The 115,343-nt window shown below is 43.1% G+C and carries 98 protein-coding genes and 2 pseudogenes (2 of these 100 cut by a window edge); 53 read left to right on the top strand and 47 right to left on the bottom strand.

The window, feature by feature from the left end:
- From ACVBDY_RS21970 to ACVBDY_RS21910, 13 genes are all read left to right on the top strand, one after another.
- Window positions 1-675 carry the 3' portion of a helix-turn-helix domain-containing protein gene (locus ACVBDY_RS21970; protein WP_447177622.1) on the top strand. It extends 27 nt beyond the left edge of the window, so only the last 675 of its 702 coding nucleotides appear in the window; the start codon falls outside the window, past its left edge; it ends in the stop codon at window positions 673-675.
- Between the two features lie 344 nt (window positions 676-1,019).
- Complete coding sequence (locus ACVBDY_RS21965; protein WP_447177621.1) at window positions 1,020-2,861, top strand: monovalent cation:proton antiporter-2 (CPA2) family protein; 1,842 nt, start codon at window positions 1,020-1,022, stop codon at window positions 2,859-2,861.
- 271 nt (window positions 2,862-3,132) lie between these two features.
- Window positions 3,133-4,305 carry a cysteine desulfurase family protein gene (locus ACVBDY_RS21960; protein WP_447177620.1) on the top strand — a complete coding sequence of 391 codons (1,173 nt, stop codon included), beginning with the start codon at window positions 3,133-3,135 and terminating at the stop codon, window positions 4,303-4,305.
- A gap of 41 nt (window positions 4,306-4,346) precedes the next feature.
- Window positions 4,347-5,510, top strand: coding sequence for an XdhC family protein (locus ACVBDY_RS21955; protein ID WP_447177619.1), 1,164 nt, complete (start codon window positions 4,347-4,349; stop codon window positions 5,508-5,510).
- Window positions 5,503-6,879 (top strand): TlpA family protein disulfide reductase, encoded by a 1,377-nt coding sequence (locus ACVBDY_RS21950; protein WP_447177618.1) that lies wholly within the window; start codon window positions 5,503-5,505, stop codon window positions 6,877-6,879. The genes ACVBDY_RS21955 and ACVBDY_RS21950 overlap by 8 nt, the downstream gene beginning before the upstream one ends.
- 10 nt (window positions 6,880-6,889) lie before the next feature.
- A complete protein-coding gene (locus ACVBDY_RS21945) occupies window positions 6,890-7,501 on the top strand; it encodes a nucleotidyltransferase family protein (RefSeq protein WP_447177617.1) in 612 nt (203 codons plus the stop codon).
- A gap of 9 nt (window positions 7,502-7,510) precedes the next feature.
- Complete coding sequence (moaA, locus tag ACVBDY_RS21940; protein WP_447177616.1) at window positions 7,511-8,491, top strand: GTP 3',8-cyclase MoaA; 981 nt, start codon at window positions 7,511-7,513, stop codon at window positions 8,489-8,491.
- A 37-nt stretch (window positions 8,492-8,528) separates the two neighbouring features.
- Window positions 8,529-9,719, top strand: a complete 1,191-nt coding sequence (locus tag ACVBDY_RS21935) for a molybdopterin molybdotransferase MoeA (protein ID WP_447177615.1) — start codon at window positions 8,529-8,531, stop codon at window positions 9,717-9,719.
- A gap of 76 nt (window positions 9,720-9,795) precedes the next feature.
- The gene (locus ACVBDY_RS21930) at window positions 9,796-10,023 is read left to right on the top strand and encodes a MoaD/ThiS family protein (protein WP_447177614.1); all 228 of its coding nucleotides are present in this window, start codon (window positions 9,796-9,798) and stop codon (window positions 10,021-10,023) included.
- 53 nt (window positions 10,024-10,076) lie between these two features.
- Entirely contained in the window at window positions 10,077-10,517 is a 441-nt protein-coding gene (locus tag ACVBDY_RS21925; protein ID WP_447177613.1) for a molybdenum cofactor biosynthesis protein MoaE, read from the top strand.
- A gap of 185 nt (window positions 10,518-10,702) precedes the next feature.
- Entirely contained in the window at window positions 10,703-11,158 is a 456-nt protein-coding gene (locus tag ACVBDY_RS21920; RefSeq protein ID WP_447177612.1) for a (2Fe-2S)-binding protein, read from the top strand.
- A gap of 22 nt (window positions 11,159-11,180) precedes the next feature.
- Window positions 11,181-13,475, top strand: a complete 2,295-nt coding sequence (locus ACVBDY_RS21915; RefSeq protein WP_447177611.1) for a xanthine dehydrogenase family protein molybdopterin-binding subunit — start codon at window positions 11,181-11,183, stop codon at window positions 13,473-13,475.
- Between the two features lie 408 nt (window positions 13,476-13,883).
- Window positions 13,884-16,214 carry an ATP-dependent helicase gene (locus tag ACVBDY_RS21910; RefSeq protein WP_447177610.1) on the top strand — a complete coding sequence of 777 codons (2,331 nt, stop codon included), beginning with the start codon at window positions 13,884-13,886 and terminating at the stop codon, window positions 16,212-16,214.
- A gap of 124 nt (window positions 16,215-16,338) precedes the next feature.
- On the opposite strand, the gene ACVBDY_RS21905 is transcribed toward ACVBDY_RS21910, so the two are convergent.
- Window positions 16,339-17,730: a trypsin-like peptidase domain-containing protein gene (locus ACVBDY_RS21905; RefSeq protein WP_447177609.1), complete on the bottom strand. Its 1,392-nt coding sequence runs from the start codon at window positions 17,728-17,730 to the stop codon at window positions 16,339-16,341.
- Between the two features lie 326 nt (window positions 17,731-18,056).
- Between ACVBDY_RS21905 and dapF the strand changes: the two genes are divergently transcribed.
- The 4 genes from dapF (at window position 18,057) to ACVBDY_RS21885 (ending at window position 21,356) form a co-directional block, all read left to right on the top strand.
- Window positions 18,057-18,836 (top strand): diaminopimelate epimerase, encoded by a 780-nt coding sequence (dapF, locus tag ACVBDY_RS21900; protein WP_447177608.1) that lies wholly within the window; start codon window positions 18,057-18,059, stop codon window positions 18,834-18,836.
- 55 nt (window positions 18,837-18,891) lie between these two features.
- Entirely contained in the window at window positions 18,892-19,419 is a 528-nt protein-coding gene (locus ACVBDY_RS21895) for a GNAT family N-acetyltransferase (RefSeq protein ID WP_447177607.1), read from the top strand.
- 49 nt (window positions 19,420-19,468) lie between these two features.
- Entirely contained in the window at window positions 19,469-20,512 is a 1,044-nt protein-coding gene (gene mltG / locus ACVBDY_RS21890) for an endolytic transglycosylase MltG (RefSeq protein WP_447177606.1), read from the top strand.
- Window positions 20,513-20,729: 217 nt separating this feature from the next.
- Entirely contained in the window at window positions 20,730-21,356 is a 627-nt protein-coding gene (locus ACVBDY_RS21885; RefSeq protein WP_447177605.1) for a peptidoglycan-binding protein LysM, read from the top strand.
- A gap of 131 nt (window positions 21,357-21,487) precedes the next feature.
- Here the strand turns inward: ACVBDY_RS21885 and ACVBDY_RS21880 are convergent, their stop codons facing one another.
- The 3 genes from ACVBDY_RS21880 to dnaA form a co-directional block, all read right to left on the bottom strand.
- Window positions 21,488-22,213 carry an SAM-dependent methyltransferase gene (locus ACVBDY_RS21880; RefSeq protein WP_447177604.1) on the bottom strand — a complete coding sequence of 242 codons (726 nt, stop codon included), beginning with the start codon at window positions 22,211-22,213 and terminating at the stop codon, window positions 21,488-21,490.
- Window positions 22,214-22,242: 29 nt separating this feature from the next.
- A complete protein-coding gene (locus ACVBDY_RS21875; protein WP_447177603.1) occupies window positions 22,243-22,701 on the bottom strand; it encodes a low molecular weight protein-tyrosine-phosphatase in 459 nt (152 codons plus the stop codon).
- A gap of 97 nt (window positions 22,702-22,798) precedes the next feature.
- Window positions 22,799-24,226 (bottom strand): chromosomal replication initiator protein DnaA, encoded by a 1,428-nt coding sequence (gene dnaA, locus ACVBDY_RS21870; protein WP_447177602.1) that lies wholly within the window; start codon window positions 24,224-24,226, stop codon window positions 22,799-22,801.
- Between the two features lie 204 nt (window positions 24,227-24,430).
- On the opposite strand from dnaA, the gene ACVBDY_RS21865 reads away from it, so the two are divergent.
- The gene (locus ACVBDY_RS21865; RefSeq protein ID WP_447177601.1) at window positions 24,431-24,844 is read left to right on the top strand and encodes an acyl-CoA thioesterase; all 414 of its coding nucleotides are present in this window, start codon (window positions 24,431-24,433) and stop codon (window positions 24,842-24,844) included.
- Here ACVBDY_RS21865 and ACVBDY_RS21860 read toward each other — a convergent pair.
- The 6 genes from ACVBDY_RS21860 to ACVBDY_RS21835 all read right to left on the bottom strand — a co-directional run bounded on the left by ACVBDY_RS21860 (window position 24,841) and on the right by ACVBDY_RS21835 (window position 30,999).
- Window positions 24,841-26,055 (bottom strand): RsmB/NOP family class I SAM-dependent RNA methyltransferase, encoded by a 1,215-nt coding sequence (locus tag ACVBDY_RS21860; protein ID WP_447177600.1) that lies wholly within the window; start codon window positions 26,053-26,055, stop codon window positions 24,841-24,843. The genes ACVBDY_RS21865 and ACVBDY_RS21860 overlap by 4 nt on opposite strands.
- A 163-nt stretch (window positions 26,056-26,218) precedes the next feature.
- Complete coding sequence (locus tag ACVBDY_RS21855; protein ID WP_447177599.1) at window positions 26,219-26,923, bottom strand: SDR family oxidoreductase; 705 nt, start codon at window positions 26,921-26,923, stop codon at window positions 26,219-26,221.
- A gap of 110 nt (window positions 26,924-27,033) precedes the next feature.
- Window positions 27,034-27,657, bottom strand: coding sequence for a DUF937 domain-containing protein (locus tag ACVBDY_RS21850; protein ID WP_447177598.1), 624 nt, complete (start codon window positions 27,655-27,657; stop codon window positions 27,034-27,036).
- A gap of 96 nt (window positions 27,658-27,753) precedes the next feature.
- Window positions 27,754-28,716 carry a D-2-hydroxyacid dehydrogenase gene (locus ACVBDY_RS21845; protein ID WP_447177597.1) on the bottom strand — a complete coding sequence of 321 codons (963 nt, stop codon included), beginning with the start codon at window positions 28,714-28,716 and terminating at the stop codon, window positions 27,754-27,756.
- A gap of 64 nt (window positions 28,717-28,780) precedes the next feature.
- Window positions 28,781-29,848: a 3-phosphoserine/phosphohydroxythreonine transaminase gene (gene serC / locus ACVBDY_RS21840; RefSeq protein ID WP_447177630.1), complete on the bottom strand. Its 1,068-nt coding sequence runs from the start codon at window positions 29,846-29,848 to the stop codon at window positions 28,781-28,783.
- 89 nt (window positions 29,849-29,937) lie between these two features.
- On the bottom strand, window positions 29,938-30,999 hold the full coding sequence (locus ACVBDY_RS21835) for an acyl-CoA reductase (RefSeq protein ID WP_447177629.1): 1,062 nt from the start codon (window positions 30,997-30,999) through the stop codon (window positions 29,938-29,940).
- Window positions 31,000-31,175: 176 nt separating this feature from the next.
- Between ACVBDY_RS21835 and ACVBDY_RS21830 the strand changes: the two genes are divergently transcribed.
- Window positions 31,176-31,526 (top strand): 4Fe-4S dicluster domain-containing protein, encoded by a 351-nt coding sequence (locus tag ACVBDY_RS21830; protein WP_447177596.1) that lies wholly within the window; start codon window positions 31,176-31,178, stop codon window positions 31,524-31,526.
- Window positions 31,527-31,571: 45 nt separating this feature from the next.
- Here ACVBDY_RS21830 and ACVBDY_RS21825 read toward each other — a convergent pair.
- Window positions 31,572-31,715, bottom strand: a pseudogene (locus ACVBDY_RS21825) (Fic family protein); the annotation flags it as partial.
- Window positions 31,716-31,819: 104 nt separating this feature from the next.
- On the opposite strand from ACVBDY_RS21825, the gene ACVBDY_RS21820 reads away from it, so the two are divergent.
- Entirely contained in the window at window positions 31,820-32,197 is a 378-nt protein-coding gene (locus ACVBDY_RS21820) for a hypothetical protein (protein ID WP_447177595.1), read from the top strand.
- 66 nt (window positions 32,198-32,263) lie between these two features.
- Here the strand turns inward: ACVBDY_RS21820 and ACVBDY_RS21815 are convergent, their stop codons facing one another.
- From ACVBDY_RS21815 to ACVBDY_RS21800, 4 genes are all read right to left on the bottom strand, one after another.
- Window positions 32,264-35,068, bottom strand: coding sequence for an outer membrane beta-barrel protein (locus ACVBDY_RS21815; RefSeq protein WP_447177594.1), 2,805 nt, complete (start codon window positions 35,066-35,068; stop codon window positions 32,264-32,266).
- A 231-nt stretch (window positions 35,069-35,299) separates the two neighbouring features.
- The gene (gene ggt, locus ACVBDY_RS21810; protein WP_447177593.1) at window positions 35,300-36,997 is read right to left on the bottom strand and encodes a gamma-glutamyltransferase; all 1,698 of its coding nucleotides are present in this window, start codon (window positions 36,995-36,997) and stop codon (window positions 35,300-35,302) included.
- A 31-nt stretch (window positions 36,998-37,028) separates the two neighbouring features.
- Window positions 37,029-37,649, bottom strand: coding sequence for an acyl carrier protein phosphodiesterase (locus tag ACVBDY_RS21805; protein WP_447177592.1), 621 nt, complete (start codon window positions 37,647-37,649; stop codon window positions 37,029-37,031).
- Between the two features lie 108 nt (window positions 37,650-37,757).
- Window positions 37,758-39,932 (bottom strand): endonuclease MutS2, encoded by a 2,175-nt coding sequence (locus tag ACVBDY_RS21800; RefSeq protein ID WP_447177591.1) that lies wholly within the window; start codon window positions 39,930-39,932, stop codon window positions 37,758-37,760.
- A 275-nt stretch (window positions 39,933-40,207) separates the two neighbouring features.
- Here ACVBDY_RS21800 and pyrR point away from each other — a divergent pair, with 275 nt between their 5' ends.
- The 4 genes from pyrR to ACVBDY_RS21780 all read left to right on the top strand — a co-directional run bounded on the left by pyrR (window position 40,208) and on the right by ACVBDY_RS21780 (window position 43,293).
- Window positions 40,208-40,747, top strand: coding sequence for a bifunctional pyr operon transcriptional regulator/uracil phosphoribosyltransferase PyrR (gene pyrR, locus ACVBDY_RS21795; protein ID WP_447177590.1), 540 nt, complete (start codon window positions 40,208-40,210; stop codon window positions 40,745-40,747).
- A 108-nt stretch (window positions 40,748-40,855) separates the two neighbouring features.
- On the top strand, window positions 40,856-41,785 hold the full coding sequence (locus tag ACVBDY_RS21790; protein ID WP_447177589.1) for an aspartate carbamoyltransferase catalytic subunit: 930 nt from the start codon (window positions 40,856-40,858) through the stop codon (window positions 41,783-41,785).
- A gap of 4 nt (window positions 41,786-41,789) precedes the next feature.
- Window positions 41,790-42,125 (top strand): ribonuclease Z, encoded by a 336-nt coding sequence (locus ACVBDY_RS21785; protein ID WP_447177588.1) that lies wholly within the window; start codon window positions 41,790-41,792, stop codon window positions 42,123-42,125.
- A 262-nt stretch (window positions 42,126-42,387) separates the two neighbouring features.
- Window positions 42,388-43,293 (top strand): ribonuclease Z, encoded by a 906-nt coding sequence (locus ACVBDY_RS21780; RefSeq protein ID WP_447177587.1) that lies wholly within the window; start codon window positions 42,388-42,390, stop codon window positions 43,291-43,293.
- 70 nt (window positions 43,294-43,363) lie between these two features.
- Here the strand turns inward: ACVBDY_RS21780 and ACVBDY_RS21775 are convergent, their stop codons facing one another.
- On the bottom strand, window positions 43,364-45,073 hold the full coding sequence (locus tag ACVBDY_RS21775) for a glycoside hydrolase family 32 protein (protein WP_447177586.1): 1,710 nt from the start codon (window positions 45,071-45,073) through the stop codon (window positions 43,364-43,366).
- A 364-nt stretch (window positions 45,074-45,437) separates the two neighbouring features.
- On the opposite strand from ACVBDY_RS21775, the gene ACVBDY_RS21770 reads away from it, so the two are divergent.
- The 5 genes from ACVBDY_RS21770 (at window position 45,438) to ACVBDY_RS21750 (ending at window position 53,106) form a co-directional block, all read left to right on the top strand.
- On the top strand, window positions 45,438-46,016 hold the full coding sequence (locus tag ACVBDY_RS21770) for an RNA polymerase sigma-70 factor (RefSeq protein ID WP_447177585.1): 579 nt from the start codon (window positions 45,438-45,440) through the stop codon (window positions 46,014-46,016).
- A 104-nt stretch (window positions 46,017-46,120) separates the two neighbouring features.
- Window positions 46,121-47,077 carry a FecR family protein gene (locus ACVBDY_RS21765; RefSeq protein WP_447177584.1) on the top strand — a complete coding sequence of 319 codons (957 nt, stop codon included), beginning with the start codon at window positions 46,121-46,123 and terminating at the stop codon, window positions 47,075-47,077.
- A gap of 69 nt (window positions 47,078-47,146) precedes the next feature.
- A complete protein-coding gene (locus ACVBDY_RS21760) occupies window positions 47,147-50,476 on the top strand; it encodes a SusC/RagA family TonB-linked outer membrane protein (RefSeq protein WP_447177583.1) in 3,330 nt (1,109 codons plus the stop codon).
- A gap of 17 nt (window positions 50,477-50,493) precedes the next feature.
- Window positions 50,494-52,134, top strand: a complete 1,641-nt coding sequence (locus tag ACVBDY_RS21755; RefSeq protein ID WP_447177582.1) for a RagB/SusD family nutrient uptake outer membrane protein — start codon at window positions 50,494-50,496, stop codon at window positions 52,132-52,134.
- 129 nt (window positions 52,135-52,263) lie between these two features.
- Window positions 52,264-53,106, top strand: a complete 843-nt coding sequence (locus ACVBDY_RS21750) for an endonuclease/exonuclease/phosphatase family protein (RefSeq protein ID WP_447177581.1) — start codon at window positions 52,264-52,266, stop codon at window positions 53,104-53,106.
- A gap of 91 nt (window positions 53,107-53,197) precedes the next feature.
- Here ACVBDY_RS21750 and ACVBDY_RS21745 read toward each other — a convergent pair whose 3' ends face one another.
- On the bottom strand, window positions 53,198-54,238 hold the full coding sequence (locus ACVBDY_RS21745) for a succinylglutamate desuccinylase/aspartoacylase family protein (RefSeq protein ID WP_447177580.1): 1,041 nt from the start codon (window positions 54,236-54,238) through the stop codon (window positions 53,198-53,200).
- Between the two features lie 362 nt (window positions 54,239-54,600).
- On the opposite strand from ACVBDY_RS21745, the gene ACVBDY_RS21740 reads away from it, so the two are divergent.
- Window positions 54,601-56,121, top strand: coding sequence for a peptidase associated/transthyretin-like domain-containing protein (locus tag ACVBDY_RS21740; protein WP_447177579.1), 1,521 nt, complete (start codon window positions 54,601-54,603; stop codon window positions 56,119-56,121).
- 244 nt (window positions 56,122-56,365) lie between these two features.
- On the opposite strand, the gene ACVBDY_RS21735 is transcribed toward ACVBDY_RS21740, so the two are convergent.
- From ACVBDY_RS21735 to ACVBDY_RS21720, 4 genes are all read right to left on the bottom strand, one after another.
- On the bottom strand, window positions 56,366-56,452 hold the full coding sequence (locus ACVBDY_RS21735; RefSeq protein ID WP_447177628.1) for an SHOCT domain-containing protein: 87 nt from the start codon (window positions 56,450-56,452) through the stop codon (window positions 56,366-56,368).
- A gap of 43 nt (window positions 56,453-56,495) precedes the next feature.
- Window positions 56,496-56,765, bottom strand: a complete 270-nt coding sequence (locus ACVBDY_RS21730; RefSeq protein ID WP_447177578.1) for a superinfection immunity protein — start codon at window positions 56,763-56,765, stop codon at window positions 56,496-56,498.
- Window positions 56,705-56,842: a hypothetical protein gene (locus ACVBDY_RS21725; protein ID WP_447177631.1), complete on the bottom strand. Its 138-nt coding sequence runs from the start codon at window positions 56,840-56,842 to the stop codon at window positions 56,705-56,707. Before ACVBDY_RS21725 ends, ACVBDY_RS21730 begins: the two co-directional genes overlap by 61 nt.
- 89 nt (window positions 56,843-56,931) lie before the next feature.
- Window positions 56,932-57,522 (bottom strand): RNA polymerase sigma factor, encoded by a 591-nt coding sequence (locus ACVBDY_RS21720; RefSeq protein WP_447177577.1) that lies wholly within the window; start codon window positions 57,520-57,522, stop codon window positions 56,932-56,934.
- Between the two features lie 200 nt (window positions 57,523-57,722).
- On the opposite strand from ACVBDY_RS21720, the gene ACVBDY_RS21715 reads away from it, so the two are divergent.
- From ACVBDY_RS21715 to ACVBDY_RS21705, 3 genes are all read left to right on the top strand, one after another.
- The gene (locus tag ACVBDY_RS21715) at window positions 57,723-58,883 is read left to right on the top strand and encodes a FecR family protein (RefSeq protein WP_447177576.1); all 1,161 of its coding nucleotides are present in this window, start codon (window positions 57,723-57,725) and stop codon (window positions 58,881-58,883) included.
- 261 nt (window positions 58,884-59,144) lie between these two features.
- Window positions 59,145-62,381, top strand: coding sequence for a TonB-dependent receptor (locus tag ACVBDY_RS21710; RefSeq protein WP_447177575.1), 3,237 nt, complete (start codon window positions 59,145-59,147; stop codon window positions 62,379-62,381).
- 19 nt (window positions 62,382-62,400) lie between these two features.
- A complete protein-coding gene (locus ACVBDY_RS21705) occupies window positions 62,401-63,999 on the top strand; it encodes a RagB/SusD family nutrient uptake outer membrane protein (RefSeq protein ID WP_447177574.1) in 1,599 nt (532 codons plus the stop codon).
- A gap of 484 nt (window positions 64,000-64,483) precedes the next feature.
- Here the strand turns inward: ACVBDY_RS21705 and ACVBDY_RS21700 are convergent, their stop codons facing one another.
- Window positions 64,484-65,914, bottom strand: a complete 1,431-nt coding sequence (locus tag ACVBDY_RS21700; RefSeq protein WP_447177573.1) for a Gfo/Idh/MocA family protein — start codon at window positions 65,912-65,914, stop codon at window positions 64,484-64,486.
- A gap of 15 nt (window positions 65,915-65,929) precedes the next feature.
- The gene (locus ACVBDY_RS21695; protein WP_447177572.1) at window positions 65,930-66,754 is read right to left on the bottom strand and encodes a 3-keto-disaccharide hydrolase; all 825 of its coding nucleotides are present in this window, start codon (window positions 66,752-66,754) and stop codon (window positions 65,930-65,932) included.
- A 461-nt stretch (window positions 66,755-67,215) separates the two neighbouring features.
- Here ACVBDY_RS21695 and ACVBDY_RS21690 point away from each other — a divergent pair, with 461 nt between their 5' ends.
- A complete protein-coding gene (locus ACVBDY_RS21690) occupies window positions 67,216-68,529 on the top strand; it encodes a GH36-type glycosyl hydrolase domain-containing protein (protein WP_447177571.1) in 1,314 nt (437 codons plus the stop codon).
- A 73-nt stretch (window positions 68,530-68,602) separates the two neighbouring features.
- Here the strand turns inward: ACVBDY_RS21690 and arr are convergent, their stop codons facing one another.
- The 5 genes and pseudogenes from arr to ACVBDY_RS21665 form a co-directional block, all read right to left on the bottom strand.
- Window positions 68,603-69,046: an NAD(+)--rifampin ADP-ribosyltransferase gene (gene arr, locus ACVBDY_RS21685; RefSeq protein WP_447177570.1), complete on the bottom strand. Its 444-nt coding sequence runs from the start codon at window positions 69,044-69,046 to the stop codon at window positions 68,603-68,605.
- A 26-nt stretch (window positions 69,047-69,072) separates the two neighbouring features.
- Entirely contained in the window at window positions 69,073-69,525 is a 453-nt protein-coding gene (locus tag ACVBDY_RS21680) for a MarR family winged helix-turn-helix transcriptional regulator (RefSeq protein ID WP_447177569.1), read from the bottom strand.
- Between the two features lie 479 nt (window positions 69,526-70,004).
- Window positions 70,005-72,383, bottom strand: a complete 2,379-nt coding sequence (locus ACVBDY_RS21675; RefSeq protein ID WP_447177568.1) for a TonB-dependent receptor — start codon at window positions 72,381-72,383, stop codon at window positions 70,005-70,007.
- Window positions 72,384-72,493: 110 nt separating this feature from the next.
- Complete coding sequence (locus ACVBDY_RS21670) at window positions 72,494-73,594, bottom strand: helix-turn-helix domain-containing protein (protein ID WP_447177567.1); 1,101 nt, start codon at window positions 73,592-73,594, stop codon at window positions 72,494-72,496.
- 66 nt (window positions 73,595-73,660) lie between these two features.
- Window positions 73,661-73,870: pseudogene (locus ACVBDY_RS21665) on the bottom strand (transposase); the annotation flags it as partial.
- 793 nt (window positions 73,871-74,663) lie between these two features.
- On the opposite strand from ACVBDY_RS21665, the gene ACVBDY_RS21660 reads away from it, so the two are divergent.
- The 7 genes from ACVBDY_RS21660 to ACVBDY_RS21630 all read left to right on the top strand — a co-directional run bounded on the left by ACVBDY_RS21660 (window position 74,664) and on the right by ACVBDY_RS21630 (window position 80,170).
- Window positions 74,664-75,083 carry a hypothetical protein gene (locus ACVBDY_RS21660; protein WP_447177566.1) on the top strand — a complete coding sequence of 140 codons (420 nt, stop codon included), beginning with the start codon at window positions 74,664-74,666 and terminating at the stop codon, window positions 75,081-75,083.
- Window positions 75,084-75,407: 324 nt separating this feature from the next.
- Window positions 75,408-76,358 (top strand): LytTR family DNA-binding domain-containing protein, encoded by a 951-nt coding sequence (locus ACVBDY_RS21655; protein WP_447177565.1) that lies wholly within the window; start codon window positions 75,408-75,410, stop codon window positions 76,356-76,358.
- A 374-nt stretch (window positions 76,359-76,732) separates the two neighbouring features.
- Window positions 76,733-77,035: a GIY-YIG nuclease family protein gene (locus tag ACVBDY_RS21650; protein ID WP_447177564.1), complete on the top strand. Its 303-nt coding sequence runs from the start codon at window positions 76,733-76,735 to the stop codon at window positions 77,033-77,035.
- Between the two features lie 433 nt (window positions 77,036-77,468).
- The gene (locus ACVBDY_RS21645; RefSeq protein ID WP_447177563.1) at window positions 77,469-77,873 is read left to right on the top strand and encodes a hypothetical protein; all 405 of its coding nucleotides are present in this window, start codon (window positions 77,469-77,471) and stop codon (window positions 77,871-77,873) included.
- Between the two features lie 106 nt (window positions 77,874-77,979).
- Window positions 77,980-78,381: a hypothetical protein gene (locus ACVBDY_RS21640; protein WP_447177562.1), complete on the top strand. Its 402-nt coding sequence runs from the start codon at window positions 77,980-77,982 to the stop codon at window positions 78,379-78,381.
- A 642-nt stretch (window positions 78,382-79,023) separates the two neighbouring features.
- The gene (locus tag ACVBDY_RS21635; protein WP_447177561.1) at window positions 79,024-79,665 is read left to right on the top strand and encodes a fibronectin type III domain-containing protein; all 642 of its coding nucleotides are present in this window, start codon (window positions 79,024-79,026) and stop codon (window positions 79,663-79,665) included.
- A gap of 205 nt (window positions 79,666-79,870) precedes the next feature.
- Window positions 79,871-80,170, top strand: coding sequence for a hypothetical protein (locus tag ACVBDY_RS21630; RefSeq protein WP_447177560.1), 300 nt, complete (start codon window positions 79,871-79,873; stop codon window positions 80,168-80,170).
- Between the two features lie 261 nt (window positions 80,171-80,431).
- Here the strand turns inward: ACVBDY_RS21630 and ACVBDY_RS21625 are convergent, their stop codons facing one another.
- Window positions 80,432-80,842: a hypothetical protein gene (locus ACVBDY_RS21625; protein WP_447177559.1), complete on the bottom strand. Its 411-nt coding sequence runs from the start codon at window positions 80,840-80,842 to the stop codon at window positions 80,432-80,434.
- Window positions 80,843-81,311: 469 nt separating this feature from the next.
- Between ACVBDY_RS21625 and ACVBDY_RS21620 the strand changes: the two genes are divergently transcribed.
- The 5 genes from ACVBDY_RS21620 (at window position 81,312) to ACVBDY_RS21600 (ending at window position 89,808) form a co-directional block, all read left to right on the top strand.
- The gene (locus ACVBDY_RS21620; RefSeq protein WP_447177558.1) at window positions 81,312-81,767 is read left to right on the top strand and encodes a protein-disulfide reductase DsbD domain-containing protein; all 456 of its coding nucleotides are present in this window, start codon (window positions 81,312-81,314) and stop codon (window positions 81,765-81,767) included.
- Between the two features lie 59 nt (window positions 81,768-81,826).
- On the top strand, window positions 81,827-82,966 hold the full coding sequence (locus ACVBDY_RS21615; RefSeq protein WP_447177557.1) for a FecR family protein: 1,140 nt from the start codon (window positions 81,827-81,829) through the stop codon (window positions 82,964-82,966).
- A 205-nt stretch (window positions 82,967-83,171) separates the two neighbouring features.
- A complete protein-coding gene (locus ACVBDY_RS21610; protein WP_447177556.1) occupies window positions 83,172-86,531 on the top strand; it encodes a SusC/RagA family TonB-linked outer membrane protein in 3,360 nt (1,119 codons plus the stop codon).
- Between the two features lie 11 nt (window positions 86,532-86,542).
- A complete protein-coding gene (locus tag ACVBDY_RS21605) occupies window positions 86,543-87,946 on the top strand; it encodes a RagB/SusD family nutrient uptake outer membrane protein (RefSeq protein ID WP_447177555.1) in 1,404 nt (467 codons plus the stop codon).
- Window positions 87,947-87,993: 47 nt separating this feature from the next.
- A complete protein-coding gene (locus tag ACVBDY_RS21600; RefSeq protein WP_447177554.1) occupies window positions 87,994-89,808 on the top strand; it encodes a TlpA family protein disulfide reductase in 1,815 nt (604 codons plus the stop codon).
- A gap of 91 nt (window positions 89,809-89,899) precedes the next feature.
- Here ACVBDY_RS21600 and ACVBDY_RS21595 read toward each other — a convergent pair whose 3' ends face one another.
- The 5 genes from ACVBDY_RS21595 to ACVBDY_RS21575 all read right to left on the bottom strand — a co-directional run bounded on the left by ACVBDY_RS21595 (window position 89,900) and on the right by ACVBDY_RS21575 (window position 94,619).
- A complete protein-coding gene (locus tag ACVBDY_RS21595) occupies window positions 89,900-90,172 on the bottom strand; it encodes a DUF6520 family protein (RefSeq protein WP_447177553.1) in 273 nt (90 codons plus the stop codon).
- Window positions 90,173-90,269: 97 nt separating this feature from the next.
- Window positions 90,270-91,337, bottom strand: a complete 1,068-nt coding sequence (locus ACVBDY_RS21590) for a hypothetical protein (protein WP_447177552.1) — start codon at window positions 91,335-91,337, stop codon at window positions 90,270-90,272.
- Window positions 91,338-91,531: 194 nt separating this feature from the next.
- The gene (locus ACVBDY_RS21585; RefSeq protein WP_447177551.1) at window positions 91,532-92,026 is read right to left on the bottom strand and encodes a MauE/DoxX family redox-associated membrane protein; all 495 of its coding nucleotides are present in this window, start codon (window positions 92,024-92,026) and stop codon (window positions 91,532-91,534) included.
- A gap of 763 nt (window positions 92,027-92,789) precedes the next feature.
- Entirely contained in the window at window positions 92,790-93,743 is a 954-nt protein-coding gene (locus ACVBDY_RS21580) for a helix-turn-helix transcriptional regulator (RefSeq protein WP_447177550.1), read from the bottom strand.
- Window positions 93,744-94,424: 681 nt separating this feature from the next.
- Window positions 94,425-94,619: a hypothetical protein gene (locus tag ACVBDY_RS21575; protein WP_447177549.1), complete on the bottom strand. Its 195-nt coding sequence runs from the start codon at window positions 94,617-94,619 to the stop codon at window positions 94,425-94,427.
- Window positions 94,620-95,276: 657 nt separating this feature from the next.
- On the opposite strand from ACVBDY_RS21575, the gene ACVBDY_RS21570 reads away from it, so the two are divergent.
- Window positions 95,277-97,355, top strand: coding sequence for a CehA/McbA family metallohydrolase domain-containing protein (locus ACVBDY_RS21570; protein ID WP_447177548.1), 2,079 nt, complete (start codon window positions 95,277-95,279; stop codon window positions 97,353-97,355).
- A gap of 190 nt (window positions 97,356-97,545) precedes the next feature.
- On the opposite strand, the gene ACVBDY_RS21565 is transcribed toward ACVBDY_RS21570, so the two are convergent.
- The 4 genes from ACVBDY_RS21565 to ACVBDY_RS21550 form a co-directional block, all read right to left on the bottom strand.
- Window positions 97,546-98,448, bottom strand: coding sequence for a helix-turn-helix domain-containing protein (locus tag ACVBDY_RS21565; RefSeq protein WP_447177547.1), 903 nt, complete (start codon window positions 98,446-98,448; stop codon window positions 97,546-97,548).
- Window positions 98,449-98,517: 69 nt separating this feature from the next.
- Window positions 98,518-99,516, bottom strand: a complete 999-nt coding sequence (locus ACVBDY_RS21560) for an aldo/keto reductase (RefSeq protein ID WP_447177546.1) — start codon at window positions 99,514-99,516, stop codon at window positions 98,518-98,520.
- Window positions 99,517-99,886: 370 nt separating this feature from the next.
- Entirely contained in the window at window positions 99,887-100,402 is a 516-nt protein-coding gene (locus ACVBDY_RS21555) for a GNAT family N-acetyltransferase (protein ID WP_447177545.1), read from the bottom strand.
- 21 nt (window positions 100,403-100,423) lie between these two features.
- Entirely contained in the window at window positions 100,424-100,873 is a 450-nt protein-coding gene (locus ACVBDY_RS21550; RefSeq protein WP_447177544.1) for a GNAT family N-acetyltransferase, read from the bottom strand.
- A gap of 91 nt (window positions 100,874-100,964) precedes the next feature.
- On the opposite strand from ACVBDY_RS21550, the gene ACVBDY_RS21545 reads away from it, so the two are divergent.
- On the top strand, window positions 100,965-101,408 hold the full coding sequence (locus ACVBDY_RS21545) for a MarR family winged helix-turn-helix transcriptional regulator (RefSeq protein WP_447177543.1): 444 nt from the start codon (window positions 100,965-100,967) through the stop codon (window positions 101,406-101,408).
- A 111-nt stretch (window positions 101,409-101,519) separates the two neighbouring features.
- On the opposite strand, the gene ACVBDY_RS21540 is transcribed toward ACVBDY_RS21545, so the two are convergent.
- From ACVBDY_RS21540 to ACVBDY_RS21515, 6 genes are all read right to left on the bottom strand, one after another.
- Window positions 101,520-102,089 (bottom strand): Crp/Fnr family transcriptional regulator, encoded by a 570-nt coding sequence (locus ACVBDY_RS21540; protein WP_447177542.1) that lies wholly within the window; start codon window positions 102,087-102,089, stop codon window positions 101,520-101,522.
- Between the two features lie 5 nt (window positions 102,090-102,094).
- Window positions 102,095-102,904: an SDR family oxidoreductase gene (locus ACVBDY_RS21535; RefSeq protein WP_447177541.1), complete on the bottom strand. Its 810-nt coding sequence runs from the start codon at window positions 102,902-102,904 to the stop codon at window positions 102,095-102,097.
- Between the two features lie 249 nt (window positions 102,905-103,153).
- The gene (locus ACVBDY_RS21530; RefSeq protein ID WP_447177540.1) at window positions 103,154-104,128 is read right to left on the bottom strand and encodes a cyclase family protein; all 975 of its coding nucleotides are present in this window, start codon (window positions 104,126-104,128) and stop codon (window positions 103,154-103,156) included.
- 3 nt (window positions 104,129-104,131) lie between these two features.
- Complete coding sequence (locus ACVBDY_RS21525; RefSeq protein ID WP_447177539.1) at window positions 104,132-105,115, bottom strand: aldo/keto reductase; 984 nt, start codon at window positions 105,113-105,115, stop codon at window positions 104,132-104,134.
- Between the two features lie 11 nt (window positions 105,116-105,126).
- Complete coding sequence (locus ACVBDY_RS21520; protein ID WP_447177538.1) at window positions 105,127-105,414, bottom strand: putative quinol monooxygenase; 288 nt, start codon at window positions 105,412-105,414, stop codon at window positions 105,127-105,129.
- A gap of 4 nt (window positions 105,415-105,418) precedes the next feature.
- Window positions 105,419-106,024: an NAD(P)H-dependent oxidoreductase gene (locus ACVBDY_RS21515; RefSeq protein ID WP_447177537.1), complete on the bottom strand. Its 606-nt coding sequence runs from the start codon at window positions 106,022-106,024 to the stop codon at window positions 105,419-105,421.
- 227 nt (window positions 106,025-106,251) lie between these two features.
- On the opposite strand from ACVBDY_RS21515, the gene ACVBDY_RS21510 reads away from it, so the two are divergent.
- The gene (locus tag ACVBDY_RS21510; protein WP_447177536.1) at window positions 106,252-107,151 is read left to right on the top strand and encodes a LysR family transcriptional regulator; all 900 of its coding nucleotides are present in this window, start codon (window positions 106,252-106,254) and stop codon (window positions 107,149-107,151) included.
- A 420-nt stretch (window positions 107,152-107,571) separates the two neighbouring features.
- Here ACVBDY_RS21510 and ACVBDY_RS21505 read toward each other — a convergent pair whose 3' ends face one another.
- Window positions 107,572-109,209 (bottom strand): sulfatase family protein, encoded by a 1,638-nt coding sequence (locus tag ACVBDY_RS21505; protein WP_447177535.1) that lies wholly within the window; start codon window positions 109,207-109,209, stop codon window positions 107,572-107,574.
- A 412-nt stretch (window positions 109,210-109,621) separates the two neighbouring features.
- Between ACVBDY_RS21505 and ACVBDY_RS21500 the strand changes: the two genes are divergently transcribed.
- On the top strand, window positions 109,622-110,977 hold the full coding sequence (locus ACVBDY_RS21500; protein ID WP_447177534.1) for a serine hydrolase domain-containing protein: 1,356 nt from the start codon (window positions 109,622-109,624) through the stop codon (window positions 110,975-110,977).
- A gap of 503 nt (window positions 110,978-111,480) precedes the next feature.
- On the opposite strand, the gene ACVBDY_RS21495 is transcribed toward ACVBDY_RS21500, so the two are convergent.
- The gene (locus ACVBDY_RS21495) at window positions 111,481-112,395 is read right to left on the bottom strand and encodes a helix-turn-helix domain-containing protein (protein WP_447177533.1); all 915 of its coding nucleotides are present in this window, start codon (window positions 112,393-112,395) and stop codon (window positions 111,481-111,483) included.
- A 75-nt stretch (window positions 112,396-112,470) separates the two neighbouring features.
- Window positions 112,471-113,307, bottom strand: coding sequence for an SDR family NAD(P)-dependent oxidoreductase (locus tag ACVBDY_RS21490; RefSeq protein ID WP_447177532.1), 837 nt, complete (start codon window positions 113,305-113,307; stop codon window positions 112,471-112,473).
- A 308-nt stretch (window positions 113,308-113,615) separates the two neighbouring features.
- Between ACVBDY_RS21490 and ACVBDY_RS21485 the strand changes: the two genes are divergently transcribed.
- From ACVBDY_RS21485 to ACVBDY_RS21475, 3 genes are all read left to right on the top strand, one after another.
- The gene (locus ACVBDY_RS21485) at window positions 113,616-114,035 is read left to right on the top strand and encodes an OsmC family peroxiredoxin (protein WP_447177531.1); all 420 of its coding nucleotides are present in this window, start codon (window positions 113,616-113,618) and stop codon (window positions 114,033-114,035) included.
- A 196-nt stretch (window positions 114,036-114,231) separates the two neighbouring features.
- A complete protein-coding gene (locus ACVBDY_RS21480) occupies window positions 114,232-115,092 on the top strand; it encodes a helix-turn-helix domain-containing protein (RefSeq protein WP_447177530.1) in 861 nt (286 codons plus the stop codon).
- Between the two features lie 200 nt (window positions 115,093-115,292).
- Window positions 115,293-115,343: the start of a hypothetical protein gene (locus tag ACVBDY_RS21475; RefSeq protein ID WP_447177529.1), read on the top strand. It continues 354 nt past the right edge of the window; 51 of the gene's 405 nt are visible here — the first part of the coding sequence; the start codon lies at window positions 115,293-115,295; its stop codon lies off the right edge, out of view.

Raw genomic sequence — 115,343 nt, 5'->3', positions numbered from 1 at the left:
ACAAAAAAAAGAAACAATGTGATCCCGGGCAAAGAGGATCTTAGTGTTAAGGAAGTTTTGAGAAATCTGAAGGAAATTCTGAACCTTCGAACGAATAAGGAATTATCCGACGTACTCGGGGTAAGGGCCAATACCATATCCACGTGGAAAAAGAGGAACAGCTTGGATTATAGCAGGCTTGTTGCCATGGGAAAACATCACAAACTGGACCTTAATAAATTATTCTCTAACAATGTGTTCGAACCTAATACGGTAAAGGATATTATTGCCGTTCCGAGGGAATTACAATACCAATATGTATCACAAATACAGGACAGGGATTTTTTGGATAGTCTGCCCAGATATCGTTTTCCGTTTTCTTCTGCGGAAAATGCAAGGGCCTTTCAGGCCACCGATTTGTCATCGTCCATGACCTTTAAAGGAATATCCTATGTAGTCGGGGAACTGTTGGAAAACGCGGAGGCTTTCGTTGCCGGAAAAACATATATTGTGGTCAACCGCCAACAGGGAATATTCATAGGCCAGATAGAGAAGGACAAAAATGATAAAGCGCGGGTCCATATAATAGCCAATAATCATAAAATAATACCCGTAAACGTGAGCATGATGCGCGGAGAGATTATAGAAATATGGAAAGTCACCAGCATAATCTATCAGGATTTTGTGGACGCATAAAGTATAAAGAGATTATAAAGCAAATACAACCGATAACTATCGGGTAGCTGCTTTGGTTTTAGGTAAAAGGAAAGGTAGAAATCTTTCCTTTTTTATTTGTAATTTAGAATTTCTTTTCGGTCCCGATAATTATCGGGATTATAGTGGATTTTTGTTCCAGACGAGGCGGATTTGGTGCGAATAGCCGTGGCTATTCAAAGAAAACACGACAAAGTATAGGACAAAAAGGCATATAAAAGAACCGAAGGCGATGTCCTGAGTTTATCGAAGGGATAAAATTTAAACAGTTTCTTAGTCCCAGGAAATAAAGAAAACGGATATAATTACAAACCAACAAGTAGCTCATGCACGAATCTTTTTTTATTCAGGCCTTTATATATCTTGCCGGGGCGGTTATTATGGTCCCTATAGCCCAGTATTTTAAACTGGGTTCCGTATTGGGTTACCTGCTTGCCGGGATAATAGTCGGACCGTCTTTTCTGAAGCTGGTAGGAGAAGAAAGCCAGGATGTTATGCATTTTGCCGAATTCGGTGTGGTCATGATGCTTTTTGTCATCGGTCTGGAACTCGAACCTTTGCGTTTATGGCGAATGAGGCGCCGTATCGTAGGATTGGGAGGAGCCCAGTTGATCAGCACGGCCTTGCTGGTTTTTACAATCTGTAGCCTGCTCGGATATTCCTGGCAGGTTTCCCTTACCCTGGGGATGATCATATCCATGTCGTCTACTGCCATAGTGCTTCAGATACTTGAAGAAAAAGGATGGAACAAGACCATGGCGGGGAGGAGCGCATTTGCCGTGCTTTTGTTCCAGGACATGGCCATTATTCCTATTCTTGCCATTCTACCGTTATTATCTTTAAACGGAGGAAGTGCCGCTACCGAAAACACAACACTCTTAGGGCATCTTCCCGGATGGGGACAGACCCTGGCCGTAATTGGTGCCGTAACCATAATTATCGTAGCGGGTAAATACCTGCTATATCCCGTATTCCGGGCTATGGCACGGACACGTTTGCGTGAAATGTTTACCGCCATTGTACTGCTCCTCGTTGTAGGCATATCCCTTCTTATGCACCTCGTAGGGCTCAGTCCCGCCCTGGGAGCTTTCCTGGGAGGAGTGCTGCTGGCTAACAGCGAATACCGGCATGAGCTAGAAAGTGCCATAGACCCGTTTAAAGGATTACTATTAGGGCTTTTTTTTATGACCGTAGGATCTACCATCGATTTTCAACTGGTAATCCGGCAACCCTGGGTAATTACCGCTATGGTACTGGGGGTTATTGCCCTTAAAGCAACTGTACTGCTCCTGCTAGGGAAAATATTCAATATCCGAAATGCGCAAAACTTTATTTTCAGTCTCGGCCTTGCCCAGGTAGGGGAATTTGCTTTTGTATTGCTCAGCTTCAGCCTGGGAGAAGGGATAATTTCCGAAGAGTTAAATTCCCTCATGATGGCCACTGTGGCCATATCCATGGCCTGTACGCCTTTGCTTATGATGTTTAACGAAAAATTTATCCTCACCCGTTTATGTGCCGTTAGTTTAGAAGATAAGAAGGAGGACTATACGGACGTAGAGGAAGAAGAGAATCCTGTAATTATCGCGGGTTATGGTCATTTCGGAAATACGGTCGGGCGTTTTTTACAGGCACATAATATTCCGGTTACCGTATTGGATAACGACAGTGATAATGTGGATTTTTTAAGAAAAGTAGGCTTTAAAGTCTATTTCGGAGATGCTACAAGGCATGATCTCCTGGAAATTGCCGGAGCTACCAAAGCGGAAATTTTGATTATAGCTATCGGAGATGAAGAGAAACGGATGGCCCTTATAGAAACCGTTAAAAAACATTTTCCACATCTTTATCTGCTGGTCCGTGCAAAAGACCGGAATGAAGCCTATAACCAGATGAATGCGGGGATGATGCACATATACAGGGAAAGCCTGGATACCAGTCTTCGGCTTGGGGTAGATGCCCTCAAAATACTCGGCCATAAAAGACACGAAGCCGTAAGGGCGGCAAAGACTTTTTTTATTCATGATGAAAAGACACTCAAATACCTTTCCAGCATCCGGAACAATGAAGAATACATTATGGCCATACGCGAAAAAATGCAGGAGTTGGATATATTAATGAAAGCAGATAGTGAAGAGTTTCAGGTGGAAGTGGAAGAAGAAAACGGATAAGTATACTAACAAAGATACTTCCGCAAAGGTGTTAAAAATATGATAAAAGTAGTTGTGTTCCGTATTCAGAAGACGGTAAGAGTTGATTAAGCCGAAAATAAACTATATATTTAGAAAATATAGAATCCGGTATTTTCGTAACTTTCTGTTATTATAGTGTTTAATCCGAATATTGCTAGGGGATATTCATATTCTTATCTTATGATTGTCTCTGTATGCAGTATCCCGGAAAGAACCCGGGATCTTGTTTATATCAGGAAAACCATAACACATGCACAAAAAGCCCGTATATCTCGATTATAATGCTACCACTCCTTGCGATCCCGGTGTTGTGGATGCTATGATCCCGTATTTTTCAGAACATTTCGGCAATACGGCCAGCAGGGATCACAGTTATGGCTGGGAAGCGAATGAAGCGATAGAATTCGCCCGAAGGAAAGTAGCTCGTCTAATAGGGGCACCCTCCTCCGGTATGGTTTTTACTTCAGGGGCCACGGAAGCACTGAACCTGGCATTAAAAGGTATTTCGGACATAAATAATTCACGTAAAAATCATATCATAACCTCCCGGACCGAACACGAAGCCGTGTTGGATACGTGCCGGTATCTCGAAAAAAAGGGATGTGAGGTAACATATCTGGGAGTAGATACCTTCGGGAATATCGATCTGCAGGAACTGGAAAGAGAGATCAGGCCGGAAACCATAGCTGTGGTATTGATGTACGCCAATAACGAAACAGGACTTATTCACCCGGTAAGACAAATAGGAGAAATAGCCAAAAAACACCGTATCCTTTTCGTTTGCGATGCTACCCAGGCCGTAGGTAAAATTCCGGTAAATATTCCGGAAGACAATATAGACCTGCTGGCATTTTCATCTCATAAAATATACGGACCCAAAGGAGTAGGGGCATTGTATATGAACGAAGAGACCAGGAAAAGAATATCCCCGTTGCTCCACGGAGGAAAACATGAAAAAGGGCTTCGTAGCGGCACGTTAAACGTACCGGGAATTGTAGGATTCGGAAAAGCTGCGGAAATATCTTTCAGGCAGATGGAGACGGAAACCGATCATTTGGAACGGCTTCGTAATATAATGGAAGATATATTACTTGCCACGGAAGGGATTGCGGTTAACGGTAATACACGTAACAGGCTTTCGCACGTTACCAATATCTCCATTGACGGAATAGAAGGGGAAAGCTTTATATTGTCCCTCGCCATGGATATTGCCGTGAGCCGGGGAAGCGCATGTTCAGGAAATGTGCATACCCCTTCCCATGTTCTCCGGGCCATGGGAATGTCAGCCGAACAGGCCGGGAATTCCCTGCGTATAAGCCTTGGTAGGTTTACAACCGAAGAAGAAGCCCGTTTTGCTGCGGAAACCATAACAAAAGCAGTAAGAGAAAGAAGAAAAAGACAGTTGGAAATGACAAAGGACTGAATTCCTGTTGAACGTCTGTAGTGAATTAAAAAAACGGATCATTGAGTTTATCAAAAGAAATACGGCAAATAACAAAAGCCTACGACCTGGCAGCAGAACAAGGAAAAAGAACTGCCCTGGCCACGGTGGTACACGTTGAAGGATCGTCTTATCGCCGTCCCGGCGCCCGGATGCTTATTACCGAAGACGGTGAACTTACGGGAGCTATAAGTGGGGGCTGCCTGGAAGGAGATGCATTGCGTAAGTCGCTATTGGTCATCATGCAGGATTATCCCATGTTAGTAACTTATGATACCTCGGACGAAGATGATGCCGTTCTGGGAGTGGGTTTGGGGTGTAATGGCATCATACGCGTACTGATCGAACCCCTGCCCGGCTCCGCGTCCCCCAATCCCGTAGAATTTTTGAAGAAGCTGCAAAAAGACAGATACCCTGCCGTTCTGGTAACGCTTTTTTCCCTGGAAGATCACAGAAATAGTATACAAGGAACCCGCCTGCTTTTAAAAGAAGGAGGATCCTCCGGCGAATTAGATGGAACACTTCCCCAGGCAACGTTGTTACAGGAGAGTATGGATGTTTTGGAGAACGGGCATTCTGTTTTCAGAAAATACCAGACAGAACAGGGAGAAATAGCCGCTTTCATACAATATATTCCACCGGAAATAACCCTGCTCATTGCTGGGGCGGGTAACGACATTTTTCCCGTGGTAGAAATGGCGGATATACTCGGATGGGAAGTAACCCTCATCGATGGAAGGCCCAATTATGCAAACAAACAGCGTTTTTCTTCGTGTAATATTGTCATCGGTGAGCCGGAAAAAGTATTGGATGCCTTAAAAACAGACGACCGTACAGCCGTATTATTGATGACGCATAATTATAATTACGATAAGATATTGATGAGAAGATTATTGCAGGAGAATATTTCGTATATAGGCATGCTCGGACCACAAAAAAAACGGGAACGTATACTGGAGGAGCTTCGGAAAGAAGGAATGGAAATAGATGCTGTTCCGGCAAATGTTTTCAGCCCTGTGGGACTGGACATAGGAGCGGAGACATCCGAAGAAATAGCACTTTCCGCAATCTCGGAAATCAAAGCCGTTTTTTCCGGGAAACCGGGAACATATCTCAGGGATAACAAAGGAAGTATCCACGAAAGTAAAGGCACAGAACTAACGGATAAAATAAATGTAAATGCCTAAAGTATTATTTATTATTACTTTAAGCCTGATTCTGTTTTCCTGCCAGCGGGAAAGGCCGAAGGGTATTGTCATTAATTCTGTTACCGGAAATACACAAATAGACAGTATATACATCTCACAGGTGCCCGCCGAAGGAGATAAGTACCTTGCAGTTCTTTCTCCCGGAGATAAACACGTCAATATAAACAGCGTTGTAAAACATCCTGTAACCGCCAGGATATATACCAAAGACGATAAGAAAAGTTATGATATACTTTTGACGCCCGGCAAAGAACTGGATATCATTATAGAAAATGATTCCACGCTTCACACGAATAATTTAAGTGATTCCCTCCTGAATTATATTACCAGTAGTACACTTCCGTTTCTCAACGAGAACCTCAATATTTTGATGGGGAAAGACACTCCTAAAGATACCGTTGTTAAGATACTGGATGATTTTCGCTTGAAAAGAGATAGTGTCATTAACGTTTATGCAGATAAGCTTACCGGGGAAGAAACAGGTTTGATTAAACTATACAACTCTGTTAGGGTAAACAACTTTCTGCTTTATTACGGACTTGTTTTCAATGATATAGATCCGGGAGATGCTATCTTTGATTTTACAGAACGAATAGATCATAATGCTCCCTTTTTTAAAGGATATTATAATCTCGCATTGCTTAAACTGATGAGAGGATATCTTGTAACAAAAGATGCCCCGGAGAGCATAGGATCGTTTCTGGATTATGTGAATGAAAATACCGTTAATAAAGAATTACGGGATTGGTATAAAGTATGTTATGTCAAAGAATTGATAGAGCATTCCGGGCCGTGGAGAAAACATCTGGATAAATTCAGTGTTTCCGTATTGAAGGATATACTACAAAAGGAAAAGTCTAACAGGTTTTATAATGATCTTCGGGAAATTTCGGAACCCTACCTGTTAACCCGAAACGGAGAGATGGCTTATGATTTTGAAGCAGAGCAAATAAACGGTGAAAGCATAAAATTGTCCGATTTTTCAGGAAGTATTGTGTTTATTGATGTGTGGACAACCTGGTGCGGCCCGTGTAAAAAACAAAGGCCGGAAGTCATGGCCATGGCTGAGAAATATAAAGATAATCCGGAAGTAAAGGTGTTGATGATCTCCGTGGATAACTCAAAGAAAGCATGGGATGATTATATCCGAAAGCAACCCGGAGATTTCGGAACAGAGTTATATGCAGAAGGCGGATTTAAGGGAGATTTTGTTTATAATTACAGTATACATTATGTGCCTAGGTATATGGTGATTGATAAGGACGGGACCATAATAAACTCTCGCGTGGAGGAGGCTTCGGACGCTATTGATATTATAGAAACATTGATGGCGGAAAATCAAACATAAATCATATCTTTTGAGAAATAACCCCTATGCCATTATCATCCTTGCCGCCGGAAGTTCCAGCCGTTTGGGGCAACCGAAACAGTTGCTGGAGTACAAAGGGAAGACCCTGTTACAACACGCGGTAGACGAAGCACTTGGTACCGGAACGGAACACATAGTAGTTATACTCGGTGCCAGTGCAGGAATTATAAAGTCCGGGATAAAAGGAGATAAAGTAATATTCCTGGAGAATCCGGAGTACGAAAAAGGTATGGCTTCCGGTATTTCGCTGGGTACCGAATACCTGGTAAAAAAGACCGGAAACAAAACAGAGGCGATATTAATTATGTTATGTGACCAGCCTTTTGTAAATTCGGGACTTCTGACAGCCTTGTTGAAAAAACAGGAAGAAACCGGAGCCGCCGTGGTAGCCAGTTGGTACAAGAACAACAAAGGTGTTCCGGCAGTATTTCACAGAAGTGTTTTTCCGGAACTCAGGGATCTGACCGGGGAACAGGGAGCAAAAGGGATTATCCGTAAATATGAAAATCGTACGGAAACCGTTGAATTTCCCTCAGGACATATAGATATCGATACCATGGAAGACTATCACAGGTGGATAGAGGATGACAAAAAATTATAAAAAAATTCAATGATAAAAGACACATACAACAGAACACACGATTATCTCAGGATATCCCTTACGGACGTATGTAACCTGAGATGCTTCTATTGTATGCCCGACGAAGAATACGATTTTACCCCCGAAGCCAGGCTGATGCAGGTGGATGAAATAGAGCATGTAGCAAAAACCTTTGTTGAGCTGGGGGTAAATAAAATAAGGCTGACCGGGGGAGAGCCCCTGGCCAGAAAGGATGTGGGGGAAATATTAATGAGATTATCCCGACTTCCCGTAACACTTACCATGACTACCAATGCTACACTTCTCCATCGTTATATTGATATCCTGGAAAAAGCCGGAGTAAAGTCGCTGAACATCAGCCTGGACACCCTGAAGACGGAAAAATTCCTGTGGATGACCAGGAGAAAGCAGTTCCGCCTGGCGTTGGATAATATAAACATGGCCATAGAAAGAGGGTTCCATGTGAAAATTAATGCCGTAGTGATGAAGGGATTGAATGATAATGAGATAACAGATTTTGTAAAATGGACCAAAGACACCCCGGTGCATGTCCGTTTTATTGAATTTATGCCCTTTAACGGTAATAAGTGGACAAGTAACCAGGTGTTTACCTGGGAGGAAATGTTGGAGACTATAGGCACGGAATACCGTTTTGAGCGACTGACGGCCAACCCTCATGATGTAGCTAAAAAATACCAGGTGCCCGGGCATAAAGGAACTTTTGCCGTGATAAGTACCATGAGTGCTCCGTTTTGCAGTGGCTGTAACCGTATGAGGCTCACGGCCGACGGGAAAATGAAAAACTGCCTGTTCTCCAAAGGGGAAACCGATCTTTTGTCGGCTTTGCGCAGGGGAGAAGACCTTGTGCCGCTGATCCGGAAAAATATATTGCGAAAAGCAAAAGGACTCGGAGGCCAGATGGACGAAGATTTTAAAAAACTGGACGGGGATAAAATAGATAACCGGAGCATGATAAGTATAGGAGGATAGCTGTAATAAAAAATCAAACGGATATAGAACGAACAGAATGATCTCGGTAACCGAAGCCAGAAAAATTATAAAAAAACATGTATCTCACCTGGCACCCGTAATGATGGATACGGACAAAGCTATAGGGCATATTCTTGCCGAAGATGTACATGCAGCCTGCGATATCCCCCCTTTTAACCAATCGGCTATGGATGGGTATGCCATTGTTTATGCCGACTGGAAAAGCAGGGAAGCATTACGGGTAGATGGAGAAATCCCTGCTGGTCAGGCTGAAACATATCGGATGTTTTCCGGAAAGGCAGTCCGTATATTTACAGGTGCTCCGGTGCCGGAAGGAGCGGACACCGTGATTATGCAGGAAAAAACAGAGCGGGAAGGAGACAGGCTTTTTATAAAAGACCCGGATCTGGAAAAAGGGAGCAATATAAGGCAAAAAGGGACTGAAATACGGAAAGATGACCTGGCATTAGCAAAAAGTACTCTCCTTACCCCGGCCGGAATAGGGTTTTTATCCGGAGTGGGCATTACCGAAGTAAAAGTGTATCCCAGGCCTTCCGTAGCCGTTATTGTTACCGGAAACGAATTGCAGGCTCCCGGAAAACCCCTTCAACAAGGGCAGATTTACGAATCCAATTCGTTTATGCTGAAAGGCGCACTTCGGGAAATGGGGATGAAAAAGATATCCGTTGGCAACGCCAGGGATGACCTGGATGAACTGACCACAACACTGGGGGAATATATCGACAGCCATAATGTGGTATTACTTACCGGGGGAGTCAGTGTGGGAGATTATGATTTTGTTGTGGAGGCAGCTTCAGCGTGTGGTATTACGCAAAGATTCCACAAACTCAGGCAACGACCGGGAAAACCTCTTTATTTCGGGACCAAAGGACAAAAAATTGTTTTCGGATTACCGGGTAATCCCTCATCCGTACTTACCTGTTTTTATGAATATGTATGGACGGCTTTGCAAAAACTTTCCGGGAAGGATAAACAACTGGCAGCACTAAATGCTCCCTTGAGTAATAAGATTTCCAAAAAGCATGCATTGACACAGTTTTTAAAAGGAGTCTATGTCAATGGAGAAGTAACTCCGCTTTCCGGTCAGGAATCATTCAGAATGGGGTCTTTTGCCCGTGCCAATTGTCTGATACGGTTGGGAGAAAGTGCGAAGGAATATGAAAAGGGAGAAACGGTAGAAGTGCATTTATTGCCTGTATACGGCTAATATCAGTAAAATTTTAATACCGGCATGTCCGGGAAACGTAAAATAAAAATAATAGCTTAATCCTAAAAAACACAGAATGAAGATCTTGGTTTTCGGACAGTTGACAGACATTTTCGGGGACTCTTTCGTGCAAATGAAGGATATTCCGGATACGGATACCATGGTCCGGAAACTGGAAGAAAAATACCCGGTATTAAAACGTATGAAATATCTCATAGCCATAGATAAAGAAATTGTCCGGGAGAATACCCTGTTGGCAGATGGAAGTGAAGTGTGTCTTCTTCCCCCGTTCTCCGGAGGATGAAAAACACCAAATGTCCGAGTACCTTACCTTATAATAAACGCGATAACACCCAAATGAAACGTACCCCTAAAAATATATTCAGACAAGGAGCCATTCCCGCGTCCTTTATAGGAGAAAGCATAGCAAAACACAGTAGTAAGACCGAAATCGGAGCTCATAGCATTTTCCTGGGACAAGTCCGGGCTGATGAAGCAGAAGGAAAAAAGGTGACTGCTATCGAATACACCGCTTATGAAGAAATGGCCCTCGAAAAAATGCACGAAATAAGAGAGTCGGCCTTCGAAAAATATCCCATTACCTGTATGCATGTCTACCACAGCCTGGGGCCGGTAAAGACCGGAGAAATATGTCTCTTTGTATTTACGTCTTCCCCACACCGGAAAGCAGCCACCGAAGCCTGTAATGAAATTGTCGAACGAATTAAAGCGGAACTTCCCGTATGGGGAAAAGAACTGTTTGAAGACGAAGGTTATCAGTGGAAAGTCAATAATTGAGATTTCTCTATAAAGAAGAAAACCCGAACAATTCCCGTATTCTTCCTTTTCCTTATTTATTTTGAACAAGTATAAATAGCTGTGTCCCTGCTTAAAATTTGCAATACAGTTTACTGTAACTGACATTTTATAATTAATTTTAAACTGTTCAGGTTTATCAGTTTCAACTTCAAACTTTAAAAGTTATGGCACAATATACCATTCGGATTAACGGTGTGGAACACCAGATAGATGCAATGCCCGATATGCCTTTATTGTGGGTATTACGGGATATACTGGATATGAAAGGCACAAAATTCGGGTGCGGAAAGGCTTTATGTGGAGCCTGTACGGTGCATTTCGACGGCGTTGCTACAAGATCGTGCAGTCTTCCCGTTTCTGCGGTGCAGTCCGCCGAGATTACCACTATAGAAGGATTGTCGGAAAACGGAGATCATCCCTTACAAGAAGCCTGGGCGGAGCATGTCGTTCCCCAGTGCGGGTATTGCCAGACCGGGCAGATCATGTCGGCTGCAGCCCTCCTCCGGGAAAATCCGTCGCCGTCCGATGAAGAAATAGACAGTGCCATGCAGGGTAATCTCTGCCGTTGTGGTACGTACAACAGGATAAAAGCGGCCATACATACCGCTTCGGAAAAATAATCCCCTTTAAAATACCAGCTTTATGAAACCATCTGTACCTGTATCCCCGGAAAAAGATAAAGAAACCACAATTATATATAAGCCGGGAAGGAGGGATTTTCTCAAACTCAGCTCGCTCGCTGCCACAGGGTTGATACTCGGCGTTAATTTCAGTTGTTCCGATCGTAAAAAGGGAGGAGAAATAACGGAACTTAAAGCCAATGTTTATCTGACGATCACTTCTGACGGAAAAGTAATTATAACGGCGCACCGTTCCGAAATGGGACAAGGGATTCGTACCTCCCTGCCGCTTATCGTAGCCGATGAGTTGGGAGCGGACTGGGAAAAAGCCGAGATCGTTCAGGCCGTAGGAGACGAAGAGAAGTACGGTAACCAGAATACCGACGGATCATTTTCCGTACGGATGTTCTATAAACCCATGCGCGAAGCCGGGGCAATAGCAAAATTACTGCTCATCCGTGCTGCTGCCGGGAAGTGGGAAGTAGACGAAAGCGAATGCGATACCGAGAACGGTAAAGTGATCCACAGATCTTCAGGAAAATCCGTAGAGTTCGGAGAATTGGTTGATCTCGCAGCTACATTACCTATGCCCAAGCCGGAAGAAATCACATTAAAAGATCCTTCGGAATTTAAGATGATAGGAAAAGATACCCCGATCATAGATCTTCAGGATATCGTTACCGGTAAAGCGGTCTATGGTACGGATACCAAAGTACCGGAAATGAAAATAGCGGTTATTCAGCGCTGTCCGGTTGTCGGAGGTAAGGTGAAATCCGTCAATGATAAGGCGGCTTTGGCTATCGAAGGTGTCCTGCAGGTACATACTATCGAAGGAGCCGGAATACCCCCGCAGTTGAATAAACCCCTGAGTGGCGTGGCAGTGATTGCCGAAAATACATGGGCAGCAATCAAGGGAAAAAAAGCCCTGGAGATCGAATGGGATCTCGGACCGAATGCCGGTTACGATTCGGATAAACAACAGCAGGAACTGCTGGAAAAAACTAAGGAAAAAGGCACCGTAAGAAGGGAAAGGGGAGATTTTGACAAGACCCTCAAAAACGCTTCTAAGGTTATAGAAAAAACATACCTGGCGCCGTTTTATGCCCACGGAACCATAGAACCCCCTGCTGCTTTGGCCAGGATGAAAGATGGCAAATGTGAAATATGGGCGCCTTCACAACACCCGCAATGGGCAAGGGAATCCGTTGCGGATGCTTTGGGACTGGACGTAAAAGACGTAACAGTTAATGTAACTCTTATAGGAGGAGGTTTCGGCCGTAAATCCAAACCGGATTTTATTGTGGAAGCAGCTTTGCTCTCTCAAAAGTCCGGGTTCCCGGTAAAAGTTCAGTGGACAAGGGAAGATGATGTTCAGCATGATTTTTATCACGCCCAGAGCGCACAGCGGATACGGGCGGTTATAGATAAGGACAATAAAGTAAGCGGTTGGAACCATCACTCCACCTTTCCATCCATAAGTTCTACTTCCGATGCCGGTGCCGTACAGCCCTCGGACGGAGAAATGGGGCTCGGATGCGTGGATTTTCCCTATGAAGTACCTTCCATACGTGTAGAGACCCACGATGCCAAAGCGCATGTGCGTATAGGATGGCTGCGTTCGGTAAGTAACATCCACCATGTGTTTGCCTCGGGAAGTATGCTCGATGAAATTGCCGAGGCCCGGAAAATGGACCCCGTAGCTAATGCCCTGGATATGTTGGGAGAGGACCGCAGTATTACATTTAACGAAGAAATGCCACAGGGAGAATATGGTAATTACGGAGAAAATATAGAGGATTATCCCTGGGAAACCGGGAGATTGCGAAGGGTGATCGAACGCGTAGCCGAAAAATCCGGCTGGGGCGGGGAAATGCCGGAAGGCCGTGCCCTGGGGTTTGCCGTACACCGCAGTTTTCTTACCTATGTAGCCTGCGTGGTAGAAGTCGCTATAGATGATCGCAATAATATAACCATACCCAATGTACACTATGCACTGGATTGCGGTCAGGCTGTAAATACCGACCGGATCCGTTCCCAGTTCGAAGGGGGTTCTCAGTTTGCCGCCAGCCTGGCGCTAAACAGTGCCATTACCGTTAAGGACGGACAGGTAGTCCAGGATAATTTCGATAGCTACCAGATCGTTCGTATGCCACAATCCCCACAAAAAATCCATGTGGATATCATAGAAAGCGATGCCAAACCTACCGGGGTAGGAGAACCTCCCGTGCCTCCTTTTATCCCTGCCTTATGCAATGCAATCTATAAAATTACAGGCAAACGGATACATAAACTACCGGTGGATCTGGAAGTGGTTTAGATATTGCAATGAGTTGATTAAGTTATTAAATTTTACAGTGTTGTCTGAATAAAGAAGTAACTCAACAATATTAACCCGGATCATATCTTTTCAGAAGCTAGAGCAATCCCCATGACCAAAAGCACTTAAGCGCATGGTTTTAACTCTTTATGAAACGAATAAAGTTCGGTTCCATTCCCCGTTTTTCCTATGAAACAGGAAATCTGGCTTCTCTTATTTATTGTTATTCCGTAAAAGAACACAAAATAGTTTCATAATAAGGGGATAATAATTAATTTCACGCTTTGATTTTCAACATGGTCATTCCATCCGTTCCGGGTGGTAACGGTCTTATTATTTCTACGGTAACAGCCGGAAGGGAAGAGAAACTGCGACCGGACATATGCATTCGAAAAAGATCGAACAATAGTGGAAAAGTACTTACAGGAACTAAATGAAGCACAGCGGGCGCCCGTACTTCACGTGGAAGGCCCTTTGATGGTTATTGCCGGAGCTGGATCGGGTAAAACAAGGGTGCTTACATACCGGATAGCATACCTGATGAGTAAGGGTGTGGATGCGTTTAATATATTGTCCCTCACCTTTACCAATAAGGCTGCGCGCGAGATGAAGAAACGGATTGCCGATATTGTGGGGAATAGCGAGGCTAAAAATCTATGGATGGGAACCTTCCATTCCATATTTGCAAAAATACTTCGTTTTGAAGCGGACAAATTAGGATATCCCAGCAATTTTACCATTTACGATACACAGGATTCCCAACGTCTCATCAATGCCATTATCAAGGAAATGGGACTGGATAAGGATGTGTATAAATACAAACAGGTACAAAGCCGTATATCATCTTATAAGAACAGCCTGATAACCGTAAAAGCTTATTTTAATAACCCGGACCTGGTTGAGGCCGATGCTATGGCCAAAAGGCCGAGGATGGGAGATATTTACGCAGCTTATGTAGAGCGTTGCTTTAAGGCAGGTGCAATGGATTTTGACGACCTGTTACTGAAAACCAATGAACTGCTTACCCGTTTTCCGGAAGTACTGGCCAAATACCAGGAACGGTTCCGCTATATCCTGGTGGATGAGTACCAGGATACCAACCATTCCCAGTACCTTATCGTAAGGGCTTTAAGTGACAAATTCCAGAATATTTGTGTAGTAGGGGACGATGCACAGAGTATATATGCGTTTCGCGGGGCGAACATCAACAATATTATGAACTTCCAGCGCGATTATGACGATGTAAAGGTCTACAGGCTGGAACAAAACTATCGCTCTACAAAAAATATAGTGGAAGCTGCCAACTCCGTGATCGAAAAGAACAAAACGAGGCTGGATAAGGTAGTATGGACCGCCAATGAAGAAGGAGGGAAGATCAAAGTAAACAGGAGCATTACGGATGCCGAAGAAGGCAGGTTTGTAGCAGGATCGATTTTTGAGATCAAAATGCAGCATCAACTCGCGAATAACCAGTTTGCGGTTTTATACCGGACAAACTCCCAGTCAAGGGCCATAGAAGATGCTTTGCGCAAACGCGATATTCCGTACCGTATTTACGGTGGCCTGTCTTTTTATCAGCGGAAGGAAATTAAAGACGTACTCTCATACCTTCGCCTGGTGATAAACCCTAAGGATGAAGAAGCATTGAACAGGGTGATCAATTTCCCGGCAAGGGGAATAGGGCAGACCACGCTGGAAAAACTCACCGTAGCTGCCAATCACTACAAACGATCTGTCTTTGAAGTGATGGAACACCTCGACAAGATAGACCTGAAGATCAATGCCGGGACCCGCAGGAAACTGGAAGATTTTGTGACCATGATAAAAAGTTTCCAGGTTACCGCCCAGAGTGCGGATGCCTTTGTGCTTTCCGAACACGTGGCCAAGAAAACCGGGATATTGCTCGAATTTAAAAAGGACGGTACTCCCGAAGGGATAGCCCGCATGGAGAATGTGGAGGAATTGCTGAACGGTATCCGGGATTTCGTGGAGGGACAACAGGAAATAGACGGTGCTACAGGGTCTATTTCTGAATTCCTGGAGGATGTGGCCCTGGCTACGGACCTGGACAATGATACGTCGGACGATGACCGGGTGGCCCTGATGACGATACACCTGGCAAAGGGACTGGAGTTCCCTTATGTGTATATCGTAGGCATGGAAGAAGACCTTTTCCCGTCAGCTATGAGTATGAATACCCGGAGCGAACTCGAAGAAGAAAGACGCCTGTTTTACGTAGCACTTACCAGGGCAGAAAAACAGGCCTACCTGACGTATACCCAGAGCCGTTATCGCTGGGGGAAACTCATCGATGCCGAACCGAGCAGGTTTATAGAAGAGATCGAGGAGAAATTCCTGGAATACCTTACTCCGCCGATGGATTCTTCTTACCGGTATAAGCCGATGATCGATGCGGATATTTTCGGGGATGTAGACAAGAGCAAGCTAAGACTTAACAAACCGGTAGGCAGCACGCCTCCGGATAAAAGAGGGCCTTCGGAAAATCAACTTCGAAAGCTGCGAAAAATTAAGCCTGATCTGGGTAGCCCCGTGGGGAATGGAAACGCGGCCTCTTCCGATCTTTCCGTAGGAAGCAGGGTAGCCCATTCCCGTTTCGGCAATGGCCAGGTCATTAAACTCGAAGGAGCCGGAAACGACCGGAAAGCGGAAATAAAATTCGATAACGGGGAGTTGAAAAAATTACTTCTGCGCTTTGCTAAACTGGATGTAATAGAATGATTTTGAGTTAAATAATTAAAATCTAAGAGCTGTATTTTATATAGGAAATAAAAAATCCCGGGTTTCAATTGTGCAGAAACCCGGGATTTTTACTTTATTCCGTTTCTTCTAAATGTGTCATTGATTAAAACAGGTAACGTTCCGCTTCCCCTTTTTCGTTAAGGATGATCATAACGTTTCTTTCATTCGGATTGATCTCGGATGCGATCCGTTTGGCATCTTCAACATTGTGTATTTCCTTGCTGTTTATCCCTACGAGTATTCGCCCTTCCAGGTTAGCATTGTTCAGGTAAGGAGCAGTACGGGTGATCTTCACCCCACCTTTTATCCTGAATTTTTTCTTGTCCTTATCGGAAATGTTTTTTATCTGCATTCCCAGTTCGTTCAACGTGTATGTGTTAACCTTGCTCAAGGTCACCGGAATGGTTTTAATATCACCTTCCCTGTCTATGGCAACCTTAATAATATCACCGGGACGCTTGGCATTGAGATACCCGGTCAGGTCGGCAAATTTGGTCACCTTTATGTTGTCCACGCTTTTTATAACATCTCCCTTCCGGATTCCTGCTTTTTCCGCTCCGGATTCTTCTTCCACGCCGGCTATATACAGCCCTTCGATATCGTTAAGTCCGTTTTCCAGGGCATAAGGGGTGTTTTTCGGGAGTATGGAAACTCCTAAAAGCCCTTTTTGTACATTACCGTATTCCAGCAGGTCTTCCACCACTTTTTTGGCTATATTACTGGGTACGGCAAAGGCGTAACCAATGTAGGTGCCGGTTCGTGATGTAATAGCGGTATTGATACCTATGAGGTCACCATTGGTATTTACCAGGGCACCTCCGCTGTTTCCGGGGTTTACGGCAGCATCAGTCTGAATAAAGGACTGGCTGTTGCTACCACTGAGATCCCTGGATTTGGCACTGATAATACCTGCGGTTACGGTAGAAGTAAGGTTAAAGGGGTTTCCTACGGCAAGTACCCATTCCCCGACCCTGGCATTATCCGAATTCCCGAAAGCCAGGTAAGGCAGTTCATCTTCCGTATTTACCTTAATAAGCGCTATATCCGTAGAAGGGTCAGAGCCTATAAGTTCGGCAGTATATGTTTTATTATTGTTGAGTGTCACAGATAATTCACTGGTGCCGTCAATAACGTGATTGTTGGTCACGATATAGCCATCGGGTGAGATGATAACCCCGGACCCGGTACCCACCTGTGTGCGTTCCCTGTCATTTCCGAAGAAAAGATCCTGGAGACTGGCGGGGCCTTTACTGGTTATTTTATTGGTGACGTGTACTACGGCATGAATTGTTTTTTCTGCGGCTCCCGTAAAGTCTGTGGTTTCCGCGGCTGCCGCAGCCAGTGAAGACGGGTGATAACTTGCTGTTACAAAATTGGGGGTATTGTCTTTATGCTCGACAATTACCGGGTCTTTTTCGAAAAAAGTCTTGTACATTCCCAGAGTAAGAAGTCCTCCCAGGACAGATACCATAAGTAAACCGATAAACTTTTTCATAGGTTTTAATTTTTATGATTTATCAAATGTTGTTAAATAATTTTTGTTTTTGCCACCCGGTATAAGAGAAGGGCTTTCGGGATTTCCCGGCCCTTGCCGGTTGTTTTGTCACGACACAAGGCTCTTTGCCGGAGTAATCAAGTATTTTTCGTTCTTTTACCACTACAAGGCAGATGCCCCGGAACGGAAATTTAACATTCAAATTTAAGCGTTTATTATTTTAACATTTCAACTTTAACGGCAGTTTAACAGGCACATAATAACTGTTAAATTGTATATTTGCCATAATTGAAAAACCGTCGGACGATCGACTTAAACCAAAACGAATGCACTTTATATTTCATAAATATCAGGGAACGGGAAACGATTTTGTAATGATCGATAATCGTCAACAACAATTTCCCAAAAATGATACCAAACTGGTTGCCAGGCTTTGTGACCGAAAATTTGGCATAGGTGCTGACGGTTTGATTCTACTTGAAAATGACAAGAATGCCGATTTCCGGATGGTCTACTACAATGCGGACGGAGGAGAAAGTACGATGTGTGGAAACGGGGGTAGATGTATTGTGGCTTTTGCCGGTTTTCTCGGAATTGCCAGTGAGAACACGGACTTTGTTGCGGTTGACGGAATGCATCGTGCTGTCATAAAAGGGGATAGGGTATGCCTGCAGATGTCTGATGTGGATACTATTGAAGTTTTTGATAATTACGTTTTCCTCAACACCGGTTCCCCGCATCATGTACAGGAGGTAAAAGATATCGATAATTTTGATGTTAAGACCAACGGGGAGAAGTTGCGTTACGGTAAATACGGAAAAGGAGGAAGTAATATTAATTTTGTAAGTCCGTCAGGAGATAATGTGTTTAAGGTAAGGACGTATGAAAGGGGAGTAGAGGACGAAACCTTATCCTGCGGAACAGGTGTGACCGCAGTGGCCATTGCCATGCACCGTACGGGTAAAGCGAGTGGAACTACCATAAGGCTGGATACTCCCGGGGGGATTCTGACCGTCTCTTTCGAAGAACGGGACGGAAAGTATAAGAACGTGCACCTTGAAGGCCCTGCAACGAGAGTGTTTCAGGGAGAAGTAGATGTACTATAGAAGAGATATCAAAAATTCTTTGGGAACAGTGTTATGAACAAATCGGAAATAAATTATGATGACACTTACCGGTAAAAATATTTTTTTGAGGGCGCTTGAACCGGAAGACCTGGACTTCCTGTACCTGCTGGAGAACGATGAAACCATATGGGAAGTAAGCGAAACACAGGTGCCATATTCCCGCTATATCCTTAAGGAATATCTTAAGAATAGCCATAAGGATATATATGAAGTAAAACAGTTACGTCTTGCCATAGCAGATTTTGATCATAAACTTCTGGGATTTATAGACCTTTTTGATTTCTGTCCGAAGAACAAGCGGGCAGGAGTGGGGATTGTGGTACTGGAAACTGCACGAAGGAATAAAGGTATCGGTACCGAGGCGCTGCAACTACTCGCAGATTACGCTTTTACGCATTTGGGGATCCATCAGTTATATGCCAATATAGCAGAAGATAATACGGCCAGTATTAAATTGTTCTCCAATCTCGGTTTTAAAGAGGTGGGAATCAAAAAAGACTGGAATTTTACCGGAGGTGTGTTTAAGGACGAAATTTTATATCAGAGAATCAATAATTCATAAATAAGACCGGAGCATTGGGCTCCGGTACGATCCAAACGAAATAATACCCATGTATATACGAAAAATAATCGTAGCTGTTTTACTCCTGGGAGTTGTTCTGGGCCTGGTATTTGTATATCGCATTTATACGGCCATTTTTGCCCCGAATACCGGTTTTAATAATGATGAGGCCTATGTTTATGTCTCTACCGGTGCGAATTTTCCGGAAGTCAGGGAACAGCTGGAACCATTGTTAAAAAACATCCGGACTTTTGAAAAAGTGGCGGAAAGAAAAGGATATGTAACCAATCCTGTGGCGGGAAAATATGTCATAAAAAAAGGGATGAGCAATAACGATATTGTAAATACCCTTCGCAGTAGGAATACACCGGTTAATATATCTTTTAATAACCAGGAAACCCTGGAAAAACTTGCGGGGAGGATAGCTGCACAGCTGGAAGCTGATAGTGTGGAATTGGTAGAAACATTCAGGGACAAGATTTTTCTGGACAGTATTCAGTTTACGGAAGACCAGGCCTTAGGACTTTATATACCCAATAGTTACGAATTTTTCTGGAACACCTCGGCAGAAGAGTTCAGACAAAGGATGCTGAAAGAATATCACAGGTTCTGGAACGAAGAACGCCTTGCTCGTGCGAGGGCACAAAATCTCTCTAAGGAAGATGTGATAACTCTGGCCTCTATCGTACAGAAAGAAACGGCTAAAGCAGATGAGAGACCAAGAGTGGCCGGCGTATATCTGAACAGACTTCACAAAAATATACTGCTGCAGGCCGATCCTACGGTTATATATGCGCTAAAAAAACATACGGGAGATTATGATACCGTGATAAAAAGGGTATTGTATAAAGACCTGGAAATAGACTCGCCGTATAATACTTATAAATATGCCGGATTACCCCCAGGCCCCATAGCCATGCCCGATATCTCTTCAATAGATGCAGTTCTCAACCCGGAAAAACACGATTACTATTATTTTGTAGCGAATATAAACCAGCCCGGGTATCATAAATTTTCCAAAACACTGACACAACATAATGCCAATAAAAGGGAATATGTGAACTGGCTGAACAAACAAAGGGTGCATAGATAAAAAAGTTCCGGGGTAAGGGATTTTGTTGTATATTTAATAGAATAAGCTGCTGAAAAAGGGAAAATAAATTTTTAGAACAATTTAACACTTTGATTTACAGGTTAATAAAAAAGTTGTATATTTGCACTCGCTAATTTCGAGCGGAGGTTTTGATCACCTTCACAGTGATGATCCGGGATTTAACCCGGCCTCGTAAGGCTCGAAGAAATAAAATTCGATGGGAAAGAATATACTGAAATATATAGTTTTAATTATTCTTTTAACCTTTATTAGTTTAGGTTTTACGTCAACAAAGAAAGTGGAGATCAATAGCAGGTACAGAGTAAACGGACCGTTATTATCTACAGTTCCTACAGTAGACGAACCGTTAAGTGTTATCAATCCTCCCTTTCTGGGAAAATCTTTTGTAGGCTTTAAAGAAGCTTTGGGCTTCAAAGAATCCAGAGGAAATTATTTCGTTACCAATCATCTCGGATATATGGGAAAGTACCAGTTTGGGACTTCTACCCTTAAACTTATCGGAATACATAATTCTTCCGATTTTCTGAATGATCCCGAATTGCAGGAGCGTGCTTTTATAGCCAATACGGCAAGAAATAAATGGGTGCTTCGAAGGGATATACAAAGATGTGTAGGAAGAAATATAGGCGGTCTTTATATTACCGAGTCAGGAATTCTGGCTGCTGCGCACCTGGCGGGACCGGGTAATGTAAAAGCTTATTTGCGTTCCGGCGGTGCCAAGGGGTTTAAAGATGCTAACGGGGCTTCTATCCGGTACTACATGAAGAAATTCTCCGGTTACGATACCTCGTATATCCGTCCTAACAAGAAAGCTAGAATTTAATTGTGGTTAAACATACGTTTTCAGAACCCCGACCGTAAAGAGGCCGGGGTTTTGGTTTTTAACCTCGAACCAAACCTGTTTTAGGTTGTCAAGGCGCAAACTCTTTTCGCGATCTGTGCTAAAGAATTTTTTTAGCGTGCATGAATAATAAAGATACATGGCCTTTTATGCAGGCTTTCCGTATTTTTTTTCCATGCCGTAGCTGTCCTGGTCCGGATAAATTCCGTGGAAAGTGTAATGTCACAAGCCACACATAGTTGCGTGTCGTGTTTCAGAGTGGAAGAGAGATCGGCCAGCAATTGCTCGTTGCGATAAGGGGTCTCGATAAAAATCTGGGATTGTTGTAACTCTGACGAACGTTTTTCCAGCTGTTTGATCTCCTGTTTTCTTTTCGCTTTATCTATGGGGAGATAGCCGTTAAATGCAAAACTCTGCCCGTTCATACCACTGGCCATTAGGGCGAGGAATACGGATGAAGGGCCTACCATCGGCACGACGGCTATTCCTTTTTCATGCGCTATGGCAACTAGATCAGCGCCGGGGTCCGCAATGCCGGGGCATCCTGCTTCGGATATTACGCCTACATTTATACCTTCGGAGCAAGGCGATAAAAAGGCTGGGATATCTCCCGGTTGCGTATGTTTATTCAGTAATTGTATGTGTAGTTGACTTTGCTGTTTTTCCGGGCAGATATTTTTTATGAATCGCCGTGCCGTTTTTTCGTTTTCTACAATGTAATAGTCAATTTCTTCAATAATCTTTTTAACGGACGAAGGAAGTACATGTAAGGGATCCTGATCTCCCAGTGTGGTCGGTATCAGGAATACTTTGCCGGATGTGTTGTTCTCTTGTTTCAAATTACAATATATGGGAAGGGTATATGCATTTACTTCTTCAGATTATTTACCAGGATGTCACAGGCGCGGTCCAGCATATTAAAAACATCGAGGAAGCCTTGTGCTCCGCCGTAATAAGGGTCCGGAACATCCATGTTTTCACCCGGATATAACAGGTTGAGGATCAGATCTACTTTCTGATCATCTTCGGCATTTCTGGCCAGGGACATAACATTATGGTAATTGGAATTATCCATAACGTAAATGCGATCAAAGTTATCAAAATCGGAAACCTGGAATTTTCTGCATCTCTGGTTGCTTATATTGATGTTGTTTTTCCTGGCAATTTCTATAGATCTGGGATCAGGAGCTTCCCCGGTATGAAACCCGGCTGTACCGGCAGAGTCGACCATTACGGTGTCCTCTGAAACTTTGGAACGCAGAATACCTTCCGCAAGAGGAGATCTGCATATGTTGCCCAGGCACACCATGAGTATTTTGGTTTTCATTCCTTGAAATAAATAATTGTGAAATCTAACTTATGATGACAAGATAGAAATTAATAAACAATAAAAAAGGGTGGGGTAGTTTTAAGTGAAATTTTCTCTATTGTGAGAGCTTTTTGGTAAGGTCTTCGAGGTGTTTCCGGAACTGCTTATCGGTCTCTGCAAGATTGTCTACGGTCTTGCAGGCGTGTAATACCGTAGCGTGATCCCGTTTACCTATCTGGGAGCCAATGCTGGCCAGCGATGCCTTGGTGAATTTCTTGGCAAAGAACATGGCAAGTTGTCTGGCCTGTACAATATGTCTCTTCCGGGTCTTGGACTGGAGAGTGGCCACGTCCATCTGAAAATAGTCCGACACTACTTTCTGGATATAATCGATAGAAACTTCACGTTTGGTGTTCTTGACGAACTTTTCCACGATCTGGGTGGCGAGTTCTATGGTTACCTCTCTTTTGTTAAATGAAGACTGTGCTATGAGTGAAATGATAGCGCCTTCCAGTTCCCGTACATTGGACTTGATATTTTTGGCGACATATTCGATGATATCATCGGGCATGTCCACGCCGTCCCTGTAGAGTTTGTTTTTCAGGATGGATATCCTGGTTTCGTAATCCGGTGTTTGCAGTTCGGCGGAAAGACCCCATTTAAAACGGGACAGGAGCCGTTGCTCTATATCCTGCATATCTACCGGAGCTTTATCCGAAGTAAGGATAACCTGCTTTCCGTTCTGGTGCAGGTGGTTGAAGATATGGAAGAATACGTCCTGTGTTCCGGACTTCCCGGAAAAGAACTGTACGTCATCGATGATCAGCACGTCGATGAGCTGGTAGAAGTGAATAAAATCGTTACGTGTATTCTTCTTTACGGATTCTATATACTGTTGTGTGAATTTCTCTGCGGAAATATACAGAACGGTCTTTTCGGGGTATTTATCCTTAATGTCTACACCGATAGCATGGGCAAGGTGGGTTTTCCCGAGACCTACACCACCAAATATAAGGAGCGGATTGAATGAGGTCCCTCCGGGTTTATTGGCCACGGCAAGTCCGGCAGACCTGGCAAGACGATTAGAGTCTCCTTCCAGGAAATTGTCGAAATTATAATTCGGATTTAATTGGGATTCTATTTTAATATTCCGGATCCCAGGGATCACAAAAGGATTTTTAAGTTCGGGGTTCTTGTGTTTTACCGGAACGTCCAGTTCTTGTGGTTGTAAATTGGATCGGTTGCTGCTGGGTATCCTTTCGGTAAAAGGGCGTTGGTTGCCATAGGTGTTTTCCATTTTAATAATATACACCAGTTTGGCGCTTTCTCCCAGTTCCTTAGTAAGAGCCACTTTTAGTAGCTTTACGTAATGCTCCTCCAGCCATTCGTAAAAAAACTTACTCGGGACTTGGATACTCAGGGCGTTATCGGTAAGTTTGACAGCTTTTATTGGGTCAAACCAGGTTTTGTAAGCTTGGGGCTGAATGTTATCTTTTATGAATGATAGACAATTGTCCCATACCGATTGCGCAGTCAAATTCATTACCTCGTATAATTTATTCAGTTAGATTAGTGATTATGAAGAAGATTGAAAATAGTATATCTTCCCGCCTTAGGTTGAACAAATATGTGAACAAAAAATTGAAAAAAAAAATGAAATAGAGGTTGAATTTTTAGTTTTTTTTTCGCATGCTTGTTAACAATAATGTTACGTTTTCTTAACACGTAAAATATACGATAAATTTTTATGAAAACACACGAAATTCCGATAAGAATTCGTTATGGTGAAACAGACCAGATGGGTGTGGTGTACCATGGGAACTATGCACAGTTTATGGAAATGGGAAGAGTGGAATGGCTCAGATACATCGGGGTGTCCTACAGATCCATGGAAGAGAGCGGTATTATGCTCCCCGTTATTTCCCTTCACCTCGAATTTAAAAAACCGGCAAAGTACGACGATGTCATATGGGTATCCACAACCCTTAAAAAAGAACCGGGTGTAAAGATTGAATTCGACTACAAAATCTATAATGAGGCAAGGGAAATTTTAACACTTGGTAACACTGTTCTCGCCTTTGTGGATATGAACTCCGGGAGGCCCGTAAAATGTCCTGATTATCTCCTGGAAAAAATTAGAGATACGGAGAATTCCGTTTAATCTTTTTTAGACAAAAGGGCCATATAAAAACCGTCGAAACCGGAAACAGATGCGAGTATTTTGTGGTCCTTTTCCAGTTGAAACTGTTTGCCGTCTTCACTATTCAGAAAAGTATCTACCTGTTCCCTGTTTTCGGATGGAAGTACGGAGCAGGTGGCGTAAACCAGTTTTCCTCCTGGTTTTACCATTTTGGAATAGCTTTGAAGGATCTCTTGCTGTGTTTTTTTGATATTTTCTACGAATTCCGGTTGTAATTTCCATTTGGTATCCGGATTTCTGCGCAATACACCGAACCCGCTGCATGGAGCGTCTATCAATACCCTGTCTGCTTTATCGTAGAGTTTTTTTATCGTTTTGTTATTTTCGATGATCCTGTATTCTATGTTGAAAGCGCCATTTCTTTTAGCCCGGGTTTTCAATTGCTTCATTTTACTTTCGTACAGGTCCATGGCAATGATCTGCCCTTTATTCTGCATCAGGGAGGCCATGTGGAGTGTTTTTCCTCCAGCACCGGCGCAGGCATCGACTACCCGCATTCCCGGTTGTACATCCAGCAGAGGAGCCACCAGTTGAGAGGAAGCATCCTGAACCTCAAAGAGTCCTTCCCGAAAAGCGTCAGTCATAAAAACATTAGCCCGTTCTTCGAGTACCAATGCATCCGGATAGGCTTTCAGGGTTTTGGTCTGTATGTTATCCTCGCCGAGGATGGCCTGTAGTTTTTTTACATCGGTTTTCAGGGCGTTTACCCTGAGCACCACATCGGCCTGCTTATTTTGTGCAGCTATTTCTTTTTCCCAGGCAACTTCTCCGAGTTCACGTACGCCGGTTTCGTCCATCCAGTCGGGTATCGATTCCCGGAACTTGCGTATTGCGGACAGTTCTTCAAAACGCCCTTTAATACGTCGGGAAGGAGTGTCTTCCAGTTGTTTCCATTCCGGAAGCCTGTGTCCGCGCAATACCACCCAAACTGCAAAAATCCGCCAGAAATTGTCCCGGTTAAAGGGTTCTTTTACCCCGGCAATCTCCGCATAAAGACGTTTCCAGCGAACTATATCGTAAATGGTTTCCGCAACAAATCTCCTGTCGCTGCTTCCCCAGCGCTTGTCCTTTTTCAATGCCTTTGCCACAACCTTATCGGCATATTCCCCTTGGTTGAAAATAAAATCAAGAGAATCAATTACGGTAAAAACCAGGTTTTTGTGCAGTCGCATAGGTGAAAAAAATTAGGCGGCAAATGTACGATTTAGATTTTAGATATCAGACACGGAATGTTGGAAAAAAGAGCCGGAAGCTTGAAGCACGAAGCAAGAGGACTAACAAACTCCGAGCTTCCGGCTTCAAGCTTCACGCTTCTTACTTCATGCTTCAAAATATCTAAAGAGATGTCTTACTAGGCCTTACTTCAATTTTACTCGGAAGTGTACGCGTTGGCATTTTAAGCAGGTCGGCAACCATTTGACCGATATCTTCCGGTTGTATCTTCCATACGTCCGAAGCATCGGGGGTATTTCCGTTAAAATATGTGGCTACGGAGCCTGGCATTATAGTGGTTACTTTAACGTCATACGGACGAAGGTCCAGCATAATGGCCTGGGAAAAACCGACGAGTCCGAATTTGCTCGCGTTATAAGCAGCGCCCTTTGCAAAGAAATTGGTCCCGGCAAGGCTGGCGATAGTAATAATGTACCCTTTACTTTTCTTTAATTCCGGGATGGCGGCTTTAACCGTATTAAAAACCCCTGTAAGATTGGTGTCTATGGTACTGTTCCAGTCTTCGACAGATAGTTCGTCTATAGGAGCGAAAACGCCTATTCCGGCATTAGCGATCACTACGTCGAGTTCGCCCCAGGTGTCAGTTACCTGTTTTATGGCGGCCTGTTCTGATTGGTAATCCGTTACATCCGACTCGATGACGAGGTATGAACCTTTGTCCTGTGCAACGTTTTGCATGGCTTTTTCTCCTCGTTTTTTGTCCCGGCAGGTTACCGCCACTTTCATTCCTTCCCTGAGGAGAGCTTCCGCTATTCCGAGTCCGATGCCCTTGGAGCCTCCTGTTATATATGCTGTCTTGTTTTTCATAGCTGATGTATCTGTGTTTGTTATATTCTGAATTAAGGAGTGCTTGTGTATAAAAGAAAAACACCTTACAAAGGTATTGCAAGGTGAGCTTTTTAACTGTTAAGAATACGTTATTTACCGAAAAGGCCGCCCAGCAGTCCGCCTCTTTTTTTATTACCCATGGCCATGCCTGCAATATCGTCGATAACACTACCGTCTCCATCGGAGTCAAGCAGAGAAGTAATCAGACTTTGATTATTGGAAGACTGGCTTCCCATCAGGTTGCCGAGCAGTCCGGACAGTCCGTCCGTAGAACTTACGTTTTGTTGACGTGCCTGCTGTCCGAGATACCCCATGAGTATGGGGGCGGCAATTTTAATGATCTTGCTTACCACGCTTGTGCTGACACCTGATTTTTGACTGATCGCATTTTCTACGGTAGATTGTTTATTACCCAGAACATGATTGAGAATACCAGCGCCGTCCTGTTCATCTTCCTCATTAACGCCGCCGCCGAAGAAGCCACCGAGGTTATCAAGAATACCTCCGGAATGTTTACTTCCGGAAAGGGCTCCCAACAGACCTGATGCACCTTCCGGGGAAGATGCATTTTTCTGCATGGCGCCCATTAACACGGGTAATGCCATGTCCAGAACACTGCTGGTTTCCTGTTGTGAGGTGCCTGCCTCACTGCTCACCCCGTTAATGATCTGTCTGCCCAGATCGCTGTTAAGTAAATCCGCTATACCCGCCATTTTTTATAGTTTTAAGGTTTAATAGAACCCTAATTTACAAAAAAGTCCCCTCACATGGTGTGAGAGGACCCTAATATATTACTTAAAATCCGATAATTATACCGTTTCTGACTTTAAAATGCTTATTATTTGCTGAGCCAGCTCTGTTCCGATCCTGTCCTGCGCCTCATTGGTAGCAGCTCCGATATGCGGAGTAAGAGAAATTTTCGGGTGCATAAGGATCTTAACAGCCGGTGTTGGTTCGTTCTCAAAAACATCCAGTCCGGCAAAGGTTACTTTTCCGCTGTCGAGGGCATTTACAAGTTCTACTTCATCAATAACCCCACCTCTGGAAGCATTGACGATGGCTACGCCGGGTTTCATCATTTCCAGTTCTTTTTTTCCGATAACATATCCCTTCTGAGCCGGAACGTGAAGGGTGATAAAATCGGATTGTTTGTAAACTTCTTCCAACGGCTGTGTTTTGATCTCTACTGTAACAGATTGCCCGTCAAAGAAGTCTACAATAACATCGGCCTTGTCTACAAATGTATCGGCAGCTATAACTTTCATGCCGACACCCAGTGCTATTTTGGCTACTTCAATACCGATTCTTCCGAGACCTACGATCCCCAGGGTTTTGCCACGCAGTTCTATTCCGCCGGCATAAGCTTTTTTCAACTGGCCGAATTTGGCCTCTCCTTCGAGCGGCATATTTCTGTTGGCATCATATAAAAACCGTACACCTCCGTAAAGGTGTGCAAATACCAGTTCTGCTACCGACTGGGAAGAGGAGGCAGGGGTATTGATAACGCTGAGACCTTTGGAACGTGCATATTCTACGTCGATATTATCCATACCTACACCGCCGCGGCCTATAACCTTAATACTACTACAGGCGTCAATAATATCTTTTCTTACCTTGGTTGCAGAACGGACAAGGATAACATCTATCTGATTTTCGTTGATATATGGAATGAGCTGCTCCTGGGCAACTTTGGTGGTGATTACTTCAAAACCTCCTTTTTCCAGGGCTTCAACTCCACTTTTTGAAATTCCGTCATTAGCTAATACTTTCATGTCTCTGTTTTTATATATCCCGGGTAGCGGGATTGAATTATTATGGATTGTGGCAATACGTTTGTTATCCGACTTTTTTCTCCAGTTCCTGCATGGTTTCCACGAGTACTTTGGCACTTTCTACCGAAAGGGCATTGTACATGGAAGCACGATACCCGCCGACACTTCTGTGACCGTTCAGTCCGTTGATGCCCGCTCCTTTCCACAGGGCGTCGAAAGTTTCCTTATGTGTCTCATCTACCAGGTTGAAGGTGGCGTTCATTGAACTTCGGTCTTCTACGGCTGCAAATCCTTTGAACAAGGAGTTGCGGTCAACTTCGTTATATACAAGTGAAGCCTTTTCTTCATTGATCTTTTCAATAGCGGCAACACCTCCGAGGTCCTTAAGCCATTGAAGGGTAAGCATGGATACATATACGGCAAATACCGGGGGAGTGTTGAACATACTGTCTTTATCCAGGTGAACTTTATAGTCCAGCATAGAAGGGATAGACCGTGATACCTTTCCTAACACCTCTTCTTTAACAACTACAAGGGTAGTTCCTGCCGGTCCCATATTTTTCTGTGCCCCTGCATAGATCAGGTCAAATTTGGAGAAATCCAGTTGCCTGGAAAAAATATCCGAACTCATATCGCAAACCAGCGGTACGTCTGTTTCCGGAAAATCTTTTATCTGGGTACCGAAAATGGTGTTGTTGCTGGTGCAGTGGAAATAATCTGCATCTGAAGGAATAGAATATCCTTTGGGAATGTAATTGAAATTAGCATCTTTTGAAGAAGCTACTTCCACAACCTCACCGAGAACTTTAGCTTCTTTTATCGCTTTGCCGCTCCAGGTACCGGTGTTCAGGTAAGCCGCTTTTTTTTCGAGAAGATTATAGGCAACCATCAAAAATTCCAGGCTTGCACCTCCCTGGAGAAATAGAGCTTTATATCCTTTTCCTTCCAGGCCCAGCAGTTCTATAGCCAGGGAGCGGGCGTTCTCCATGACATCTATAAAATCTTTACTCCTGTGGGAGATTTCTATTAATGATAGGTCTAAACCGTTGAAATTAATAATTGCTTCTGAGGCCTTTTTCAATACCTCCTGCGGAAGCACGCAGGGACCTGCGCTGAAATTGTGTTTCTTCATCATGTAGATTTGACAATGTTGTGTTGAATGTTCTATGCAAAAATGCTAAAATTACCAGGAAAAACAGTTATAAAAACGATAAATATTTGTTATATTCTTAACAAGAATTCAACCGTATCCACACCGTCCGCATAATCCCGTAATTCCGGTTTTTGCGTTTTTCCGAAGGCCACTTCACCAGGAGTCAAACCACTGGCTACAATACATTGTATTTTTTCGGAATCTCTTAATAGTTTATCTCTTAAAGTATCCTCAGTTTTATACGTTTCGTAGAAAAGGGTGGCAATGGGAGAGGCATAGCTTTCGTCTTCTTTAAGCATTAAAAATCCGTTATCCCGGAGTTTGAAAAGGCTCATCAGGTAAACCGCTTTGTTGTAGTCGTAATTATTGGCGTACTTATGTATTTCTATAATGTCTTTGAAAGGATATACAGCCTTGAAAAGCCTGTCAAAATCATAATTTTCCGGTACAAATAGTTTGGAAACGTTCCTGCACCCGAGACCGAAATAACGAAAGATATCTTCCCCAAGGCCGGCCAGCTGTTCGTCGGTTTCTTTTCCCGTAAGAACCGCGACGGAATTCCTGCTTTTACGGATGATATTCGGTTTACCTCCGAAATAATATTCGAAGTACCGGGATGTGTTGTCGCTGCCGGTGGCAATAACAGCGTCGAATGTTTCCAGCTTTTCTTCGGTAAATGTTATTTTACCTTGAAAGGAAGGTTCCACGTTTTCCAGGTATTTGGCCAGGTAAGGGAGCAGATGCCGATCGTTGGAAGATTGTTTGACGATAACCGAATGTCCGCAGAGAAGTACACTCATAAAATCGTGAAAACCTACCAGCGGAATATTACCGGCCATGATCACAGCTACTTTTTTGGAAGATGCGGGTTTCGTCTTGTAATCCGAAAGCCATTGCGAAAGATTTTCTTCCGTGAGTGCAAGTGACCATTGGTTCAGGGCAAAGGCCAGGTTTTCCCCGGTAAACCATCTGTTGTGTTCTTCCGCCAGCCTCAATTGGTGCCAGAAACCGTCATAAAACGTATCGTTATGTAAAACGTCCTCTCTTTTGCTGTGTCGGATATCACGGAATTGCCCGATAAATTTCCCTAATTTAACAAAAGCATCTATGTTTTTTTGCAATGGATGCATAGTCATTGAATAAATTTTTTAATAAAAAATATCAAAAACAGGCGTATTCAGGAACTTATAGGAGGTTTTGTATTTCCTTTGAAAAAACAAAGACAATGAAAAGTCTAGTTTTTTTGTATAGAATTCCTTTTAGCCTTATTTTTGCTGGACAAAGTTACACGAAAAAGGAAGAAATTATGGCTATTATCATAACAGATGAGTGTATAAATTGTGGCGCTTGCGAACCGGAGTGCCCGAATACGGCAATTTATGAAGGTGCGGATGACTGGAGGTACAGCGATGGTACATCCCTGTCGGGAGATGTTGTTTTGCCAAACGGAAAGTCTGTAGATGCGGACGAAGCCCAGGAACCCGTTTCCGACGAGATATATTATATTGTTCCGGACAAATGTACGGAGTGTAAAGGATTTCACGAAGAACCTCAATGTGCTGCGGTATGCCCGGTAGATTGCTGTGTTCCGGATGACGATCATGTGGAAACGGAAGAAGAACTCTTAGGAAAGCAGCAGTTTATGCACCCGGAATAACGGGGATCATGCGGAAAGACATATAAAAACGCTGATCTTTACGGGTCAGCGTTTTCTTTTTCTGTTGGTCATGTAATCTTCTATGGCTTCTTTGGTGGTGAGCCAGTTCCTGCCTTCCTTGTAGGCATCTATTTTTCCCTGGCGTGTCAGTAAGCTGATATATTCCTGCCCGTAAGGCAAGCTCTCTTCTTCTACGAGATTGGAAATCTCCTTTATTAAGAAATCGTTACCCCGTATATTTTTCCGGATGTTTTCCCTTATATTTGATATACCGAATCTTAAATTTTTATACCATGAAAAAGTATGCTTTTTACGGGATCTTTTTTTTGATCCTGGTCTTTTCACATGTCGGTTTTTCTTCCGGTTTTCCTAGCACTTATGTCTTTTCTCCGGCTGTTACCGGCGAAACGGTAGAGGTCCGCATAACCTATGTTGACATTCATGGCAACCCTGCAGAAGGGAATGTTATGGTGAGTGGTCTTTATGCTGTTGACCAGGACTCCGGGGAGACTTACTACGCGGACAGGGAGGGGGTTTTTCAAATCCCGGAAGGAACTTATCGCTTTGACGCGGAACGTACCGGGCCGTGGGAGGGCATAGTACCGAAGGTGGAAACCATTGAGGCCGCAGGACCTTATGTTGTTGTGGAACTTACGCATTGGTACGAGTAGATACCGGAAATGAAAAGGCCGTGTTTTTTCAACAACACGGCCTTAATATTTTATAACGGGGACAAATTAAAAACTGCGGAATCTACCACCTCGTCTTCGTCCTCCTCCCGGCCCGCCTTCTTTCCCGCCGAATTTATCCAGTTTACAGCTCAGGGAGAACATAACATACCGCTTCAATACGGTATTTTCCACATCCTGGATATAAGAATCGGTAATGCTTCGCATAGTACCCACATTCTGGTCCAGGAGATCGTATACTTTTACCTTGAAAGTCATTTTATCTTTCATAAAGTTGTACCCGATGCTGCTGTTCCAGAGCCAGAAAGATTTGCGAAAACCATCCGCGATATTAGAATTGTAGGTATATCCGAAATCATTGCCGAAGACAATGTTCTTAGGCCAGTAAGAAGTAGTCACTACCTTGAAAGTATGCCGAAAATTAGAGGTCTTGTCTATGCTGTAATTGGTATATCTGGATTCGTTGTAATTAAAATTATAGTTTGGTTCTACAGTGAGCAACTCTCCGTATTCCCATGTGAACGAACCGGAAGGACTGATAGAAATATTATTTGCTTTAAAATTTTCATTATTGGTAATACCCCGGTTCATGGAAAAGTTGGTATTTAAGCCGAAACGGTATTTAAAGGTGTGTTCTTCTTTCTTCCTGGTGGTATTCCAATTCATACCCAGCATTGCGTTATACGTGCCGTTCAGGTTCTGAAATGTGGTGGTCCTTTTGAAGTTTTCGTCAAAAGTGGTCACGTTTACTATTTTGTTTTCGTCATAACTTACATTCCCGTATGCAAAGAAGCCCGTTCTTTTGGCAAAATCGTAATTGTTGTAGTTAAAGTAGACGGAATGGCTCCTGGTAGGGTCCAGGTTGGGATTTCCAATAGTGGTACTCAAAGGATTGGAGAGATCTTCCACCGGTAATAATTGCGAAGCGGAAGGCAGGTTAACTCTGTAGTTGTAATTGACGAACAGGGATTTTCCCTTGGACATTTCGTAACGTACATTGGCACGTACGGAAGGATAAATATACTGCTCCTTGAGTTTTGTGTGTTCACCGAGATAGATAGAGGAGTTGTTGTAATCCGTAATATTGGTCCCCAGGTTAAGCCGTCCCCGAAACTTGCTTTTTCGCAGGCGTAGTCCTATGGCAGGGTTAATGGTGTTTCTTCGGGATTCTGTGTAGTTAGATAACGGATCGTTCCTGTCGGTATAATCTTCGGTGGATTCTTCAAAATTAAAAGTTTCTCTGTTGGAGGTAGATTTATTGGTATCGTAACCAACTTCCCCGGTAAGGCTCAGGGAATCTGTGATAGGCTCCGTATACCTCAGGTTGAAGGAATAATTATCCGTCCGGTTTTCATTGATTTCCTTTTGGTTACGAATATCGTCCGGATCATCATTCTGGTAAAATACGGTTGATGACCTGTTGATGCCTTCCGAATCGTTGGAAGAATTATTATTGCCAAACCGGAAATTCATATATCGTCCCTTTTTGCCGAAACGTCGTACGAAAAAGAGATCGGACCGGAAACTTTCCCTGTTCGTCGAACTGTTGTTGACCGACTCACTTTCATTGAGCAGGTCCCCGTTTTCATCTACGGAAAATTGGGTTTGCCGTGAACTGAAGTCCGAATCGGTTTTATTTATGGTAGGGGAGAACCCTATGGTTGTCAGGGAATCCAGTTCGTATTCCAGGTTGGTATTAAAGCTATGGTCTCTGGAGTCATTGACGGTTGTATTCTCCGAGTTGGAGGTGAATTCTCCTTCCGGGGTCAGGTTTATTTGTTCCGTTCGGTTATCGTTTTCCCTGTTGGTCTGGGTGTAGAAATAACTTGCATCCGTTTCCAGTTTGTCCTTAAAAAAGTCATCGGCGAAAGTCAGTCCGCCTAAATGCGATGTGGTTATTCCGGAGCCTGTGGAACCAAAGGATACCCCGTTGATATTTACACCGCCCTGCCCATTGCCCCATACATTTCTTCCGCCTCCCATGGCGTCGAATATTTCATCCATGGAAAAGCCGACACTGTTAATGTTATTGCTACCAGCCAGGACACTTATTCTCTGTCCTTCATTAAAATAATTTAAAAACAGGTTTGTTTCATAGCGGTCGTCCGTGCCGTAACCTCCCGTTGCCCGCCCGAAATATCCTTTGTTCTTACCCTGTTTTATGGTGAGGTTGATGGTCTTGTCATCGGAACTGGCATCCTCACCGGAGAGTTCTTCTTCTTTGGTCTTGGTATCCGAAACCTGGATTTTCTCTATGATATCCGAAGGTAGATTTTTAGTAGCTATCTGGCCGTCGTTTCCAAAAAAAGGCTTTCCGTCCACCAGCACTTTACTTACTTCTTTACCATTGACTGAAATCTTCCCGTCCGTTCCAACCTCGACCCCGGGAAGTTGCTTCAGTAAGGTTTCCACATTGGAATCGGGGCGTACTTTAAAGGAGTTGGCATTAAACTCAAGGGTATCTTTCTTTACCTGTATGGGAGGAGCTTCTCCCTGTACCACAACTTCGGCAAGTTCATCGGCACTCTCCCGGAGCTCAATAGTACCGAGATCGAGAGGATCATTGAGAGCTTCTATCGATCGGGAGTAAAGCTGATACCCGATAAAAGAAACTTTGATGTAAGCGGGTTCGTCTGTTTTCCGGACTTCCAGTGAAAAGGACCCGGAGCGGTTACTTATGGTATAGTCCAGTACAGTGGAATCTTTTTGGGAAGACAGGTAAACAGTTGCAGATTCCAGGGGTGACTGATCCAGGGCGTCGATAACCCTTCCTTTGATTTCTACGGTGTTCTGGGAAAATAAAAACGTGGTCCATAGCAGTACCATGGAGGTGAGTAAGGATCGGTAATACATTCTACGGCGTCTGTTGGTTATAATGAAAGCTATATTACTGGTATTATTAGATTTTTCCTATTGTGTTATAATATTTTAATACTATTTAACAGAAGTTTAATGACTCTGTATCCGGACCTTTAGACCGGTATAAAAAGTATTGGTTTAAAACAGGAAAAGGTTTTAACATTATTTTAAATAGGGAGATATACCTTTCCCTGTTCAAAGGAAAAAACAGGGAGACCGTGGCTGTTAATAGCCGGCAGCGGCATCATCCCCTCTTTTATCGGCGCCACCTTCCAGTTTTCCGTTCGGAAGGACCAGAATGGCATCCACTTTACCAAGTATGGGGGTACGGTCTTCGTTAATGAAGTATTCTTTTTGTTTCAGGCTATCCAGTATTTCGGGAGAGAATGCTCCGGGCTCAAAAGTAATGGTATCCGGTAGCCACTGGTGGTGAAACCTGGGGGCGTTTACCGCTTCCTGCATTCCCATATCGTATTCGTATACATTGAGAATGGTTTGCAGGACCGATGTTATAATCGTGGAACCTCCGGGGGTGCCTACCACCATCCAGAGCTTACCACCTTTTTCTACAATAGTCGGGGTCATGGAACTGAGCATACGCTTTTCCGGAGCTATGCTGTTGGCCTCGGCACCGGTGAGCCCGAACATGTTTGGCACGCCGGGTTTGGCACTGAAATCGTCCATTTCATTATTGAGAAAGAATCCCAGCTCATCGCTGTATAGTTTTGAACCGTAGGCACCATTCAATGTTGTGGTTACCGAAACGGCATTGCCATAAGCATCTACGATAGAATAATGCGTGGTTTCATTACTTTCTGTAATCTGTATTTTACCGTGAGACACATCCGAAGATCTTGTGGCCCGGTCAAAGGAAAAATCCTGCATCCGTTTACGCAGGTAGCGTTCGTTTAACAGCGTGCTTTGGGGGATATCCGTAAAATCGGGATCGCCGAGGAAATAATTTCTGTCGGCATAAGCTCTTCGTTCCGCCTCGGTAATTACCTGAATACTTTTTATAGAATTATGTCCGTATTCCGCCAGGGGGTAAGGGGCTATCATCTGCATGATCTGTGCCAGGGTTATCCCCCCGCTGCTTGGGGGAGACATGGAAATCACCTTGAGGTCTTTGTAGTTGAAAATTACCGGTATTCGCCATTTGGCATTATACCTGGCCAGATCTTCTTCGGTTACAATACCTCCTTTATCCTGGATAAAAGCAGCCAGTTTTCGGGCGGTTTCACCGCGATAGAAACCATCTTTGCCGTCTTTTTGAATGCGTTTCAGCGTCCGGGCCAGGGCCGGGTATTTTACGATATCACCTTTCCGGAACGGGGTTGCGAATAAAGTACTATCCCCGTTTACTTCAATGAAAAGATTACGGTTACTTTCCAGACTTTTTTCCTGCTTTTCCGTAACCACAACTCCTTTTTCCGCGAGGGCTATGACCGGTTCCAGGACTTCATGGAATGGCAGTATTCCCAGTTTTCTGTGCGCTTCAAAAACGCCGGCTACCGTTCCCGGGACACCTACGGCCATGGCCCCCAGAGTACTTTTTCCCGGGATCACATTGCCCAGGCTGTCCAGGTACATGTCCTTATGGGCGGCAAGAGGAGCTTTTTCCCGGTAATCCAGGGCACCGATCTCTCCGTCTGCTTTGCGATATACCATAAAACCACCGCCCCCCAGGTTACCGGCAAAAGGATAGGCTACGGCAAGTGCCAGTTCTGTAGCGGCCATGGCATCAAAGGCGTTTCCCCCTTTTTTCAGGATATCAATGCCAATGGCAGAAGCCTCTTCCCGGGCGGATACGACCATTGCTTTATCCGTGATAAGTCCGGAAGAAGAATGCCTGGTCTTACAACTGCTTATAAAAAAGAAAATACTCAGAAGGTAAAGGTAGGTTCTGGGGTGTTTTTTTATCATTTGAATTCAGTTTTTGGTTCCACGGATTTTCTTATGCTTCGCTTCCTTTTCCCGTATCCGTTTTTTTATCCGCTTCACGGATTTTTGCCTTTGTAAATATAATCAACTCTTCGAAAAAGGCGGTAAACTCTTTTTCAAAGGATGTGTAGTGTTCCCGCAGGTCGTTGATCGCGAGATGCATATCAGATTTATATGCCGTTCTCCGGTTCATTTGTGTGAGTATTATTTCCAGACCTTCGAGGGAAGCATAACTTACCAGCCAGTTATCTTTTACCATATATGGCATCATTCCCAGGGTTCTTTCCGGCAACAAGGTTTGATGTTTCTGTAACATTTGATAAAAATTTCCCGCATAAGTCTCCAGGGGAATATCGGAATAGCGTTTCCAGTTGGCCGCCAGGAAATGATCGTAGTACATATCTACGATAACCCCGCTGTAGTGACTGTAATTGGCATGAAGTCTTTTGGTACTTTGCCTTACTATGGGATGGTGATCGGTATAGTAATCGATCTCCCGGTGAAGCAAAATTCCCTGCTGTATTCGTTCCGGGAACGCCAGGTATTTCTTTCCTTTAATACCGTCGGCAATGAAATTCCCGATCTGGATATACTCGTCTTCACCGGACAGGTAAATATGTGCTAAAAAATTCATTTTCCGAATATACGAAAAAAGCTTTCCTGATCAGGATGGAAATTCTTTTTTTGGATGCAGTACTAAAGCTTACGGAATAAGGTTCCGTATTGCCATTTGTTTATCCTCCTATTTTTTCATGGCCTGTACCAGTTCCAGTTGGTCGAGGCTTACATTGGTGGTGAAAAGACCATAGTTCACCACTGCCTTGTTCTTTTCTATGGTTTCGATGTTTCCTACCGCTTTACCGTCGAGCAAACGCACCCTGTCACCGATTTTCAATACCGGTTTCGGTTTGTTGTTTTCCTGCCGGATAGCCTCTTTTTTCGCTTCTTTTTTCTTCTCGCGAATGACCTCCACTTTTTTCTCCATTTCCCTGGCGACCTGTTCTTTTTCTATTTTTTCTTTTTTCTTTTCTTTGGGGGCCTTGGGTTTTCTCTTGCTGTTCTCGGTTTCCACGACCCTCAGGAATTCGGAGATCAGGGGGCGTTTCTTTTTATCTGTAAAGTATTTTTCCGCGATGTCGTTGATTTTATTCCCCAGGTATATCATACGCTGGTTATGATCAAACAGTTGCTGGTAGCTTTCCAGTTTGGACTGTATCCTTTCGTTCAGGGATTCCAGGCGTGTGGCTTCTTCACGGGCCTTTACTTCTTCATCCTTCAACTGCTGGGAAGTTTTTTCCATACGGTTGCGCTCCTTTTGCAGTTTGGCAATAGTAGCGTCAAACCGGACTTTTCCACGTTCTATCTTCTTTTTGGCGCGGTTTATCAGGCTGTACGGAATACCGTTTTTCTGGGCTACTTCAAAAGTAAAAGAACTTCCGGCTTCCCCGACAATAAGCCGGAATACGGGTTCCAGGCTCTTGCTGTCAAAAAGCATGTTGGCGTTGGAAGCGTAGGGCAGTTCGTTGGCCAGCATTTTCAGGTTGGCGTAATGTGTGGTAATAATACCAAAAGCTTCCCGATGGTAAAACTCTTCCAGGAAAGTTTCGGCCAGTGCCCCGCCGAGTTCCGGATCACTACCGGTTCCGAACTCATCGATCAGGAACAAGGTTTGCGAGTTACATTTCCGCAGGAAAAAGTTCATGTTCTTCAGTCGGTAACTATAGGTACTTAAATGGTTTTCGATAGATTGATTATCTCCTATATCCGTCAGTATCCTGTCGAAAAGGCACATTTGGCTCCTGGGGTGTATAGGGACGAGCATGCCGCTTTGCAGCATAAGCTGTAACAGCCCCACGGTTTTCAGGGTAATACTCTTTCCTCCGGCGTTGGGCCCGGAAATAACAATGATCCTGTTATCCTCTTGCAGGGAAATAGTCTGTGCGTAGGTCTTTTCTCCTTTTTTCTTGTTTGTCAGATAGAGAAGCGGATGAAAGGCATCGATCAGGTTCATGGTCTTTTCCCCGGTAATTTCCGGGAGAATACCATTCATTTCCCTGGCGTATTTCGCCTTCGCCGCAATAACATCCATCGCAGCGAGAAAGTCCTGGTAGTCCTGTAGCAGCGGGGCATAAGGACGAAGGAAATCCGTGAGAGCCTTGAGTATCCTTTTTATTTCTTCCGATTCCTCGTATTCCAGGTTACTCAGCTCGCGGGAATACCGGAGGGTCGCATCCGGCTCAATATAGACAATACTGCCTGTCTTGGAATTTCCCATAATAGCGCCTTTCACCCGTTTTCGGTACATGGCCTTTACGGCAAGTACCCTGCGGTTTTCCACCACGGATTCACGGATGTCATCGAGGTACCCGGCGGAATTACACGATTGCAGGGCACTTAAAAAACTCTGATTTATTTTTCCCCTGGTCTCGTTTATGGATTTTCGTATTACGGATAATGTTTCCGAGGCGTCGTCCTTAATTTCCCCGAAGCGGTCAATAATATTGTTTATCTCCTGTACGATAGCCGTGGTGTATTCTACCTCGTTTGCCATTTCGTGAAGAATGGGATAGTATTCCTTAAACTTCCGGAAAAAGAGGAGATGAACGTTTACCGTACCGGATATTCCCGCTATTTTCTTAAAACCTCCGAGTTCTATAAGTGTGTTTTCAATTCCCAGTAATTTGATTTCCTGGAAAATATTGTCAAAATAATGCCCCGGAATACTGTTGTTATTATCAAAAGAAGCGACGTATTCCGAAGTTTGCTTCAGGGCGGCAAAGAGTTTTTCTTTTTGGGTATACGGTAATATGCGCAGGGCCTTTTCTTTACCGAACTCGGTTGAGCACAATTCCTCTATTTGGGAGAGTATGGTAGAAAATTCCAGGTCTTGCAGGGTTTTATGATGGATCTGATGCATAAGCGTTTTTAAAGTTGTACTAAAAAATCAGGTTACAAAGATAAGCAGTATGCGTGAAGTATACACCGGGAAGGGAAGAAGGAAGTTGCAGGTTACACGTTGCAGGCTGCAAGTATGGGTAATGCAACGTGTAACCTGCAACTTGTAATGGTTTTAATCACCTCATTACAATAAAGTTCCGTTTTGGTTTTTCCGCAGTATAATAAATAAATAGACCGCTCGGAGATAAGTTCGGCAGAAATACGTATTTTTACGGGCGAAATACGTTGGAAAACATGAGTCAAAGAGTTCTGCTTTCTTCCAAAGAAATCCACATTATTCTGCATCGGTTGGCCTGCCAGCTAATTGAAAATCACCTCGATTTTAAAAATACGGTATTGATAGGTATACAACCCCGGGGAAAGTTTCTCGCGGACAGGCTTATTCAGATCCTTCAGGACGAATATCACGTTAAAGACATACAATTAGGTTTCCTGGACATTACGTTCTACCGGGATGATTTTCGCCGGGGAGATAAGCCCCTGGAAGCCAATAAGACACAGATAGATTTTCTCGTGGAGGATAAGAAAGTGGTGTTTATAGATGATGTACTGTATACGGGAAGAAGTATCAGGGCTGCCCTGACGGCTATACAGTCCTTCGGAAGGCCCGCGGAAATAGAATTATTGACCCTTATAGACAGAAGGTTCAGCAGGCACCTGCCCATACAACCCGATTACAGGGGAAGACAGGTAGATGCCATAAACAAAGAAAAAGTAAAGGTAATGTGGAAAGAGAATGAGGGGGAAGATGTCATTTACCTGGTAGGCAGCTGATAAAAACGTACATCGCTTTTGTTTACCATTCAGCATAAAAACCTGATATGAATACCCGGTTTTCAGTACGAAAACCAAAACCGTAAACTACAAATACAACTTTTGAATATGAGCCAGCTAAGTGTAAATCACTTATTAGGAATAAAGTATCTCAACGAAGCGGACATTCAACTCATTTTTGAAACTGCGGATCATTTTAAAGAAGTAATCAACAGGCCCATAAAAAAGGTACCCTCACTTCGTGATATAACCATAGCCAACCTTTTTTTTGAAAACAGTACGCGTACACGATTGTCTTTTGAACTGGCAGAGAAACGGCTTTCTGCCGATGTCATCAATTTTTCAGCGGCACAATCGTCCGTTAAAAAAGGGGAGACCCTGATCGATACGGTGAACAATATCCTTTCCATGAAAGTAGATATGGTGGTCATGCGGCACCCTAATCCGGGGGCAGGGGTTTTCCTGTCCAGGCACATCACGGCGAGTATTGTGAATGCCGGAGACGGCGCCCATGAACATCCCACACAGGCACTGCTGGATTCTTACTCTATAAGAGAAAGGCTGGGTGATGTAGCCGGGAAGAATGTGGTTATTGTAGGAGATGTACTTCACTCCAGGGTGGCATTGTCCAATATATTTGCGCTGAAGCTCCAGGGAGCGAATGTCAAGGTATGCGGTCCCAAGACACTTATCCCGAAATATATAGATTCATTGGGAGTAGAAGTGGAAACCAACCTGAGGAAAGCCCTGGAATGGTGTGACGTAGCCAATATGTTAAGGGTACAGAACGAAAGGATGGATATCAGCTATTTCCCTTCCACACGTGAATACACACAACAATTCGGGGTTAATAAGGCTATGCTGAATTCCCTCGATAAAGAAATAGTGATCATGCACCCCGGCCCGATAAACAGGGGAGTGGAAATTACCAGCGATGTTGCCGACTCCAAACAAGCCATCATACTCAACCAGGTGGAGAACGGAGTGGCCATACGTATGGCAGTTATATATTTGTTAGCATCAAAAATTAAAAACTGAAGCCATGCTTTTTGATAAACAGGAAGACAATATTACGATAGTAACCCACGAAAAGGGTTCGGTTCGTGCTTTTTGCGGCAAACTCGGGGAAGCGTATAACAAGATCAAGGGAGACAATGTTATTGTAAACCTGTTTTCCCTGGATGCAGTTACCACGGAAGACCTGTTGGAATTTCTCGAAATATCCAATAAACACCGGGGCGGAAAAAAATCTTTTGTACTGGTGACCAATAAGGTTAATTTTAACGAAGTACCGGACGAACTTGTGGTGGTACCAACACTAAAAGAAGCCCGCGATATTATAGAAATGGAAGAGATAGAACGCGATCTTGATTTTTAGAGTTTTCATTAACTTCACCGTAATATATATAACTTTAGTACATGACAAAAAATGTTTTAACCGGGTTTCTCGGAAAATCAGTTTTACCCCTCCCGATAATTATCGGGATTATTGGGACAGTTGAAATGGGTGGGGTAACAATCCCGAAAGCTTTCGGGTGAAGAGTTGCTGAAATTCAATTTCTGTCATACACTAAAACATACACCATATAACTAATTTATTCGTATTATGAATACCGTAAATCTGTAATAATCATTCTCTTATGAAGCTTACCATTCTGGGATGTTATTCTGCCACACCGAGGGCTTTTACGAACCCTACTTCGCAGGTACTTGAAATTAAAAATCACTTATTTCTGATAGATTGCGGAGAAGGAACACAGGTACAACTCAGAAAGCATAAGATAAAATTTGCAAGGATAAAACAGGTATTCATCTCTCATTTACACGGAGATCATTTTTTCGGTCTTCCGGGGCTGATTTCTACTTTTGTCCTCCTGGGAAGAGAGGCCCCTTTACATATTTATGGCCCCAAGGGTATTAAAGAAGGGATTACCTTATTATTGAAACTCGGCAAATCCCGGACTAATTTTCCCCTGGTCTTTCACGAACTTTCTTCCGCTTCTTCCCAACTTATCTACGAAGATGACAAAGTAGAAGTACATACGATCCCCCTGGATCACCGGGTATACACGAACGGTTATCTTTTTAGGGAGAAAACCGGGGAAAGAAAACTGAAAATAGAAGAGGTGCTTAAATACGGTATCGACAGGTGTTATTACCAGAATATCAAGAACGGCAGGGATGTACAACTCGATAACGGGGAATGGGTACCCAACGAAAAACTCACTGCCGATCCGCCCAAGCCTAAAAGTTATGCCTTTTGTAGTGATACGGTCTATAAACCGGACATCATTCCGCAGATTGAAAAAGTGGACATGTTATATCACGAATCTACTTTTTTGGAGGAACATAAGGACCTTGCCGCAAAGACCAAGCATTCCACGGCAAAGCAAGCAGCCGAAATAGCCCTTCAGGCAGAAGCAGAAACTCTTTTACTCGGACATTATTCCATACGGTATGGGGACCTGGAAGCTTTTCGCCAGGAAGCACGGACCGTTTTTCCGCGGGTAGAACTCGCCGACGACGGTAAAGTGTTTGAGTTTTAAAAATCATCTGCTTGTTGATTGCAGGTTGTAAACTCAGCATTAAAAACTTCTAACCTGAAACCACATTCATTTACCATATCCCATCCAGTTCATAAATATCAACAGACCGGAATAGGGTGTGGGTTTCTGTGCTCCGCAACTCTATAACTTCTTTTTCGATATCCATATGAACAGGAACAGGCATATAAAAGGTCCCGTCATTCCCGAAGATTTCCAACCCGGTTCTGTCTGCAAATAGCGTAAGCTCCAGGTGATCGTCAAATAACGGCAAACGGGCTTTTACATCGCCTGCGGTCAACTCTTCTTTATTGATATTGTATGTTATAGCCATTCCCCGGACGAGAACGGATATTTCCCCGGTTTTGCCCGGTTGTATATCCAGACGCATCTCCAAAGGACCATTCCCTTTAAAATTTAACGGGACGGTTTTGTCTTGAGGGATTGTCAGATGTTCAAAATGATGTGTCTCTATGCGTAATTTTTTCAGTTCTTCCACCGGCGTTCGGGATATACGGAGTCCTTCAGGTGTTTTCACCAGTTCCAGTTCCATGGGGATACTCATCGATTGGTTAAAATGGTTACTTCCTTTATCGGTATCCGTTTGCCACCAGCCTATTTCAATTTTCCGTCCCTGGGGGTCATTGGTAAATGTCTGTGCGGCATAATATCCTTTTCCATGCATGCTTTTAAGTCGTGATGTTTCAGGGTGAAATGCTTTCCCGTCGAAATTACCGATAGCATATTCACCGTTAGCGGCAGATAATATCCATTTTTTTTCGCCGGGCTGATCCCGCACTGGCAAGGCATACAAATCGGGGCATTCAAACAGGTATCGATCCTCGCCGATACCACCTTTCATAATACTGGTGAGTTGCCAGTTTTTTAGATCGGGGGAGGAATAGAAATGAACGGTATGTTGTTTTCCGGGTTTTTCCACGTACAGGACCATGACCCATTTCCCGGAAGGCTCATGCCGGATAATTTTCGGGTCCCGGTTCCCATCGGTTATTTTTTCCAGAATGGGATGTTCCAGTTTGGTGAAGCTTCTGCCATCCTGGCTGTAGGCCAGTCCCTGGGTCCAGCTACTATCGTAGGTGTAGCTAACCACTATAGGCGGATTTTCGGCAGTCCCCAGTCCGCTGCTGTTTTGTTTGTCCACAACACCGCTACCGCTAAAGATAGTTCCGTATTTATCAGGATACAGGGCTTCACCCAATTCTTCCCAGTGTACCAGGTCTTTACTTACTGCGTGCCCCCAGTGCATATTACCCCATAATACCCCATACGGATTGTGCTGAAAGAATAGATGGTATTCGCCTTGGAAGTAAACCAGCCCGTTAGGATCATTATTCCATCCTCTTTTCGGGGAAAAATGAATCTGTCCCCGGTATTTTTCACTGTAGCGTGTATCCTTATCTGCCTCTTCATTTCGCTGTTGTATGAGAGTAAATATTCCGGAATTTTCATCCAGTTCATTTACGCGGAGTTCCAGTTCTTCATGCTGCCATTTTCCTATATCCAGGTAGGCATACCAGTCCGGGTTTTCATCGGCGAGTTCGATCTCAAATTCACGGACGACCTCACCATTATGCGAAACGGTCATTTTTTTCTTCTGTGCACCGTTCTTTACCGGTAATAACAACCATTTTTTTTCTGCCTTTATGGTATGACCGGTACTGTCACTACTATGCGAAGAGAAGACTTTACCGGGAGAAATGGTTAAGATAAAAAGTAATAGCGGCAGAATAAAGAGTTGATGGCTAGTTTTGGCAGGTTTCATTATATAAGATTTAGATGAATAATTCTATAAAAACATTGAAGTTAGCACAATAAAAGAAAATAGAATGTTTTTTATTTTCTTTTATGCGGTAACAAGAGCGGAGAGACATAATGATTACAGGGAACTCATTTAAACTTTCCTTAATTGGCTACAAAATGCCCTTTTTGCCCCACAGATTGTCTTTTTCCCGCAACGTAGCGCTGCTATGTTGCTCAAAAAAGCCTGCCTGTAGAACAAAAATTGCTATTTTTCGCTTCAATCAAAAAAGTTTAAACGAGTTCAGGGTTAATATTTTCTTAATTTCAGAATTTACCCGCCCTTAATATCCTTTCATAGCATTTTTGATATATTTGCGAGAGTGCATATGGAATCGGAAATCCTTAAAATCAAATCACTAGCCGTTCAGATACAGGCGGGAAATACCCGGGCGTTTAATCAGCTTTACACTGTGCTTTGGGAACCGCTCTATGTCCATGCCCGGGCATTGGTCATGGATGAGGATAAGGCCAAAGACATTCTTCAGGAAATATGGGTGGATTACTGGCAAAGGCGAAATAAAATAGATCCTGCCAATATAAGAGCTTACCTGTTTCGGGCAGTAAAATACAAAACCTATAACTATTTGCGCGATCATAAATTTAACCACGTGCAACTGGAAGCCATCCACACACTGGCCGACGTTGTCCCGGAACAGGATACCGAAGATCATGCCTATCTTTTCGCATCGCTTATAGAGCCTTCTCTGGAACGGCTGCCCTCCCGGTGTCAATCTATATTTAAGTTAAGCCGTATTGAAGGCTACAGTAATGATGAAATAGCCCGTCTGCTCAATATTTCCAAACGCACGGTAGAAAATCAGATATCCCTGGCCATGAAAAGGTTGCGCACCGATCTTCAGGGACGGGAATGGGCGCTGGTACTTTTCTACCTCTACATGCTTTAATAAAACTTTATCAAATCCTGTCTTTTGTTACCAAATCATTAAGAGTTTTTGTTTTTCCGTGAGTTTATAGCTGTCTATGGTATATATAGATAGAAAACTGTCATATGGAAGAAAAGGCATTTAGAAAATTACTCGGTAAATCTTTAAAAGGAACGCTTACGGATGAAGAAAAAAGGAAACTTCAGGAATTTGAAAAACGCCTGTTATCTGAAAATCAGGATGCCGTATTTAAAAACAAAGCCCATAAGGAAGATATACGTATAGATGTACAGCGAAGAATAGCCCGTAAACTTCGCCATACTACCCGGCGATATCAATGGCTAAAAGTGGCTGCTTCCGTAGCTTTACTGGTGGGGTTATCCGTATTCGGGTATTTCCGGTGGTATACAACATCTGCCGACCGGTTCCGGACAATAGCCCTGGAGACCGGAATGCCCCCCGAAAAGGTGATTTTGCCCGATAGTTCCGTAGTGTGGATGAACAGCGGGACCACTCTCCGCTATGACAAGGAATTTTCAAAGCGAAGGAAAATCATTCTGGCAGGAGAAGCATTTTTCGAGGTCAAAAAAGACAGTCTGCACCCGTTTTCCGTTGCTTTCGGCGATAACCGTCTGGAAGTCACCGGAACCCAATTCAATATTAAATACTACAAAGATGAACCATCCGATCATAACGTGGGTATAAAAGAAGGAAGTGTGCACGTACGGACAGCTGAAGAAACAGTTTCCCTGGAACGGGATGACCACCTGAAATTTACCGGACAAGGCAGAATTATAAAGACCACCAGACCTTTTCCGGATAACGGATACTGGAATGACGGAGCGATGTATTTTGACCGGACACCGCTGAACAATGCCTTGCTGGCTATAGCCAGGCGCTATAACCTGGTACTACAGTATAAAGAAATGCCAGTACCGGTACGGGAACAGGACAGTAAGGTCACTGCAAGTTACAAGACAGGTACTGATATACAGGATATACTCAAAGGATTAACCCTCATAACCCCCTATGCCTATGACTTAGATACGGAAAAGCACCTGTTACAGGTAAGACCAAAATAGAAGAGGAGTGTAATCGCTTGCCGGCAATAAATCCACTCCCCTTAAAAGTAATCACTAAAAAACTAATATATGAAGATTTTTGATATCCAAAGGTTTTTAATGTGCCTGACAGCCGTATTCCTGTCACTTCCATTAGCAGCCAGACAAAACATTGATCCCGGGAATTATGAAGTAACCCTGAAAAAAGCAAATTTAGCAGGGATTTTCAACCAGATAGAAGGGCAGACCCCTATTACTTTTGCTTACAATGAAACCATAGATGAAAACACCCGGGTTAATATCCGGGAGGGAAAGCAGAATCTCGAAACCTGCCTGGAACAAATCTCTTCCCAGCTAAACATAACCTTTAATTTCGTCGAAAACACGGCTTATGTTGTTCCCAAAGAAAATAAACCTGTAAAACAGCAATCCATACGGGTAGGCGGAACGGTAAGAGATGATCAGAATTTGCCACTTGCCGGGGCAACCGTAGTGGAAAAAGGGACAAATAATGGTGTTTCTACGGATTTCGACGGTAATTTTTCCATAGATGTTTCCGGCCCCGGGGCAATACTCCAGGTATCTTACATGGGCTTTGCCCCTTATGAAGTGGAAGTTTCGGAAAGCAGTAACCTGGAAATCGTTTTAAGAGAAGACCGGAATGTACTCGATGAAGTCCTGGTGGTAGGTTACGGTACACAGAAAAAGGCAAATCTTACCGGGGCGGTAAGCCAGGTAAGCGGGGAAGACCTTGATAACCGCCCGATAACCAACCTTAATTCCGGTTTGCAGGGGCTCCTGCCGGGGGTTACGATAACAGGCGCTTCCGGGGCTCCCGGTAACAATGCAGGGAACATCCGTATAAGAGGAGTCGGCACCTGGGGCGATGCCAATCCGCTGGTGGTGATAGACGGAGTACCTGGAGGAAATCTGAACATTCTCAATCCCAAAGATATAGAGAGCGTTTCCGTATTAAAAGATGCCGCCTCTTCTTCCATTTACGGGGTTAGAGGTGCAAACGGAGTTATCCTGGTAACAACCAAAAAAGGGAGTATGGGTAAACCGAGCCTGTCCTATGATTTTTATTACGGCTTTCAAAATCCGACGGCTTTGCCCGATCGCCTCGGCTCCCCCGAGTATATGGAGCTTTTAAATGAATCGCAGGTGAATGTGGGGCGAAATCCTACATATACCGAAGATGAAATAAGGATAGCAAGGGAAGGAACAGATCCGGATAACTATGCCAATACCAATTGGATCAAAGAAGTGTATAAAGATTATGCGCCTCAGGAGAATCATAACCTCGCCATTAATGGCGGTAACGAGAACCTGAATTACTACCTGTCGTACGGATACCTGAAAGAAGGCGGATTGATAACAGGGGATAACTACAATTCCGAACGGAATAATACCCGGGTAAAGATCAATACCACACTTTTTGACCACCTGGATGTCACGGCGAATCTCGGTTATGTCGACAGGAATTTTTCCGGTTCTTCACAAGACATGGGACCTTTATACCAGGCACTTACCATCATACCTTTGGTTCCGGTAAGGAACTCTGCTGGAGGATGGGGCTATATCGGAGGGTCGAGCAATCCTGTTGCGGTAGCCAGTGATGCCGGTACCAACGATTTTTCATCAGAAGAGTTCACAGGAAACATACAAGCGGTTCTGAATGTATTCGACGGCTTTAAAGTCACGGCCCGTTACGGACTCGTAAAATATAACTCGCGGAAAAATGTTTTCGAGAGAACCATCAATTATTACAGCCCGGAAACCGGGGACCTGTTGTGGCAGACCGGCTATCCCAACAAAATAACCACCAGCAGTTACAAAGGAATTTACCAGACCTTTATCGGAACGGCCGAATACGAAAAGAATTTTTCGGATACCCATCATGTAAAACTTCTCGTCGGGGCTTCGCAGGAAGAGACCATTAATGACGATCTGGGAGCTTCCCGGACAAACCTGGCTTCATCTTCCACGGGGCATATCAACCTGGGGACAGAAAACCAGTTGAACAGCGGGTCTCACGAAGAAAATGCCCTTCAATCTGTTTTCGGGCGGGCAAATTATGCCTTTAAAGATAAATACCTTGCGGAAATTGATTTCCGGTACGATGGTTCTTCACGTTTTTCAGATAGTGTACGATGGGAGCTTTTTTCCGCGGCATCACTGGGCTGGGTATTTACCAAAGAATCCTTTCTGGAGAACCTGGGACCTTTGAATTACGGTAAAATACGTGCTTCTTACGGTACACAGGGAAACGATCGCATAGCCGACCTGGCCTATCTGGATATCCTTGGGCCCATAACCACTATGCCTATCGGAAACGAACTTTCCATAGGTTATCGCCAGACTATTGTAGGAAACCAGATGCTGACCTGGGAGACCTCCAAAAAAACCGATATAGGATTGGACCTCGGGTTTCTTAAAAACCGGTTACTCCTGAATTTTGACTATTACATCAATAAAACGGATAATATTTTATTAAGACTCCCCATCCCTGATATTTTCGGGGGACCGGATTATCCGTATCAGAATGCAGGTTCCGTGGAAAACAAAGGTTGGGAACTTCAACTGGGGTGGCAGGACCAGGTTAAAGATTTTAGCTATAACCTGAATTTCAATTTCTCCGATGTACGGAATAAAGTAGTGGACCTGGGAGGTACAGAACCCACATTAGGCGACAGGATACGTATGATAGGGGAGCCCCTGGATGCTTTTTACGGCCTTGTAGCCGATCGTATTGCCCAGGAATCGGACTTTACCTATAACGAGGCAGACGGGACCTATATTCCGAATTTTCCCTATATAGACGGAGATCCCGTACAACCCGGGGATCTTATTTATAAAGACCTTAACGGGGACGGGGAAGTAGACCTGGTAAACGACCGGAAGGTTATAGGGAGCCATATTCCCCGCTATACTTTCGGGTTCAGGGGAGCAGCAGCGTTCCGCGGATTCGATTTCAGCTTTTTTCTCCAGGGCGTAGGTAAGGCCGACGGATTGCTTACCGGGCCGGCAAGACATGCTTTTATAACCGAAAGTGCTATGCCACAGGACATACACCTGGACCGCTGGACCCCGGAAAATACAGGTGCGGGTTACCCGAGGCTAACCTATCAACAGTCCTATAACCAGCGACTGTCCACATACTGGCTGGAAGATGCATCTTACATCCGGCTGAAAAATATTCAACTGGGATATACACTTCCCGCTTCCGTTACCGAAAAATTAAGGGCCACCAAACTGAGGATATATTTCTCTGCGGACAACCTGTTCACCATTACCGATTATTTCAAAGGATATGACCCCGAATCGCCGGTTCATGATATCGAAGACCCTGTGACTAACGGACAATTTTATCCGCAACTGAAAACTTTTGTCTTCGGCCTGAATGTAACCTTCAGATAATTTTAAAAAATATGGACATGAAACGAATAATATACCTTAGCAGTTTATGCTTAATGCTGTTTGCCTGTGACGGGGATTTTCTTGATCGCGATCCGCAGGACCAGCTTACCAATAATAACTTTTGGGAAAATGAAGAGCAGCTGACATTGGCTGCAAATGCACTCTATTCCAATGTCAAGGCCAAAAATACCGTGGATATGGAGAACATGGGAGACAATACCCTCTGGCCTTCCACTACGCAATATCAGCAAATAGGCAGCGGAAATTACGGTCCGGACCAGACTACCCTGAATACGGAGTGGACCACCCAATACAAAGGAGTGCGCCAGGCCAACGCTTTTCTGGAAAACTACAAAAAAGCGGACATAGATTCCCTGGTAGCCGAACGCCTGGCAGCAGAAGTACGGGTGATAAGGGCACTGATGTATAGTTATCTTACCGCGTTCTGGGGAGATGTGCCCCTGGTGACCACCACTCTTGGGCTGGATGAATTGATGATACCCAGAACCCCGAAAGAAGAAGTTATAGATTTTCTACTGGAAGATCTGGAAGACGCGGCCCGGTTTCTTCCTTCGGAGGTCCCGACAGGAGAAAATCTCGGACGGATGAGTAAAGGAGCTGCCCTGGCCCTTAAAGCCCGGGTAGCCCTTTACAACAACAGGTTTGAAGTCGCCGAAAAAGCGGCAAAAGATGTAATGGACCTGGGCGTATACGAATTGTTCACCAGTGGCGACCCGTCAAAAAATTATTACGACCTGTTTACTGACGCCGGCAAACTGGCGAACGGGAATAATAAGGAAACCATTATAGCCCGTTTAAACCTGGAAGACGTTTCTATGCATAATTTAAGCCGGGAGATCCAGGTACCCGACCAGGTAATACGATGGAACCCTACGAAATCTCTGATAGACACATATCTTATGGCAGACGGTCTTCCCATAGATAAGTCACCCTTGTATGAGATAAACACCTACGAAGACATTTTTGAAGATCGCGATCCCAGGATGATACAAACTATCTTACAACCCGGATCGGAGTGGGGTGGGCGTTATGATGGCCGCGAAGAAAATGATGATCCCGGGATATTTGAAGTCCCGAAATTCCAATCGGACCGCCGGGGAGCCGTAACCCTCACCGGGTATTATTTCACCAAATATGTCGATTTGGGTGCGGTACCTACTTATAACAGGGACGATAATGATTTCCACCTGCTACGCTACGCCGAGGTGCTGTTAACCTATGCCGAAGCCAGGCTGGAGCAGGGAACCCTCACACAGGACGATGTGAACAAGACGATCAATTTATTGCGGGAACGCGTAGGGATGATCCCCATGAACCTGGCCGAACTGGAAGCCAACGGCCTGAATATAAGAGAGGAAATAAGACGGGAGAGAAGAGTGGAACTCGCCCTGGAAGGACAAAGATATTTTGATATAAAACGATGGGAACAAGGAGCGTTTCTCGGAGAAGATGTAAAAGGGACCAATATTCACTGGTTGGCCGATCCGGAAGCAGCGGGAAATTTACGAACGGATGAAGACGGCTTTATCCTTGCCCATACGGGAAGGACGTTCGATCCGGGAAAACATTACCTGTGGCCCATACCATTACCTCAATTGGAACGCAATCCTGACCTGGCACAAAATCCGGGCTGGTAACGTACGGATCAAATATATACCTGTATCCGGAAGGCGGTTAACGGAAAATGTTATAAAGCCCGATAACCGCCGGAGGATCGGGTGTATTTCGTAGTAAGAGAGCAAAAGTTCAATTTTTAAAACACAGCAATGCGCATAATAATTACGTTATACATAGCTTTTATAGCCTTTTCCGGTTTTTATTCCTGTAAAGAATCGGGGCACTCCGCCAGTAGTGAAAATATGGAAATATTCCGGAAAGATAGCACAGGAGAAGCTTCCGTAACCATATTAAGTTATAATATTCACCATTCCAATCCGCCTTCACGTCCTGATTATATTGACGTTGCCGCTATCGCAGAGGTCATAAAAAAGAGTAATGCGGATATTGTAGGTTTGCAGGAGGTAGATGTGTATACCGAACGTTCCGGAACAGCATTACATATGGCCAGGGAACTTGCGGAATTATCCGGAATGGATTATTTCTATTTTTCCAAAGCTATAGATTATAAGGGAGGGGCATATGGTACGGCTATTCTTTCCAAATATCCCTTATCCGATACCTTAACGATAAGCCTGCCGTCAGCGGCAGGAACAGAGCCGAGGGTGCTTTCCGTAGCAACGGTGACTTTTGATAATAACCGTAAATTCTGTTTTGCCAATACCCATCTCGATTATACTGATGCTGATAATAATATGGACCAGGCCGAGCACCTGGCGCTGTATTTTGAAGAACCTGCTTTGCCTGTTATTCTTACCGGCGATTTTAATGTAGCCCCGGAAAGTAAAACCATTACTTATCTCGATCAGCATTTCGTCCGTTCCTGCATAAATGCTTGTTCTTACACTTCTCCTGCCAATAATCCGAGGAGAACAATCGACTACATTATGTATAAAGGAGAAAATGACTTTACCGTTGAAAAACATCAAGTGATCCGGGAAAGTTATGCTTCCGATCATCTGCCGGTAAAAGCGGTTTTAAAAATGGAATGATCTTGTGGTACCTCAGGGATTTAGCTTAAAACTGTTTTTTAAATGTCTCGTTGGTCAGAACCGGGGAAGGGGATACCGGTTTACCAAAAAATTACATACTCCCGATACAAAACAATGTTTCCCCGGTATTCACCGGAGGTGTCCCTATTTTATAAAGGATAATACCATTTTCCGGAGATGTAATTTCGGTTAGTTTATTACCGAATTCATCCGTAATATATCCCAGTAATTGTCCCCCGGATATACGGTCACCACTTCGGAGATCACTGTAAAAAATACCTTTTGCCGGACTTTTAATATAATCCTGTCCTGTTATCCACACCTGTTTTTTGGGCTTGTGATCACCGGGGTGTCCGTACATTTTCATTTCATCGAGCATATTATAAACCCCGGTTTTAATCAGTTGTACGGCATCTTCCTGAACCGTTCCCAGTTTTCCCGCTTCAATGCTCAAAGCGGTAACTTCCTGTTGTGTGGCATGTTTGAATGCGTATTGTGCCGGTTCTTCCGGACCGATATTATACGGATACACGACATTATATGTAAAACCAGCCGCCTGGGTAAGTGTCCTGGCCAGTTGATTTTGTTCGGGAGCATCCTTTTTATCATAATAACACACAAAAGGCAGAAGGTCTTCACTGGCGTCGCCCCCGTGAATATCCAGGAATACATCCGAACCGGTAATGACCTTTTCGGAAATATAATTTGCTATTTGCTCCGTTATAGTCCCGTTTTTATCCCCGGGAAACACGCGGTTCAGGTTTTTTGCATCCTGTGGATTTAAAAAAACAGTCCTGCCGTAAAAGGCCGGTGTGTTGGCTATGGGGATGATAACGAGCGTTCCGTTGAGTTCATCCGGGTTCAGTTCTGCCAGTATTTCCTGTAAAGCAATAATTGGCGGGTATTCATAGCCGTGTATTCCGCCAACTATGGTAAATACCGGGCCCTCGTTTCTTCCTTTGATGACACTTAGGGGGAGTGTAGTTTCATTTTTGGTATCCGTAATTTTCAGCAATGTGTCCAGTCTGCTGGCGGGGGAAATATTTTTCCCAAATATAAAATCGTTTTGTGCGTGTATAGCACTATCGGAAGTCCACAACAATAACAGAAAAGCAATCCGTACTATTTTCATAACAAACTGTTTATTTTGGCTGATAGGAATATGCCGGCAATTTTTCGTTCCACTTTAATTTATAATGCAACTCTATTGCAAATATAACTATATTCCTTTGTATTCAATTAGTTTTGGTACACGGACTGCACATTAATCAGGAAACAAAAGACGCCGATGCCTCCCCAAATTGAAGTTATATGGCTGGGAAACGTTCAGATGAGTTGAATGCCGGAGAAATTTCTCAGGATGACAGGCAAGCCGGCACATAAAGAATATTCATCCGGGGCCTGATGTTAATTACTTATAAAATCTTCTCAATAAATTATTAAAATGGATGTGACTTCTGGTGAAATACCTTAATTTCAGATCAAAACATCCCTATGAGATATTTTAACCTGTCGTTCATTCTTTTTTTATGCGGTTTTTCCTATGCTATTGCCCAACAATCCGTCACTGCGAAAATTATAGATAGTACAAGTCAAAAACCGGTACCGTTCGCTACTGTTTCCATCAATAATGAGATGGGCGTAATAAGTTCGGAATCCGGTGATTTCACACTTCATCTTAAAAATGGGGCAATGGCTGGAGATTCCTTGTATATCAGTTGTCTGGGATATGGAGAAAAGGTTTTCCCGCTGGTCGGTTTTAAAGACTCGTTGATCGTGCTGTCACCTAAAGCGCTCGAATTGGACGAAGTAGTCCTTCTGAATAAAAACTATACGGCAGAGGAGATCATGGAACATGTGAAAGACAGCCTGGAAAAGAATTACGATTTTGACCTGCTGAAACAAAAACTGTTCTTCAGGAAATCGGATTATACGTATATAGATAAGAAAGAGACCACTTTACGAAAAAGTACGATCCCCGAATTTAATCAGTCTTTCGTAGATAGTTTAATGCACGCTATACCGGATTACAATTCTATCCATTCCGAGATCCTCGGGGAATTTTACGGGAATATGGCCCCCGAAAATTCCGGCTCCAAGTTACATATCGTCAAAGCCTCGCATTTATATGACAAAAACAATGAAATGTCCGTAAAGGCCCTTACAGAGCGGTTGCAGCATATTATCCGGTCACGGGTGAAGCGCGACTCGTATTTTAAGATAAAATCGGGGATAATTGGCACTAAGACTGAAATAGATTCTTCCATGTTCGGAGACGATAAGACAAAGGAGGCGGAGCAGCTTATCGAAGAACAGGAAAAGAAGGAAGAAGAACGTAAGAAGCGGTTTCTTCAATACGAAAAGCGATTACTTACCGGGCTGCAAAGCCGTAATTTTATTTTTGAAAAATCAGACCTGGATTTTATTCATAAAAGCCGTAAATACGAATTTAAGCTGGAGAACATAACCACACTTCACGATTATGTCGTTTATAAAATTTCCTTCAAACCGAAACGAAATGCCGATTATTCAGGGACCTTGTATGTAAATGCCGAGGATTTTGCCGTAATCAGGGCGGACTATGAAAATGTGGGCCCGCTTCGTAATTTCAAACTTTTCGGAGTCTCCCTGAGTAAGCACCTGCATAAGGGAACAATTATCTACGGGAAGGACGGAAGAAATACGTATGCGCTTAAATACATCGGGGAAGAAACCGGGCAGAAAGTCGGTTTTAAAAGACCTGTGAAGATCATTGAAAAGAACAAACACGTTAAAGGGCGACGGAAACAAAACGAACTTGCCAGTGATGTGCATTTTATAATACGGAACACCGATAAATCGGAGATGATCGTTTTTGAAAACAATACCATCGATGCCACGGAATATGATAGTTATACGGAAGAACCCGATGTCGTACCGCAATACCTATCCGAATACGATCCTGATTTCTGGGAAGGGTATAACATCATAGAACCGAATAAGGCTATTAAGGAGTTTAGGAGTGTGGGGGATTAGATGACAGGGCAAACACATTAAAAAAACTATAATTGTAACGTTTAATGGTTACAGGTTACAAGTTTCAAGTTACAGGTGGGCATGCCTGAATATGGTTGCCTTTTTTCAGGATATTATTAAAGATGGAAGAACAGGGATGACGACGAGTCTTCGACTTAGTAGTAAAACCGGGGCCTGTTAAAAATATCTGAAGTATGTAAGCCCTATAGAGTAATTCATACGTCGGTATATACCGGAATTAACCTCAATTTCCCGGGATTTTACGTTTTTCCGATTCAAACTCATCCCTGGTTATGGCATTTTCATCCAGGAGTTTTTTTAATTTACTCACGAAGTGAGATTTAAATGCTCCGACGCTTGCGTCGAAAAGTAATCTATGGTTTCTGCCTCATGCCTCGCGTCCCGATAGGTATCGGGATGCCCCGAGGTAGTTGACTTAATTTGTCAAGATCGTCGTTTTTGCCCGGAGATCGCTGGCTAATAATAACCCGTTGATTTTTTGACTCACTGGTAAGGCTCCATACCAATGAAACAACCCAACCCAGTAATGTCCATCCCAGAAAAAAATTCAACGCGCCTATGGCTATAGCATTTTTTTTCCGCTTAATATGGCAATGATGGCAGGAAGAAAGTAAAATACGCATCCCAGGATCATCAGTACGATAAAAATAAGTATACCGAATTTGCCATTCGGGGTGGCAGGTTGTAGAAACAGGATCATAAGCTTTGATATTGTGGTGGTTAATATACAAATATAGGCAATTCCCGTATTGAATTCCGATAGAATGATCCTTCGGCGAACTTGCCTGATTAACCGCCCTTATAAATTTTTTTAATCAAAAATAATAACACCGGGGTATCCGCAGCTATTTTTTTGCGAAGCAGGGACATGGCCTTGGCCACCTGGTTTTCGACGGTTTTTACCGAAATATGGAGTTGCGCGGCTATTTCCTTGTGGCGGAGTCCGTGTTGTTTGTTAAGGATAAAGATCTCCCGGCAGCGGGGAGGTAATTCGTCTATAATTTTCTTTACCTGTTCCAGTTTTTCCTGGAATACATCGTCGTTGTCCTGGAGCAGTTCGGAAAGGCTTTGAAGACGCAAGAGTTCCAGTTCCCTGTTCTGCTTTACATTTTTGCGGTAAATGTTTATATATTCATTATGGGTAAGCGTGTAGAGGTACCCGCCCAGGGACCCCCCGGGTTTCAGTCCTTTCCGGTTATTCCACAACTTCAGAAATACTTCCTGGACCACATCTTCCGCGATTTCCCTGTTGGGCGTGAAGTTGAGCACATAAATACACAACCGCTCATAAAAATGGAGGTAAACGGATCGATAGGCGGCTTCATTACCGGATCGTATTCCCGCAATGAATTTTATTTCGTTCTCCCGAAAATACTCCATAATTATTTAGTGTTTCTTCAGTTTAGCAGGTCGTAAATTATAAATAGGACAAAACTTTTCCAAAAAAAAATGAAAATGACGTAGGGGATTTTTGTGAAATCTGCGTAACACTATATAGAAAACCACAAAAATGTGAGTCGGGACAGGGCAGAGGCACTTACAGGATTTATGGAATTCCCAAAACAACAGCAGTATTTTTTATGAAAGACAGACCGGATCACCTTATAGAAAAATTTCTCGAAGGCCAACTGTTACCCGGAGAGGAAAAAGAACTTATGGAATGGGTGGAGAGCCCGGGAGGCCGGGAATTTCTGAAAAAGGAAGTACAGCTCCGTCACCTTATTTCGAGTTCTTTGCACAGGTTCGATGCGGAGACTTCCTATAAAAAGATAAATGCCAGGGTACGAAAGGAAGAAAAATCCCGGGTGTTTTCTTTCCGTTCTTTACCGCGTTACGCTGCGGCTTTTCTTCTGTTCCTGGTATGTAGCTATGTGGTATACATCCATTGGTCTCCGGGTAAAGAACAGTTGGTAATCCCGGATGAGAAAATCACCCTGCAACTGGAAGACGGTAATATACAAACCATTATCCCGGGCAAAGATCATCCGATAAAAAGAAAAGGGAACAAAGCCGTTATAACCCAGAGAGGGGATACGCTTTATTACAAAGCGGATAACGATATGGCGGAAACTCATTTTAATGTGCTAAGGGTACCTTATGGCAAGACTTTTAAACTGAAACTTTCCGATGGTACCACAGTACATATGAATGCGGGAACCTCGCTTCGTTTTCCGGTGAGATTCGAAGAGAAATCCAGGGATGTTTTCCTGGACGGGGAAGCCTATTTCCGGGTTGCTGAAAATCGTAAGGCTCCCTTTCTGGTCCATACCGGTAAAATGGATGTTAAAGTTACCGGAACGGAGTTTAATGTTACCGCATACCAGGAGGATAAAAATGCCTTTGTCGTATTAAAAAAAGGCGGGGTAGCGCTTTACGGAAACCTAACCCCGGACACGCCTTCAAACCCCGTAGTTTTGTCCCCCGGGGAAATGGGGACCCTGGAGTACGATACCGGGCAATTATCCGCACAGGAGGTAAATGTTGACGATTATACCGCATGGATGGACGGCAAGGCCATTTTTTATGACAAAACCTTTAGAGACGTATTGAAAATACTGGAGAGGAAATATAATGTCACCATCCGGAACAATTATACGGAATTGAATGAGGGCAGGTATAAAGCCACATTTGATAATGAAACCATAGAACAGGTACTACAGACTTTTACCGAAAGCCGCTTGTTCAGCTATCGCATACACAATAACATTATTATTATAGACAGGCCTAAAGATGCCGGATAATTCACCGCAAAAGCAGCATTTGCATAGCTGTAAAACCATCGGCAGATGTTCTTGCGGCAGTATAAAAACCACCAGATAATAAAAACAGATCATTATGAAAACAGTTTCTCCCGGACCACCCGGCCTGAAGTAAAATGACCCCGTAAACTTACCGGATTATTAAAATATCGCTTTAAAGTATAAAAAAGAACGGGAAATGCCGTCACATTCCCCGTTCGGACTTTTAGTGATTGTAATGTACCACCACCAAAACATAAAAGTATGAAAAATCTTTTAGGGATACGTAGTATCCGTTTTTATCCCCCAAAATTTGACCTGAAAATGAAGATTACTGTTCTGCTTATGGTTTTTTCCCTTTTTCAGCTCCAGGCATTTACCTCTTATGGACAAAAGGTGAAAGTAAACCTCCATGTGGAAAACCAACCCCTGGAAAAAGTCTTCGAGGCCATAGAAGCACAAACAGCGTATAAGTTCTTTTATAATCTCGAGGATATAGATGCGCAAAGACTCCTGTCTGTAGTGGCAGAAGATAAACAGCTCGGGGAAGTATTGAAAGCGCTTTTTGAAAATACCGATATGGCCTATAAAGTCGTTAAAGAACAAATAGTCATCACCGCCAATCGTAAAAAGAAAGTACCCGATAACTGGGGATACCAGCAGGACCCCGTACATGGCATCGTAACAGACGAAAACGGGATACCGCTTTTCGGAGTTACCGTATTGGTCAAGGGTACCAATATCGGGACCAATACCGATGAGAACGGGTATTACCAGCTTTCTGTCCGGGAAGAATCTACCCTCATTTTCAGTATGGTAGGATTTCAGAATAAAGAAGTACCTACAGGAAACCGGACCGAGATTGATATAATACTACAGGAAGAAAACACGAAGCTGGATGAAGTGGTCGTAACAGGCTATAACACCATAAAAAAAGAACACGTTGCCTCATCTGTTGCCGAAATGAACATGGACCGGGCGGTGTACCGTCCCATTTTTAAACTCGAAGAGGCCTTCAGCGGAACACTTCCCGGCGTTACCATGCAGCAATCCAGTAATTTACCGGGGTCGGTGCCGGGCAATATTTCCATTCGGGGGATCAGTACACTTCAGAATGATACCCCGTTGGTTATTGTAGATGGAATGGAACAATCCCTTACCGATATAGACCCGAACCAGGTAAAGAGCATAAGCGTACTGAAAGATGCCGCTTCCGCTTCGCTATATGGTTCCCGCGGGGCAAACGGGGTTATTATCATAGAAACGAAACGGGGAGTGACAGACCAGTTTAAAGTAGACGTACACACCTGGACAGCCATAAGCGATCCTATTGATCTTCCTGATTTCGTCGGTTCTGCAGATTATATGCGGCTGAATAACGAAGCCAGGGGCATGCAGGGACAAACACCGCTTTTTACCGAAGAACAGATCGGGCTTGCCGATCGGGGAGAATACACCGGGACCGACTGGCTGGATGAAGTGATGGAGCGCAGGGCATTTTCGCATAATACCTCCGCAAGTATATCCGGAGGAGGGGGAGTGGGGACCTTTAATCTTATGCTGGGATATATTACCGACAAAGGAATGAACAACAGTGAAGGAAGTGAAAAATTCAGCGCCCGCTTCAACACCAACATTAATATCGCCGATAAATTTGTATTGATGGCCGATTTTTATGCCCACAGGTTGCAGGTAGACCGGTTGATGGCCAATAATGACGGGCACGGTTTGTACCGGGATGCCTGGAAAATGAACCCTACCCAGGATATTTTCTACGATTCCGACCTGCCCGAACATTATATATTACACAATAATCTGAATCCCGTAGCCTCTATCGCCCATGGAGGTATGAGAAATAATATGTACGACAGGAGTACCATAAACCTGAGGCCTACCTACTTTATAACCGAAAACCTGTCGCTCAACGGCAATGTATCATACATGATCAATAAATCGGCCTGGAAAGAAAAACGATCGACCTTCAAGTTTTTTGACGGCGACGGTAAACCGGCCGCAACCTGGGCAAATAGTGTTAATGCCGAACAAGGGGTGAGTGTCAGCCAGATAACGGCACGGGCAAACCTTAATTACGAAAAGGACCTCCGGAAGAACAGGGACAAAGTATATTTCATCGCAGGTTCTGAGATCATGACGTATAATTATACGGATTACCGGGAAGTCAGTAAAGCTTCTTTTTTCGGTAAATTAAACTATTCCTTCGACAATCGCTATATTCTTGAAATGACAGGCCGTACGGACGGGAGCAGCAAATTTGCCCCGGGCCACCGCTGGGGATTCTTTCCTTCGGGGGCATTGGCATGGAACGTTCACAACGAAAAATTTCTGGCCGGGTGGAGAGATAAGGGAATAGTGAATAACCTCAAGTTAAGGTTGTCTTACGGGCTTATAGGTAACGAAAACGTAGATCCCTATCTGTGGCAGGAAGTCGTTAACGAATGGGGATGGACCATGAGAGTGCCAAATCCGAATTTTACCTGGGAAAAGCAGAAACAGGGAAATATCGGCCTTGATCTCACCGTGTTAAACAACCGGTTGAACATTACGGCGGAAGTGTACAAGAAACATTCCTATGACCTGATCTATTCCCGGGTTACCGTCCCGCCCCTCACAGGTTCCAGTTCACTGGAAGCCGCGGTAAATATAGGAGAGGTAGAGAACAAGGGATGGGAAGTTTCTGCCAGGTGGAACGACCGCATAGGTGATTTTTCGTATAGCGTGGGAGCCATGCTTTTTGACAATAAGAACAAGGTATTAAAAGCCGGGTATTCCAAATCGGACAGTCTTATTTTTAAGGAGGATCCGGACAAAATATGGTATCCCGGTATTGCTATAGATAATTACTATGGTTATGAGAGTAACGGGTACTTTCAAAACCAGGAAGACGTGGACGCTACGGAAGCAAAACTGCCGAACACCATTGCCGGGGATATCAAATATGTGGACCAGAACGGTGACGGGATTATCAATGACCTGGACAAGGTGAATCTCGGCGACCCGTTTCCGCATTTTAATTATTCCGTGACCCTGAACCTCCGTTACCGGAGATGGGATCTCAGCATGCTGGGACAGGGCGTAGGCAAACGCTTGGGGAGATTGAACGGTATGGAAGGTTATCCCGTATTAATGGATGGCGGGGACAATAACCTCGGGACCCCGAGAACACACTATATGAACAACCGGTGGACACCGGATAATCCCGATAGCAGGTTTCCGAGGGTCTGGACGGGCGCGAGTTCCAATGCCGTACTCAGTGACGTATGGCTGAGCAATGCGGCCTATTTCCGGGTAAAAACCCTGCAATTAGGATATACCATTCCCAAAATAGGAAAGAATATTCAGAACTTCCGGGTATATCTCAATGCCCAGGACGCTTTTACCATAACAAAATGGGAAGGCCTGGACCCCGAAAGAGACGGGGGCAACGGAAGTTATCCCAGGATGGCAACATACAGTATAGGTCTCAGATTTACCATATTATAACCGTTTAAGTATACAGAAAATGAAAAGAATAGCCATAATCAGTGTTTTTATATCTGTCTTTTTATCCGGGTGCGAATCGTTCCTGGACAAGACCGATCCCACAGCAACCACTTTCCAGGAGTTTTTTATAGACGAAGATGACCTGAGAAGAGTAGCTTACAGCAGTTACTACGACGTATTTACCAATCACGGGGACCGAAGACTCTTGTTCTATATGATGGATGGACGGTCCGATAACGCCTATGCCAGGAGTGAAGACGACCATCACCTGCGTATTGCCAATGGTAATATAAACAGCAACACCCGTGCGTTTGAGTATTACTACACTATTTATATGAAACACATTGGCCGGTTAAATACCTATATCGATAATATAGATATACCTTATGTGGAAGACGAATCCATTCGCACACGCTATGAAAATATACTAAAAGGGTTACGTATATGGCATTATTTCCGGCTTACCTTCCATTGGGGAGATGTACCGTTTCTCCTGGAACCGGCGGAATTGGAAGACGCTACCTTGCCTGCGACTCCCAAAAAGGAAATACTGGATTCCCTGTTTCCTATGGCTCTGGAAATAGCGGAAAAACTGCCGCCGGACGAGTATACCACCAACAAATATATGTTCAATCAATATTCCTTTAAAGCGTTGATAATGCGTTATGCATTGTACGATGAACGGTATGAACTTGCCGCGGAACTGGCCAGGGACATTATGGAAAGCGGTAAATACAGTTTGCACCCCGTGTACAAGGACCTGTTTCAGTACGAAGCGGATTCGGACAACAATGAATTTATTGTGCACCTGGATGAGGAAAGCCATAGCGGAAGTACCACATATTCTTTCCGGGACCTCGGTCCGCATTTCCGTACAGGTAACGGACAATCGTATTGTGTTCCGCTGAAATCGCTGGTCGATTCGTACTGGACCCTCCAGGGACGCCCTATTGAAGATTGTCCGTTGCATACCAAAGAAGAATACGAACTGGACCCCAAGCTGAACCGTGATCCCCGTTATGAGGCGAGTATTATGGGGCCCGGGGATGAGTTTTACGGGGAAACCATTGATGTATACAATCCCAATAACCCCATGTTTTACGAAAATCAACGGGCGAGTACATCCGGTTACTGGTTCCGGAAATTTGTTTCGGAAGCCGATGCCTTCCGGGACGGAAATATGGAATACGGCCTCCTGCGTTACGCGGAGGTACTGCTCACTTATGCCGAAGCAAAGATCATGACCAACAATATGGATAACCTTGCCAGGGAATGTATCAATAAAGTCAGGGAAAGGGCAGGACTGGATATGACAGAGGCCGATGTTACCTTACCGGTTTACAATGCTTACAATCAGCAGCAATGGATAGACCTGATACGGAACGAGCGCAGGGTGGAATTTGCCGGTGAAGGACAGCGGTATAACGATATTATCCGGTGGCGTATAGCCGAAGATGTTTTAACCCTGCCGGCCCTTGGGCATACCAGAATGGCAGACGGAAAAAAGACGTCCCTGAAAATAGAGGACCGTTCCTTTAAATCTTTTAATTATCTCTGGCCTTTTCATGAAACCAGTTTAAGGGTAAACAAGAATTTAAAGCAAAATTCAGGGTATTAACGGGACTTTTGGCTGAGAACTCATTTAAACTTTCCTTAATTGGCTGCAAAAAGCCCTTTTTGCCCCACAGATTGTCTTTTTCTCGCAACGTAGCGCTGCTATGTTGCTCAAAAAAGCCTGCCTGTAGAACGAAAATTGCTATTTTTCGCTTCAATCAAAAAAGTTTAAACGAGTTCTGAAATAAAAAAAATACAAAGCTGAGTTAGTTAGTAGAAAACCGTCTCTGTCTGAAAAGACAGGGCGGTTTTCATTTTTTCTTTCCCGTTTTCTGTTTCATAGTAGGGAATTATCACTTTGCCATACCGAATACCTGGGATCATTGCCCGTTTCAGAAGAAAAATAAGGCTTAGATAAACGATAGGGCGGGTGAAAGCCCTTCACCCGCCCTGTTTTTTGCCTTATCCCGCTTACATGAAGGTGCTGCATGTAGCCTGTTTCAGGAGGAAGAATTTAAAACGGTTCCGGTTTGTAATCATACTGTAGTTTAAAACTGCCTGTAATCCCCGGCCAGGTATTTGTTGGCTTTGTCCTCTTTGAACCTGGCATTTTCGGCATCCCAGTGTAAAGTCTCACCGGGGAAGCGTCCTGCAATGGTTCCTAAAAGAATGGTTTCCGTCAGTCGCGCGGCATAATCGAAGGGCGCGGAGCATTCTCCTTTGCCCAAACAGGCATCGACAAACTGGTGATAGTGTTTCGGGCCCTCGGTTTCGTAATTCCTAACGGGTTCACCCAGGTGGTGTTCTTTGGAAAGCTTTGCGATTTCTTTGGAAATATCCACATACTTTCCCTTTACGATCTTCCTGGGCAATTGCATAAAGTGGGGCAATAACAAGCGGCCTTTTTCCCCGACAAACATGGCTCCCTGTTCCGGCAACTCGTTTTCGCCCGCTACCTTTGCATCAAGCGACATTTTATCCTTAACTCCGGCTTCTTTATCCTGTTTCTTTTTGTCCTTTTTGGCTTCCATGCCGGGCAGTACGAGGTCTTCGTGCATTGCCGGGGCGCCTTCACCGTCATACCATATCCATTTCAGGGATTTTGCGGTATATTTGGTAGCCGGAAACTCATAGGTCACCGTATTGTGTTCCGGGTAACCGAACCCGTTGGAAGGCCTGCATTCGGTCATTATTGTTCCCGGCACATCCAGTTGCAGGGCGTTGTAAGGGGTATCAAAAATGTGTACGCCCATATCGCCCAGGGTGCCACAGCCGTAATCCATAAGCTTTCTCCAGTTCCCGGGGTGGTAAACTCCTTCTTTATAGGGCCTCATGGGCGAGGTTCCTAACCAGAGGTTCCAGTCCAATTGCGAGGGGACAGGGTCTTCACCTTCCGGGAGAGCACCATCATATCCCCAGTTTTTCGGGGACCAGGCATGTACGGTGTGTACTTTTCCTATAATGCCGGATTGAATCAGAAGCGTAGCCAATTTGTAATCGTAAAAGGAATGTACCTGGATGCCCATCTGGGTCACCAGTCCTTTTTCAGAGGCCAGTTTTTTCATGGCCCGGGATTCCGATACGTAGTGGGTGAGTGGTTTCTGGCAGTAGACGGGTTTGCTCATCTGCATGGCCAGCATGGACGCCGGAGCGTGTGTATGATCGGGTGTGGATACGATTACCGCATCGATTTCGTCTCCCATTTCCTCCAGCATAGCCCGGTAATCGAAAAACACACGGGCTTTAGGATGGAGCTTGTGTGCCTGGGACAGGTTGATGGCATCTACATCGCACAGGGCTACTACATCTACCGCCGGGTGAGAGGAAATGGCCTTCAGGTCTTCATTTCCCATATTTCCCACCCCGATATGAGCGGTTCGTAAACGGTTCCCGTTCATGGCAGCATGTAATAAAGAAGGAGCCAGCATAACTCCCAGGGCCCCGGCTCCGGTTGTTTTTAAAAATTCGCGTTTGTTCATAATTGGTATGGCAGGTTATAATTTTTTAATCTTTATGTTCCGGAACCAGATAGGACTGGAATGGTCCTGGAGGGCAATATACCCGGTTTTGAACTTTCCGTAATCCGGACTGTTCTTCCATTTATCGGAGTTTTTCTTTTCGTACCACGCTTCATCCCAGGGAACAAAGGATAGGACCAGTTTCCCGTTCAGCCAGTGTTCTACCTTTTCCGGGGTAAACACAATCCTGGAACTGTTCCATTCCCCGACCGGGTGCAGTATCTTATCAGCAGTAGGGGGGTGCATGGCATAATCGGCCCCGGTCTGCTGCAAGGGCTTCAGTTCTTCCGGTTTTTCGGTATAGCCCAGGCTGGTGTTGTATGCGGTAAGGTCGTGGATACTGGCATAATTTTCATCGTCAATAAGTTGATATTCCGGTGATACTACAGGCGGCCCGTCATATCCTTCCTTTACATGGTAAAAAATACCGCTGTTTCCTCCTTCGGGAAGCTTCCATTCCAGGTAAAGCTCAAAATTATCAAATTCTTCGGCACCGTAAAGGATATCTTTTCCGCCTTTGTAATCCTGTTCCATGCCGAGTTCGGTATCAAAAGTGAGGGTGCTGTCTTCTATGGTCCAGCCCGGGGGCAGGGAGTCCATGTTATATCCCCGCCAGCCTTCGGTAGTGGTACCGTCAAAAAGATAGATCCATTCGGAATCTTGGGGTTGGTTTTCCTGTGCTACCTTTTCGTCGGTAACTACTTCCGGAGATGCTTTTTTCTTTGTATCGGTTTTACAGGAAAAAGCGATAACAGCAAGTGATAATAAGGCAAACTGCCTTAGCCCTTTTTTTGTTTTCATCTTCATTTTGAATAGATATTGCATTTTAGGTTAATGTTCGTTTTTTAGTACATGGCAAAAATCACTTTTTGCATAATTTGACAGGAGAAATCAAACTGATTTTTCCTGATACCTATCGGCTCCTGGTCATCTTCCGCAGAGAGATCCCTTTCGGAATAAATTCAACAGGAGAAGCCGAAGCGGCCCGCAGGATTGCGTACAAGATATAAAAAATAGTTTATTTGGCTCCCTGTTTTTAAGATCAGGTTAGCGGTTAAAATCGTGTAGTGTTATTGCAGCTACTTAAAACCCCATAAATTTGGCCGGGGATACACGGAGAATTAGACTATATATTGAACTCGTTTAAACTTTTTCGCTTCAACCGAAAAAGTTTAAACGAGTTCAGTATCGCTGTTTTTCGTAGAAGAACGAATCACTATTTTTTATATCTTGCAATATGTTTGAACATATGAACTTTAATTATGAATATTAAACCGAAAACTGCCGGTGCGGCATTTCTTGTTATTTTATGTTTGGCCTGTGGCCGTTCCGGAAAGGAGCATACTAAAAATAAAACCGGGTTACCCGAAACAGCGGTTATAAAAGAGGATTCTTCCCTGACTACTGTAAAACGGATGGCCCTTGAGGTGATAAAAGATGGCTTTAATGCCGGTGCCGGATACCAGGAGGTCTGGATACGTGATTATAATACTTTTATCAATCTTGCGGTGCATGTCCACAAGAAGGAATTGCTTAAAGAAAATCTGAGCGTGTTTTTCCGGTTGCAGGGAAACGACGGTAATATTGTAGACGGGTTTATCCCCAAACAAAAAGCCAAAACTTCGGAAGGAGGATACGAGTATGTGTATACGGACCTGGAAGAAAACTACGCGGGACATAAAAATACGGTAGAGACCGACCAGGAGACTTCACTGGTACAGGCTGTATACAAGTATATAAAATCTACGGGAGACACTCATTTTTTACAGGAAAAGATAGGAGAGAAGAGCATTGAATCGCGTATGGAAATGGCCATGCGGTTTTTGCTGGAAAAGAGGTTCAATGAAAAATACGGACTGATATACGGGGCCACTACGGCAGACTGGGGTGATGTTCAGCCGGAACACGAATGGGGGGTGTACATAACGGAAGACACGCATTATGCTATTGATATTTATGATAACGCCATGTTTCTTATTGCCCTGGATAACTTGATGGAGATAGCCCCTTCGTTACGACAAAAGTGGAAGCCGGTAAGAAACAGCATAGCCGAAAACAGTATGAAACATTTATGGGATGATTCCCGCCATAAATTTATTCCGCATCTCTATCCCGATGATTCTCCTTTTCCGCCGGATTTTGATGAAAACGGGATTTATTATCACGGGGGTACCGCCGTGGCCATAGAGGCGGGGTTACTTTCCAAAGAAGAGATAAAAATCGCTCTGCAAAAAATGATAAGTAACGTTAAAAAATCCGGGGCGGCAAGTATTGGGTTAACGTTATACCCGCCTTACCCGGAAGGTTACTTTAAAAACCCCGGGATGTCTCCTTATGGCTATCAGAACGGGGGAGACTGGACCTGGTTTGGCGGAAGAATGATTAAGATATTGCTTGAAAACGGTTATGAAAAAGAAGCCCGAGAGCAACTCCGCCCGATGATCGCCAGAGTGATTGAAAACAATGGTTTTTACGAGTGGTATTCCGTGGATAATGAACCCAGGGGTTCCGCAACTTTTAAAGGATCGGCAGGTGTTTTGTTTGATGTTATTCAATTGCTTCAAAGAAGCGAATAACAGGAGGGGGAGGCCTGTTGCAGAAATTTAGCTTAACTTTTATAAAATGGCTATGGAATTACCGAATAATTTCTTACTCCTCAATAGCCTCAATGCCCTGTTGTTTCAGTTTTTCAAGGTGTGCTTTCATGGTATTGAGTTGTTCCGGTGAATGTCCCTGCCAATCCGTAATCTCCCCAACGATCACACACGGATGCAAAGAGCGGTATGATCTTGTCGGATTGCCGGGAAATTTCTTGTCTGTCAGGTTCGGGTCGTCTTCAATAGGCCCGGTCGGCTCTACGATATAAATTCTTTCGCGCTCTTCTCCCTGCGCGAGCTCGGCGCCCCAGATGGCGGCATCGAGGGTGGCGGTCAGGTAAATGTATTTTGCATTCTTCCTTTTACCGTAGTTGGACTGGTATCCGGGTTTTATCAGATCTCCCTGCTTCATATCCGCCTTTGTACCATGATAAAACTTTTGTGAAGCTACATTTTTCGCAGCCCCTGTAATGTGATCTTTATCGCTTTGTTTCATCTTTTTTAATTTTAGAGGAGAGTTTCTTATTGGTGAAATTTGTGTTTTGTTTCGTTCATTAATGTTATGGCCTTTTGGAAGTAGGTTTCCATAGTGTTTAAATCTTCGCCTGAAAATGACGCGATCAGCTTTTCGGTTTCCATCTGAAATTCTTTGTAAAACGGTTCCAGGAGGGCCATTATCTTTTTTGAGTCGGGTACAATGATTACCTTACGTTTATCACTTTTATCCAACTGCCTTTTCACAAGGTTTTTTTTCTCAAACCTGTCTATTAAACCTGTGACCGCACCTGTTGTTAGTCCCGTTAAATCTGCAAGTTCGCCAGCTGTCAACTTTCCTTTTTGCAGAAAAAAACCTAAATATTTATGATCGGTACCGGAGAAACCGGCTTTTCGGGCAATGGTTTCGTGCATCTGAATGGAGACATATGCATATTGCTGACTCAGTTTTCTTAAGGCAATGATCTTGTCGTCGGCCATTATTTGTCTTTGTGATTAATTATCTTAGTGACAAAGATAAATGAAAATTTAATTCGCGGCAGTATACATGGATACAAACTGTTTCAGGGAAAGGTAAATTACATTAGTCCCGCAAAAATATTGTAGGGAGGAATGGGATATAACTTTTACCTTTGATGATGCGGAAAAACTGTTTGGACAAATGAAGAATATACCTTTAAAAAGATATGTGGTAATAGATATGGGACTCATGTTTTACATCTGGAAAAAAGCGTTTTGTGCTCTATGAGGGAGTTCAATTATTTTTAGAATAGAAATAGTTCCGATGTTGTAAACGGGTATGCAGGAGGCAAATGTTACTTGTCCGGAGAATTAAACAAAAAGGCAAAAACAAAATCTTGAACCTTATTTAAAAAAGTCAGGAGGGTACAAAAATCAACTTTCTTTCAAGATGAAAAATAGTCAGGTTTAATAATGTTTGGTTATGAGGCGCTGTCCGCTTAATCAGCCCTTCCTCTTTCTTCTTCGTTTCCAAAATTTTTTTGCCTTACATTGGTATTATTATTTCCAAAAGTATAGATCAAGGAAAAGCGGAAAAAACGGTTGCTGTTATCTTCATAATACGACTGTTTTATACCGTTTACCACGGAGTTGTATTCCCGTAATTGAGACCTGTTGAAAACATCATTAAAAAGCAATGCCAGTTGCAATTTTTTATCCAGTATATTTTGTTTTATGGCAATGTTTAAACTGGACAATGGCTTTCCGATTTCGTACAATCCATACTTAAAAGGGGAACGGTACCAATAATTCAGTTGTAATTTGGTGGATTTTCCCAGGGAAATGGTATTGTTTGTGGAAAAATAAAACTGTACCCCATCGGCCGGCTTGGCGTCGAGAATGGGGTATACATCCGTTTTGTAAGCTATTACATTGACCGCATTCCGGCTTTGCCAGAACGAAGCAATATCGGTGGTATAGCTTTCGGACCACCCGAACTGGTATTGTTTGTAATAATTCTCGCGGGTAATGATCTGTATATTTTCTTCGGGGATGGCCGTAAAAACACTTCCAAACCCGTCTGTGGAGATATTTAGAAACAGATTAGTCCTCAATTTGTCTTTATACATATGTGTAAATTCAAAATTATCACTAAAAGAGGGTTTTAAAAAAGGATTGCCTTCAGCATAACTGTTACTGCTTATATACGAACGGAAAGGGTTGAGTAGCCAAAATCCCGGTCGGTTTATCCGTTTTCCATAATTCAGGGAATACGTATGGTTCTCATTTTTTTGATAGGAAACATAAAAAGAGGGAAACAATTTTAAGTAATCATTTTTATTGGATTGCCCCAAAGTTTCTGAAACTCCTTCGGTTTGTGTGTTTTCCAGCCTGAGCCCCAGTTGCACACTCCACGTATCGCCCCAGTTCTTAACCCCGTTTACATAAACAGCCTGGGTGTTTTCTTTATAATCAAATACATTAGATTGATCGGGGTCTAATATTTCATCCCCTGTTTCGGTATTAAAAAATTTCACATCCGCCGCGGTATCAATAAAACTGAATTTTACGCCGTAAGACAGGTTTAAAAAACTGAGCGGATGTTCCATATTCATTTTATAGCTAAAGTTATCAATAGCCATATCCGATGTATTTCTGGCAGACATATTAACATTTAAAAATTCCATCTCGGGCGTAAAAGTTCCGGCCAGAAAACGATTATCCCTTTTTGCATTGTAACTGAAATAATCGAAATCGAAAGAAATCTTTCTCCCCAAAGTATCCAGCTTTGCTATCAGGTGTGCGTTATATGCATTGCTCTTTGTATTTCTGTCGTTATACCCCGTGTTGATGAGCAAAGAATCCAAAGTTCCGGAAGGGCTATGGATCTTTATGATTGTGGCCCTGTCCATATCGGGAATACTATAATCTCCCATATATTGGCCCCCAACACTGATATTATCGGAGATATCGTAATCCAGGGTAATACGCCCGGATATGTTGTCCCTTTGATTCCTTGAATCATCGTTTAGCTTCCACGGGCCATCCGGGTAGAAGGTATTTATTTTTTGCTTTACCCTGAAATCTCCGGTTTGACCACCAATACCGGCAGAAAACCGAAGTTTGTCCTTATTGTAGTAAAAATTGTTCCGTATTGAAAAAATACTGTAGGTATTTTGGTCATAAGCTGTGGTAAGGGTGTTCTTCCAGGAATCGGCAACCCCTTTCCGAAGGTTGATATTGATAAGCCCGCCGCTACCTTCGGCATCATACCGGGCGGGGGGAGTGGTTATAATTTCTATATTTTTAATATCATCGGCAGACAGGCTGCTCAGGAAACTTATCAGTTCTTCCCCGGTCAGTTCCAGCATTCGTCCGTTTACCATTACCCGGGGTGTCCCTCTCCCGAGTATCGTTATCGAATTGTTTGCAACCATCAGCCCGGGAGCGGTGGACAAGACGTTCATTGCGCTGCCGCCGACTGAAGAAATACTGTTTTCCACATTGTATACCAAACGATCGGGCTTTTGTTCTATGAGCGGTCTTTGGCCTGTTATAACCACTTCGTCCAACTGACCGACGTTTTCCTGCAACCGGATTTCCCCGATTGAGATATCCCCGTTCAGCATTATTTCTTTTTTATAATCCGTATAGCCCATAAAAGATATGAGCAATACATAAACACCATTATCCGCAGTGATCTCAAAATTCCCTTTTTCATCGGTAATAGCGCCTGTTATCAGTTTTTCGTTATTATCCTGTAACACGACATTGGCGTATACAACCGGACCGGCTCCGTCTTTTACATTCCCCGTTAATGAGGTTTGGGAGAAACTGAAAAAGGGTGTCAACAAAAGAAAAAATAAGTATTTGTTCATTTTCATGATTTTAAACTTTGGCACAAAAATGAACAGGAAGGATGACAAAAAAGTCCGATTATATAAAGTCGAACTCTTTTTTTATGGGAAAATCAGTCCGGTTTTAAGGATTACTTTTTGGAAAGGTGTTCTTTTCTGTATTGTATTGGAGTTAGGCCGGTATTTTTTCTGAATGCCGTATAGAAAGAAGATTTCGAATTGAACCCTACGTGATAGAGAATTTCCAGAATGGTCTGATCCTTTTGCCCGGGATCTTTCAAGATGGCTTTTGCATCATTTATTCTATAAGTATTGACAAAATCGAAAAAATGTGTCCCCAGATCACGGTTTATAAGAGCAGACAATTCTTTTTCCGGAATATTGATCTGTGAGGAGAGTTTTTGCAGGGTCAGGTCATCATCCAGGTAAGGCTTCTCCGTTTTCATATTATCCAGAAGCCTTCTCATTTCCGGGGTATCGTTCCTGCCGTTTCCCGGCCCGGTAACTTTTTCTTTTTTCTTTGAAGGTATTATTTCTCCCCGGAGGCCTGATGGTATTCCGTGAAAAATATAAGGACGATACAGGGCTTTTAAAATAAACCAGGATGTGATCAATAATATATTAATACTGATCACGGTATTGATGTGCAGCGAAAAATCTTTGTCTCCGGAATAGGGGAAGAATTTTTTTACGATCACAAAAAAATGCCCGATCACGAACAGTACGGTGACCTGGAACAACCATTTGTAAACAGAATAATCTGCGTTGGAATAATTTTTCAGATAAATCTTTTTGTATTTGTACAACACCATAAATATGGCTGTGATGTAAGCGTAGTATTGTATTTCCCCGACAGTTTCAAAGATCCATATATTTTTTACCGAAAATGAAGTGGTTTTAAAAAAGGCAATGAATATAAAGAACAAGAGGAAGTGCAAGGCGTGTTTTCGTTTTAAACCAAAATCCTTAAAACATATGGATAGTACGTAAAAATAAAACAGGGGCAATTGTAAAAAAACAGAGGCTCTTTTCAAGACATAAAGGTTCGGATAGTCTTCCCAGAGATTAATAAAAAACCCCGTTAAATCAAAAGAAGTAACGATCAGAAACAATGCGAATAACCTGTTGGACAGCCTTTTTTCAGATTTTACCGTAAACAGGTAGACCGACAGAAGCAGCATTAAAAAAACCACTATCTTTCCTATGTCACTAATCAGTTCGCTTATATTCATTCAATCTTAAAACTTATGACTTATTGCCCGGCGTTTTTTTCTATATTTTGAGGGGGTAGCTTACACATACATCTGTTTGAGGCGTTGATTTTCTTCTTCTAATTCTTTGAGTCGTTTAAGATCTTTGCCATTCATGCCGGAATAACGCTCCCGCCACTTGTAGAACGAAGCAGTACTTATTCCATATTCACGACTGATCTCAACGGCTGACTTGCCGTTGTCAAACTCTTTTAAAATCTTCGCGATTTGCTGGGGTGAAAATTTACTTATCTTCATCTTTTGAACTGAGGTCTAAAATTAATCATTTTTATAATTTTAAACAGTGGCCTTGCCTGAATATGGTTGCCTTTTTTTACGAGATTATTAACTATGAAAGAACAGGAATTAGGACGAGTCTTCGACTTGGCATTAAAACCAGCGCCTGTTAAAAGTATCTGAAGTATATAAGCGCTATAAAGTAAATCACACGGCGGTATATAGTTGGTAACCTGTAACTTGTAACCTGCAATTCCATCCCGATAGATATCGGGACTCCTCAAATTGTAACACGGTTACCGCTTTCGGATGACCAATTACCCTCCTCGCTTATATAATGTGTTTCTCCTGAGTATTCCTCAAATTTTTCTTAAAAAAAATATCCTTTTTATCATATTTATGGATAAATGATCGTATTAAGGTTAATAAATCGTTATTATTTCACCCGGTAGCCATGCTGGTTTTTTTAATGCCGTATCACCGTAGCTACGGAACCGTACGGAGAAATCACAAGCAAGACGTTGGCGTGCGTTAAGAGCTCTTAAATAGCGGAAATGAGCGCTATTGTAGCTTGAGTTGGGCATAGGCCGCTGTCCATGCGCAGCAGGCTGAAACCCGGCAAGACCGGAAATTGAACGGGGCTGTGGCGGCCCCGGACAGAGATTATTTTTTACCAGGTAACCGTGCTGGTTTTTTTTATACCGTATTACCGTAGCTACGGACCGTATACGGAGAATTACCACAAAAAATGAGATAAATTGTTAAACATAAACATATATTTGTAATGAGAATACGCGTACAAAAACTACAGAAGATGAATACAACAGCACCCCATTATGGCCGCCGGATAGCATTTTTAAGAGGTCTTTATAAACTCACGCAGGCACAACTGGGTGATCAGGCCGGGTTCAAGCAACAGGAGATCTCCGAATTTGAAGGCAAAGCCGAATTGGCCGACCAGGTGCTGCAACAGTTACTTATGCCGCTGGGTATAACGTTGGAGAAGTTCAAGGAAATGGATGAGGGTGCATTTGGAAACACCGTGTATCATGTGCACGATCAGGGACAGGCCTTCGGACCTTTTGGCGTAAATAATAATCCCATCGATAAGCTGATGGAATTAATGGACGAACTGAAAAAAGTCTATCAGGAGAAAGTAGATCTGCACGAACGCCTCCTGGAAGCCGAGAAGGAAAAGAACGCCTATTTGCAACGGGAGCTCGACCGTAAATAAAATCCTTTGATATTTTAACCGGCTGTTCTTTGGCCTGGTTGGGAAATTTTCCAAAACCATAGCAAATATGCGTGTCATAGCGATCCCGATGGTCCCGATAAATATCGGGATCGGGAGTGGCCATCTCATGTAGGCCGGCAGCATACCCCTGATGTATGCACATACTTGCGGAGAGATCGCCAACGTTTTCCTTGTGGCAGGAACTCTATATCCGGCCCCTTTATCAGGGTTCGTTTAAACATGACAAAAACGAGTGCTGGCATATAGCTTCATGAAACTCCGAAACTCCCCAACTCCAAAACTCCAAAACTCCAATTTAACTTCGTGAATAAGTTTAAAGACAAGACCAAACAATTTTTTCAATCCGTAAACGACGAACTCACCAGGAGACCCTACCGTTTTTACCTGCCCTTCCCGGTGCGGTACCATGAAAAATACCTGGGGCCGCCGCTGGCTTTTTTTGTGGGGATCTTTATGGTGCTGTATGGCTCAGGTTATGGTTTCTGGACGGCTTTCCGGATGCGGGCGTTCTGGAAAGCCGCCATCCCGAGCATGCTCGCGGCCTGGCTGATGATACGTTACATCATAGGGCATACCTGTATGCTGGATGAGAGACATCCCTGGTATGCCACCTGGTTTCCCCGACCCTTAAAGCGGGTGGGATGGCAGTTGTGGTACGGTATCGCGGTGCCGTGCTTTGCCGTACTGATCTTCTATGCCTTTTACTTTGTAGTCCGCTACCGGCCGGGATTGTTCTGGCGTTACCTCAGAGAAGATTTTCCCTTTGTACTGCTCATGCTTTCCGGTTTTAATCTCCTGCTCTGGGCGTACTACCGCCTTCAGGCGGTTGAGATCGTAAAGCACTGGAACCTTACCCGGCGCCGGAAGGTGGAGAGCGCCGTGGCTTCCGAACTGCGGCCCGGTGTAGTAATCATACCCTATGGCGATAAGATCAGGGACAGCATCGCCCTGTTTGAGCCGGGCCTGAAGAAAAACAAAACCGGAGCTGTGGGGTTTGATGGCAAAACGGGAGTAGATTTCCGTACGCTGACCGAAATTATGGAGGAAGTGCGCGGCATCCACTACTATAGGGTACACCGGTCGCTGATCGTAAACCGCAGTATCATCCGCGGGCTGCGTAAAACGGAGAAAGGGGTGTTCGTCGTGCTGGATACCCCGCGGAAAGGGGAGGAGGTACGGGTAAGCAATGGGCGGACGGCAGGGTTTCTGGAGTGGTATGAGCGGGCATCGTCTTCGGATCGCGAGGACTTGTGACTGTTTAGAACTTTACGGCTCCCCTCTTGAGGAGGGATGTGTTATTTAGATTTATGTATTACACACCCCCAACCCCTCTCAAGAGGGGAGCTCTATGCTTCTTAAAAATGATGAAGGCTCCTTGTTGTGGCCTGGGTATTTTCCAAAACCTTAGCAGGTACGCGTCTTTGCCAGGGCTTTGCCCGTGGCAATCTCACCAGGCATGTAACATACCCCGGCTGATATGCCAAAGGCCTGCACACACCCGCCGGGAGACCGCCACGCTTCAGTTTATCCTGAGCGCAGTCGAAGGGCTGGCAGTGACGTTTTTCTTTTGGTAGTTGTATATCCGCCGGTAAACGGGCAGGCAGGAACGATTCCTTATATTTGTATTTATGATACAAAAGAGTTACGTATACTTTATGACCAACCAGCGTAATACGGTTCTTTATGTAGGTGTAACCAGCAACCTCATTAAAAGGGTATACCAACACAAAATAAAAGCATATAAGGGATTTACTTCTAAATACAACTGTGACAAACTGGTATATTTTGAAGAGTTTTTAGATATCATCGAAGCTATTGCCCGGGAAAAACAGTTAAAAAAAGGGACTCGAAAACGAAAGGAAACATTGATAAACGAGATAAACCCGGAATGGAAAGACCTCTCCGAAGGGTGGATATTTGATGTGACATAAATATATAATCTCAGTTTATATAGTAACCTCCATATTAGTTCTACCTATGGCATGATTTTGATATTTCCCCAAACCTTAAAAATAAGCGTCTTTGCGAGCCCCCGCCTAAGCGGGGGTGTGGCAATCTCATGGAGGCTGGCGGCATACCCTCAATGGTCGGTGCAAACCCGCTAAGAGACTGCCGACGCTTCGCTGGCAGTGACGCTTTTCTTATTTCTTTTTAAAAATGTTACAGTTTTCCCCTAGAGGGCACAGGGAGGCTCTTCCGGGATAACCGGATCAACAGCCTGCAATCTCCACTCATCCCGGCCTTATTACATTCATCATAAACAGGAGTGATAAGTTCTTGTATACCAGTATTTAACACGCATACTTTTGTGCCGTTGCCGGGCAGGGTGCCCGGCTGTATGGTTTCATTTAAATAATCAATATTATGGTAAAAAAGGATGTAAAGTATGCGTTTACTACCGTGGGGGTAGACCAATGGCAGGCTTGCCTTGCCGGGGCTTCCCGGCCGTCCCGGAATGCAGAGGCGAGCCTGATAGAGCAGGGGCTCCATACCTACCTGCCGCACCGGTTTAAACTGAATGCCCAACAGGGCGCCTACCTGGATAACCTCGACCCGGGAATGTGTAGTCTGTGGGCTGCGCAACTGGCCTATGCCGTACGCCACGGCATTCCCGTATCGCTGGTGAAACCGGCAGGTAACGGGGGTATAAATGCTATGAATACCAAGTTTATCGTGGCGGAAGGGAATTCGGGCAACCGGCCCGGGCAACCCGGACTGGCCGCAGGCGGGGAAAGCGGTTATTTTCTGCGGTTTACGATTAGGTATTAGGTTATTAAGTTAATAGGTTACTAAGTTATTGGGTTACTGAGTACAGCCTGAATAACCTAATAACCTATTAACTCAATAACTCAACAACCAAAAAAATAAACAACAAATGAACATAGAACGAAATGCACAGTGGTGGAATGACACTACGGACGTACACCGGCTGCACAGCAGCTTCGGTATACGCTTTCGCCGGTGGCTGGGAAAGCTGCCGGTGGTCTTGTTGACGGATGTGCTGGTGTTGCTGCCGGCATTGACGCTCTTTTTGTGGAGCGGCCCGTTGCTGCGGTTGTGGGATGCCACGGCCGGGGTGCTGGATGCGGGTATCCTCAGTATGCTGCCGCTGGCGCTGCTGGTGGTGACCCTGGGCAAACTGGTTGCCGCAACGGCGTATCAGGCGATGGTCGAATCATTAAATCAATTGACGGTATGGCAACGCACATTGTGCCATGGCTGCCTCTGCTTGTCCTATTTCTGGGCGGTGGTCCTGGTGGTAGTGGCTTTACTGTAATTCCGATGGTCCCGTTAGATATCGGGAGTGGCGGACGGACGGCGATTGATGACCTGGCTGCCGTGTACCGTTCGGAGATCGGCGTACGCGAAGCCACCGGCCATAACGATGGCCCGCGTATAGCGGAGTACCTGCGGTATTGCGGGCTTCCGGAAAAACACGAATGGTGTGCGGCTTTTGTGAGCTGGTGCCATGGCAGGGCGGGTTATCCGGAGCCGAGGAATGCGTGGGCGGCGGCGTTGTTCCCTTCCGATCGCACCGTCTGGCGTGTGGCTGACCGGTTACCCGGAAGCAGGTGGCCGGCCCCCGGTGATCGGGCAGCTCCGCGCCGGGGCGATGTCTTCGGGATTTATAGCGCCCGCAAAAAGCGCATTGCCCATTGTGGCTTTGTGGACGGCTGGGACGGCAAATATTGCCTCACGGTAGAGGGGAACGTGGACGATGCCGTGGTGCGTAAACGGCGCCCCGTCCGTACTATTGCCGTTATTGCCCGTTGGACGGTTGATTAGACCTGCTATAGAACCTTTGTGAAACTCTGTGAAACCTCTGTGTGTCTCTGTGAAATAAGCTATTACACAAAGTTGCACAGAGGACCGCAGAGAGCCACAGAACAAAATGTTTAACATCAAAAAACTTAAGAAAATGAGAACACCAAAATTAATCACGAACTACGGCCAAATGAGCGATACGGACCTCGCGGCCATGGCCACACGCACGGCTGATGCCCTGCGTACGAATACGAACTTCCCCGAACTGGACCCGGCATTTGAAGCATACGAACCCGTGGCGCTGGATTATGTGGCCAAACAGGCCATCACGGCCAGCGGGCGTGCCAGCGGCGTGCAGAAGGAAGAGAAGGACGAAGCCCGTGAGCAGCTGCTGGTAATGATGCGTAAAGTGGCAAGTTACATCAACAATTTCACCGACGTGAGTTCCATTCAGCTCAGCTCGGGCTTTCTGCCCGTCAGTTTGCCGAAGACCTCCCGGGTACCGCGCGCTTCCGCCTGGGCACGCCTGGCCGACTCGGACCGGCCTGGGGAACTGTTGCTGAAGTTCGAACCCATCCGGGAGGCTTACCTGTACGAAATGCAGATCGCTTCCCGATTGGATGAAGCCGGGGAACCGGCCTGGGAAGACCTGGACCCTGCGCCTCGGGCAACGGGCAATTTCTACGCGCCGGTAACCGATGGGGTAACCTATTACTTCCGCGTACGCTCACGCAACAAAAAGGGCGTAAGCCAATGGAGCCCGGTGGATTCATTGCGGGCACGGGTAAATAACTGATGCGGCCATGAGATCCTTGTGGATGTTTTGGGCAGTCCTGGTCCCGCTAATTAGCGGGATCGGCGGCTGTTCCGCCTCAAAAGAGCGGCATACGGAAAGCCGAAGCGCGTCCTCGGCCGGAGCAATACTGAGCCGCCGGGACAGCCTCCTGCGGAGGGATACGCTGGTGGAGTGGTACGCCAGGCAGTTCCGCACCGGTCGCGAATTGCTGGCCATCACACCGGTGGGTGATTTTACCTACCATCCCGACTCGGGTTTTTCCGGGCGGGCCGCCAAACTGCTCGTATACCGGGAACAAACAGGAGAAACGGCCACCCGGCAAGGCCGGCAGGGCATTGAAACAGGCCGGACCACCCGGCAACAAACAGATATCCGTAAAGCAGAAAGCAGCAGTGCTGTGGAAAGCCGCAAATCACAGACGGACTTCCGCTTCCCCTGGTGGTGGGGCATCGGCGTACTGGTGCTGGGGGTTATAGCGTTCCGGTATTTCAGGAAGGTGCTGTAAACCGGGGCTTCGGTACATCCCGAACGGAGTTCGGGACACTCAGCCACCTCTGTTTCTGGCTTTGCAACCTGCAACCTGCAACCTGGAACCTGCAACCTGGAACCTGCAACCTGGAACCTGCAACCTGAAACCTGAAACCTGGAACCCGGTGGCTTCGATACATCCCGAACGGAGTTCGGGACACTCAGCCACCTCTGTTTCTGGCTTTGGAACCTGCAAACCTGCAACCTGGAACCCGCAACCCGGAACCCCTATTACATTTTATACCGGGACGGTATCGTTCCGGGTCATGGGAAAACCCCGGCACATCGCCGGGGTTTTGTTGTTGGCCGAAAGGATATCGTAAGGACTGAAAACCGTTCTGTGACCGGTGATCGTGTGTTCATTCCGGCTGGCCACGGTATTGTTTTGACCGGGAACGTCTTCGTTTCTTATGGTCGTGTATCCGTTTGGGCCGGTCACGGTATGGTTTCCGTTAGCCACGGTATTGTTTTGACCGGAAACGTGTTCGTTTCTAGTGGCCACATATCCGTTTGGACTGCTCACGGTATGGTTTTCGTTAGCCACGGTATCGTTCTGACCGGAAACGTGTTTGTTTCCGATAGCCGTGTATCCGTTTGGGCCGGCCGCGGTGTTGTTTTGAATGTAAACGTGCTCGTTTCTACCGGCCACGGTATTGTGACGGATAAAAATTTAATAGGGTTACTCATTTGATTTACAGTTAATTGTGTGTTTGTTGAAAAATTTTATTAAAAAAAAATGACATTTTTATCATATTTATTAAGAAATGATCGTGTTAAGGTTAAGAGATCGTTATTGTTTTTTTAAAACATTATAAAATGATTAATTTTTTACAAAACAGGAAGTGCGCCAGGCTTTCCGTGAAAGCAGGGTGTACTACGAATAACAGTAAAAAGAGGCTTGTTCTCATAACGTGGAATTATTTGAGTTAGGATTGTTCGGGTGCGAGCCTGTCTGTCGGCAAAGGCCCGCACCCTTTTTACCAAAGCCGGTTATTTTATAACATAAGCGAGCGCTCCCGGCTTTAGTCGGGTTACTAAACGCAATACCTGAATAACTCAATAACCAACCGAATATAAGGTGTGAATAAAATAAAACCAAAAATATAATACATAAGGCAATGAAAAAATGGTTGTTTCTCTTGTGGATATTCTTTTTCCAGGCGGCTATGGTTTCCGCACAGGGGCTCGATCCTGTGGAATGGAAATTTGCGTCAAAAAAACTGGATGATAAAACCTACGAGGTCCGTATTTCGGCCGAAATGGAGTACCCGTGGCATATCTATTCACAACATACCGAAGATGGCGGGCCTTTGCCTACGGAGATCGTATTCACGGACCACCCGGCAGTAGCATTAGAAGGAGAGGTTAAAGAAGAAGGCAGCCTTATGGAGAAATACGAAGAGGTATTTATGGTAGATACCCGCTACTATGAAGGCGCGGTGGATTTTGTACAAACAGTGAAAGTTAAAAAAGATACCCCGCAGGTTCTGGAAGGTAACGTAACCTTTATGGCCTGCACGGACGAGCAATGCCTTACCCCGCAGCAAATAAGGTTCAATGTAAGGTTAAATTAACCCTTTGACACTTCGGCCGTGCGCAGTGCAGGCGAACTCAGGGTGACAGTTTTAAGATTATGGATAAAAAGCAAAACATAAAAATAGAATTCAATCTGATCATAAAGAAGCTGGAAGGCGTTCTTACGGAGAAAGAAAAAGAAGAATTTGACCGCTGGTATGCCGCGGCATCCCCGGAAGACCTGGAACGTTTCCGGGACATAGAGGACTTTCACCTGCGTAACAACCGGATGCCATTTGCAGGAAAGGCCGTCCCGCAAAAGGACCAATCCAAATCCCCGGAAGGAAAACAAAAACCGTATTGGTGGTTGGGTGTCGCGGCTTCGGTAGCCCTCCTCGTTTCCCTTGGGATCTACTTTTACGACCATCTTATTCCCGGGAGTATGCCTGAAGCTACTATAGAAGTTGGGAGCAGTAAAGCGGTCCTTACCCTGGAAGACGGTACGGAAGTAGCCCTGAAGAAGGGAGAAGAATATACTTCCGGCAATATATACAGTAATGGTGCCCAAATTGTTTACGACACTAAAAATACCGGCCACGCCATGACCTACAACCAGCTTACCGTACCCCGCGGGGGAGAGTACTTCCTGTTGCTGGCAGACAGCACGAAAGTTTGGCTTAATTCGGATACCAAGATCAAATATCCGAAGACATTCACTGACGGGCAGCCCCGGATCGTAGAGTTGCTTTATGGTGAAGCTTTTTTCGAAGTGTCCCCGGCAACAGAACACGGGGGTAGCGCCTTTAAAGTGGTGACGCGCAACCAGGAGATTGAAGTGTTGGGCACCGAGTTTAATATCTCGGCTTATAAGGAGGACCAGGCCGTAACCAGCACCCTGGTAGAAGGCAAAGTAATGGTAAAGAGCGGAGATGCCAAACAGGAACTCACACCAGGAGACCAGGCTGTGATAAGGGAAGGATACCGGGGTATATTGTTGCGTAAGGTAGATGTCTATAACTATATGGCCTGGAAAGAAGGATACTTTGGGTATGAAGATCAAACCCTCTATGAGATTATGCAAATGCTTTCGCGTTGGTATGACGTTAAGATAACCTTTGCGAATGAGGAATTGAAAGATATACGGTTTGGAGGTGTGTTAAGCAGGAGAGAACCTATAGAAGGACTGTTACAAATGTTTTCGGGAGATATCGATTATGAGATACAGGGAAAACAAGTAGTAATAAAAAGCAAAGAATAGTTTCAGATTCCGGAAGTACCGGCGATAAAAAAGATAATAATAATTAAAATAACAAAGGCCTATGACATAATTCAATATTTCTACACAAATCTAAACACCTCTATTTACCCCATAAAAAGAAAGGGAAAAGTTACGGTCTACCAAACGCTTAACTCTCCCCTTCTCAGAACATCAGTTAATTAATAACCGACGAAAACGCAAATGTATGAAAAATGGGCATACTAATCTTCTTTCCCCTATATCAGGGAAGGTAATACGGGTTATCATGAGGGTTTATATAGTTTTGTTTTGTACGGTAGCATTTGGTTTTGTATACGAACGTGGCTTTCCCCAAAACGCCACTATTGTTGTAGATACAGATACTATCGTTACGGCTACGGATGCCCTTAAATTACTACAACGGCAGACAGACTATATTTTTAATTACCGTGCGGATAAAATAAAAGAACTTCCCAAAGTACCTTTACAAAAGGGCACTATAAAAGCCGGCGAATTACTTACCAAAATACTGTCGCCGGGTAATTTCACTTACGAAGAACTTCCGGGTAAACGTATTCTTATTAAGGAAAAAGAGAACGACGCTAACCCCGGAATACCCGCCCCTACTTCTAACGCTCCGCCAAATTCTCCTGAGTTACAGCAACTCCGGGTAACCGGAACGGTCACTGACCCGAACGGAAACCCTTTGCCCGGAGTTAATATTATTGTAAAGGGTACTTCCCGTGGTACTATGTCTGACCCGGATGGAAATTATAATATCAGGGTGATGGGAACGGATGTATTAACTTTTTCTTTTGTAGGTTTTAGAACCGTGGAACAGGCCGTGGAAGGACAGGAAAATATAGATGTAGAAATGGAAGAGGATGTGACGGCCTTGGCAGAAGTAGAAGTAAATGCAGGATATTATACAGTAAAAGACAGAGAAAGGACAGGAAATATTTCGAGGATTACGGCAGAGGATATTGAGAAACAGCCAGTGGCGAATCCGTTGCAGGCGTTGCAAGGGAGGATGCCAGGAGTATATATACAACAAACCACTGGGGTGCCCGGTGGAGGATTTAATATCCAGATACGCGGGCAAAATAGCTTAAGAAATGTTCCGGAAGATAATGGCAATTTACCTTTATATATTGTTGATGGAGTTCCCTATCCTTCTGAATCTGTTTTATCTGGAGTTGCTGATCCGATTATACCACAAGGTAGTCCTTTAAATGCTATTGATCCTAATGATATTAAAAGTATAGAGATATTAAAGGACGCTGACGCTACAGCTATTTACGGTTCTCGAGGTGCTAATGGTGTAGTATTGATTACTACAAAAAAAGGTAAAGTAGGTAAAGGAAAAGTAGATATCAATGTGTATTCGGGTATAGGAAAAGTGTCCAATAGGATGGACCTTTTGAATACTGAACAATACCTAGAGATGCGGAATGAAGCTATTGCAAATGAAGGGGCAACTCCTAGTGTCAGTGATTATGATGTAAATGGTACCTGGGACCAAAACCGGTATACCGATTGGCAAAAGGAGCTTATTGGTGGAACTGCACAAACTACAAATGTTCAGGCCACCTTATCCGGGGGGAATACCAATACCCAGTTCATGTTTAGAGGGGGATATTATAAAGAAACCACAGTATATCCTGGAGATATGGGCTTTGAGCGTTTTTCTGGGCTTTTAAATGTAAATCATGCTTCTGAAAATAGAAAATTCAGGGCTACTATTTCTAACAATTTCAGTTCGCAAAAAAGTAATATGATTACATTAGATTATACCTCAACAACTGTCCAACTCGCTCCAAATGCTCCGACCCTGTATGACGAAAACGGCGAACTGAACTGGGAAAATTCTACCTGGGCCAATCCATTAGCTGAATTAGAAAAGAAGTATGAAGGAAACACAATAAACTTGGTAACTTCTGCCAACTTAAGCTATGAATTACTTCGTGGGTTACGACTAAAGACTAACTTAGGTTATAATTATATGCAGGTTAAGGAAACAAGGATATTTCCTGTTAAAGCCAGAAATCCTGCTTTTAGAACCGGACGCACGGGCTCTACTTCTTTTGGGGATCAATTAGTTAAAACCTGGATTGTAGAACCACAGGTGGATTACGAGAAAAAGATAGGGGAGGGAGTATTGAATATTTTGGCTGGGGTAACGTTCCAAGAAACTATACGAGAAGGAGAGACACTATCAGCGAGCGGCTATACCAGCGATGCCTTATTACTTAATAAACAGGCAGCAACGGACATCCGAGTAACGGGATCCAATTATACCCAATATCGGTATAATGCCGTTTATGGGCGTATTAATTATAATTGGAAAGAAAAATACATTGTAAATATGACTGGGAGGAGAGATGGTTCTACACGTTTTGGCCCTGGAAAACAGTTTGGTAATTTTGGGGCAGTGGGTGCTGCTTGGATTTTTTCGAATGAAAGTTTTATTCGCAAAGGGTTATCCTTACTGAGTTTTGGAAAATTAAGAACAAGTTATGGGGTTACAGGAAGTGACAATATAGGAAACTATCAGTTTTTAAATACATATTCTTCTACTATCTATCCTTACGCTGGAAGTAGTGGATTGCTCATTACACGCCTTCCTAATGACGATTTCAGTTGGGAAACTGTTAAAAAGTTCGAGGCTGGTCTGGAATTAGGACTTCTAAAAGATCAGGTGTTATTGGGTGTAAGCTGGTATCGAAACCGTTCATCAGATCAGCTAGTAGGGTTTCCGCTTCCGGTTATTACCGGGGCATCTTCTGTGCAGGCTAATTTTCCAGCTACTGTGGAGAATAAGGGATGGGAATTTAGTTTAAGTACGCTCAATATAAATTCAGATAATTTAAAGTGGAGAACCAGTATTAACCTAACTGTTCCCCGCAATAAACTGATTGATTATCCAAATATAGAAAGCTCTCCTTTTGCTACCAGATATGCGGTAGGCAAATCCTTGTACATTCAACGAAGTTATCATTTTACAGGAGTAGACCCCGAAACAGGAATCAATACTTTTGAAGATGTTAACGGAGATGGAAATATTTCTTTTCCGAATGACATTCAATTTTTAAGAGAAATCACCCAAGATTATTATGGCGGCATTCAGAATAGTATAAGTTATAAGGGATTAGAAGTGGATTTTCTGTTCCAGTTTGTAAAGCAAACGGGATTGACTTATATCAATGGATTTACCATTCCAGGTTTTATGACCAATCAGCCCACGGTAGTTTTGGACAGATGGCAACAACTAGGAGACCAATCAGAGATACAAAGATTTACCCAAAGTTTTGGCTCCAACGCTGGACAAGCGTATAATAATAGTCGAAACTATGGAGACAATCGAATAGGGAACGCTTCTTTTATTCGTCTTAAAAATGTTTCTTTATCTTATAGCTTTCCCGAGAATATCCTAGAGCAATTAAAATTGGAGTCGTTACGATTATATGTGCAGGGACAAAACTTATGGACCATTACCAATTATATTGGTTTCGATCCGGAAACTCAAAGCATGTCGTCACTTCCGACTTTAAGGACAATTGTAGCAGGGATACAATTTACATTTTAAATTAGTCAGGTATGAAAAATCTAAAAACACAATATATAAAACAGGCTGTTTTGGGAATGTTGTTAAGTTTAATAACTACTGGATGTGAAAATTTTTTAGAAATAGATCCTCCAAGGACGCAAGTAAGTAACGAAATCGTTTTTAATGACGATGCCACGGCTATTTCGGCAATAAGAGGAATATATAGCAAGATGATCCAAGGTGGATTTACTTCCGGTGATGTATCTAGTATGACAGGATTGGGAGGACTGTCTGCAGATGAATGGATTAATTATAGAAACCAAGTTGATGCCATTACATTTTATACAAATTCACTAACCCCAGAAATAGCTACAATTAATAGTGCTTTTTGGCAACCTATGTATGTCTATATCAATAATGCCAATGGAATATTAGAAGGGATAGAAGCAAGCTCCATATCTGAGTCGCTAAAGAAACAGTTAAGGGGAGAGGCTAAGTTTATCCGCGCCTTCTGCTATTTTTACCTAGTCAATTTGTTTGGAGATGTTCCAATAGTGACTACGACAAATTTTGAGGAAAATCGCTTACTTTCCCGTTCTTCCATAGAAGAAGTATATGCCTTTATCATTAATGATTTGAAAGAGGCTGAAGCTTTGCTTTCGGAAGACTATTCGTCTTCCGGGGGAGAACGCATACAACCCAATCGATGGACGAGTAAAGCGCTATTAGCCAGGGTCGCTTTATATAACGAAAATTATAGTGATGCAGAGCAATATGCTACTGATATTATTAATAATACCTCCCTTTTTACTTTACTTCCCGATCTAAATGATGTTTTCCTTGCTAATAGCAAAGAAGCAATATGGCAACTGCAACCATGGGAGGATGGGCGTACTCCTGAGGTATCTTTTGTTATACAAAGTACACCACCAGTATTTTATGCTTTACAAAGTGAACTTCTCGATGCCTTTCAACCGGATGATGAGCGCAGGAAGAGTTGGGTTAATAGTATTACCGGTGATAACGGTATCTGGTTCTTTCCGTATAAATATAAAGATTTATCCGGTACCCTTTCCGAATATTCTATGGTGTTTAGATTGGCGGAGCAGTATTTAATTCGTGCAGAGGCGCGAGCAATGCAAGGAGATCTTTCAAATGCTATAACAGATATTGATGTTATTCGTGAAAGGGCTAACTTATCACTAATTGCCAATACCAATCCAGGAATAAATCAGGATGATTTATTGGAAGCTATATTGCATGAGCGCAGAGTGGAGCTCTTCACCGAATGGGGACATCGTTGGTTGGATCTAAAACGAATGGGGAGGGCAGATAAGGTGCTCGGACCGATTAAAGGAGCTAACTGGCAGCCAACAGATGTCCTATACCCTATTCCACTGACGGAATTAGAAGCTAATCCTAACCTGATACAAAATCCGGGATATAGTGGATAATGTATATAATATATAAGGATAACATAAAAAATATAATTAGTATAGAGATGAATTACCTAAATAAACATATACATATTGTTTTTACAGTTTTAGTAATACTGCGATGTACTGTATTATTAGGACAACAGGAAGAAGACAAAGCACTAAAGGTAGGGGACCAGGTTCCGGACTTTATGCTGGAAAACCTAATCAATTATCCGACTAAAACAGCAAAAATTTCAGACTTCAAAGGTAAATTATTAATTCTGGATTTTTGGAGTGAGAATTGTGCGTCTTGCATAGCTTCTTGGCCAAAATTAATAAAGCTTCAAGAGGAATTTAAAGATAAAATACAGATAATTATTGTTAATCCCTATAATGAAAAAGCTAAGGTTAGAGAAATAATAGAAAAAAGAGAAAAGTTAATAAACCAAAAAATAACGTTAGTAGCCTCTGCCACTGATAAAAAAAGGCAGTACAAAATATTGTTAGACCTTCTTTTTCCTAGGTCAGCCGTACCACATGTAATATGGATAGATGGAAAAGGTAAAATCCAAGGTATTACCCAGGGACCTGTTCTTAACGAAAAGAATATTCGTGCTATTTTAGATGAAGAAAAAGTAAATTTTGGGAAGAAGGTGGAGAGCACTGATTTTTTACCTTTTATAATTAAGGAGCCATTGTTTGTCCATAAAAATGGAGGGGATTCCAAAGAGGTGTTCTGGCAGTCCGTTTTTGCAAGAGCAGACGAGCGATTGGGTTTTGGATGGGGGTATAGTAACACCTCAACTGGATCTAGTGTTATAGCCATGAATAGTTCAATTAAAGAGTTGTACCAGTTGGCGTATGTTACAGATGAATATTTGAATCAAAAAGGTATTTCTTCCATGCTGAGTCCAAAACACGTTTGGTTAGATATAAAGGATTCCTCAAAGTATATTTCCAAAATTAATGGGATTTTACAATATAAAAACTTATACACTTACCAGTTGATAGCTCCTCCCGGGATAACCAGAGAAATGTTAAGATCGCATATACAATCGGATTTACAAAGGTATATTGGACTTGATGCAAGATGGGAAAAAAAAGTAAAAAAATGTCTGGTATTAACTGTTAAGGATACCTCATTAATAGGTTATAAAAAAGGCGAAAAAATATCCTCTAGCAATGGCTTATCCTTTATGAAAATTAATAAACATCCTGTTTCAAAATTGTTTATATCGTTAGAATATATTACTGGGGGAATATATTCCGAGTCATATATTTTTGTGGATGAAACTGGTTATAATGGTCTACTTGGAGATATAGAAATAGAAGCAAATCTACAAGACATTGAAGCTTTGAATAATGCTCTCAAAAAGTATACATTAAAATTTTCTTTAGAGGATAGGGAAGTAGATATACTGGCTATCCGGGAATCCGAAGAATATATATATCCAGGAAGTCAGGAAGTTTCGGAGGAAGCAAAAATGCTTAAGGCATATTATAAATTAAAAGTTTTAATTAATGAAGCTGAGTATGAAGAAGACTGGGAGACCTTTGTCGATAGAGTGAATCATATGGACCAAATAGATCTGAATCCTGATAGAGCAAATCGCGAGAAATATGAGTACGCGAAAGGGATTGTTTTTAATGATGCGATCCAAGATGAATATACACTTACAAGTGCGTTAACTTGGATAGAAAACTATGAACCTAAAAAAAGAATCTTTGAACTATATCGCGAATATAATTCAGCAATTATATTATTCCGATTAAGTCGGCATACAAAAGCATTGGCAAAGGCGAACAACGCCATCAAAATTGCAGAAGAACTCAATAATGCCAACAGAAAAAAAGAAATACTGAATTTAATAGAAAAAATAAGGAATAAAACTAGTTAAAAAACTAAGTGTTGAAGTGAAGAGGAAAAGATTTTATTTGATTAGAAGCTGCCTTTTACAAGACAGCTTCTTTTTAACTAAAAGCTTGTTTTTATTGCCTTCTTAAAATTTGCGCAGATAGCTCATCATCACAACCATCTTGAGTAGCGTATACAGTTTCGAAAGTAGTTGCTCCGACTGTAATTGTACAATTGGTACCCGACACTGTATCACAAGGTCCAAGATCAAGGTCTTCCTGTTGGCATACATCCTGTGCATCTTTGTACCATCCATCACCTTGAGGATCAATTTTGGCAGTTGCAAAAGCGGTTGCAATGGCAAATACAAGTGCCAATGCGGGCATAATAAATCTGAACTTTTTCATGGTTATTGGTTTTAAAATTAAACATTAAAGTGCCTACTCTATTATACAGGTTTTCGGTCTTTATCCCTGATCATCGCGATAATGTTTTTGTATGTTATTAAATTTTTAAATGCATATAATTCATATTTAATTGATAAGCTATGATATACTGTTCGTATCTTGCTAATATTATACTGTTATTTATTACTACAAATTCCTTCATTTTTTTTTCTTTAAAGGAAGGAATATAAAAGCTATGTTGGTATTGTCCTTTATCTTCTAAAGAATATATATCTATTACAGAATTATTTTCAAATATGTTTGTGTTTTCGTTTGCGGCTAATATATTAGAATTGTTGTATAGGTAATTTATAGATATACAGTGTTTTTTGTTTACTATTAGTGAAGCGGCAGACATAGTAATTTTATTTTCAGAACTTATATTTCCTGTCTTTATTTTTACCTCATTAATAGTATCTATAGTATGAGCTTTATATTTTATATTAAAATTTTTATCCATATATAAGAATTCATTACGATAAAAATATATAAATACCAATTGTTCCGTATTTTTGTCATAATACAGTTCGCCATCTGTACTAAAAAGGCCCTCCTCATGTTGTTCTTCTAACAAGGAAGGAAAGATTTCAGGTTCGGAATTTCCTTTGATAATTTTATAGAAAGTGTTTTTAAAGTTATGAATTTTAATTAAAGCCAAAGAGGTATCCGATATAGGAAGGGCCTTGCTAAAATTAGTACCGTCCATATAAGGATAAGCAATCCAATTCTTAACATTTCCTCTGTGAATTATAGACATGTTTCCATCTAACAAATAAAAGTAGGAACTATAGAGCCTTACCTTTATACCCATGTATTTTTCTATGCTATCCGCTTTTATTTTGTATTGTGTAGTATCCTTAATATTTTTTAAATTGGCGCTTAAAATATGATTAAAAGCAGTATAATTTCCTAAATAAACATGGTCAGTATCTGCTCCAGCAATATAATACGAGTTATATTTCAAATCTAATGTATCCAATGGCTTCAAAATATTACCTGGCGCAAACACCCGGTCAAATCCGGCATGCTTATGATTTTCCTTTTTCGGAGCAGCGATATGCAGGGCCAGGACTACGGAAACCGCCAGGAATAGGGTAAATAATATGAATAGAATGCTGCGTTTCATGGTTGTGTTATTTCAGATTTATATTTTGGCTTGCGGGGAGGCACCCCCGCTGCCTTTGGCATCTCCCCCTCAAGGGGGAGAGCACTATCTTTTTAACTTTGATTTTTTATATTTCAGTTGTTATCAAATGAACTCATTATAGTCATTAAGAGTCGAGCACTCAATAACTCCCTGACTCCTCAACTCCAGGACTATTAAGCAGTAGTTGTCTTTCCAAACTTTACCGTGTTTTTTGAAGGTTCATGTGGTGGGCTAAGTAATAGTATACCTATTACTGCCAGTAGAACAAAGCCTATATTAAAGATAAGATGCTCCGTCCACCCCAGTTTTTCCAATACACCACCACAAGAGCAAGGGATCTTTTCACTAAAACTGAGAATAGCCACGATATAAGCGGTAAACATCACTATCAGGGCAAAAGCGCCGTACATACCGGTGAGCCGGGTTTTCGGCCAGGCCAGTAGCAGGGCTACGAGAATTTCTATGATAGGAATAAACCAGGCCGTAAACCCCGCAATGTTAGTCAGTAGGGGGGATTGGCCTATTTGTACGGTAAACTTCTGTACATCCATAAGCTTGTTTACGGCAGCATAAACAAATAAGAGGATAAAAAGAAAGCAGATAATTTCAAGAACGACACTTTTGTGCCTTACAAAAAAGCGTGGAATGGCTAAGAGGGTACGTTTCATAATCGGGGTAGATTAAGGTTGTTGTAATAGTTCTTAGTTTTGGAGTTGGGAGCCTTGGCGTTATTTTACTTACTTATACTATTAGTTATTTAAAACCCCAAACAACGCGTCAACTCCCATACTCCCAAAACAATATATATGGGTTGGTTAGTTTCTATTTCGGCCACTAATGCACGGATTATTTATGAGGGTACTTTTTAAAAATTATTCGTGTATCAGTGGCAACATATATTTTGAATCTGTTGTTAGAACTTGAGTTATTAAGTTAATAGGTTATTGGGTTATTTAGGCAATACGCAATAACTATGGCAATTTCCCCGCCGGACGGGCAGGATTGCCGCTTTCTAACCTCCGGACTTGCGGTCCGGAGTGGTATAATTTGGCCACGAATACACGGATTATTTATGGAACCCTTTAAAAAACATCCGTGCATCTCCCGGCGAAAATACCGGGACAGGTAGTGGCAATCTTTTTTCAATCTGTTATAAGAACTTATGTTTTTAGTTTTGAAGTATGGGATTCAAAGCACTCTGGTATCTTTTTGTTCTTTGAATCCCTTTACCTCAATAAGTAACCCTATGTGTCAAAAATCCTCTTTCTTCATTTTTAATCAGGGCTATTTGATTTTTAACTGGTGTAAAGTTCTGAAGTAAACCACCAAAACGACTCCTGAATCCGCAATATTTTCTCCTTATTTTGCAAGAATTTATATTCATTATGCAGGATTTACTGTCAAATTCACAATGTTGCTGTTTGGTATACCCTATCTTTTCTTTCTTATTTCCCCCGGGGAGCCTCCGTATTTCTTTTTAAAGGTCTTGTAAAAGTTGGAGGATGCTTTATATCCCAGGACCAATGCTATTTCTTCGATGGCCATGTCCGTATGGACCAGCAGGTGTTTGGCCTTTTCCATTCTTTTATCGGTATAAAAGTCATATAGGGTGGTTTGGAAAAGGCGTTTAAAGAGGATCCTGAGTTTTTCGCGGTTCATACCGGAGTCCTTTGCCAGTTTATTTATAGAGGGCCAGGGTGCGTCCAGGTGTTCTTCGATATAGCGGGCCATTTCCCGCACCGCTTTTTCTTCTTCGGTCTCCCGGGGCGATATTCTCCCTGAAAACTCCGGACCGGTGGCGGGCTTTAGGTCCTTTTTGGCGTCCTCCGTAACCAGGGGCCTGTTCATAAAGCCTTCAATGGAGGGCTTTGCAAACACTTTCGGAGCGGAAACACGGATAAGGCGGTCTTCCGTATTGCGGGTAAAACGGCAATAGGCCGGGCATTCTACCATATCGTTTATCTGAAAAGAGACCCCGAAGCTAAAAGGGGAGTCGAGGAGGGGGAACACCTCGTCTTCGAGGATGTCCCAGACCATGCGGTACTCATCGGTGAGTAATTCATCGAAAAACAAACAGTGTATCTGCTCCTGCTCCGTATTGAGGATATCCAGGACCACATCGTTGACCTGTTTCACATGAAAATCGTCGTCCAGGACAAAAGTCATATGGACTTCGCGGTAAAGGCCTTGTGCTGTTCCGGCCCGGTTGCGGACCAGTTGTGTCATAATATCCTGTAGTTCATTGATATATGTCACTATGGTATCATAACCCTCGTCGAAAAGGGAAAGCCTGAGCCTGTAAGACAGGTTGCCCAGCTTCATTTCGTTAAGTACAAAAAAAATATGCTCCAGGCGTTCTTTTTCAATATGTTCGTTTTCATCCATGGTGGGGTAGGTTTTAGAGGTTGTTCGGTAGTGTCATTGCCGTTTTTCTTTTTGAATTTCAACCGGGAGAAGGCCGGTCTGTATCACGATGCGGGCAAATTTTTTCATGGCGATTTGCGGGTTTAAAGGATAGTTCCCGAAAGTATCCGGTCCCGGGCCTGTGGCCGGCTAGGCCGGATTTTTCAGTTTGTAAATCTCAATCACCGCACTAACAATGTAGTGGTAGGGGTCGGTTATGTTCTTTTTCCGTCAATTTTATTGAAAAAGCCGTGAGCACCAAAGATCGTTATCTCTGTGCTATGGAATCTCCGGTTGTTTGGATAGAACTGCCCACGGCTTCTAACACGGGCAAGGGAGAGAAAAGATTAAATGTTGTTTACCTATAGTCCATATCAGCGATAATTAGTATATATTCTCATGGCCATGCACGAAGACAGAATTTCGTTTCGCGTGTTTTATAGCAAAATGCTATTAAGTTCTTTCGTATTGTAAATGTATAAACTTCAAAATGAGAACACTTACCTGTGAAGGATTTCTTTTTATCTGAGAGGGATTTTTACAGGATAACGCCGTTTCCGGGATGGATATCCGCAATACCGGAGACTCCCGTGGCGGTTGCGGGGTTGCTATTTACCCCATAGCGTGCAGGCCAAACAGTATCCCGCAGAAATGAATACGGGCTTAGTCCGTTTTCCGTCCGGAAACGATCTTTTTCCAGGCGGCTTCCATATCCGGGAACCTGTTCGGTTCACGATGTTTCAGCCCGTCAAAATATTCCCGGTGGACAGGACTTTCGGCATACCATGCGTCGAAGATCGCTTCTTCTTTTTCGGACAGATGGCTTATTAATTTTTTAAAAAGAATAATATATTCCATTTTTAATGGGTTTTAGGCAGGAAGGGGAAACAGGCAACTTCTACTAACAACTTTGGGTTTATAAAGGGCATCCTGCCTGGTTTTTACGGTTTCACCAGGCAGAGAGGGCTTTAAATTACCCGGTTATTCGCAATAAGGCTTATCTGAGAGGGATTATTTCTTATCTCAGAGGGATTTTTACTTCTGTTTTTGTTAAAATCTAAGGATTACGCTTTACGCACTTGGGTGTAAAGCAAGAATTAAAGTTACAACGGAAATACCTGATAACATTACGAGAATCCGTAAAACGGGCAATTTTTAAATCTCCTTTACCGTATACTTTTGCGAACTATGACCAGGGAACAACGGGGTTACGGGAATAGAACTCGTCTTGAGTTATTATAATTTGCTGCAAAACCCTCTTTTGCACTCATATTTTGTCTTTTTTAATACAACGGCCCATAGCGGGTGTTTGAACCGGGTCGCCGGCGAAGATATCGTACACGAGGTTTTTATGGCTGTCCGGGATAACGTACATCGATGAAACCGCGGTTTTTTTAAAACCGGGTTATACGGATAGGTTTATAAAAAGTGTTTTTTATTTGTATATTGTGTGAGTTCCAATAGGAGAACTCAAGACGAGTTCGGATTATGAATTTTAACCGATCAAATATTTACATGAAAAACACCTTATTATTTGCATTCCTGCTACAGACATTGCTTTTAACAGCACAAATTCCTGTTTCACTACCTGGCAATTTAGAAGAAAATGAAACAAAAATAAACCGTGAGGGAAATAATTTGGAGATAACATGGCCCCTGGCAAATGCCAACGAGGCCAGAATGGTACTCAACCTTGAAGAAGGTAAACCGCTGTTTCACACGATGGGAATAGTTGAAAAAGGAAATTTAAAAGAAATAGTGCAGGATCTCGACCCTGCTTTTATCATCAATGTCGGAAAAAGAACGTTGAAACCCGAAAACGGCTGGACTGTTTTTTTTGATAAAGTGCCCGAAAGGCCTTATACGTCCCATGTGCTGAAATTCAATAAAAAGGATTTGAAGGTCACTAAAGGAGGACAAAGGACTAAAATTGTAATAGAAGAAATTACAGCGCCGGATTTTACGGGGAATATTGAAATTACCATTTATAACGATCAGCCGTTGTTTAATATAGCCGCGGTGGTCTCTACTCGGAAAGATAGCACGGCACTGCTCTACGATGCCGGGCTTGTCGGGGCACAAGCCTGGGAAAAGGTTTCCTTTATCAATAACGACAACCGGTTTCAGGAAATAAATTCGTCTGTAAAAGACACCAGCACCAACGAGGCGGTAAAGTACCGGACGATCATCGGCAACTCGAAAAAGGGAGCTATTGCTGTTTTTCCCCCTCCTCACCAATACTTCTACCCGTTGGATGAAGCGTTTAACTTAAAATTTACCTGGCATGGGCCCAATTACAGGAAAATGATCCCGGAATACGGAATTGGTATCAGGCAGGACCCGGAGGGAGACCATCGATTTGTTCCGTGGTTTAACGCGCCTCCCGGAACAGCACAACGGCTTAACTTCTTTTGTTTACTGGGTGCCGACGGACCGGAAACACTGATCGATGCTGTTAAGGCATACACGCACGAGGACACCTATGTTCCGTTACCCTCGTATAAAACGATGGCCAGTCATTTTCATAACGAGTTTATAATGAACGTGGTTATGGCCGATGAGACCGTTCCGGAGAACCCCGGGTTTGTGGATGTTTTCAAACAAATGGGAGTGGATATCGTGCATTTGGGGGAGTTTCATTATACGGCTCATCCCAAGGGTCCCGACCCTCAGCGTTTATCGGAACTGGACGCGCTGTTTAAAGAATGCAAACGTCTTTCTGATGGTGATTTCCTCTTGCTTCCTGGAGAAGAACCGAACGAATTTTTAGGAGGCCACTGGATGGCGATATTCCCGAAACCCGTTTACTGGATAATGAGCAGGGAAGAAAACAAACCATTTCTTACCGAAGACACGACCTACGGCAAAATATACCGGATAAAGGATGAAAAAGAAATGCTGCGCCTGCTGGAACTGGAAAACGGGTTAGCCTGGACCGCACACCCCAGGATAAAAGGTTCTACCGGGTACCCTGATAAATATAAAGAGGAACATTTTTTTAAATCGGATCATTTCCTGGGCGGGGCATGGAAAGCCATGCCGGCAGACTTGTCCGAACAAAGACTGGGACTCCGGGTGCTGGATCTGCTGGATGATATGAACAATTGGGGAGATAAGAAAAGGATTATAGCGGAATCGGACCTTTTTACGGTTACTCCCGAAAATGAAATGTACGCCCATATGAACATTAATTATTTGCAAATGGACCATTTGCCGGATTTCGAAGAAGGATGGCAACCGGTACTGGATGCAATGACCGAAGGAAAGTTCTTCTCCACCACGGGAGAGATCCTGATCCCGTCGTTTTCAGTGAATAAAAAGACTTCCGGGCAAACCGTTAAAGTAGGTGAAAACGGAGAAACTGATATCGCTTTAGAGGTGGACTGGACTTTTCCCTTAAGTTTTGTCACTATTATTTCCGGCGACGGAGAAAAGGTTTTTAAAGAACGGATGAATCTTGAGGACACCAGGGCTTTTGGGTCCGGGGAATTTCAATTTTCTGTTAACCTGTCCGGCCGGAAATGGGTACGCGTTGAGGTATGGGATGTCGCCGTCAATGGCGCGTTTACGCAGACCGTTTACCTGGAGGACTAAAAATCAGCCCGGATAAACTCCGGTTTACCCCGAAAACCCGGTTTTCGTTTTGAACCGCCAGGGGTAGGGAAGTGGTGAGGTTTATCTAATATAAAAACGGGATGAAAAGGATTTTCCTTTTTGTCCCGTTAAGTGATGTAACGGCTGCTTAATGGCCCTATTTTTATTATGTGAGGCTCATAAGTGTAGCTTAATTTCCGTTAAATGCCTGCCGGAATTCAAGAGGTGACAAACTGGTTTTCTTCTTGAATAGCGTACTGAACGATTGTGCGTGTTCAAAGCCAAATGTATAAGCAATTTCGCCTACCGATAAATTTGTAGTCGAGAGTTTTTCCTTCGCCTTTTCAATCAACCTCTGATGTATATGCTGTTGTGTATTTTGTCCTGTATGCATGCGCAGTAGATCGCTCAGGTAGTTTGGAGACAGGTTCATGAGTTCGGCCATGCGTTGTACCGTTAATAGTTCCGGTTGCGTTGTCGTACTGCTGTCAAAATACCCTTCAACAAGGCGTTCAAATTTGACAAGCAGTTGATGATTGTGGTTTTTCCGGGTGATAAACTGCCGCTCGTAAAATCGTTTGGAATAATTGAGCAACAACTCAATTTGCGATAGGATAATTTCCTGCGTATATTTATCAATATGCAGGCATTCCTTATCGATCTTGTTCAATATTGTAATAAGATCATCTTCTTCTTCAGCAGAAAGATGCAGCGCCTCATTTACAGCGTAAGAGAAGAAGTTATACCCGTTAATGTTGCTTGCCAGGGGATGGGCCAGCAAAAAGTCGGGATGGAAAATAAGCAGGTAACCTGATCCGCATTCTACGGTGTTCAGATCCAGGTATTGAACTTGATTAGGTGCCGTAAAGCTCAGAACACCCTTATCGTAATCATAATGTTGCTGACCATATCGTATTTTACCCTTGGCTTCCCTTTTGAGGGCAACACAATAAAATCTATTCACAAAACCTTTCCATACATCATCTTCCAGGAAAATACTTTCGGCGAGGTTAATCACACTTACCAATGGATGGCGTGGCTCGGGCAAAGAGAGCAACCGGTGAAATTCTGAGACTGATCTGATGGCATTCATAATGCTAATTTAAACATTTTAATGTGTAGCGTAGCGGTTGCATTCTTAAAATGCAACCGTACCAATGCGCTAATCAATAAGCCCCATACTAAACTCGTCGTATGGATCACCGGTATCAGTACCCAACGGCACAATGCTTTCGAGTTTCGACAGATCAGCTTCGTTTAATTCAATTTCGGTGGCCGCTATGTTTTGCTCTAAATATTTTCTTCGTTTGGTGCCCGGAATAGGTAAGATGCCCTTATTTATAATCCAAGCCAGTGCCAACTGTGATGTGGTTATATTTTTCGCTTCGGCCATTGTCTCAATTGCTTTAACCAACTCCATATTCTTGTAAAAATGAGCTTCCTGGAAACGGGGAATGGCCCGTCGAAAATCATTTTCCGGTAAGTCATCTATGGTTCGGATCTGCCCGGATAAAAAACCACGTCCTAATGGGGAATAAGCAACAAAACCTATCCCAAGTTCATTTAAAGTATTCAGTATGCCACGTTCTTCTGTGGTACGCTCAAATAAAGAATATTCACTTTGTACCGCCGTAATCGGGTGAACTGCGTGAGCTCTTTTTACGGTTTCCGAAGATACTTCTGACAGCCCGAGATAACCCACTTTGCCTTCCTTCACCAGCTCGCTCATCGCCTCAATGGTTTCTTCGATGGGCGTGTTTTTATCAAGCCGGTGCATATAGTACAAATCAATATACTCCGTGTTAAGATTTCTAAGTGAACGTTCCACCGCTTTTTTGACATACTCTTTTTTGCCATTAATAGCCCAGGTTACTTTGTTGTTATCATCTATTTCCCAGCCGAATTTTGTCGCGATAATATATTTATCCCTATTACCATCTATTGCTTTGGCAATCAACTGTTCATTTTTGAAAGGGCCGTACAAATCGGCAGTATCTAAAAAATTACCCCCTAATTCGAGCGATCGGTGAATGGTGGCCATAGCTTCCTGCTCATCGGCCTCTCCATACATATTTGCATCTTCAAAACCCGTCATACCCATACAGCCCAAACCGATAATTGGTAAAGTCAAACCTTCGCTTCCCAGATTTATTTTCTTCATAACCATACTATTAATTTTAATAGGTCAAAGTTCGCAAAGAGCACTTTAACGGCTGTATGCAAAGCCCCGAAAGTTGTATGCAAATCAAGGATTAGCTAAAGATTAAATCTGATGTAGTCACTGCAAACCATTATAAGCCATCTCACAGACCGGGAGGGGGAGGGCAGCACCGTAAAAAATTATAGAAGAATAGTTTATATGTATGTGTTCCCGGTTTAAGTATTTTAAATAGAGCTGTTTTTACTCACTAAGTGAGATTTAAATGCTCCGACGCTTGCGTTGAAAAGTAATCTATGGTTTCCGCCTCATGCCTCGTGTCCCGATAGGTATCGGGATGCCCCGAGGTAGTTGACTCGAATTAGCTAGGGTTTTAATTTTTAAGGTTGATTTCAAACAAACACACAGGCGCTTTGTGGTAATGCTCAGGGAGCCCCTTGGTATCCTCAAGTTCAAACATTCCTAAAAAGTCAAAACCCGAATTTTTATAATGTTCAATAAGTCGGGCGTTGTTTCCCGTGGTATCCATTCTTACATATTGCTTTCCGATAGCTATTGTGTATTCCTTGGCCCAATCGACAATTTTTGTGACAAAGTTATTGCCCCTGAAGTCGGGGTTAGTCGCAATTCTATGAATATAAACGGCGCTATCTTCGTTTCTCTTTTGCCAGATCTGTGCATCGCTAAAGGTAATGGCCCAAATGCAGGCAATTTCACCGTTAATAGTCATTTTCCACTGCCGGTTTTCACTAATTTCATTTTCAATAAGCCCCCGTTCAAAATCGGGCCATACGGTGACCTCTTTTTTTGCTTTTTGATAGTCCGAAGCAATTTTATACAGCCGGAATATGTCGTCTATATCGTTGATTGTGCTGTTGCTGATGGTCATCTTTATTATATCTTTTAATTCCTATTTATTAGTTGTGTGCAATTTTAATTTCATGTGGTTATGGGGAATACCCACTTCTTCAAAGGGTTTTCCGTATACTTTAAACCCGAGCTTTGTATAAAAATCAACCGCATATTTCCTGGAATGACAGCTAATCTCCTGAAGTCCTTTGTTGCGGGCAAATGTTATAATCTCACAGAGCAACAGTTTTCCTATTCCTTTTCCCTGAATGTTCGTATCAACTGCCATTTGCATCAGTTGGGCGGTACCCGGGGTTTCTTCCGAAGGGACTAAAACTGCACAGCCCATGACCATGTTATCTTCCACGGCTACAAAATGCCAGGATTTTTCATCATGCATTTCCCAGGAATTATCGGGGATTCCCAACGGGCGTAGAAGAACTTTATTTCTTAACTCCCTCATGGGATCATAAAGGGGGTCTGCCATTGTAATGTTCTTTATGGTCATCATTTTTTAGGATCGGTTTTAATTTACATTTCGTATATTACTTGACAAAAGCAAATATAAACAAAAATACTTGACAGAGGCAAATAAATGAATTATGGATGAAATGGAAATTATACATACGATAAGAAAGTTTAACCGTAATTATGTCAGAAGTATCGGACTGCTGGAAAAAACCTTATTGAATACTGATTATTCGCTGACCGAATCGCAAATCCTTTTCATTGTTAACGAACAAAAGAAAACCACTGCGACGGACATCAATAAAGTATTGAAGCTGGATGAGGGGTATTTAAGCCGAATTATAAAAAAACTGATTTCAAAATCTTTGTTGACTAAAGAACAATCTTCATCCGATAAACGATGTTTTGAAATCAAGCTGACTGAAAAGGGACTAAAAGAGCAACAAAAACTGGATGAACTATCCTCTGATTCGGTTCGATCCGTCATTTCCCCTTTAAACCCATCCGATCAGACAGAGCTGGCGGGTTTGTTTAAGCGGATTATAATTTTGTTATATGAAGGCAGATCTTCATCTTAATGAATTCCTATGGAGCCTTAATTACATGGCGTTGGCAACTGGCCTTTACCTTGGCCCTTCTTTATAGTAAATATCTGTCTTAAAGATCAAGGCAGTAAATTCGTCTCCTGATTATCGAATATTTTTTCTGATTCTACTCAACGAAGTTGGAGTAATTCCTAAATATGATGCAATATATATAAGCGGTATTCTGTTGGCTAAATTTGGGAAGTTTTTCAAAAAATCAACATATCTGGTTTTGGCATCTGTGGTCAGCATGGGCTGCACCACATGTACTTTATCTAATAATGTTTTTATGGTGACTTTATTGATTATTTTGTCCCAGTCAATTATTGTTTCCGAAAGCTCTTTAAAACTTTCATACGAGAATGAAATCAACCGACAATCCGTAACCGTCCGTATGTAGATCATAGACGAAATTTGGTGGTTAAAGCTATCCAGATCCACCACAAAATTATTTTCAGCTACGAAATGATGGACGATTTCTTCGCCTTTGCTGTTGTAGTAACAGATCATCAAAATACCTTCCTGTACAAAACCAATATGTTTTGCAATTTTTCCGGCCTCAGAAAAATACTCGCCTTTTGGCAAGTATTTTTCTTCCGCCTTCGTTTGAATCAAATCGAGCTGTTTTTGATTAGGTTGCCCGAATTGCAATAAATAGCTGATGAGTTCTTCCATATATTTTAATTGTCAAAAAAGGCTTTTCTCCTTGTGTCTGATATTGAATCTATCCCTTTTAAAATTAGTTCTTTATATCTTGTTGTCGCATCATTTCCTGCAAAATAATGTATTTGTTTTTTACCATCTGTTACGGCTTCATAAACAACTTCGGCAATACGGGCCGGGTTATCTGCATTAGTAAAAGCATGAGGATGAGCATAAGCTTTTAATACTTTATTCCAGTCTTCCTCATAGGCTTCGTGTACTGTCATTTGAGCGTTATCAACGAAATTTGTTTGCATAAATCCGGGAACGATTGTTTTAATGCTGACACCTATGCTGTCCAACTCGTAAGTCATTCCCGTAGTCCAGGCTTCTAATGCTGATTTTGTTGCTGCATATAGTGACATAAATGGGTCTGGAATATAAGCACCTAAAGAGGTTGTAGTGATTATTATTCCCGTTTTCCTCGCTCTAAAATAAGGAAGAAATGCTTTGGTCAGACGAATTGTTCCGAAGACGTTAGTATGGAATTGTTGCTCCAATTGTTCATCGGAAGTTGCTTCCAATGCTCCGGCTAAAGCATAGCCTGCGTTGTTAAACAATACATCAACAGGACTTATTTGTTCAGCTTTTTTAACAACCTCTATAATTTGATTTGTGTTGCTGATGTCCAATTGTAAAAGATGTGTATCGGGTAATTGAGAAAGTTCCCTTTCGTTTTCGGGTTTTCGCATTGTGGCAATTACGGTCCATCCTTTTTCTGCAAATAGTTTAGCCGTAACTTTTCCTAACCCTGACGCAGCTCCTGTTATAAAAATTGTCTTGTTCATTTTTTCTTTTTTAATCTCTTAGGCAAAGGACAAGAATTAAAAACTTACAAGACTTGCCATTTGGCAAGAAATACTATAGTGAATGTTTTATCCTGCTTCAATTTGGTTAATGCGGTCGCCCTGATCTCCTGCTGAAATGAGTAAAACCTGTCATGGCCATAGCCTTGCCAGGTGTAGCTACATCCTCATAACTATGGCAATTTCACTGCCACTTTCTAACCTCCGGACTTGCAGTCCGGAGAGGTTTATTTAATAGATTGCCACGGGATTGATGTTAACCTGAGTAGAACCGACATAAAGCGGCTGGCCCAATACAAATAAAAATTCCCGGACTTTATCTCTAACCAGGGCCCGACTGTCTATCAGTTCTAAATTATAGATGCCGCGCTTGGCAAGCATATACTGATTGACAGGAAACTCCTCGTTGCTCGCCGGATTTGGGTATACTTCAGAAGCCCATGTGTCTCCGCCAAATGCGACGATCCCCTGATCGGCTAACCATTTTGCGGCCTCCAATCCAATACCGGGTTCTACTTCAAGGAATTGTTTGTTGTCTTTTCCGATAAGTTCCAACCACCCGGTGTTAAACAATACAACATCACCTTTCCGTATGCTTATTCCTTGTTTTTTAAGTACCGCCTGAATATCGGCAACCGTAAATTCGGTACCGCCGGGAATAATGGATTTCCCATAGTGTTCGGTCATATCCAATACTATTCCACGGGTAACCATAGGCGGAACTTTCTCTATACCAAGTTTCTTCACACCTTCCACAGTAACAAAATCCGCTGCTTTATTTCCGTTATAGTATATGTTATCTATCCCGATATGACCAATCCCGTTTAGCTGAGTGCCTACACCCGTCCAAGCAGTAACCAATTCATCATTGAAGCTGAATTTATTCGGTCCCACGGTTTGCCCGGCCTGTTCTCCGGGTTGAATATTGTAAAGATTAAAACTACGGTGGCGGAATGCCGGCAGGTGTTTATCAATAGGTACAGCCAGGGGATAGGTCTTTCCGGTCTTTACCAACTTAACGGCCTGCAAGACAATTTCCGGACTTAACAAATTAACCGCACCGATTTCGTCGTTTGCTCCATAAACCGACGGGTACCATGATGTATCTTTCGGATCGATACTTTGACCCTGGGCATAGGTCCCCCATACACTGGTCAGCAGCAGGGCAGTTACCGTCATTATTTTTAAATATTCCTTTGCTTTCATCTTTTATAATTTTAAAAGTTCATTATTTATGAGCTGTAATTCGTCACCTGACAATTTGAAGTCAAGTGCCCGGGCATTGGCGATTGCCTGCTCCGCATTCCTGGCTCCTGCCAAAACAACGCTGATACCCGGCTGAAGTGTTGTCCACTGTAAGACCAGTTGTGAAAGTGTAGCGCCTTTGCTTTTTGCGACTGGCTCAATTGCCTGCAAAAAGGATTTTACTTTTTCCAAGTTAAACTGGGAAAAATACCCATTCCGGTGGTCATCGCCTTTTAGTTTACTTTCTTTGAAGTATTTACCTGTTAACAAGCCACGCTCCATCGGGCTGTACACAATGATCCCCAATTCATTTTCCAGTGCATAAGGCACCAAGTCATTCTCAATCGTACGATTCAGCATACTGTAAGAAACCTGGTTGCTGGCTAATTTCAGGGTTCTGGAAGCTTCTTTCAATTGATCTACACTATAATTGCTCACTCCGGCGGCACGGATTTTACCTTGTTGTATCAATAATTCCAGTGCTTCCATCGTTTCACCGATAGCAGTTGAATTGTCCGGCCAGTGCAACTGCAATAAGTCGATATAATCCGTACCCAAACGTTTCAGGCTTTCTTCAACCTCTTTTACGATGCTCTCTCTGGCGGCATATTTGTAAACAGGTATTTTCTTTCCATCTTCTTCGGCATCAAAGAAAAACTCACCCTTGCCTTTGTTGCTTCCATCCCAGACCAATCCGAATTTGGTTAACAATTGGATATGGCTTCTGTCTTTTCCTTTGATGGCCTCACCGATCATTTCTTCGCTTAAACCAAAGCCGTAAAAGGGCGCCGTGTCAATACTGGTAACACCGTGATCCAGCGACGCATGGATAGAGTCGATAGAGTCTTTTTTATCATTACCGCCCCACATATTGCCTCCGATAGCGAAAGCACCGTGTGTAATAGCAGATAATTCCAGATCTGTATTGCCTAATGTTCTGTATTCCATTTTTTTAAATTTTATAGTAATGTTGTTAAAATTATTGTCGGCTGTTCCTGTAACTTTTCCGTAGCAAGTTCTCCGAATGCCTTGATGTAGGGTTGCTCATTGTGTGCCGCCAAACCTTCCCTGCTTTTCCATATTTCGTAGAAAATGAACAGGTTTTGATCTTCCAGACCTTGATGGAGATTATACAATTCACATGCTTCTTCTTTTCGGGTTTGTTGCACCATGTTTTGTAATATGGAGGCAACTTCTTCCCGGTATTCTTCTTTGGCCTTAATAATAGCTGTTAAATGGATTTTCATCTTTTTATTTTTTTAATTGTGGTGCAAAAACCTTTTCGAGATGTTTGGTATATTCGGTCATATCTCTGGTTACGTCAGCATTTTTTTCAACATCATGGAAATGAAAACTTTCCATTTTTTCAAGTGAGGCAAAAGCGTTCATCCGGTGGAAGCCGAACAAAGGACCGTTATCGACGCTCGTTTCGTTGAAAAATTCACCGGGTAGTGTAAATGCTGTCTTAGGGGCATTCCAACTGCTTGTTACCATATATTTCCTTCCCTGTAACATACCGCCTGTGCCATAATTGATGTCAGGGTTCCGGGAAGTACGTCCATCGCTGTGATAGATTCCTTTCTTATGTCCCGCTGTAAATACTTCGTCAATGTATTTTTTAAACCCGTTGGGGATCTGGAACCACCACATGGGGGTATGATAGATGATGTAATCTGCCCAGACAAATTTCTTTACCTCTTCTTCATTGTCGTATCCGTCTTCGATATTGGTCAGTTTTATTTCAACATCCTCAAATCTTTCAAAAAAGGAAAGGGTGTTTTCTGTAACGGTTTGGTTATACTTTCCGCCGGAATGAGCAAATTTCTGCCCTGCATTTATGATAAGTATATGTTTCATGTTTGCTTGTTTTTAAATTCAGACACAAAAGTATAGCGACAATTACTATTACAAAAATAACTTAACTCATATACTTCTATTAGTATTATAATAGCTTAGGGATACTTGGTTTTTACACCTGTTTTCATCTATTTGTGGACTTTTTTTAAATTTTATGACAACTTTAATCGGGACTAACTATTATTAAAGTAATTATATTTATATTTTTGTATTATAATTTTAATATCATGGTTAACTTAGAATGGTATCGCACTTTTAAAGCGATTTACAAAACGGGAACATTGACAGGTGCGGCGGAACCCTTATTCATATCCCAGCCGGGGGTTAGTCTCCATTTAAGCTCTTTGGAGGCTTATGTGGGCTATAAACTATTTGACCGCACCGGCCGCAAAATGATTCCGACCGAACGCGGAAAGGTCCTTTTTAATGCGTTAGCTGAACCGTTGACAAAACTCGAAGAGATTGAAAAGAATTTTCAAAAATCTACCGAGAAGAACACACCTACTATCAGCGTTGGTATGTGTTTTGAGACCTTCCAGATTACATTGGAGCAATATGTATCCACCCTGCCTTTTAATTTAATCATCAGCTTTGGTGAGTATCCGGAGATGCTGGATCAGTTGGACAAGGGTATTTTAGACCTTATCATCACGCCAAAAAAAGGAGTATCTCCCCATATTGAGCATGAACCTTTTTCTTCGGAAAATATCGTATTGGTAGGAGGGAAAGATATTGACCTGAAAGCGTTCAAAGATGTTCATAAAACGAAAAACAGGACACAAATCGAGCTTTGGCTAAAACAACACAAGTGGTATGGAACTACGGGTGATATGGAGCATCTTTTCCAATTTTGGAGTTTGAACTTTGGGAAGAAGCCGGATTTCAGACCAAACTATATTGTCCCGAATCTCAATTCCATTGTGCGTTGTCTGAGCGGAGGAAGCGGTTTGGCTGTTATCCCTGATTTTCTATGCCATACTGAGATAAAAAGCGGTGAAATTCAGCTGATATGGAAAGGTGACAAAAAGTTAAAGAACACGCTCTATTTTGGAACACGTAAAAAAAGCACCCATAATAAGGAAATAGAGCATATAAAAGGACTATTCAAGAAAGCGCAGGGTTTATAAAGAAGATTTGATGTTATGCTCACATTATTAAATAGCCGAACTTCAGGTTTTTGTAGCTGAAAGGGATGGAATGAGCGGTTTTCCTCAATATCATTCTATTTATGGTCTGTTAAAATAATCGGTAGCTTCAAATATCGAAATCGGATTAAACCCTGTAAGAATTGTACAGCCCTCAGTATGTTGTATATCCTTCTCTGTGGGCTTAAGGGGCTTGAGCGAATGGACTGAGTAAAAACTTTTATAAGTCACAATGCAAAATCAGGGGTATTCTTATTGCTTAAGTGCTTCTTCCGAATAACAGAAATTTATAAAAATAGAATTAATGTATTCCTCAAAACAGAAAGAGGTCCCGTATCGGGACCTCTTATGTAAATAAAAAAGGACGTATTTCCGGATTTTTCCGGAGCGGTTCTTAAAAAGCTATTCCCGGCCCCCTACAGAGGATTCACCTGGTTTTGGGAATTTCCGGATGGGGGAATACCTTTTATAACTGTCAAAAATTTCCGTATCCGGTCCAACGACCCTGGGATCCTTCGTCCTTTCCAATTCGTTGTGCAGTTCTTTTTTCAACCGTGCTTCCTCTGCCGCAAATTCGGGTAACCCGGCAAGGTTGTCCAGGCAATACGGATCTGTTTTGATCGCATACAGTTCAAACTCCGGTCTTTTGTCCACGGCCAAATCCAGAAATGGCTTGATATCCGTATCATCGGCATGTTCCAAAAGGTAAGTCTTGGCAGGGCAATCATCGATATCGGTATAGGCGCCCTGGGGCATATATTTTCCGTCGTCCCCAATGCCGTTCACGGGGAGCAGTTGTAAGGTATCCCCGGGATCAAATTTTTGAGGCGCGCCCGCAGGCCACCGTTCCGGCCGCATGTTCCAGATATAGAGGAAATCCCTGCTGCGTATAACACGTTGAGGATAGCCCCGATTCTTATACCTGGAGGAGGAATGGCGCTCCCGCCCGGAAAAAGCATAAGTATTCACTCCTTTCACATAACCTTCCTTGTTTGAGGTCAGTATTTCCAAAAAACTCTTTCCCGTAACCGGCATCATATCCTCGGGGCTTTTATTGGCGATCTCCAAAATGGTCGGGGCTATATCCACAAAGGATACCGGATCTTCGATGACCCGGCCCCCCGGAAATTTTTCGGGATAACGAATGGCCATAGGTACATGGATACCGTACTCATAGCTATTAGCCTTAGCCCGGGGAAACGGTTTGCCGTTGTCCGCGGTTACGATTACAATGGTATTGTCCAGTTCCCCGATGTCTTCCAAATATTGTAAAATATCCCCGAGGTGCCGGTCAAACCACTCCACTTCAACGGCATAATCCAACAGATCGCCCCGGATCTCATTATTATCCGGAAGAAACCCGGGCACTTCTACATCTTCCCGGTGTTTTCCCATCCTTTTCCAGGAACCTTTTTCATAAGGTCTATGGGGTTCATGTGCTCCGAACCAAAAGAAGAAGGGTTTGTCCTTCCTTACGTTTTCCATAAAGTATTTAAAATTCCCATAATAGTCGGTACCGCTCATTTTATCGGCATACCCTTCCAGGCCCGATTTATCTTTCTGACTATAGTTTATATTAGAATGGGCAATACCCCCCGCATCCGTAACCCGCCATAGCGAATCATTGTCATCCCTGGCATATTGAAAAGGACCCACTCCTTTACCGGTACGCCCTGTACTATATCCGCCCTTGTCCAGTTCATCAATAAAAGAGACGTATTTTTTAAGCCAGGAAGAAGCGTGCTGGCCGGATTGCTCGTTTTGCCAGGGATAGCGCCCGGTTACGATAGAACTCCTGGACGGGGCACAGCCCGGTGATCCGGCAATGCAATTGGCAAAATAAACGCCTTCGCGGGCTACCCGGTCAAAGGCCGGGGTATTGACAAATTTGCTGCCTGCAAAGCTGGTATGGGCAAAGGATTGGTCGTCACTGATCACAAAAAGTATATTGGGGCGTTGTGGTTCCGGTTTCATTTGCCGGCAGCCCGATCCGGGCAGTATTGCCAATAACAACACGATAAATCGAAGGTTTTTCAACATGGTATTTTCTTGAATGGGTTTTTCGTAGATGACAAAAATTACAATTGATTTGCAGCTGACACCCTGAGTTAAAGATAGCCAATAGACCGTGATACCGGGCACTCATTTAACCGCTAAGGTTTTTCTGCCGTAGCACGAAGATAGTAAATTACAATGAGCTATAGGGCACGGTATTGTGGCGTTGTTTTTTATCCCTCTCCATGCGGGCAAGGACATTTATGAAACGAAGTTTGATGTAGTACTCATGCATCCTCATGGGTATTCTTTGCTGAAATGTTTGTGTAGAGTAAATTCTGTTATAGGGAATTGTACAGGAAATTTCTTCCTGGACGAAAACATGTATATTTCTTTTTATTATGTAAATTTGAGTATCGTGTATCATGCCATTTAACAGTCTCTAACAACTGAAGAAATGTATAAACTGTTCCTTTCTTTTTTAATTTCGTTACTGACCGTAACAATCTCTTACGGCCAAAATCCGGATATTGAAAAGCAACTTGATGAGCTTTTTGCCAGAGAATTTAAATCAACAGAACCCGGCTGTGCAGTACTAGTGACAAAGGGAGGACAAACAGTTTATAGAAAAGCTTTCGGCAGCGCTGACCTTGAATTAAATGTTCCTATCCGCCCTGATATGGTTTTCAAACTCGCCTCCATTACCAAACAATTTACGGCTGTCGCCATTCTTCAACTGGCAGAACAGGGTAAAATTTCTTTACAGGATAGTTTACAAAAATTCATTCCAGATTTTCCTTCAAAAGATCATACGATAACTATAGAGAATTTATTGACACATACATCCGGCATCAAAGATTACATGCAAATTGATTATCCGGATCCATATATGGAACGGTGGGACTTTACCCCTAAACAATTAATTGATAGTTTTCGGAATTACCCTTTACAGTTCAAACCAGGCACTAAATATTCATATAGCAATTCGGGTTATTATTTACTGGGTTATATCATCCAAAAAGTTTCCGGAAAAAGTTATCAAAGCTATGTGCAGGACAATATTCTCAAACCATTAGGATTGGACCATACATATTTTGAGATCGGGGACATCATTATACCTGGTAGGGTTAATGGTTATCGGAAAGAAGGTGCCGTTTTTAAAAATGCGGATTACTGGAGCCCGACAATAACGTATGCGGCAGGCGGCTTACTTTCCAATACTGAAGATTTGTTCAAATGGTTTAACGGACTTTTAAGCTATGGAATTTTAAAAAAGAAGTCGTTGGAAAAGGCTTTTACACCGTTTAAACTTAAAGACGGCTCTGTAATTAGTTATGGTTATGGATGGTATGTAGAAAACTTGGGCGGCATCAAATCCATTGAGCACGGTGGCAAATTGAATGGGTTTGTAAGTAACCAAATCTATTATCCCGAACAGGATATTTTCATTGCAGCCCTGTTCAATAGTGAGGATGCACCAAGGGACCGAATATCCAATGTGATTTCGGAAATCGTTTTGGGGCAACAATTACAAACGGAAACCCAATTGGATCAAAATATTTTAAACTCCTATGTAGGCACTTACTCACTTACAACAAATCCTGAACGGACTATTACAGTTTTTGAAGATAATGACAAACTACATGCAGAAATTTCTGGACAAAGTACTTTTGAAATACTGTTTCAAACTGCGACAAAATTTCAACTAAAACATCTAAAGGGCATGACCGGTGAATTTATTAGTGATAACGATATTGTTACGAAGATCATGGTTAATCAAAACGGGCAATTTGAATGGACAAAAATCAAATAAGTACGCCAAACAGTAGTAGCCACTCTGTTTGGTACGGACAGTGAACTTTATTGAAGCGGAACAAATTTCCTCAAGATTACAACTCTACATTAAAATGGTAATCAGCGGAATGAAAGCTCCGGTTATATTATAATATGTGTAATTCTTTTTATTGCTATTCTCAAAGAGTTTATTATGACTGTTTAGCACAGTATGAAAAAAACGATCAGAGAGGCACATTTGAATTCGAAATGATGAAGTTGAACCTTTCCCGTTTATTAATTATGGGCATCAAGCTGTTTACAACAACATCAAACCAGAGATTAAAGAACCACACCACTTATTCGACTTCCTGAATATTTCTGAAAAGCAGGAAGACGGTTTGATCGAAACGTTGGGTGGTTTGCTTCCCGAATCCCGGGGTGAAGATTACGAGGAACAGAATTTGGCTAAAAGAGTGAGAAAGAAGTCCAAAAAGAAAAACAGAAGATAGGATTTAAAGACTTTATCTGTTCCTCGTTACCTCAATAAAACGAAGTTCTAAACTCCAATGGTGTCTGATTTGTTTTTGATTTGAATAACCGACTGAAAGATTGTGGTTGTTCAAAGCCCAATTCATAGGCAATCTCGCTAATGGAAAGGGTAGAGGTGGAAAGGCTTTCTTTAGCCTGTGCAATTAACTTTTCGTGGATGTGTTGCTGCGTAGTCATTCCGGTTAAGGATTTGAGCAGGCTTCCCAGGTAATTGGGAGAAACATTCAGTTGTTCTGCCAGATATTGAGCGGTAGGCAATCCTTTATTCACCAAAGTTTCAGAAAAATACTCATCCATAATGACTTCCAGTTTTTCCAGAATTTGATGACTGCTTTTTTTACGGGTAATGAATTGTCTTTGGTAAAAACGTTCGAAATAACTGAGCAATAATTCAATTTGTGCAATGATGATATTTTGGCTGAACTTGTCAATATTACTGTGGTATTCACGCTGGATATTCCGCAGGATATCAACGATAATGGCTTCCTCCTTTTCGGATAAAAACAGGGCTTCATTAACATGATAACCAAAGAATTCATATTTTTTGATGGTCTTTGCCAATGCCGTATTCCAAATAAAATCCGGGTGTATGCATAATAAAAAACCGTTTGGACGCACTATGGGTTTTTCGGTGGACAGGTGTACCAATTGACCGGGAGAAACGCAGGCGATTACGCCTTCGTCAAAATCGTATTGCTGCTGCCCATACCTGAATTTCCCCTGAATGTTTTTCTTCAGCCCAATGGTATAAAAATGCTGTACCCAGCTGATTTCTTTTTCGTCTGTTTGATAGTCTACCAAACCGTAATCGACCAAACTGATTAACGGATGTTCAGGTTTTGGCAATCCGCTGATCCTGTGGAAATCGTTGAGTGTTCTTAAAGTATGTACGTTCTTTTGTTTCATTAGTTATCAAATTTAAGTAAATAAAAGAGATGAAAAACCGCAATTGTTTTTCATCTCTTTTATTATTGCAGGGTTTTAATAATCAGTTGATTTGCTCAATTGTTCATTAGCTTTTAATTGTTCTTGCAATACCGCAATTTTGTTGTTGGCCATTTCGAAGGAATCACTTCCCATAAAGAAATGCAACGGAGGATTTTCCATTTTTGCAAGAGAGATAAAAGCCCGGGCGGCCTTATCCGGGTCTCCGGGTTGATTGCCGATAATTTGTGTCTTGTGTACTTTTTCCGATTCTCTTGCTACGGTATACGCTTCGATCGGATTTTCTGCCAAATATAAAGAGCCTTGCAAAAGAAAATTCGTATTGAAATACCCGGGATAAACAATGGTCGATTTGATGCCGAATGCTTGTGTTTCTGCCGAAAATGCTTCTGTCAATCCGGCTACCGCAAATTTAGTCGCATTGTAAATTCCCCACCCGGGGAAAGTGCCCGAAAATCCTGCAATGGACGATATGTTGATGAAGTGCCCTGTTCTTCTCTCTCGAAAATGTGGGGTCGCCTGGCGCATTACATGGAGCAGCCCAAAGACATTCACATCAAAATTGCGACGTCCTTCTTCATCGGTCAATTCTTCAATAGTTCCCAATTGGCCATATCCGGCATTGTTGATTACCACATCAATTTTACCAAAATAACCGATCGCTTTACTTACGGCATTTTTAACGCTCGTCTCATCTGCCGGGTTGACTTCCAACGGAAGAAAATCAGCAGCATCTCCAATTTGCTCTTTTACGGATTGAAGTGTCCTGGAAGTGGCGGCTACGGCATAATTTTGAGCCAATAATTCCTTTACCAATGTTAGTCCCATTCCTTTTGATGCTCCGGTTACAAACCATACTTTTTTAGTGTCCATTTCTTTAATTTTTAGGATTACATGACAAAAGTATTTCGGGAACATGCTGTATACGTAGCTGAAACCCGGATTTGCATACCCGAATCAACGATTGGTTTACGGGTGACTGTTTTGTTTTACGTACTAAGTGAGATTTAAATGCTCCGTCCCCGGTATCGGGATGCCCCGAGGTCGTTGACTTCTACGCCGGCTTACGATCGGCTGAGCCAAATTCCCTAATAATTGACCCGATTCACAAAACCTTTCCGGTTGTTGTATTGCAATTTTGCATGGTCAATATCGACGATCAAACTTTTAATAATAAAAAAATGAAGCGAACAGCGAAAGCACTTTGGACAGGTAGTATAAAAGAAGGCAAAGGCGAATTAACGACGCAAAGCGAAGTTTTAAATAAAACCAATTACAGTTTTAAAACCCGTTTTGCAGGGGAAGAAAAGGGGACAAATCCGGAAGAGTTATTAGCGGCGGCACATGCGGGATGCTTTACTATGGCCGTTAGTCTTGCCTTGACAGAAAAGGGACTGGTGGCAGAATCATTGAACACGAAAGCTACGGTATCTATGGAAGACTTTAATATCACAGCTGTGCACCTGTCCGTTACCGGAAATGTACCGGGCATTAGCGCGGAAGAATTCGAAGCCATCACGAAAGCGGCAGAACAGGATTGTTTAATTTCTAAAGTATTGAAGATACCTGTGAGTTCGGATGCCCGTCTTGTGTTGTTATAACGGAGTCGGATAAATAGGTTTTACAATAGTGTGTTAACAGTGCCTCATTCGGTTTTTTTGGTTAAATTTGATTGAATGCCGAATGAGCGCTGTTTATTTCATATCCGGAGGTATAACCAGTTTGTTATCAATAGAAAGGAATCAAAATAACGGGCGGATACCTGGTCCCGGGCTACAATTAAAACATTTCAGATAAATGGTTATCGACTATAAGAAAATTGATTTGTTTGGAAAACAATTCATCCAGAAGGTGGTCTTAGAACCTCCTTTTGAATTTGCTTTCCCCGTTTCGGAACAAGCTTGTTTTTTATATATGTTAAAAGGGGAGATGCAATATCGGTTTGATGATGATCATATCACTATTCCCACCAATTATTCACTATTGCTCAACTGCATAAACTCCGGGAAACAGATACACGATTCGAATGCCGGCGGCAATGGTGAGATTGTAATTGTTACTTTCCATCCGGATATCTTAAAGAAAATTTACGAAAGAGAGCTTCCTTTGCTGCTTCAGCCCAGTAACAAAATAACCAATCAATCAAGCGGAAAAATAAATAACGACTTTTTGATCCAAAAGTATATTGAAGGCCTCCTCTTTTATTTTGAAAATCCATCTTTGGTAAATGATGAGATTTTGATCCTGAAATTAAAGGAGATCATCCTTTTGCTATCGCAAACACAAGATGCCGAAACCATACAGGTCATCATATCCCAGCTTTTTTCGCCGACAACCTATACGTTCAAACAAATTATAGAGGCAAACCTGTTTTCCCGGGCCAGTGTCGAAGAGCTGGCACAAAAAACGAATTTAAGTGTTTCTTCCTTTAAAAGGGAATTTAAAAAATTGTACAATGATTCTCCGGCCAGCTATATCAAAACCAAAAGGCTGGAAAGAGCCGCTGAACTGCTTTTAGTTTCTGCTGAACGTATTACGGACATAGCCTTTGACTGCGGGTTTAATGACCTGGCCAATTTTACGAAAAGTTTTCACGATAAATACGATACTACGCCTACGAATTACCGTTTAAAGCCGAATAATAAGAATAGACAATAGCGAATACGGGAACTTAGCGTTTTTGTGTATTTCTGATGTCGCCCCTTAAAGCCCGGCAAAAAGCATCCTTAAAATCCCGTTTTAAGGATGCTTTTTTTTGAACCAAATTGCCAGATAATTGGGCCGATTCACAAAACCCTTTGCCCTTTTGTGCCGCAACTTTGCATAGTCAATAATGGCATAACAAAATTTAATAGACAATGAAAAATTTAAAATTAGTTTTGGTAACAACCTTATTTACCATGGTACTT

It is taken from the genome of Sinomicrobium halophytocola (assembly GCF_052983395.1).
This window is presented reverse-complemented; position numbering and strand designations above follow the sequence as displayed.

What these genes read in the sequence shown, in the direction of transcription:
- ACVBDY_RS21965 (WP_447177621.1), top strand. Translation starts at nt 1,020, where the DNA reads ATGCACGAATCTTTTTTTATTCAGGCCTTTATATATCTTGCCGGGGCG.
- ACVBDY_RS21960 (WP_447177620.1), top strand. Translation starts at nt 3,133, where the DNA reads ATGCACAAAAAGCCCGTATATCTCGATTATAATGCTACCACTCCTTGC.
- ACVBDY_RS21950 (WP_447177618.1), top strand. Translation starts at nt 5,503, where the DNA reads ATGCCTAAAGTATTATTTATTATTACTTTAAGCCTGATTCTGTTTTCC.
- moaA (WP_447177616.1), top strand. Translation starts at nt 7,511, where the DNA reads ATGATAAAAGACACATACAACAGAACACACGATTATCTCAGGATATCC.
- ACVBDY_RS21935 (WP_447177615.1), top strand. Translation starts at nt 8,529, where the DNA reads ATGATCTCGGTAACCGAAGCCAGAAAAATTATAAAAAAACATGTATCT.
- ACVBDY_RS21930 (WP_447177614.1), top strand. Translation starts at nt 9,796, where the DNA reads ATGAAGATCTTGGTTTTCGGACAGTTGACAGACATTTTCGGGGACTCT.
- ACVBDY_RS21925 (WP_447177613.1), top strand. Translation starts at nt 10,077, where the DNA reads ATGAAACGTACCCCTAAAAATATATTCAGACAAGGAGCCATTCCCGCG.
- ACVBDY_RS21920 (WP_447177612.1), top strand. Translation starts at nt 10,703, where the DNA reads ATGGCACAATATACCATTCGGATTAACGGTGTGGAACACCAGATAGAT.
- ACVBDY_RS21915 (WP_447177611.1), top strand. Translation starts at nt 11,181, where the DNA reads ATGAAACCATCTGTACCTGTATCCCCGGAAAAAGATAAAGAAACCACA.
- ACVBDY_RS21905 (WP_447177609.1), bottom strand. Translation starts at nt 17,730, where the DNA reads ATGAAAAAGTTTATCGGTTTACTTATGGTATCTGTCCTGGGAGGACTT.
- dapF (WP_447177608.1), top strand. Translation starts at nt 18,057, where the DNA reads ATGCACTTTATATTTCATAAATATCAGGGAACGGGAAACGATTTTGTA.
- ACVBDY_RS21895 (WP_447177607.1), top strand. Translation starts at nt 18,892, where the DNA reads ATGATGACACTTACCGGTAAAAATATTTTTTTGAGGGCGCTTGAACCG.
- mltG (WP_447177606.1), top strand. Translation starts at nt 19,469, where the DNA reads ATGTATATACGAAAAATAATCGTAGCTGTTTTACTCCTGGGAGTTGTT.
- ACVBDY_RS21885 (WP_447177605.1), top strand. Translation starts at nt 20,730, where the DNA reads ATGGGAAAGAATATACTGAAATATATAGTTTTAATTATTCTTTTAACC.
- ACVBDY_RS21875 (WP_447177603.1), bottom strand. Translation starts at nt 22,701, where the DNA reads ATGAAAACCAAAATACTCATGGTGTGCCTGGGCAACATATGCAGATCT.
- dnaA (WP_447177602.1), bottom strand. Translation starts at nt 24,226, where the DNA reads ATGAATTTGACTGCGCAATCGGTATGGGACAATTGTCTATCATTCATA.
- ACVBDY_RS21865 (WP_447177601.1), top strand. Translation starts at nt 24,431, where the DNA reads ATGAAAACACACGAAATTCCGATAAGAATTCGTTATGGTGAAACAGAC.
- ACVBDY_RS21860 (WP_447177600.1), bottom strand. Translation starts at nt 26,055, where the DNA reads ATGCGACTGCACAAAAACCTGGTTTTTACCGTAATTGATTCTCTTGAT.
- ACVBDY_RS21855 (WP_447177599.1), bottom strand. Translation starts at nt 26,923, where the DNA reads ATGAAAAACAAGACAGCATATATAACAGGAGGCTCCAAGGGCATCGGA.
- ACVBDY_RS21850 (WP_447177598.1), bottom strand. Translation starts at nt 27,657, where the DNA reads ATGGCGGGTATAGCGGATTTACTTAACAGCGATCTGGGCAGACAGATC.
- ACVBDY_RS21845 (WP_447177597.1), bottom strand. Translation starts at nt 28,716, where the DNA reads ATGAAAGTATTAGCTAATGACGGAATTTCAAAAAGTGGAGTTGAAGCC.
- serC (WP_447177630.1), bottom strand. Translation starts at nt 29,848, where the DNA reads ATGAAGAAACACAATTTCAGCGCAGGTCCCTGCGTGCTTCCGCAGGAG.
- ACVBDY_RS21835 (WP_447177629.1), bottom strand. Translation starts at nt 30,999, where the DNA reads ATGCATCCATTGCAAAAAAACATAGATGCTTTTGTTAAATTAGGGAAA.
- ACVBDY_RS21830 (WP_447177596.1), top strand. Translation starts at nt 31,176, where the DNA reads ATGGCTATTATCATAACAGATGAGTGTATAAATTGTGGCGCTTGCGAA.
- ACVBDY_RS21820 (WP_447177595.1), top strand. Translation starts at nt 31,820, where the DNA reads ATGAAAAAGTATGCTTTTTACGGGATCTTTTTTTTGATCCTGGTCTTT.
- ACVBDY_RS21815 (WP_447177594.1), bottom strand. Translation starts at nt 35,068, where the DNA reads ATGTATTACCGATCCTTACTCACCTCCATGGTACTGCTATGGACCACG.
- ggt (WP_447177593.1), bottom strand. Translation starts at nt 36,997, where the DNA reads ATGATAAAAAAACACCCCAGAACCTACCTTTACCTTCTGAGTATTTTC.
- ACVBDY_RS21805 (WP_447177592.1), bottom strand. Translation starts at nt 37,649, where the DNA reads ATGAATTTTTTAGCACATATTTACCTGTCCGGTGAAGACGAGTATATC.
- ACVBDY_RS21800 (WP_447177591.1), bottom strand. Translation starts at nt 39,932, where the DNA reads ATGCATCAGATCCATCATAAAACCCTGCAAGACCTGGAATTTTCTACC.
- pyrR (WP_447177590.1), top strand. Translation starts at nt 40,208, where the DNA reads ATGAGTCAAAGAGTTCTGCTTTCTTCCAAAGAAATCCACATTATTCTG.
- ACVBDY_RS21790 (WP_447177589.1), top strand. Translation starts at nt 40,856, where the DNA reads ATGAGCCAGCTAAGTGTAAATCACTTATTAGGAATAAAGTATCTCAAC.
- ACVBDY_RS21785 (WP_447177588.1), top strand. Translation starts at nt 41,790, where the DNA reads ATGCTTTTTGATAAACAGGAAGACAATATTACGATAGTAACCCACGAA.
- ACVBDY_RS21780 (WP_447177587.1), top strand. Translation starts at nt 42,388, where the DNA reads ATGAAGCTTACCATTCTGGGATGTTATTCTGCCACACCGAGGGCTTTT.
- ACVBDY_RS21775 (WP_447177586.1), bottom strand. Translation starts at nt 45,073, where the DNA reads ATGAAACCTGCCAAAACTAGCCATCAACTCTTTATTCTGCCGCTATTA.
- ACVBDY_RS21770 (WP_447177585.1), top strand. Translation starts at nt 45,438, where the DNA reads ATGGAATCGGAAATCCTTAAAATCAAATCACTAGCCGTTCAGATACAG.
- ACVBDY_RS21765 (WP_447177584.1), top strand. Translation starts at nt 46,121, where the DNA reads ATGGAAGAAAAGGCATTTAGAAAATTACTCGGTAAATCTTTAAAAGGA.
- ACVBDY_RS21760 (WP_447177583.1), top strand. Translation starts at nt 47,147, where the DNA reads ATGAAGATTTTTGATATCCAAAGGTTTTTAATGTGCCTGACAGCCGTA.
- ACVBDY_RS21755 (WP_447177582.1), top strand. Translation starts at nt 50,494, where the DNA reads ATGAAACGAATAATATACCTTAGCAGTTTATGCTTAATGCTGTTTGCC.
- ACVBDY_RS21750 (WP_447177581.1), top strand. Translation starts at nt 52,264, where the DNA reads ATGCGCATAATAATTACGTTATACATAGCTTTTATAGCCTTTTCCGGT.
- ACVBDY_RS21745 (WP_447177580.1), bottom strand. Translation starts at nt 54,238, where the DNA reads ATGAAAATAGTACGGATTGCTTTTCTGTTATTGTTGTGGACTTCCGAT.
- ACVBDY_RS21740 (WP_447177579.1), top strand. Translation starts at nt 54,601, where the DNA reads ATGAGATATTTTAACCTGTCGTTCATTCTTTTTTTATGCGGTTTTTCC.
- ACVBDY_RS21730 (WP_447177578.1), bottom strand. Translation starts at nt 56,765, where the DNA reads ATGCGTATTTTACTTTCTTCCTGCCATCATTGCCATATTAAGCGGAAA.
- ACVBDY_RS21725 (WP_447177631.1), bottom strand. Translation starts at nt 56,842, where the DNA reads ATGATCCTGTTTCTACAACCTGCCACCCCGAATGGCAAATTCGGTATA.
- ACVBDY_RS21720 (WP_447177577.1), bottom strand. Translation starts at nt 57,522, where the DNA reads ATGGAGTATTTTCGGGAGAACGAAATAAAATTCATTGCGGGAATACGA.
- ACVBDY_RS21715 (WP_447177576.1), top strand. Translation starts at nt 57,723, where the DNA reads ATGAAAGACAGACCGGATCACCTTATAGAAAAATTTCTCGAAGGCCAA.
- ACVBDY_RS21710 (WP_447177575.1), top strand. Translation starts at nt 59,145, where the DNA reads ATGAAAAATCTTTTAGGGATACGTAGTATCCGTTTTTATCCCCCAAAA.
- ACVBDY_RS21705 (WP_447177574.1), top strand. Translation starts at nt 62,401, where the DNA reads ATGAAAAGAATAGCCATAATCAGTGTTTTTATATCTGTCTTTTTATCC.
- ACVBDY_RS21700 (WP_447177573.1), bottom strand. Translation starts at nt 65,914, where the DNA reads ATGAACAAACGCGAATTTTTAAAAACAACCGGAGCCGGGGCCCTGGGA.
- ACVBDY_RS21695 (WP_447177572.1), bottom strand. Translation starts at nt 66,754, where the DNA reads ATGAAAACAAAAAAAGGGCTAAGGCAGTTTGCCTTATTATCACTTGCT.
- ACVBDY_RS21690 (WP_447177571.1), top strand. Translation starts at nt 67,216, where the DNA reads ATGAATATTAAACCGAAAACTGCCGGTGCGGCATTTCTTGTTATTTTA.
- arr (WP_447177570.1), bottom strand. Translation starts at nt 69,046, where the DNA reads ATGAAACAAAGCGATAAAGATCACATTACAGGGGCTGCGAAAAATGTA.
- ACVBDY_RS21680 (WP_447177569.1), bottom strand. Translation starts at nt 69,525, where the DNA reads ATGGCCGACGACAAGATCATTGCCTTAAGAAAACTGAGTCAGCAATAT.
- ACVBDY_RS21675 (WP_447177568.1), bottom strand. Translation starts at nt 72,383, where the DNA reads ATGAACAAATACTTATTTTTTCTTTTGTTGACACCCTTTTTCAGTTTC.
- ACVBDY_RS21670 (WP_447177567.1), bottom strand. Translation starts at nt 73,594, where the DNA reads ATGAATATAAGCGAACTGATTAGTGACATAGGAAAGATAGTGGTTTTT.
- ACVBDY_RS21660 (WP_447177566.1), top strand. Translation starts at nt 74,664, where the DNA reads ATGAATACAACAGCACCCCATTATGGCCGCCGGATAGCATTTTTAAGA.
- ACVBDY_RS21650 (WP_447177564.1), top strand. Translation starts at nt 76,733, where the DNA reads ATGATACAAAAGAGTTACGTATACTTTATGACCAACCAGCGTAATACG.
- ACVBDY_RS21645 (WP_447177563.1), top strand. Translation starts at nt 77,469, where the DNA reads ATGGTAAAAAAGGATGTAAAGTATGCGTTTACTACCGTGGGGGTAGAC.
- ACVBDY_RS21640 (WP_447177562.1), top strand. Translation starts at nt 77,980, where the DNA reads ATGAACATAGAACGAAATGCACAGTGGTGGAATGACACTACGGACGTA.
- ACVBDY_RS21635 (WP_447177561.1), top strand. Translation starts at nt 79,024, where the DNA reads ATGAGAACACCAAAATTAATCACGAACTACGGCCAAATGAGCGATACG.
- ACVBDY_RS21620 (WP_447177558.1), top strand. Translation starts at nt 81,312, where the DNA reads ATGAAAAAATGGTTGTTTCTCTTGTGGATATTCTTTTTCCAGGCGGCT.
- ACVBDY_RS21615 (WP_447177557.1), top strand. Translation starts at nt 81,827, where the DNA reads ATGGATAAAAAGCAAAACATAAAAATAGAATTCAATCTGATCATAAAG.
- ACVBDY_RS21610 (WP_447177556.1), top strand. Translation starts at nt 83,172, where the DNA reads ATGAAAAATGGGCATACTAATCTTCTTTCCCCTATATCAGGGAAGGTA.
- ACVBDY_RS21605 (WP_447177555.1), top strand. Translation starts at nt 86,543, where the DNA reads ATGAAAAATCTAAAAACACAATATATAAAACAGGCTGTTTTGGGAATG.
- ACVBDY_RS21600 (WP_447177554.1), top strand. Translation starts at nt 87,994, where the DNA reads ATGAATTACCTAAATAAACATATACATATTGTTTTTACAGTTTTAGTA.
- ACVBDY_RS21595 (WP_447177553.1), bottom strand. Translation starts at nt 90,172, where the DNA reads ATGAAAAAGTTCAGATTTATTATGCCCGCATTGGCACTTGTATTTGCC.
- ACVBDY_RS21590 (WP_447177552.1), bottom strand. Translation starts at nt 91,337, where the DNA reads ATGAAACGCAGCATTCTATTCATATTATTTACCCTATTCCTGGCGGTT.
- ACVBDY_RS21585 (WP_447177551.1), bottom strand. Translation starts at nt 92,026, where the DNA reads ATGAAACGTACCCTCTTAGCCATTCCACGCTTTTTTGTAAGGCACAAA.
- ACVBDY_RS21580 (WP_447177550.1), bottom strand. Translation starts at nt 93,743, where the DNA reads ATGGATGAAAACGAACATATTGAAAAAGAACGCCTGGAGCATATTTTT.
- ACVBDY_RS21575 (WP_447177549.1), bottom strand. Translation starts at nt 94,619, where the DNA reads ATGGAATATATTATTCTTTTTAAAAAATTAATAAGCCATCTGTCCGAA.
- ACVBDY_RS21570 (WP_447177548.1), top strand. Translation starts at nt 95,277, where the DNA reads ATGAAAAACACCTTATTATTTGCATTCCTGCTACAGACATTGCTTTTA.
- ACVBDY_RS21565 (WP_447177547.1), bottom strand. Translation starts at nt 98,448, where the DNA reads ATGAATGCCATCAGATCAGTCTCAGAATTTCACCGGTTGCTCTCTTTG.
- ACVBDY_RS21560 (WP_447177546.1), bottom strand. Translation starts at nt 99,516, where the DNA reads ATGAAGAAAATAAATCTGGGAAGCGAAGGTTTGACTTTACCAATTATC.
- ACVBDY_RS21555 (WP_447177545.1), bottom strand. Translation starts at nt 100,402, where the DNA reads ATGACCATCAGCAACAGCACAATCAACGATATAGACGACATATTCCGG.
- ACVBDY_RS21550 (WP_447177544.1), bottom strand. Translation starts at nt 100,873, where the DNA reads ATGATGACCATAAAGAACATTACAATGGCAGACCCCCTTTATGATCCC.
- ACVBDY_RS21545 (WP_447177543.1), top strand. Translation starts at nt 100,965, where the DNA reads ATGGATGAAATGGAAATTATACATACGATAAGAAAGTTTAACCGTAAT.
- ACVBDY_RS21540 (WP_447177542.1), bottom strand. Translation starts at nt 102,089, where the DNA reads ATGGAAGAACTCATCAGCTATTTATTGCAATTCGGGCAACCTAATCAA.
- ACVBDY_RS21535 (WP_447177541.1), bottom strand. Translation starts at nt 102,904, where the DNA reads ATGAACAAGACAATTTTTATAACAGGAGCTGCGTCAGGGTTAGGAAAA.
- ACVBDY_RS21530 (WP_447177540.1), bottom strand. Translation starts at nt 104,128, where the DNA reads ATGAAAGCAAAGGAATATTTAAAAATAATGACGGTAACTGCCCTGCTG.
- ACVBDY_RS21525 (WP_447177539.1), bottom strand. Translation starts at nt 105,115, where the DNA reads ATGGAATACAGAACATTAGGCAATACAGATCTGGAATTATCTGCTATT.
- ACVBDY_RS21520 (WP_447177538.1), bottom strand. Translation starts at nt 105,414, where the DNA reads ATGAAAATCCATTTAACAGCTATTATTAAGGCCAAAGAAGAATACCGG.
- ACVBDY_RS21515 (WP_447177537.1), bottom strand. Translation starts at nt 106,024, where the DNA reads ATGAAACATATACTTATCATAAATGCAGGGCAGAAATTTGCTCATTCC.
- ACVBDY_RS21510 (WP_447177536.1), top strand. Translation starts at nt 106,252, where the DNA reads ATGGTTAACTTAGAATGGTATCGCACTTTTAAAGCGATTTACAAAACG.
- ACVBDY_RS21505 (WP_447177535.1), bottom strand. Translation starts at nt 109,209, where the DNA reads ATGTTGAAAAACCTTCGATTTATCGTGTTGTTATTGGCAATACTGCCC.
- ACVBDY_RS21500 (WP_447177534.1), top strand. Translation starts at nt 109,622, where the DNA reads ATGTATAAACTGTTCCTTTCTTTTTTAATTTCGTTACTGACCGTAACA.
- ACVBDY_RS21495 (WP_447177533.1), bottom strand. Translation starts at nt 112,395, where the DNA reads ATGAAACAAAAGAACGTACATACTTTAAGAACACTCAACGATTTCCAC.
- ACVBDY_RS21490 (WP_447177532.1), bottom strand. Translation starts at nt 113,307, where the DNA reads ATGGACACTAAAAAAGTATGGTTTGTAACCGGAGCATCAAAAGGAATG.
- ACVBDY_RS21485 (WP_447177531.1), top strand. Translation starts at nt 113,616, where the DNA reads ATGAAGCGAACAGCGAAAGCACTTTGGACAGGTAGTATAAAAGAAGGC.
- ACVBDY_RS21480 (WP_447177530.1), top strand. Translation starts at nt 114,232, where the DNA reads ATGGTTATCGACTATAAGAAAATTGATTTGTTTGGAAAACAATTCATC.